At 60.5% G+C, this 81291-nt stretch carries 73 protein-coding genes, 2 tRNA genes, 1 rRNA gene, 4 pseudogenes and 1 riboswitch; of the genes and pseudogenes, 37 read left to right on the forward strand and 43 right to left on the reverse strand.

What is annotated here, in order from left to right; all coding sequences use genetic code 11:
* The 4 genes from rrf to AEQ63_RS05685 all read left to right on the forward strand — a co-directional run.
* Positions 1-75: ribosomal RNA gene (gene rrf, locus AEQ63_RS29225) — 5S ribosomal RNA — on the forward strand; the annotation flags it as partial.
* Between the two features lie 147 nt (positions 76-222).
* Positions 223-882, forward strand: a complete 660-nt coding sequence (locus AEQ63_RS05675; RefSeq protein WP_064362099.1) for a paraquat-inducible protein A — start codon at positions 223-225, stop codon at positions 880-882.
* Positions 869-1492, forward strand: a complete 624-nt coding sequence (locus tag AEQ63_RS05680) for a paraquat-inducible protein A (RefSeq protein ID WP_064362100.1) — start codon at positions 869-871, stop codon at positions 1490-1492. The genes AEQ63_RS05675 and AEQ63_RS05680 overlap by 14 nt, the downstream gene beginning before the upstream one ends.
* On the forward strand, positions 1485-3788 hold the full coding sequence (locus AEQ63_RS05685; RefSeq protein ID WP_064362101.1) for a PqiB family protein: 2304 nt from the start codon (positions 1485-1487) through the stop codon (positions 3786-3788). Before AEQ63_RS05680 ends, AEQ63_RS05685 begins: the two co-directional genes overlap by 8 nt.
* 183 nt (positions 3789-3971) lie before the next feature.
* On the opposite strand, the gene mksF is transcribed toward AEQ63_RS05685, so the two are convergent.
* The 3 genes from mksF to mksB are packed head-to-tail and all read right to left on the reverse strand — an operon-like array spanning position 3972 to position 8780.
* Positions 3972-6812, reverse strand: a complete 2841-nt coding sequence (gene mksF / locus AEQ63_RS05690) for an Mks condensin complex protein MksF (protein ID WP_064362102.1) — start codon at positions 6810-6812, stop codon at positions 3972-3974.
* Positions 6809-7510, reverse strand: coding sequence for an Mks condensin complex protein MksE (gene mksE, locus AEQ63_RS05695; protein ID WP_016773189.1), 702 nt, complete (start codon positions 7508-7510; stop codon positions 6809-6811). Before mksE ends, mksF begins: the two co-directional genes overlap by 4 nt.
* On the reverse strand, positions 7500-8780 hold the full coding sequence (mksB, locus tag AEQ63_RS05700) for an Mks condensin complex protein MksB (RefSeq protein ID WP_161806067.1): 1281 nt from the start codon (positions 8778-8780) through the stop codon (positions 7500-7502). The genes mksE and mksB overlap by 11 nt, the downstream gene beginning before the upstream one ends.
* A gap of 242 nt (positions 8781-9022) precedes the next feature.
* On the opposite strand from mksB, the gene AEQ63_RS05705 reads away from it, so the two are divergent.
* Both AEQ63_RS05705 and rimI read left to right on the forward strand, forming a co-directional pair.
* Positions 9023-9769 carry a hypothetical protein gene (locus AEQ63_RS05705; RefSeq protein ID WP_042609680.1) on the forward strand — a complete coding sequence of 249 codons (747 nt, stop codon included), beginning with the start codon at positions 9023-9025 and terminating at the stop codon, positions 9767-9769.
* On the forward strand, positions 9762-10214 hold the full coding sequence (rimI, locus tag AEQ63_RS05710; protein WP_064362104.1) for a ribosomal protein S18-alanine N-acetyltransferase: 453 nt from the start codon (positions 9762-9764) through the stop codon (positions 10212-10214). Before AEQ63_RS05705 ends, rimI begins: the two co-directional genes overlap by 8 nt.
* Before the next feature lie 99 nt (positions 10215-10313).
* Here rimI and AEQ63_RS05715 read toward each other — a convergent pair whose 3' ends face one another.
* Complete coding sequence (locus tag AEQ63_RS05715; RefSeq protein WP_064362105.1) at positions 10314-10718, reverse strand: hypothetical protein; 405 nt, start codon at positions 10716-10718, stop codon at positions 10314-10316.
* A 140-nt stretch (positions 10719-10858) separates the two neighbouring features.
* Here AEQ63_RS05715 and can point away from each other — a divergent pair, with 140 nt between their 5' ends.
* Positions 10859-11503, forward strand: a complete 645-nt coding sequence (gene can / locus AEQ63_RS05720; RefSeq protein WP_042609683.1) for a carbonate dehydratase — start codon at positions 10859-10861, stop codon at positions 11501-11503.
* 9 nt (positions 11504-11512) lie between these two features.
* Here can and AEQ63_RS05725 read toward each other — a convergent pair whose 3' ends face one another.
* The 3 genes from AEQ63_RS05725 to AEQ63_RS05735 all read right to left on the reverse strand — a co-directional run bounded on the left by AEQ63_RS05725 (position 11513) and on the right by AEQ63_RS05735 (position 15205).
* Entirely contained in the window at positions 11513-12037 is a 525-nt protein-coding gene (locus AEQ63_RS05725) for a lysine methyltransferase (protein WP_064362106.1), read from the reverse strand.
* Positions 12038-12212: 175 nt separating this feature from the next.
* Positions 12213-13385, reverse strand: coding sequence for a hypothetical protein (locus AEQ63_RS05730; protein WP_064362107.1), 1173 nt, complete (start codon positions 13383-13385; stop codon positions 12213-12215).
* A 119-nt stretch (positions 13386-13504) separates the two neighbouring features.
* Positions 13505-15205 carry an acid phosphatase gene (locus AEQ63_RS05735; protein WP_064362108.1) on the reverse strand — a complete coding sequence of 567 codons (1701 nt, stop codon included), beginning with the start codon at positions 15203-15205 and terminating at the stop codon, positions 13505-13507.
* A gap of 148 nt (positions 15206-15353) precedes the next feature.
* On the opposite strand from AEQ63_RS05735, the gene AEQ63_RS05740 reads away from it, so the two are divergent.
* Positions 15354-15644, forward strand: coding sequence for a nucleotidyltransferase family protein (locus AEQ63_RS05740; RefSeq protein WP_064362109.1), 291 nt, complete (start codon positions 15354-15356; stop codon positions 15642-15644).
* Between the two features lie 141 nt (positions 15645-15785).
* Positions 15786-16820 carry a hypothetical protein gene (locus AEQ63_RS05745; RefSeq protein WP_152972331.1) on the forward strand — a complete coding sequence of 345 codons (1035 nt, stop codon included), beginning with the start codon at positions 15786-15788 and terminating at the stop codon, positions 16818-16820.
* Between the two features lie 56 nt (positions 16821-16876).
* On the opposite strand, the gene AEQ63_RS05750 is transcribed toward AEQ63_RS05745, so the two are convergent.
* Positions 16877-18295 carry a short-chain fatty acid transporter gene (locus tag AEQ63_RS05750; RefSeq protein ID WP_042609688.1) on the reverse strand — a complete coding sequence of 473 codons (1419 nt, stop codon included), beginning with the start codon at positions 18293-18295 and terminating at the stop codon, positions 16877-16879.
* Between the two features lie 314 nt (positions 18296-18609).
* Between AEQ63_RS05750 and AEQ63_RS05755 the strand changes: the two genes are divergently transcribed.
* The 5 genes and pseudogenes from AEQ63_RS05755 (at position 18610) to AEQ63_RS05770 (ending at position 22831) form a co-directional block, all read left to right on the forward strand.
* Positions 18610-19923 (forward strand): MFS transporter, encoded by a 1314-nt coding sequence (locus tag AEQ63_RS05755; protein WP_064362111.1) that lies wholly within the window; start codon positions 18610-18612, stop codon positions 19921-19923.
* A 204-nt stretch (positions 19924-20127) separates the two neighbouring features.
* A pseudogene (locus AEQ63_RS29230) lies at positions 20128-20814 on the forward strand (PAS domain-containing protein); the annotation flags it as partial.
* Positions 20815-20916: 102 nt separating this feature from the next.
* Positions 20917-21354: pseudogene (locus AEQ63_RS29235) on the forward strand (methyl-accepting chemotaxis protein); the annotation flags it as partial.
* Positions 21355-21525: 171 nt separating this feature from the next.
* Complete coding sequence (locus AEQ63_RS05765; protein ID WP_064362113.1) at positions 21526-22125, forward strand: flavin reductase family protein; 600 nt, start codon at positions 21526-21528, stop codon at positions 22123-22125.
* A 73-nt stretch (positions 22126-22198) separates the two neighbouring features.
* Positions 22199-22831 (forward strand): LysE family translocator, encoded by a 633-nt coding sequence (locus AEQ63_RS05770; protein WP_064362114.1) that lies wholly within the window; start codon positions 22199-22201, stop codon positions 22829-22831.
* Positions 22832-22902: 71 nt separating this feature from the next.
* On the opposite strand, the gene ggt is transcribed toward AEQ63_RS05770, so the two are convergent.
* The 3 genes from ggt to AEQ63_RS05785 all read right to left on the reverse strand — a co-directional run bounded on the left by ggt (position 22903) and on the right by AEQ63_RS05785 (position 27283).
* Positions 22903-24735: a gamma-glutamyltransferase gene (gene ggt / locus AEQ63_RS05775; RefSeq protein WP_064362115.1), complete on the reverse strand. Its 1833-nt coding sequence runs from the start codon at positions 24733-24735 to the stop codon at positions 22903-22905.
* A 298-nt stretch (positions 24736-25033) separates the two neighbouring features.
* A tRNA-Met gene (locus tag AEQ63_RS05780) sits at positions 25034-25110 on the reverse strand.
* A 115-nt stretch (positions 25111-25225) separates the two neighbouring features.
* Positions 25226-27283, reverse strand: a complete 2058-nt coding sequence (locus AEQ63_RS05785; protein WP_064362116.1) for a methyl-accepting chemotaxis protein — start codon at positions 27281-27283, stop codon at positions 25226-25228.
* A gap of 436 nt (positions 27284-27719) precedes the next feature.
* On the opposite strand from AEQ63_RS05785, the gene AEQ63_RS05790 reads away from it, so the two are divergent.
* Positions 27720-28937, forward strand: a complete 1218-nt coding sequence (locus AEQ63_RS05790; protein ID WP_064362117.1) for an MFS transporter — start codon at positions 27720-27722, stop codon at positions 28935-28937.
* A 187-nt stretch (positions 28938-29124) separates the two neighbouring features.
* Here AEQ63_RS05790 and ychF read toward each other — a convergent pair whose 3' ends face one another.
* The 8 genes from ychF to AEQ63_RS05830 form a co-directional block, all read right to left on the reverse strand.
* Complete coding sequence (gene ychF, locus AEQ63_RS05795) at positions 29125-30225, reverse strand: redox-regulated ATPase YchF (RefSeq protein WP_016773202.1); 1101 nt, start codon at positions 30223-30225, stop codon at positions 29125-29127.
* A gap of 22 nt (positions 30226-30247) precedes the next feature.
* Entirely contained in the window at positions 30248-30832 is a 585-nt protein-coding gene (gene pth, locus AEQ63_RS05800) for an aminoacyl-tRNA hydrolase (protein WP_042609697.1), read from the reverse strand.
* 171 nt (positions 30833-31003) lie between these two features.
* Positions 31004-31606: a 50S ribosomal protein L25/general stress protein Ctc gene (locus AEQ63_RS05805; RefSeq protein ID WP_064362118.1), complete on the reverse strand. Its 603-nt coding sequence runs from the start codon at positions 31604-31606 to the stop codon at positions 31004-31006.
* A 141-nt stretch (positions 31607-31747) separates the two neighbouring features.
* Positions 31748-32689, reverse strand: a complete 942-nt coding sequence (locus AEQ63_RS05810; RefSeq protein WP_003171603.1) for a ribose-phosphate pyrophosphokinase — start codon at positions 32687-32689, stop codon at positions 31748-31750.
* A 45-nt stretch (positions 32690-32734) separates the two neighbouring features.
* Positions 32735-32809 (reverse strand) — tRNA-Gln (locus AEQ63_RS05815).
* Between the two features lie 37 nt (positions 32810-32846).
* The gene (ispE, locus tag AEQ63_RS05820) at positions 32847-33698 is read right to left on the reverse strand and encodes a 4-(cytidine 5'-diphospho)-2-C-methyl-D-erythritol kinase (protein ID WP_064362119.1); all 852 of its coding nucleotides are present in this window, start codon (positions 33696-33698) and stop codon (positions 32847-32849) included.
* 3 nt (positions 33699-33701) lie between these two features.
* Complete coding sequence (lolB, locus tag AEQ63_RS05825) at positions 33702-34319, reverse strand: lipoprotein insertase outer membrane protein LolB (protein ID WP_064362120.1); 618 nt, start codon at positions 34317-34319, stop codon at positions 33702-33704.
* A gap of 3 nt (positions 34320-34322) precedes the next feature.
* Complete coding sequence (locus AEQ63_RS05830) at positions 34323-36047, reverse strand: tetratricopeptide repeat protein (protein WP_042609701.1); 1725 nt, start codon at positions 36045-36047, stop codon at positions 34323-34325.
* Positions 36048-36229: 182 nt separating this feature from the next.
* On the opposite strand from AEQ63_RS05830, the gene hemA reads away from it, so the two are divergent.
* From hemA to AEQ63_RS05860, 6 genes are all read left to right on the forward strand, one after another.
* Entirely contained in the window at positions 36230-37516 is a 1287-nt protein-coding gene (gene hemA, locus AEQ63_RS05835) for a glutamyl-tRNA reductase (RefSeq protein WP_016773209.1), read from the forward strand.
* Complete coding sequence (prfA, locus tag AEQ63_RS05840; protein WP_042609702.1) at positions 37513-38595, forward strand: peptide chain release factor 1; 1083 nt, start codon at positions 37513-37515, stop codon at positions 38593-38595. The genes hemA and prfA overlap by 4 nt, the downstream gene beginning before the upstream one ends.
* A complete protein-coding gene (prmC, locus tag AEQ63_RS05845) occupies positions 38596-39426 on the forward strand; it encodes a peptide chain release factor N(5)-glutamine methyltransferase (RefSeq protein WP_064362121.1) in 831 nt (276 codons plus the stop codon). It abuts the gene before it with no gap.
* Positions 39420-40175: a molybdopterin-synthase adenylyltransferase MoeB gene (locus AEQ63_RS05850; protein ID WP_042609704.1), complete on the forward strand. Its 756-nt coding sequence runs from the start codon at positions 39420-39422 to the stop codon at positions 40173-40175. Before prmC ends, AEQ63_RS05850 begins: the two co-directional genes overlap by 7 nt.
* Positions 40168-40959, forward strand: coding sequence for a glutamate racemase (murI, locus tag AEQ63_RS05855; protein WP_064362123.1), 792 nt, complete (start codon positions 40168-40170; stop codon positions 40957-40959). The genes AEQ63_RS05850 and murI overlap by 8 nt, the downstream gene beginning before the upstream one ends.
* Before the next feature lie 111 nt (positions 40960-41070).
* Positions 41071-41589: an acyloxyacyl hydrolase gene (locus AEQ63_RS05860; protein ID WP_024014291.1), complete on the forward strand. Its 519-nt coding sequence runs from the start codon at positions 41071-41073 to the stop codon at positions 41587-41589.
* Positions 41590-41706: 117 nt separating this feature from the next.
* On the opposite strand, the gene AEQ63_RS05865 is transcribed toward AEQ63_RS05860, so the two are convergent.
* The 12 genes from AEQ63_RS05865 to AEQ63_RS05920 form a co-directional block, all read right to left on the reverse strand.
* Positions 41707-42012, reverse strand: coding sequence for a YkgJ family cysteine cluster protein (locus tag AEQ63_RS05865; RefSeq protein WP_042609706.1), 306 nt, complete (start codon positions 42010-42012; stop codon positions 41707-41709).
* A gap of 52 nt (positions 42013-42064) precedes the next feature.
* Positions 42065-42556, reverse strand: a complete 492-nt coding sequence (locus tag AEQ63_RS05870) for a DUF2878 domain-containing protein (RefSeq protein ID WP_042609707.1) — start codon at positions 42554-42556, stop codon at positions 42065-42067.
* Positions 42549-43814 carry an SAM-dependent methyltransferase gene (locus AEQ63_RS05875; RefSeq protein ID WP_064362124.1) on the reverse strand — a complete coding sequence of 422 codons (1266 nt, stop codon included), beginning with the start codon at positions 43812-43814 and terminating at the stop codon, positions 42549-42551. The genes AEQ63_RS05870 and AEQ63_RS05875 overlap by 8 nt, the downstream gene beginning before the upstream one ends.
* On the reverse strand, positions 43801-44616 hold the full coding sequence (locus AEQ63_RS05880; RefSeq protein ID WP_064362125.1) for a DUF1365 domain-containing protein: 816 nt from the start codon (positions 44614-44616) through the stop codon (positions 43801-43803). The genes AEQ63_RS05875 and AEQ63_RS05880 overlap by 14 nt, the downstream gene beginning before the upstream one ends.
* Positions 44613-45860 carry an NAD(P)/FAD-dependent oxidoreductase gene (locus tag AEQ63_RS05885; RefSeq protein WP_042609710.1) on the reverse strand — a complete coding sequence of 416 codons (1248 nt, stop codon included), beginning with the start codon at positions 45858-45860 and terminating at the stop codon, positions 44613-44615. The genes AEQ63_RS05880 and AEQ63_RS05885 overlap by 4 nt, the downstream gene beginning before the upstream one ends.
* Positions 45857-46639 carry an SDR family NAD(P)-dependent oxidoreductase gene (locus AEQ63_RS05890; RefSeq protein WP_064362127.1) on the reverse strand — a complete coding sequence of 261 codons (783 nt, stop codon included), beginning with the start codon at positions 46637-46639 and terminating at the stop codon, positions 45857-45859. Before AEQ63_RS05890 ends, AEQ63_RS05885 begins: the two co-directional genes overlap by 4 nt.
* Complete coding sequence (locus tag AEQ63_RS05895; RefSeq protein ID WP_042609712.1) at positions 46636-47058, reverse strand: nuclear transport factor 2 family protein; 423 nt, start codon at positions 47056-47058, stop codon at positions 46636-46638. Before AEQ63_RS05895 ends, AEQ63_RS05890 begins: the two co-directional genes overlap by 4 nt.
* Positions 47051-48496: a deoxyribodipyrimidine photo-lyase gene (gene phrB, locus AEQ63_RS05900; RefSeq protein WP_064362129.1), complete on the reverse strand. Its 1446-nt coding sequence runs from the start codon at positions 48494-48496 to the stop codon at positions 47051-47053. Before phrB ends, AEQ63_RS05895 begins: the two co-directional genes overlap by 8 nt.
* 16 nt (positions 48497-48512) lie before the next feature.
* Positions 48513-49454: a MerR family transcriptional regulator gene (locus AEQ63_RS05905; protein ID WP_064362130.1), complete on the reverse strand. Its 942-nt coding sequence runs from the start codon at positions 49452-49454 to the stop codon at positions 48513-48515.
* Positions 49454-50416 (reverse strand): YbgA family protein, encoded by a 963-nt coding sequence (locus AEQ63_RS05910; RefSeq protein ID WP_064362131.1) that lies wholly within the window; start codon positions 50414-50416, stop codon positions 49454-49456. Before AEQ63_RS05910 ends, AEQ63_RS05905 begins: the two co-directional genes overlap by 1 nt.
* A 215-nt stretch (positions 50417-50631) precedes the next feature.
* Entirely contained in the window at positions 50632-50847 is a 216-nt protein-coding gene (locus tag AEQ63_RS05915) for a TIGR02450 family Trp-rich protein (RefSeq protein WP_042609716.1), read from the reverse strand.
* Positions 50844-51830, reverse strand: coding sequence for an NAD(P)/FAD-dependent oxidoreductase (locus tag AEQ63_RS05920; protein WP_042609717.1), 987 nt, complete (start codon positions 51828-51830; stop codon positions 50844-50846). The genes AEQ63_RS05915 and AEQ63_RS05920 overlap by 4 nt, the downstream gene beginning before the upstream one ends.
* Positions 51831-52027: 197 nt before the next feature.
* Here AEQ63_RS05920 and AEQ63_RS05925 point away from each other — a divergent pair, with 197 nt between their 5' ends.
* Entirely contained in the window at positions 52028-52930 is a 903-nt protein-coding gene (locus AEQ63_RS05925; protein ID WP_064362133.1) for a TIGR01777 family oxidoreductase, read from the forward strand.
* Positions 52931-52943: 13 nt separating this feature from the next.
* Complete coding sequence (gene hemH, locus AEQ63_RS05930) at positions 52944-53969, forward strand: ferrochelatase (protein ID WP_064362135.1); 1026 nt, start codon at positions 52944-52946, stop codon at positions 53967-53969.
* A gap of 102 nt (positions 53970-54071) precedes the next feature.
* Here hemH and AEQ63_RS05935 read toward each other — a convergent pair whose 3' ends face one another.
* A complete protein-coding gene (locus tag AEQ63_RS05935) occupies positions 54072-55346 on the reverse strand; it encodes a uracil-xanthine permease family protein (RefSeq protein WP_027612217.1) in 1275 nt (424 codons plus the stop codon).
* A gap of 2 nt (positions 55347-55348) precedes the next feature.
* A complete protein-coding gene (gene upp / locus AEQ63_RS05940) occupies positions 55349-55987 on the reverse strand; it encodes a uracil phosphoribosyltransferase (RefSeq protein ID WP_024014279.1) in 639 nt (212 codons plus the stop codon).
* A 164-nt stretch (positions 55988-56151) separates the two neighbouring features.
* Between upp and AEQ63_RS05945 the strand changes: the two genes are divergently transcribed.
* From AEQ63_RS05945 to AEQ63_RS05955, 3 genes are all read left to right on the forward strand, one after another.
* The gene (locus AEQ63_RS05945; RefSeq protein WP_016773231.1) at positions 56152-56709 is read left to right on the forward strand and encodes a hypoxanthine-guanine phosphoribosyltransferase; all 558 of its coding nucleotides are present in this window, start codon (positions 56152-56154) and stop codon (positions 56707-56709) included.
* A 135-nt stretch (positions 56710-56844) separates the two neighbouring features.
* A complete protein-coding gene (locus AEQ63_RS05950; RefSeq protein ID WP_064362136.1) occupies positions 56845-57324 on the forward strand; it encodes a hypothetical protein in 480 nt (159 codons plus the stop codon).
* 63 nt (positions 57325-57387) lie between these two features.
* A complete protein-coding gene (locus AEQ63_RS05955; protein ID WP_042609721.1) occupies positions 57388-57675 on the forward strand; it encodes a PA4642 family protein in 288 nt (95 codons plus the stop codon).
* 150 nt (positions 57676-57825) lie between these two features.
* Here AEQ63_RS05955 and mqo read toward each other — a convergent pair whose 3' ends face one another.
* Positions 57826-59334 carry a malate dehydrogenase (quinone) gene (gene mqo, locus AEQ63_RS05960; RefSeq protein ID WP_064362137.1) on the reverse strand — a complete coding sequence of 503 codons (1509 nt, stop codon included), beginning with the start codon at positions 59332-59334 and terminating at the stop codon, positions 57826-57828.
* A gap of 703 nt (positions 59335-60037) precedes the next feature.
* The gene (locus AEQ63_RS05965) at positions 60038-60271 is read right to left on the reverse strand and encodes a hypothetical protein (protein ID WP_064362138.1); all 234 of its coding nucleotides are present in this window, start codon (positions 60269-60271) and stop codon (positions 60038-60040) included.
* A gap of 205 nt (positions 60272-60476) precedes the next feature.
* Here AEQ63_RS05965 and AEQ63_RS05970 point away from each other — a divergent pair, with 205 nt between their 5' ends.
* Positions 60477-61061 (forward strand): YajG family lipoprotein, encoded by a 585-nt coding sequence (locus AEQ63_RS05970; protein ID WP_042609724.1) that lies wholly within the window; start codon positions 60477-60479, stop codon positions 61059-61061.
* A gap of 254 nt (positions 61062-61315) precedes the next feature.
* Here the strand turns inward: AEQ63_RS05970 and AEQ63_RS05975 are convergent, their stop codons facing one another.
* Positions 61316-61522 (reverse strand): hypothetical protein, encoded by a 207-nt coding sequence (locus AEQ63_RS05975; RefSeq protein WP_016770662.1) that lies wholly within the window; start codon positions 61520-61522, stop codon positions 61316-61318.
* Between the two features lie 193 nt (positions 61523-61715).
* Between AEQ63_RS05975 and AEQ63_RS05980 the strand changes: the two genes are divergently transcribed.
* A complete protein-coding gene (locus tag AEQ63_RS05980) occupies positions 61716-61994 on the forward strand; it encodes a hypothetical protein (RefSeq protein WP_064362140.1) in 279 nt (92 codons plus the stop codon).
* Between the two features lie 89 nt (positions 61995-62083).
* Here the strand turns inward: AEQ63_RS05980 and AEQ63_RS05985 are convergent, their stop codons facing one another.
* Positions 62084-63247 carry a 1-acyl-sn-glycerol-3-phosphate acyltransferase gene (locus tag AEQ63_RS05985; protein ID WP_174823868.1) on the reverse strand — a complete coding sequence of 388 codons (1164 nt, stop codon included), beginning with the start codon at positions 63245-63247 and terminating at the stop codon, positions 62084-62086.
* Between the two features lie 141 nt (positions 63248-63388).
* Here AEQ63_RS05985 and AEQ63_RS05990 point away from each other — a divergent pair, with 141 nt between their 5' ends.
* The 3 genes from AEQ63_RS05990 to AEQ63_RS06000 are packed head-to-tail and all read left to right on the forward strand — an operon-like array spanning position 63389 to position 64500.
* A complete protein-coding gene (locus tag AEQ63_RS05990; protein WP_042609727.1) occupies positions 63389-63571 on the forward strand; it encodes a CPXCG motif-containing cysteine-rich protein in 183 nt (60 codons plus the stop codon).
* A gap of 9 nt (positions 63572-63580) precedes the next feature.
* A complete protein-coding gene (locus AEQ63_RS05995; protein ID WP_042609728.1) occupies positions 63581-63841 on the forward strand; it encodes a putative signal transducing protein in 261 nt (86 codons plus the stop codon).
* A gap of 35 nt (positions 63842-63876) precedes the next feature.
* Positions 63877-64500 (forward strand): SOS response-associated peptidase, encoded by a 624-nt coding sequence (locus tag AEQ63_RS06000; protein WP_064362142.1) that lies wholly within the window; start codon positions 63877-63879, stop codon positions 64498-64500.
* A gap of 205 nt (positions 64501-64705) precedes the next feature.
* Here AEQ63_RS06000 and AEQ63_RS29240 read toward each other — a convergent pair whose 3' ends face one another.
* Positions 64706-65548 (reverse strand): methyl-accepting chemotaxis protein, encoded by an 843-nt coding sequence (locus AEQ63_RS29240; protein ID WP_405045623.1) that lies wholly within the window; start codon positions 65546-65548, stop codon positions 64706-64708.
* A gap of 12 nt (positions 65549-65560) precedes the next feature.
* A pseudogene (locus AEQ63_RS29245) lies at positions 65561-66847 on the reverse strand (HAMP domain-containing protein); the annotation flags it as partial.
* 251 nt (positions 66848-67098) lie between these two features.
* Here AEQ63_RS29245 and AEQ63_RS06010 point away from each other — a divergent pair.
* A complete protein-coding gene (locus tag AEQ63_RS06010; protein WP_039761327.1) occupies positions 67099-67917 on the forward strand; it encodes a M48 family metallopeptidase in 819 nt (272 codons plus the stop codon).
* 172 nt (positions 67918-68089) lie between these two features.
* Here AEQ63_RS06010 and AEQ63_RS06015 read toward each other — a convergent pair whose 3' ends face one another.
* The 3 genes from AEQ63_RS06015 to AEQ63_RS06025 all read right to left on the reverse strand — a co-directional run bounded on the left by AEQ63_RS06015 (position 68090) and on the right by AEQ63_RS06025 (position 70923).
* A complete protein-coding gene (locus AEQ63_RS06015; protein WP_042609731.1) occupies positions 68090-68674 on the reverse strand; it encodes a TMEM165/GDT1 family protein in 585 nt (194 codons plus the stop codon).
* Between the two features lie 88 nt (positions 68675-68762).
* A riboswitch (yybP-ykoY riboswitch) is annotated at positions 68763-68887 on the reverse strand.
* Positions 68888-68926: 39 nt separating this feature from the next.
* Complete coding sequence (locus AEQ63_RS06020; RefSeq protein WP_064362147.1) at positions 68927-69925, reverse strand: class I SAM-dependent methyltransferase; 999 nt, start codon at positions 69923-69925, stop codon at positions 68927-68929.
* 32 nt (positions 69926-69957) lie between these two features.
* Complete coding sequence (locus AEQ63_RS06025) at positions 69958-70923, reverse strand: 2-hydroxyacid dehydrogenase (protein WP_064362149.1); 966 nt, start codon at positions 70921-70923, stop codon at positions 69958-69960.
* A gap of 278 nt (positions 70924-71201) precedes the next feature.
* On the opposite strand from AEQ63_RS06025, the gene AEQ63_RS06030 reads away from it, so the two are divergent.
* From AEQ63_RS06030 to AEQ63_RS06050, 5 genes are all read left to right on the forward strand, one after another.
* A complete protein-coding gene (locus tag AEQ63_RS06030; RefSeq protein WP_042609734.1) occupies positions 71202-71831 on the forward strand; it encodes a LysE family translocator in 630 nt (209 codons plus the stop codon).
* A 266-nt stretch (positions 71832-72097) separates the two neighbouring features.
* Positions 72098-73780 (forward strand): fatty acid--CoA ligase, encoded by a 1683-nt coding sequence (locus tag AEQ63_RS06035; protein WP_064362151.1) that lies wholly within the window; start codon positions 72098-72100, stop codon positions 73778-73780.
* A 337-nt stretch (positions 73781-74117) separates the two neighbouring features.
* Positions 74118-76007 (forward strand): DUF1302 domain-containing protein, encoded by a 1890-nt coding sequence (locus AEQ63_RS06040; protein ID WP_042609736.1) that lies wholly within the window; start codon positions 74118-74120, stop codon positions 76005-76007.
* 27 nt (positions 76008-76034) lie between these two features.
* The gene (locus AEQ63_RS06045) at positions 76035-77399 is read left to right on the forward strand and encodes a DUF1329 domain-containing protein (protein ID WP_064362153.1); all 1365 of its coding nucleotides are present in this window, start codon (positions 76035-76037) and stop codon (positions 77397-77399) included.
* Positions 77400-77688: 289 nt separating this feature from the next.
* Positions 77689-80424, forward strand: coding sequence for a LuxR C-terminal-related transcriptional regulator (locus AEQ63_RS06050; protein WP_064362155.1), 2736 nt, complete (start codon positions 77689-77691; stop codon positions 80422-80424).
* 103 nt (positions 80425-80527) lie between these two features.
* On the opposite strand, the pseudogene AEQ63_RS06055 reads toward AEQ63_RS06050, so the two are convergent.
* Positions 80528-81291: pseudogene (locus AEQ63_RS06055) on the reverse strand (calcium-binding protein); the annotation flags it as partial.

Genomic DNA, 81291 nt, shown 5'->3' on the forward strand with positions numbered 1-81291 from the left:
GAACTCAGCAGTGAAACGATGCATCGCCGATGGTAGTGTGGGGTTTCCCCATGTGAGAGTAGGTCATCGTCAAGATTAAATTCCGAAACCCCAATTGCGAAAGCAGTTGGGGTTTTGTTTTGCCTGCAAGAAAGTTTTCAGAGCTGCGGCGAACAAAATTGCACAGTTATTTTCGAATCAGAACACTAGAATAGCCCCATCTTTTTCGGAGTCAGAGCCTGTATGTCAGAATCGGTTGACGCCCCCGTGCTGTCAGATTTACCGCTGGAAGACTTGATAGCCTGTCACGAGTGCGACCTGCTGATGCGCAAGCCGACACTTGCCCACGGTGAGAAAGCTCTCTGCCCGCGTTGCGGCTACGAGTTGTATGCGCACCGCCACAATGTGGTGCAGCGCAGCCTCGCCTTGGTGATTGCCGCGTTATTACTTTACGTGCCGGCAAACTTTTTACCCATCATGCAACTCAATATCCTCGGGCAATCGTCACAGGATACGGTGTGGAGTGGCGTGGTCGGTCTGTTCAATACCGATATGCAAGGAGTGTCGATTGTCGTCTTCCTCTGCAGTATGGCGATACCGTTGCTCAAGTTGCTGTGCCAGCTGTTTGTACTACTGACGATTCGGTTCAATGTCGGCCGCGGCTATGGCTTGCTGCTCTATCGTATTTACCACCACCTCAGAGACTGGGGCATGCTCGAGGTCTACCTCATGGGCGTCCTCGTTGCGATCGTGAAGCTGGCAGACATGGCAGCGATCACCGTCGGCCTCGGGCTGGCATGTTTCATTGGCTTGTTATTGGTGCAAGTCTGGCTGGAGGTGGTGATGTCACCGCATCAGATCTGGCAGGCATTATCAGGAGAGGATGCCCATGCGGGCGATTGATGCGGGCATTCTGGTGTGCACCGAATGCCACGAGCTGAACAGGCAGGACGCTGACGTCGATGAGCAAAACTGCAGCCGTTGCGGCGCTCAGGTTCACGCTCGCCGACCGAACAGCCTGACCCGAACCTGGGCGCTGTTGATCACGGCAGCCATCATCTATATCCCGGCGAATGTCCTGCCGATCATGACGGTCAGTTCTCTGGGCCAGGGTGATCCGAGCACCATCATGTCCGGGGTGATTCAACTGGTGCAGCACGGCATGATTCCGATCGCCGCCGTAGTGTTCATTGCCAGTATTCTGGTGCCGACCTTCAAACTGGTCGGCATCGCGTTGTTGCTGTTTTCCGTGCAGCGCCGGCAGCCATTGTCGGCCCGTCAGCGCATCTGGATGTACCGTTTCATCGAGTTCATTGGTCGTTGGTCGATGCTCGATATTTTTGTGATCGCCATTCTCGTGGCGGTCGTCAACTTCGGCCGGATAGCCAGTGTCGAAGCCAATCTGGGCGCCGTCGCCTTCGCCACTGTGGTGATTCTGACGATGCTCGCCGCAGTAACTTTCGATCCCCGACTGATTTGGGATAACACGGAGTCGGACGACGACCATGACTGATTTGCCTGTAGCGAAAACCCGACCGGCTTCGAACTGGTCGGCTATTTGGGTGCTGCCTCTGATTGCGCTGATCATCGGCGGCTGGCTCGGCTGGCGTGCCTGGTCGGAAACCGGCATCGAGATTCAGGTACGTTTTGAAAGTGGCGAAGGTATCCAGGTCAACAAGACTGAAGTGGTCTACAAAGGCATGCCGGTCGGCAAGGTCAAGACGCTCAAGCTCGACGATGAAGGCAACTCCAAAGGAGTGATCGCCACCATCGAAATGAACAAGGATGTCGAGCAGTACCTGAAAACCAGCACGCGGTTCTGGCTGGTCAAACCGAGCGTGACCCTGGCCGGTATCACCGGGCTGGAAACCTTGGTCTCGGGTAATTACGTGGCGATCAGTCCTGGAGAGGGCGAACCGGTACGCAAGTTCAAGGCACTCGCCGAAGAGCCGCCACTGTCCGACGCCAAGCCCGGTCTGCACCTCACCATCAAGGCCGATCGCCTCGGCTCTTTGAATCGCGGCAGCCCGGTGTTCTACAAGCAGATCAAGGTCGGCCAGGTGAAAAGCTATGTGCTTTCCGAGGATCAGAGCACCGTTGAACTGAAGGTATTCATCGAGCCGACCTACGCCAAACTGGTGCGCAAACATACACGATTCTGGAACGCCAGCGGCATCAGCATCGACGCCAACCTCTCCGGTGTGAAAGTGCGCAGCGAATCCCTGGCCAGCATCGTCGCTGGCGGTATCGCCTTCGCGACACCGGAAAATCGCAAGGACAGCCCGCCGACCGACCCGAGCCTGCCGTTCCGTCTCTATGAGGATTTCGACGCCGCCGCTGCCGGGATTCGCGTGAAGGTCAAACTCAGCGACTTCGAAGGCCTGCAGGCCGGCCGCACGCCGGTGATGTACAAGGGCATTCAGGTCGGCAACCTGAAAGCGCTGAAAGTCGATCCGGACCTGAACAGCGCGACAGCCGAGCTGACTCTGGATCCGCTGGCTGAGGACTACCTGGTGGAGGGCACGCAGTTCTGGGTGGTCAAACCATCGATTTCCCTGGCCGGCATCACTGGCCTCGAAGCACTTGTGAAAGGTAACTACATCGCCGTGCGTCCGGGCGATAAGGGCGCAGCGCCGAAGCGCGAGTTCGAGGCGCGGCCAAAAGCGCCGCCGCTGGATCTGCGTTCGCCGGGGCTGCACTTGGTATTGTTCACCGATTCGCTGGGCTCGATCGACGTCGGCAGCCCGATTCTGTACAAGCAGGTCAAGGTCGGTTCAGTGCAGAGCTACCAGTTCTCCCGAACCAAAAAGCAACTGGTCATTGGCGTGCACATCGAGAAGGAATACGAAAACCTGGTCAACGCTTCGACCCGTTTCTGGAACGTCAGCGGCATCACCCTCACGGGTGGCTTGACCGGCGGGATTCAGGTGAAGAGTGAATCCCTGCAGACTCTGATGGCTGGCGGTATCGCATTCGAAACGCCGCAGGCCAATGCGCCGTTGAAGAAACGCATCCCGCGCTTCCGTCTGTACGCCGATCACGACGAGGCGAACAAGAAAGGCGCAGTGGTGACCATCAAAGTCGATCGCGCTGACGGTTTGAGCAGCGGTACGCCGGTGCGTTTCAAAGGGCTGGATGTCGGCAAGATTGAAAGCGTCGATCTTACCGATGACATGCAGTCAGTGATCCTCACCGCGCGCATCACCGAAGTGCCGGAGAAGATTGCCCGAATCGGCAGTCAGTTCTGGGTGGTCAAGCCGGAACTGGGTCTGATCAAGACGCAGAACCTGGAAACACTGGTCACCGGTAAGTACATCGAAGTCCAGCCAGCGGCGAAGAATCTCGGCCCGCAGAAGAACTTCGTTGCCTTGGCCGAGGCGCCGGAAGTCACTAAACAGGAAGCCGGTTTGAGTCTGGTGTTGAGCGCCGCACGTCGCGGTTCGCTGAAGCCTGGCGTGCCAGTGACTTACCGTGAAATCACCGTCGGCAAGGTCACCGGTTATGAGTTGGGCCAGACGGCTGACCGGGTGTTGGTGCACATCCTGATCGAGCCGAAGTACGCGCCACTGGTGCGCAGCGGCAGCCGCTTCTGGAACACCAGCGGCGTGGGCTTCGATTACGGGTTGTTCAAAGGCGTGACGGTGCGAACCGAGTCGCTGGAGACACTGATTCAGGGCGGCATCGCCTTCGCCACACCGGAGGGCGAGCGAATGGGCAATCCGGCGCGGGCCGAGCAGACGTTCCCGCTGTTCGACAAGTTCGAGGAAGAATGGCTGACCTGGGCGCCGAAGATTCAGCTTGGTAAGTAATTCTTCAGCGTCTGGGACGACGCTATCGCGAGCAGGCTCACTCCTACAAGGGAAACGCATTCCAACTGTGGAGCGAGTCTGCTCGCGAAGGGGCCAGGCAAATCAACACAAAATCCAAGCGATAAAAAAGGGCCGCGATCCGATCAGATCGCGGCCCTTTTTATTGCCTTCAGCTAAAGCCGATCAAACCGCATCCAGCTCCGGCTCATCCGCCTGCACATTCAGCGTGGCTTTCACCACATCATGGCGGCGGATGTACTTCCAGTCCGCTTCATCAATGTAGATCCCCGCCGGACCGCTGCCGCCTTCCAGGTCGATCGCGACACTGGCGCAGACCTGCGGCTTCACGCTCGCGAGGATCGGCACGAAGCCCAGTTGCAGGCTGGTTTCCAGCAACGCTGCCTGGTTCTTCTCGTCGATGTCCGCCGCCTCGTCGAGGTAGTACGGCAGACGCACGCGGCCGGCCAGATCGCGATCCATCAAGTGCAGCAACAGATACATGTTGGTCAGCGCCTTGATGGTCATGGTCGTGCCGTTGGAGGCCGCGCCGTCGATGTCGGTGTGGATGACCGGTTGGCCATTGACCTTGGTGATCTCGAAGGCCAGTTCGAACAAATCCTTGAGACCGAGCTGGTTGTGGTTCGCCGCCACCAGCCGCGCCAGGTATTCCTTGGCCTCTTCGTTCTTGTTGTCCTGTTCGGCACTCTGGCTCAGGTCGAACACCGACAGGGTTTCGCCTTCCTCGTATTGGCCTGCGCTATGGATGATCTGGTCGATGTGCTTGAGCGCTTCCTTGTTCGGCGCGAGGACAATACGGAAGCTTTGCAGGTTGGAGACCTGACGCTTGTTGATCTCGCGGTTGAACAGCGCCAGTTGGTGCTCGAGGCTGTCGTAGTCGCTGCGGATGTTGCGCAGGGTGCGGGCGATGTCGGTGACCGCTGCGCGGCGCGCCTTGCCCAACGTCAGGGCTTCGTCGCTGCGGTGCGCGTAAGCGTTGATCAGCAGTGACAGACGGCGCTCCATGTCGTCTTCGCTGTCGAACTTGGCCACACCTTTGAGGCGCACCTGCGCGTACAGCGCTTCGATCTGGCCATCGGCACGCAGCAGGCCCTGCCAGCTGTCCTGATAGTCGTTGAGCAGTGGCAGCAGGTTGTCCATCGAGTCATCGACCGGATCCATGAACGGTGTACCGAATGGCAGATCCGCTGGCAGCAACTGACGACGGCGCAAGGCATCGTCGAGCGTGCGTTGCTTGGCTTCCATATCGGCGATCTGCCGGCCGACCAATTGCAGCTTGGCCGACAGTTGCTGGACGCGCTCGGTGAAGGCATCGCTGGAGCGCTTGAGTTCGTCCTGCGCGGCTTCCATCTGCGCCAGTTGCTCGAGCTTGTCGCCTTCTTCGGCGCTCAGCGTCTGGGTGCGACGGAAATCTTCCAGCGCCTTCTGTGCGTCCAGCACCTGCTGGTACAGCGCTTCGGTCTGGGTCTTGCTCGCGGCACGGTCGGCGGCCACGGCTTGCTGGGTTTTCAGTTGCTTGAGCTCTTTTTCCAGACGCTCTTTCTGATCGCGCAACGCGGCGCGGTCGGCCAAAGCCTGCAAGGCCGGCGGCTCGATGTGCGAGATGTCGATGGAGAGGCCCGGCACTTCGAAGCGCTCGCCTTTGAAGCCATCGAGAATCAGCTCGACCGATTTGACCCACTCACCGTTCTCGTCGAGGGTGATGCCGTGTTCGCCCAGCGGCAGGCTGAACAGCGCGCTGTTGAACAGACGCATCAGGCGCTCGACGTCCTGTTGCGAGAACTCCTCGCGCAGGCGGGCGTAGCTGTTGTTGTCGGCGTGATCGAGTTGCTGCTTCACCGACTTCAGGCGTTTTTCCAGATCGCGCAAACGCTCTTCCAGATCTTCGGCACTGAACTGCCGCGACTGTGCCAAGGCACCCGCCAATTCGTCGTGGGCATCCTTGGCGGCGAGTAATTGTTGCTCAAGCACCTTGGCGTCATCGACGAGGGCGAAGCGGTTCTTCAGCACCGACAGCTCGCCGAGCCAGCGCTGAATGCCGGAAATTTCCCGTTCCAGACGCATCAGTTCCTGTGTGCCGCCGCGCTGATCGTTTTGCAGATCGTCCTGTTCGCGACGGTAGTGCTCGGCCTGAATCGTCAGCTCTTCCTTGCGCGCAGTGGCGTAGTCCGACCAGGTGCCGAGCAAGGAATCGAGCAGCGGCGACAGGCGATGCAGTTTGCCGCGCAGCACGTCACGCTGTTTCACGCCGTTGGCCAAGGCTTCGACCAATGGGCCGGCAGCCACCAGCGAGTTGTAATCCTGCTCCATGCGCCGCACGTCGCGGAAGGCTTCTTCGCACGCGGCGATGTAGTCGACGCTGCCCGAACGCAGGCTGTGCTCGAAGGCATCGAGGAACAGTTGCTTGAGCTTGGCCGCGGTGATTTCGCGCATGTGCAGCAGGTTGATGAACAACGCGCGGAAGGTCTTAAGGCTCTGCTCGCTGGTGGAGCGCAGCGGGATCAGCGTCAGGTCGAGCGGGATCGATGTGTGACCGCCCACCAGCAAGCGACGCAACTCGTCGGGCTTGAGTTCGTAAGCTTTCAGGCCTTCTTTTTCGAGATTGCTGAACAGTTCTTTCTGGCGCAGACAGGTGTCGTTTTTCTGGTAGTGGGCCAGGTCGAGCTTGCCGGCGTAGGCGAAGAACTGGTGACCGAAACCACCGCCAGGGCCGCGACCGACCACACCGATCACGTGCGGGCCGTGGGGCAGGTTGACTTCGACGAGGATGTAACTGGTATCGGAAGCGAAGTAGAAGCGCCGCGATTGTTCCAGGCTGTACTTGCCGAAACTCATGTCCGACATACGCGCCAGAATCGGGAACTGCAAAGCGTTGATCGACGCCGACTTACCGAGGTTGTTCGCGCCGTAGACCGACAGCGGTTCTTCCAGCGGGAACAGGCCGAGGCTGTAACCGGCGGTGTTCAAAAGGGCAAAGCGGCGGATGCCGTAGCGTTCCTGGCTCATGCGTCGGACTCCTGTTCTTCGGCAATGGCGCGGGCCAGTGCATCTTCTTCGCTTTCTTCTTCAAACTCTGAAAGATCGAGTGGATCGTCGGTTTCGAGGAATTTCGCTTCGGCTTCTTCGTCGATCAGCACCGGCGCCGGTAGCGGCAGAACGCTGTGCACGCTGGCGGCCAGATCGCGGTCCTGCTGCACCGACAGACACACATCGAGGAAACGATGCATCGGCGGCAGGAAGCGGTAGACACCGTTTTCTTCGCCGGCGAAACCGAGCTGCGTCATGCGGCGCATGATTTTTTCTTCGAGTTCTTCGACGGTCTGCACTTCGGCCTGAATGAACAGGTCGCGGTATTTATCCAGCAACGACGGCAACTCTTCGCGGCCGAGGCTGCCGCCATCGAGCACGGCGATCGGGTCGCGGCCCTGATCGGCCAGGTGCTCGACGAGGATGAAGGTGAACAGCGCCAGACGCTGGGCGGTCTTGTTCACTGCCGCGGCGGCCATGTCTGGCACGAAGTAGTAGAAACCACGGGTATCGCAGACCAGTTCAAAGCCCAGCGCCTTGAACAGCGTGCGGTACTGGTCCTGGAAATTCGACAGCTGTGCGTACAGCTCGGGATCGCGGCGGCTGACGTGGTAACCCTTGAACAACTCGCGGAAGATCGGCGCCAGTTGCGACAGTTCGGATAGATCAAGATGCATGGGGGATGCTCGCAGAATCCTCGGCGGCGGTATCGCTGGCCGAGAGCAGGGCGAAGGAGCGCAGGCTGACCTGGTGCTCGTGAGTGTGGTATTCGCGACGTTCCAGACGCTCGCGCTTGAAGCGTTTTTCCCGCGACAGGCGCGAGAACCAGTAAAGCAATTCGTCGGTGGCGCCGTCGGGTTCCTGCTCCAGCAGCCAGGTCATCAGGTCTGGCATCGGCAATGACTCTTCGCAACGATCGACCATCTCGCGCACGGTGCGTGGTGCACGCGGAGCGTCGCCAGTCTTCTGGGTTTTGTGCGCCTTGGGAAAGCGCGCCGGTTTCGGCTCGAAACGCGCCAGGGCGTAAACATAGGCTTCGACCTGACTGGCGCTGCCGAGGAAGGTGCTCTGCGGCCGGGTGAACAGTGGCATCGCCGCTTGCGGCACGGCGTCGATGCCTTTACGGCGAATTGCCGCCAGCGCCAGTGCCGCGCCGCGGGTCACGGCGTTATGCCGGCGCGCTTCTTCACGCAACGGCAGCAGCAGTTCGCGGGCATGACGCAGGGTCAGTTGCGCGCTGGTCTGCATTTCGAGGATGCGTGCGTGGGTGCGCAGGAGCATGTCGTCATCGACCAGATGGCCGAGGCGCTGCTGTTCGCTGAGCATCTTCAGCAGGACGGTTTCGACCTTGCGCACGCCTTGTTCGAAGGCGCCGTCGGCGTTGACCAGATCGATCATCGGCTCGACGTATTCGTCCCACGTCGCCAGTACTTCGGCGTAACGCTGGCGCAGCGGAATCTGCCGGTCGCTGGTCTTGGCGCGTTCGGCCACGGCCACCAATGCCTGTTCGTCGTTGTCGAGTTTCTTCAACACGTCGCGCACGCGCATGTCGAGCAAGCGCAACTGGCGGGCCAGGTCGTTGCCGTCACGAACGTCGAACGCATCCTGGATGTAACCGGCCAGGCGCTCGAGATGCCGCAGGTAGGCTTCGATTTCCAGGCACAGGCCGAGGCGATGTTCGCGACGCAGGTAGGCGAGGAAGTCGTGGATCTGCGCGTTGAGCTCGAAACGGTTCGGGCTTTTCGCCACCGGAACGAGAATATCGAGGCGAATCCACACGTCGAGCAGGCTGGTGATGTCCTGCGGCGTGCTGTCGAGTTGTTGGGCGGCCAGTTGCGTGCGCAGTTCGTTGAGGCTCAGGGTGCCTTGGTCGAAGTGCTCGCACAGTGGCTCCAGAAGTGCCCAGTGTTCAGCGAGGGCGCGCAAGACGCGCTTGGGTTCGATCATCGGAATGGCCGGCTGGTTGGCGATTAAAAGCGGCGATTGTACTGCATCGCAGGCGTGGCGATTCACTCTCGGGACGGGCTGTCGCATTCTTTGGCCAACACGTAGCGGCCCAGCGCATCGCAGGCCGTCGATCAACAGCAAGCGATCTTGTGCGAAGGGCGGTAGAATCAGCGCACTTTTCGTTATCCACAAGTGGCCGACCTTTGCTTATCGAGTCCCGCCGCCGCGCCTATCTGAACGCCATGCAGGTGGTCAACTGGTTGCCGCGCACCGAACTGCCTTTCGCCGCACCGTCGCGGCCCGAGCTGCTGGAGATGCCCGAGCCTGAGGTCGAGGTGCCGGTTGCGCCGGTGCCTCAGGCCGAAGCACCGGCGCAGCCTGCCGCGCGCCCGGCCGAGCGGCCGAAAATCGAAGTGCCGCGTCCGTCGCTGGCGAGCACCCGCAACGGCGCCAAACCGGTGGAAGAAGTCGACGAGACGCCGGTGGTGGTCAAGCCTGCGCCCGTGCCTCCGCCGCGTTTCGCCCTGCAACTGCTGCGTGCCGGACGGTGCCTGCTGCTGGTCGAGTTACCCACAGGCGACGCGTTTCAAAGTCGCGATCCAGCCTACCTGCTGCTCAAGGACATGCTGCGCGCCGCCGGTCTGCCGGATGCGCCGCAGATCGTCGGCGAGCCGGTGCGCTGGCCGTGGCTCAATCGCGGCACGCTGGATCAGGGCCCGGAAGCGGCGCGCGACTTCGTGCAGGGTTTCCTCTCGGTACAGATGGAAGCAGCACCCTGCGCCTGTTTATGGCTGATCGGTTTGCCGGCGGTGAAGTTTGCCGGGGAGGCGGACGCCGAAGCGTTCAATAGTGAACTGCAGATCGAAGGCCTGGGCCTGGCCTGGGCAATTCCCGGTCTGGAACTGTTAATGGAAGAGCCACAGCGCAAGGCTGCTGTGTGGCAAGCCATGCGTCGGCTGATGGCGCGCTGGAAACAATCCGATGAGTGAGGCTGTAACCTTTCGCCCGATGACCGAGGCGGACCTGGACGCTGTGCTGAAGATCGAATACGCCGCGTACAGCCATCCGTGGACCCGGGGAATCTTTCTCGATGGCCTGGGCAAATACCAGATCTGGCTGATGTTCGAAGGTCAGCAGCAAGTCGGCCATGGCGTGGTGCAGATCATTCTCGATGAGGCGCATCTGCTCAATATCACGGTCAAACCGGAAAATCAGGGGCGTGGGTTGGGGTTGACGCTGCTTGAGCACCTGATGTCGATTGCCTACAAGGCTCAGGCTCGGGAATGTTTTCTGGAAGTGCGCGACAGTAATACGGCCGCTTTCAAATTGTACGAGCGCTATGGGTTCAACGAGATTGGCCGGCGTCGCGATTATTATCCGGCGGTGGGTGGGCGTGAGGATGCGGTGGTAATGGCCTGCACCCTGGTTGACTGAGGCTTAAAGGCATCGCGAGCAGGCTCACTCCTACAGGTGAGCGCGTTCCAATTGTAGGAGTGAGCCTGCTCGCGATAGCAATCCATCAGGCAACAACGATCACCGCTTGCCATTCAGCGGATCCAGATCCGCCAGTTCCGCCTCATCCAGCCCGTCACCGCCGCCGATGTCGTTTTCACCGACTTCGCTTAAATCCCAATCCGCTGGATTGCCCTCGCCGAGTTCATCGGCATCACGCGCACCGTCCTGGCGAATCAGCGTTTCCGGACTCAGGTCATCGTCAGTCGGCTGGTGATCATCCACCGAAGCTCCGGTCATGCCCGCTTCGCGCACCCGCTCAGCCGGCATCAGCTGTTCACGTTCACGCTCGGGCAGCTCATCACCGATCTTCGCGCTGGGCTCTTCATCGTCGAAATCCAGCTCGTGCACCGAACCCATGCGGTCTTCGTTATCATCGATGGGTTCCGGTTGCACCGCATCATAAGGGCGTCGTGAATCAGTCATGGCAATTCCTCATACTGTGGGCCTTACTGAGTGGACTCACCGGGCGCGCGAGAATTCCAACGGAAACACTTTGCGCTGGCGGCGTGACTTCGACGGGTGGTCGTCTATCAAACCTGCGCATCTTTCTTGAGGCCTTATCCATGCACGATCTACAAGACCTGATTGATAACAACGAGCGTTGGGCTGACGCGATCACCAAGGAAGACCCGGATTTCTTCGCCAAACTGGCGCGTCAGCAAACTCCTGAATATCTATGGATCGGCTGTTCCGACGCACGGGTACCGGCCAACGAAATCGTCGGCATGCTCCCGGGTGATCTGTTCGTGCACCGCAACGTCGCCAACGTTGTCCTTCACACTGACCTCAACTGCCTGTCGGTGATCCAGTACGCCGTCGACGTGCTCAAGGTCAAACACATCCTCGTCACCGGCCACTATGGCTGCGGCGGCGTGCGCGCATCGATGCAGGACCGTCAGTTCGGCCTGATCGACGGCTGGCTGCGTTCGATCCGCGATCTGTACTACGAGAAACGTGAGGAACTGTCCAGGCTGGCGACCGAAGAAGAGCAGGTTGACCGGATGTGCGAACTCAACGTGATCCAGCAAGTGGCCAACGTCGCGCACACCAGCATCATCCAGAACGCCTGGCACCGCGGGCAGCCGCTGTCGATCCACGGCTGCATCTACGGCATCAAGGACGGCCGCTGGAAAAGTCTGAACACCACCATCAGTGGTTTCGAGCAACTGCCGCCGCAATACCGCTTGCGTCCGGTCGGCGCGCCGTAACCGCGGCGCTCAGCCCCGGCCTGCATGACGCCAGCGCTGTAAAAAGCGCTGGCCTTCAGGCGTGGGTGGTTCGTCGTAACCGGTGATCCAGCCACGGCAGCGCGGCGAGCCGCAATCGCAGGCGAACTGGCGCAGCAGCTTGTCTTCGGTCGATGCGTAATCAATGCTCAGGCGCTCGCCGCTGTGGATATCTTTCAAGGCCCACAGCCACAACTCACTCATGTCGAGAAATACATTCGGGTCGCAGGCGTGTTCCAGCACTCCGCAGAACCGTGGGTCGTAAACGTGGATGCCGGATTGCAGCTGACGGGTCTGTCGACTGCGGTAGGGCAGTAACTGCCCGGAAACCCGGCACATTCGGCTGATGCGCAGAAACTCGCGGCGCGCGACCACCGCCGTGGCCATGCCCTGTTCGTCGCGGATGATCTGAAAGTCGTCGCAGGATGGAAAGCCCAGCCGCACGGGAAGTCCGGCGAAGGGATAGATGCCTTCGGTATCGCGGGGCGGGTGCCGGCCCATGGCTTGATTGTTCATAACGATCCTTGTTGGTGGGGAGTGCCTCCGGGTTGTGCCCATGCCTCGCCTGGCGATGCATGATTGGATCCAAGCGTCGCGCAATTGCCACATTCGGTCTACTGTCAAACCTGACAGGCGTGATCGACGTTATCCCGCGTCAGCATTGACTGACGCGGGGTCGCTCCAGCCAGGATTACAGAGCCGGTGCGGGCACAGCGGCCGCGGGCAGGGGCGCTTTCAACTGCTGCAGTTGTGTCTTGACCGGTGGCGTGGCGCACTTGGCAGCCGCTTCTTCGGCGTTGAGATCGCGGATCGAGGTATAGAACAACTCGCAGGTTTTGACCTTCTGCGTCACCTGCCACGTTTGCGTGCAACTGCTCAGCGTGGCCTGCGCATCGCTGCCCGGTTTGCTGCCCATGCCGGCCTGCCAGCAGGCGGCGCTCAAATCCTGGCCCATGACTTTCAGGCCTGCCGCGTCAGCCTTGGCCTGGGCATCGTCGCCGGCATAGCTCTTCGAATCGGCGGCGTACCAGATGTAGCTCGGATGGTTGGAACCGAGCACCGGCACTTTCACCCCTTCGCTCGGACTGATGGTCGCCAGCCCGAGCACGCCCACCGTCGGGCCGTATTGCTCCTTGATCCAGTTACGCACCGGCGCACCAAACGCAACCATTGGCAGTGTCGTGCCGCTGGCGGTCTGGCTGAACTGCTTGACCAGCGTGGTCTGGTAATCCTTGAAGTAGTCGTAGACGTCCTCCAGATCACCGCCGGCATTGGACGGCGCGGCGATCGGGGCGATGTCGATGATGGTCTGGTAAGCCGGCGTCTGCTCGGCGGGGATGCCGTTATCGGTCAGCAAGGTTGCCCAGCGATCGGTGGTATTGGAGCGCAGGTAATCCTGCGCCTGCGTCAGCGAGTAATCCGGCGGGAAGTGCAGCAGCTCGACGCTTTTACGATTTTCCAGGGCCATGCCCAGCGGCAGGAACAGATACCAGCTATAGGCCCATTTGCCATCGGCATTCAGCTTGCTGGCGCCGGTAAAGGCCAGATCCCCGGCGTCGAGCAACGCTGACAGTGGCTTGTCGTAGCCATCGGGCACGCCGCTGATCTCGGCGTAAAGCTGATCGTTGTCGGTTTTCACCAGCACCTTGGCATCGGCGTAGCCATCGCGCTGCACGCTCTGGCTCAGGTAGTGAGCGACGGTCTGCTCCAGCGTCCAGTTACGGAAGCAGATCACGCTGCAATTGTTGGGGTAGGCGAAGAGCCGCGTGACGCGTTCGGTGCTGCCCAGTTTCACGTCGACATCGGCGTGGGCGGCGGCGCTTAGCGCGAGCGCGGTGAGGGTAAGTCCTGCTAGTTTGAGCATGCTCAGATCCTTTTCAGCGTGGGTTCCCCCGTTTTGGGGGGCGCCTCATATTGGATCAGCCGTGTTGCACAGAGAAGCCATCAGTTGCAGATTTTTGCAGCACGCCGCAGGACTCTCCTTCAGGCCTGAAAATGCAGGGCGTTGGTCAAATCGCCCATGGGTTTCTGACCTCGGGCAATCATCGCGTCGTCACGTTGTTTGATGCCGTCGAGGGCCTCCAACTGGAAGACACGGGTGATCAGCCGCAGGATCGACGCCGTGTCGTAGACCGTGTGATCCACCGTGCCCTTGCGCGCAAACGGCGACACCACCAAGGCCGGTACGCGTGAACCCGGGCCCCAGCGATCGCCCTTGGGCGGTGCGACGTGATCCCACCAGCCGCCGTTTTCATCGACGGTGACGATCACCACCATGTTTTGCCACTGCGGACTTTCACGCAGCACTTTCAGCGCCCGAACGATGTGCCGGTCACCGGACGCCACATCGGCATAGCCGGCGTGCATGTTCAGATTGCCCTGAGGTTTGTAGAAGCTCACGGCGGGTAACTTGCCGGCCTCGGCATCGGCGAAGAACTTATTGCTGCTCGACTCGTCGCCCAAACCGGCATCGCGCAGTCGTTTGCTGCGCTCGACGGGGTTTTCCGGGCCTTGCAGCTGGAAGTAGTTGAACGGCTGGTGGTGGTACTGGAAATTCGGAATCTTTGGAATGCCGCCGGAATCCTTGTATTGCTCCAGCGTCGCTTGCCATGCCCCGGCGTACCAGGCCCAGTCGACGTTGTTCTTCGACAGCTTATCGCCGATGTGCTCGTGGGTTTGCGGTACCAGGACGTTGGGCAGATCAGGTTTCGAGTACGCCGGGCGCTCCGGGTCACGGATCCAAGTTGGCCAGTAGGGCGGGGCGAGCGTGTTGACCGCGAAACCGTCCGGCGTCAGCGCACTTGGCCCGAATTGCGGCGGGCCGGTCATGGCACTGTCCGGCGATTGCGCCAGCGGTTTGAGGCGCGGATCCGCCGGATCATCGCTTTGCAACGCGGCGATCTGGCTCTTGGCTACCGAATGGGCAGCGTCCGGATAGAACGGCGCGGTGGCGCTGATCAGGTACTGGTGGTTGAGGAACGAGCCACCGAAGGCGCCCTGGAAAAAGTTGTCGCACAGCACGAATTCCCGCGCGACGTCCCACAGGCGCAGGGAATAACGGCTTTGCGCGTAATGGCCCATGGTCAAGCCACCGGCATCGGCCCAGGCGACAAAACCGTCGTTCTTGCCGCCATTGATCTGCATCTGGTTCTGATAGAACACGTGCCACAAGTCGCGGGTCACTAGGCCCAGCGGCAAGTCCTCACCGTTCGGGCCTTTGAGGGCGAAGGGGGCGTTCGGCAGGTTTTCCTGGAACTGCGTGGCGCCGGGATAGGTCACGCCGTCGAGGGTTTGCGGGCCGATCTGCAACACACCGCCCCAGGCGGGTGGCAGGGTTTGCAGCAGGCTGCCGTCGCGGTCGCGTTGCTGGTACTCGGCAGGTTTGAGCGTTGACAGCGGTTTTTCGACGCCGGGGAAATTGCCAAACAGGTTATTGAAACTGCGGTTCTCGGCGTAGATCACCACCACGGTTTTCACCTGATCGCGCAGAGCTTTGTCCAGCTCGGCCGGGGACAGTGGGCGCTCGGCCGGTTTGCCCGATGGATCGCTAGCGTTGCTGCACCCGGCCAGCGTGGCGCCAACACCGAGCACCGCGACGCCACCGAGAAAGCGACGGCGGCTGGTGTCTGTGGGGTTGTCGGATTCTGGCGAGGAGAGGTCTTTGCTGCCTGCATCGTCGTTCATGTCGCGCCCGTTTTTTGCTTAAATGTTTCAGTATGTTTCGGGCGGACGCTAGCAAGGGAATGTGACGGTGGGGTGACACAGGGAGCGGTGTCTCCCCTACCTCGGCACTGCTAGACTGCTGCGATATCGAATCTGGCCACGGTGAACCATGAAGCCCTCCATTGCTCTTGATCTGCAGCGTGCTGCCGTCCGTGAGGTTGTCGGCAGATTCCGGGTAGCCAACCCCCGAGTGTTTGGCTCCGCGGTGTTGGGGACTGATTTGGAAGGCAGTGATCTCGATCTGCTGGTCGATCCACTGCCCGGCGCCACCTTGTTTGATCTCGGCGGTCTGCAGGTTGAGCTCGAGGATCTGCTCGGTGTTTCGGTTGACCTGCTGACGCCGGGAGACCTGCCGCTGAAATTTCGTCAGCAGGTTCTTGATCATGCTCGTCCCGTATAAGAATGTAAATTTTAGACGTGGTGATATCGCACTAGTCGGAGTTGTTGGACTAATGTCCTAATGTTTTAGGTCCGGCGTTTGACATGAGCGAGATTGCTTGTTGGTAAAGTTTTATTGGTTATAAGGTGATGTGTGCGCTCAATGAACTCGTTTAAAGCTGTGTATTGCTCTGGGTTGGCTATCCCCAGTCAAGCGACTGTTACGGCTCTGGGTCTTTTGTTTGAGCGGGTGTATCTCCCTAATAACATTGAGTTTGTATTGGAGTTTTCAAAAAAATATAGACTTAATGTTGATCGAAAGTGGTCTGATGAATTGTCTTTTGCACCTTTGTCACCTGGTGTTGAACATCCATTTTTTGGGCTTACACCGGCCCAGCAAGATACTGCTTATAATTATTTGGGTATGTGCTTTAGTACAGCAATGAAAAATCACGAGCTGTTCGGGAATGTTATAGAGACCGATGCTTTTGATGGAGGTGTCCCACTTCTTGCGGAGTTAATTAAACAAGGTTCGCCAGGTGAGCTAAATACATACAGAGTTAGCAAGGTTCCTTTAAATCTAGTAAGTGAAGATGATCACAAGTTGTCTAACTTAATAAGCAGCGGATATATACCAGTCGTTGGCGGCTTTGGGAACGTAAATACCTCGGCTATCCCAATGCAGGGAACTACAACGGCAAAGGCCTTAGCGGCCTTGTTGGCAATTAAATCGGTTGAGATGTTTTTTCCGGCGACGGTGGGCGCTCCTGCTGAAGTGATTCTTGAAGCTCGCGAAAGGTTAAGAGATCAACTGCCTCTATTTTGGTCTGCTATGTTTAAGCTGTCAGTAGACTTGAAGCGTGCAATTGAAGAGTGTGTAAGTTCTGAGGAGGTTGTAAGGGTCGGTGTTGAAATGGTGGATACTATAGTTAGGCCAGCGCTCACAGATCTAAATCACAAAATTGAACTTGAGAGGAAAAATTGGTTTCGACGAGTTTTTGGTGAGGTTTATAAAGGCTTAAGAGTAGTAGCTGCGAATCCCCCGCTGACACCAGATCAGCTAATCAGAAGCGCGTTGGCTTTAGGTGCAGATGCGGCGATCAGCGCATCAGATCAAGTTTACTCTGTAGAGAAAATAAAGTCAGAAGCTGGATTGACTTACCTATTGGAGCTTGATGCTTTGCTAGGCAAGTCATAGTTGTGTGATTTACGGATGAATTCAAGTTATCCGCTTGCTTCTTTTCTTGGCGCCGGTTAAGGCATCACCGGAGGCGTATACGCCAATGTCGTCCCCAGCGCCCACAGCAACAGCAGCACCAGCGGCGTGTGCACCAGCAGTTGCACGAACGAGAAGCCGATCAGGTCCCGCGCTTTCAACCCGAGCACGCCCAGCAGTGGCAGCATGTAAAACGGGTTGATCAGGTTCGGCAACGCTTCCGCCGCGTTGTAGATCTGCACCGCCCAGCCGAGGTGGTATTGCAGGTCGTTGGCGACTTGCATCACGTAGGGGGCTTCGATAATCCACTTGCCGCCGCCGGACGGGATGAAGAACCCGAGAATCGCCGAATACACCCCCATCAGCAGCGCATAGGTGTCGTGGGAGGCGATGCTGACGAAGAAGGTCGAAATGTGGTGCGCGAGGGTTTGCGCATCGGCGCCTTTGACCGTGGTCATCAGCGCGGCGATCGAGCCGTACAGCGGGAACTGGATCAACACGCCAGTGGTGGTCGGCACCGCACGGGCCACCGCATCGAGGAAGCTGCGCGGGCGCCAGTGCAACAGCGCGCCGAGCATGATGAACAGAAAGTTGTAAGTGTTCAGGCCGGAAATCGCGGTAATCGCCGGTTTGGTCGAGAACTCGTGGAACAGCCAACCCGCGGCCAGCAGCACCAGCACGATGATCAGCAACGGGCTGTGTTCCAGCCATTCGCCGGGGCGAGTGCGCGGTTGCAGCGGTGGCAGGTTGAAGGCCGGATCGATGCCACAGGCCTCGGCGTCGCGTGCCGAGTTCGGCCCGGGCGCGGTGGCGTAGGCGATGATGATCGAGATCACGATCAGCGCCAGCAGCATGACGCCGGACTGCCAGAGGAAAATGGTTTCGGTAAACGGGATCACGCCGGTGATCGACAGGATCGACGGCGGCAGGCTACCGGGGTTGGCCTGCAACTGGGCGGCCGAGGATGACAAGCCCAGCGCCCACACCGCGCCCAGACCTAGATACGCAGCGGCGCCGGCGGCGCGGTAATCCATCTTCAGATCGGTGCGACGGGCGAGGGCGCGCACCAGCAATCCGCCGAACACCAGCGACAGACCCCAGTTGAGCAAGGATGCAACCATCGAGATCAATGCCACCCAAGCCACGGCGGAACGGCCGTTCTTCGGGATGCGGGCGAGTTTGTCGATCAGTCTGACCGCAGGGGGTGAACTGGCGACGACATAGCCGCCGATCACCACAAAGGCCATCTGCATGGTGAACGGGATCAGGCTCCAGAAGCCGTCACCGAAGGCCATCGCCGCAGCGGTGGGTTTGGCGCCCATGGCCAGGGTGGCCAGGGCGACGATGATGACGGCCAGCGCGGCGAATACCCAAGAATCGGGAAACCAGCGTTCGGCAAAACTGGAACAGCGCAGGGCAAAGCGCGCGGAGCGGCTATCTTCGATATCAACGGCCACGGGATGTACCTCGGATTTTTATGGTTATTTTGATCTTGCGGGCGAAACACAGATCCCTGTGTAGGAGTGAGCCTGCTCGCGATAGCGTCGTCACATTCAACACATCGGGTGACTGAACCGGCGCTATCGCGAGCAGGCTCACTCCTACAGGGGGTCGCATTCGCCCGGCAGACAGGCCCTAACAGTAAATCAAGCGCAGCGCTTTTGTTGAGCAGGTTTTCGCAAACCGAGACTATGGTCTGACGGGTTGTCGATCCATGCATTTGCGTAGACCATGGGCGCCTTGGTTTTTGCCGATGCCTGAGTTCTTTGTCATGACTGCCCACTCCCCAGCCCGACCGGCGCCATTCAGCCGTTCCGACTACAAGACCCTCGGCCTTGCGGCGCTCGGCGGGGCGCTGGAAATCTACGATTTCATCATTTTCGTGTTCTTCGCGCTGACCCTGAGTCAGCTGTTCTTCCCGCCGGAAATGCCCGAGTGGCTGAGATTGCTGCAGAGCTTCGGCATCTTCGTTACCGGTTATCTGGCGCGGCCACTGGGCGGGATTCTGATGGCGCATTTCGCCGACCGCCTGGGCCGCAAAAAAGTCTTCAGCCTGAGCATTCTGATGATGGCGCTGCCGTGCCTGTTGATCGGAATCATGCCGACCTACGCACAGATCGGCTATTTCGCACCCTTGCTGTTGCTGGCGCTGCGCATTCTGCAGGGCGCGGCCGTGGGCGGCGAAGTGCCGAGTGCCTGGGTGTTCGTCGCCGAGCACGCGCCTATCGGGCATCGCGGTTACGCCCTCGGATTTTTGCAGGCTGGCCTGACCTTCGGTTACCTGATCGGCGCACTGACCGCGACCTTCCTCGCGCAAGTCTTTACCTCCGCTGAAATTCTCGATTACGCCTGGCGCTACCCGTTTCTGCTCGGTGGCGTGTTCGGCGTGGTGGGCGTTTATCTGCGTCGCTGGCTCAGCGAAACCCCGGTGTTCATGGCCATGGAAGCGCAACGCGAGGCGCGGGTCGAGCTGCCGCTGCGCACGGTATTGCGTGAGCATCGGCTGGCCATGCTGCCGGCGATGCTGCTTACCTGCGTGCTGACCTCGGCGGTGGTGGTGTTCGTCGTCATCACCCCGACAATGATGCAGAAAACCTTTGGCATGACCGCCAGCCACACCTTCGGCCTCAGTGCCTTGGGCATCGTTTTTCTCAATATCGGCTGCGTGATCGCCGGGCTGCTGGTCGACCGCATTGGCGCCTGGCGTACGGTCATGCTCTACAGCCTGTTGCTGCCATTGGGCATTGGCGTGTTGTATGGCTGTTTGAACACGGGGGGGCACTGGACTGGCATCGCCTATGCGGTCGCAGGTCTGGCTTGTGGGGTAGTGGGTGCGGTGCCTTCGGTAATGGTCGGGTTGTTCCCGGCGCGGATTCGCGTGTCGGGCATTTCCTTCACCTACAACATTGCCTACGCCGCCTGGGCAAGTATCTCACCGCTGCTGCTGATTGGTCTGATGCCGTGGAGCCCATGGATCTGCGTGATGTTCTGTGCAGTGATGGGCGCGGTGGGGATTTTGACAGCGGCGTATTTCGCTGCACGCATGCCGCGCACGGGGCCGTGTCAGGCGGCGGGCGCGGCCTGAGCGGACCGCGCTGCAGTATTTTCGACTGACGGATCTTGAGCTGGCTTCAGAAAAACTCTCCAAGGCCGATGGCTAGGTTGTATCCGCTTACTACCCTGCCATCGGTGCTTTCCCATGTTCAATAAACGCTTGAAGCAAGAGCTGGCCGCTCTCCGTGAAGAACTCTCCAGCCTTGTACAAGTGAAGGAAAGCCTGGAAAGCGAAATGCTCGCGCTGACCCTTGAGCCCGACGGGCGGATTCGTTCGGTCAACCAGAACTTCCTCAGTGAAATGTTCTACAAGAGCCAGGATTTGATCGGCCGAGCGATCGAAGACATCGTGCCGGCCCACGTCAAAACCGACGAATTCCACCAGCGCTTCAAAAACTCGATGAGCCGTGGCGAGCATTTCGCCGGCGCCGTGCGCCTGTTGCGCGGCAATGGTGGCGAGGCGTGGCTGCGTTCGATCGTGCAACCGGTACGCGCCTCCGATGGCCGGATCAGACACATCTCCTTCTACGCCAGCGACCTCACCCGCACCATCGAAGCCTCACGCGAGCATGAAAACCTGATCGGCGCGCTGGTGCGTTCCACTGCCGTGATCGAGTTCGACCTCAGCGGCAATGTGCTCAGCGCCAATGATCGTTTTCTAAACGGCATGGGTTACAGCCTGGCCCAGATCAAAGGCAAACATCACCGCACGTTCTGCGCCCCGGAAGAATACAACAGCGCCGAGTACCAGAACTTCTGGCGGCGCCTGAACAGCGGTGAGTTCGTCGCAGGCCGCTTCAAGCGGATCGACAGCCATGGCCGTACGGTGTGGCTTGAGGCGTCCTACAACCCGGTGGTCGATGCCAACGACAAACTGTACAAAGTGGTGAAGTTCGCCACGGTGATCACCGATCAGGTCAACCGCGAGCAAGCGGTTGCCGACGCAGCGAGCATCGCTTACAGCACTTCGCAACAAACCGATAGCACCGCGCAACGCGGCACCACGGTGGTCACCGAAGCGGTGAACGTGATGCGTGACCTGTCACGGCACATGCAAGCGGCCGGTGAAGGGATCGAGGCGCTGAACGAGCAGTCGCTGGTGATCGGCACCATCGTCAAAACCATCAGCGGCATTGCCGAACAGACCAACCTGCTGGCGCTCAACGCCGCCATCGAAGCCGCCCGTGCCGGCGAACAGGGCCGTGGTTTTGCCGTGGTTGCGGACGAGGTCCGGCAACTGGCCTCGCGCACCAGCCAGGCGACGGACGAAATCGTCGGCGTGGTGCGGCAGAACCAGGAAATGGCCCGCAGCGCCGTGGCGCTGATGACCGACGGCAAGCTTCAGGCTGAACAAGGCCTGGCACTGGCAGCGGAGGCGGGCACGGTGATCGTGGAGATTCAGGACGGTGCGCAAAAAGTGGTGGATGCGGTGGGGCAGTTTGCCAATCAGCTATCCCATTGACACCGCACTGATCGTTCCCTTGTAGGAGTGAGCCTGCTCGCGATAGCGGTCTGACATTTAACTTTGATGTTGACTGGCAGACCGTTATCGCGAGCTGGCTCACTCCTACAGGTTCTGTGATTCTCCAGTGACAACGCTACAATCGGCTCCTTTTCCCCCGGAGCAGATCCCATGAGCGACTCCCACCGCCGTCCGGTACCCCTGAACAAAGCCTATCGCCTGCTCAATCACGGGCCGACCGTTCTCGTCAGTGCCGCTCACGACGGGCAACGCAATATCATGGCCGCCGCCTGGGCCATGCCGCTGGATTTCGAACCGTCGAAAGTCGCCGTCGTCCTCGACAAATCCACCTGGACCCGCCAGTTGCTCGAAGCCTCCGGCACCTTTGTGCTGAACGTGCCGTGCGTCAATCAGGCCGATATTGTGCAAACCGTCGGCAACACGTCCGGCCTGGAAATCACCCGCGATCAGGGGAAGGACAAATTTCAGGCGTATGGCCTGCACGCCTTCGCGGGCGAACACATTGAAGCGCCGTTGCTGGAAGGCTGTGTCGCCTGGCTCGAATGCCGCCTGCTGCCGGAGCCGCGCAATCACGAGCAATACGACCTGTTCCTCGCCGAAGTCATAGCCGCCCAGGCGGACGAGCGTGTGTTCAGCGATGGGCGCTGGCATTTCGAAGGGCAGGATGGATTGCGCACGCTGCATCATGTTGCGGGCGGGCATTTCCTGAAGATTGGGGATGGAGTGGACGGCAAGACGCTTGCGGTTTAACGGGTGTTGATGGAAAACCGTCAGCGGATGTAGCAAGGTAGACGTCTCATTTCACCTGACAGGCGCAACGCTCATGGACGTTTCTGTTGCCGGATATCTGGCCCCTTTGCTGTCGCTTACGCTGTTGTGGACAGTGGCGGTGGTCACGCCCGGGCCGAATTTCTTCAACATCGCGCAACTCGCGGCCAGTCACTCGCGCCGACATGGCGTGGTGGCTGCGCTGGGCGTGGCCACCGGCACGGTGTTGTGGGGCCTTGCCGGCGGCTTGGGAATCAAGACGCTGTTCAGCGCCGCGCCGACCCTCTATCTGGGCTTCAAGATTGCCGGCGGTTGCTACCTGATTTATCTGGGAGTGAAGCAATTCAAGCGCAAGGCTGCGATTGCCCCGGGTACGCCGGCTGCGCCCCGGCAGACTTATTTCGGCGTCTACGCTCGCGGTTTCCTCGGCAACATGACCAACCCGAAATCGGCACTGTTCGTCGCCACCATCTTCGCCACCGCCATGCCGGCCCACGTACCGCCGCTCCTGCTGGCGCTGGCCGTGATGACCATGGCCACGCTGTCGTTCAGCTGGTATTGCAGCGTCGCCCTGTTCTTCGCCAGCCGTCGGGTTGCCGGTGTCTACGAGCGGTCACGCCAGTGGCTGGATCGGTTGGCAGGTGGGTGCTATTTGCTGTTTGGGGTGCATTTGGTGGCGAATCGCTGATCGATAAGACAGTAGCCGTGAGGAGAAAAAACTTACCTCCCGGTAAGCCTTTTCTCCCCACTTCGTAATACTCAATCCCCCAACGCTTCTCCCTCACGCCGAGGATCGGCTCCCCCCGTCAACGTCGCTTTGCCTTGCGCATCCTTCACCCGCACGATCGCTTGGGTGCCGCTGGTCATGTCGATTTCACTGACCGTGTGGCCTTTGTCTTTCAACGCCTGAATCAGCGCCGGGCTGAACTGTCCCTGTTCCAGTTCGGTCGGGCCGTTGCGGCTGCCGAAGTTGGGCAGGTTGATCGCACTTTGTGCATCGAGGTTCCAGTCGAGCAGGCCGATGGTGGTTTTCGCAACGTATTCGATGATTTGCGAGCCGCCGGGGGAGCCGACCGTGGCGACAAATTCGCCAGTGTTGCGATCAAAGATCAGCGTCGGCGCCATCGACGAGCGTGGGCGTTTCCCCGGTTCGACGCGGTTGGCGACTTTCTGCCCGTTCTCTTCGGGGATGAACGAGAAGTCGGTCATCTGGTTGTTCAGCAGAAAACCCTGAACCATCAGGTGCGAGCCGAACGCGGCTTCGATGGTGGTGGTCATCGACACGGCGCCGCCGAGGTCATCCACCGCCACCACTTGCGAGGTCGAGATGCGCAGCGGCGAGCGATCCGGTGCGTAGGCCACCTGCACGCCCGGCGGTGTACCCGGTCTGGCGCTGCCCATGCTGCGTTCGCCGATCAGACTGGCGCGGCTGGCCAGATAGGCCGGATCGAGCAACCCTTTTACCGGCACCGGGACGAAGTCGGTGTCGGCGACGTATTGCGCGCGGTCGGCATAGGCCAGGCGTTCGGCCTCGGCGATCAGATGCACGGCTTGCGGATTCGGTTCGATGCCGGCCGGCTTATTGGTTCGGACCGGTTTGAGCGGGGTAAGTGACAGGCGTGGGTCGCGAGTTTCCAGCGCCTGCAACGTGCCGAGAATCTGCGCCACGGCGATCCCTCCCGACGACGGCGGCGGCATGCCGCAGACCTGCCAGCGTTTGTAATCAGTACACAGCGGCGCGCGTTCCTTGGCCTGATAATGCTGCAAATCGTTCAGCGACAGACTGCCGGGGTTGGCGTGCTGTTGAACCTTGGCGACGATCTCTTCTGCGATCGGACCTTTGTACAGCGCATCGGCACCTTCATTGGCGATGCGTTTGAGCACGGCGGCCAACTTCGGGTTCTGCAGGCGCGTGCCGACAGCTTTGACGCTGTCATTGTCATTGAGAAAGTACGCGGCCATGTCCGGCGACTGACGTATCAGTGGATCGGCAATCAGCAGCGAATGCAGGCGCGGGGAAATTGCGAAGCCTTGCTTGGCCAGTTCGATCGCCGGCTCAAACAACTTCGCCCAGGGCAGGCGACCATGTTGTCGATGCGCCAGCTCCAGCGCGCGCAACACCCCCGGCGTCCCGACCGATCGCCCGCCGATCTGCGCTTGCGTGAAGGCCATCGGTTTACCATCAGTCTTCAGGAACAGCTCCTCGGTGGCCCCGGACGGCGCGGTTTCGCGGCCGTCATAGGTGCGCACCTGCTTGCCATCCCACAACACAATCATCGCCCCGCCACCGATCCCGGAAGACTGCGGCTCAACCAGCGTCAACACCGCCTGCATCGCAATCGCCGCATCAATCGCCGAACCACCCTGACGCAACATTTCCCGCCCGGCTTCAGCCGCCAGCGGATTGGCAGCAGCGGCCATGTGTTTATCGGCGTGACGGGTTTGCAGATCAGTGCGGTAACCGGAAGCGGCTTCCGGTGCTAGCGGCAAGGAAGAAGAGGGCGGGGCGTTGCATGCGGTGAGGGTCAGGGCGCTGACAAGCAGTGTCAGGGCTGGCAGGCGAAAGCGGCTCAAGGGCTGGGCTGGAAACACGCGGGCTCTCCGTCCGTGGGGGTAAAAGTCTAGGGGACTTTATCTAGCGGGCCGGCGGTGTGCAAACCGGGTGGGGATTACTGCCCCCCCCGCTCAGCGGCGGCGCCAATCGATTGGCCGAAAACGATGCCCTTGTGGGAGCGAGCCTGCTCGCGAAAGCGATCCCCGCGGAGTTTTTCTGTTGGGATGCGCGCCATTGATCCGCTGAGGTAAGCGGTAGTTTACGAGTGAAGCAAAGCGCAACTTTTCTCAAGGCATAAAAAAACGGCCTACCTTTCGGTAAGCCGTTTTTAGTACTTGGTGGCTACACAGGGACTTGAACCCCGGACCCCAGCATTATGAATGCTATGCTCTAACCAACTGAGCTATGTAGCCAAGTGGCGCGCATTATTCCCCTGAATTGGCAAAGCGTCAAGCGTAAATCGAAAATATTTCTTCCTGTTTTCAACCGCTTATCCTCGGACCCCGAAAATCGGGGGCGGGGAGGGCGTCAGCGTAGCTGGAATCTGGCGGTATTGGCGTTCAGGGCATCGCTGCCCTGGCTCAAGGTATCCGCCGCGAGGTTCACCGCGCGTGCGCTTTCAAGCAAACGCACCGCCGCCTGATCGACCTGTTGGATATTGCAGCTGACTTCATCGGCGGTGGTGGCCTGTTCTTCAACCGCCGTGGCGATCTGCGCCAGGGTGTCGGTGACGCTTTGAACGGCGCTGGCGATTTCGCCCAGGCGTTCGCCGAGTCCGGTGACCGCTTCGGCATCCGACTGAGCCTGGCCGCAGGCGGCCTCCATCAGGCTCACGGCTTCGTTGACCGTGGCGCGCAGGCTGTCGACGGTGCCGGCGATTTGCGCGGTGGACGATTGCGTGCGTTGCGAGAGGCTGCGCACCTCGTCAGCGACCACGGCAAAACCGCGACCCTGTTCCCCGGCGCGGGCGGCTTCGATGGCGGCATTGAGTGCGAGCAGGTTGGTCTGCTCGGCGACGCCACGGATGGTGTCGACCACCAGTTGAATCTGTTGGCCTTGCTCGCTTACCCGGCCGAGCGCGGCGGCGGTGTCGTTCAGCCGCTGATTGAGTTGCTGAATGCTTGCCGTGGTGCGCTGGCTGTCGCGGCTGCTGTCGGCGGCGATGCGCCGGGTGTGCTGGGCGCTGCCGGAGGCCTGTTCGCAACTCTGCGCGACGCCTTGCGAGGTGGCGGCCAATTGCGTGGCGGCAGCGGCGATCTGGCTGATCTGCAACTGCTGCGCCTCGACTTCACCTAGGGCGCCGCTGGAGTGTTGGTTGAGGCTACGCACCGCGTTGCTCAGCTGCGAGGTCTCGTGGTCGACGCCGAGCATGCTGCTGCGCAGTTGCACCACGGCGACGTTGAGCGCAGTGCTGATCGCCGCCAGCTCATCGCGGCCCACCACCGGCACTTGCAGGCTCAGGTTGCCGTCGCGCAAAGCTTCGGCGAGCAGGGTGATGCCGCTGGCGCTGCGGCGGATCGAGGCTTGCAGGCAGACGAACAGGTACAGCGCCGCCAACAGCAGGCATCCGAAAATTGCCGCGACAACCATGAACTGGCGGATCGCCGAGCTGTAATAGGCATCGAGCCGTTGATCCAGCGCCACCAGCGACTGCTGGCGCAGCGAGGCGAGGTCGCTGAGCAACGCGTCGAGGCTGCGTTCGAAGTCTTCCGGCTTGAGGGTGATGCTGCCGCCGAAAACGCCGTCGTCGAGGACTTTCAGGCCGCCGTCGAGATGTTTCAGGCTGTCGTGATACTGGCCAGCCCAGGCTTGCAGCTCGACTGGCAGACGCGCCTCCAGCAGGCCGGCGGTTTTCACCAGTTGCTCGCGGGCGTCGCCGATGCGGCTGCGCAGGTCGCGCAACTGCAAGCGGCTCTGCAGGGTGAACTGGCCGGAGACGACTGAGGCCTGACCGACCGCCGCGAGACGCCCGACCCGCTCGATCAGGTCCGGCGCGTGCTGCGTGGAAATCTGCGTCAGCAGGTAGGTTTCCAGCCACGGCGCGAGGGTCAGGCGATTGTCCATGACGATCTGCTCGCGCAACGCTTGCAGCGCGCCCAAGGCATTGGTGAAACGGTCGTAACCGTCCGGCCACCAACCGACGCTGCTGAGGCTTTTCGAGTCCAGGCCATTGAGCGCGGTTTGCAATGCTTGGTAGCGAGCGAGAATTTCACCCTCGGCGCCTTGCTGATTCAGCGCATTGCCCAGCTCCGTGGTGGCTTGCAGTACCGCCGGTTGCACGCCGTCGAATGCTGCCATTGCGGCGAGGGTGGCCGGTGTCGGCTGACGGTTGGTCTCGGTGGCGCGCCAGCGGGCGGCGCGGTCACGTTGAGCGGCGAGCAGGTTGTCCAGCGCATCCAGCGCAAGCAATTGACCCACGCCGGTACGCTCGCCGGCGATCAGGTTGAGCTTCTCGCGATAATCATGGCCGATCATCAACAGGCTGCCGGCCAACGGCAGAATGAACAGCAGAAACAACAACTGGAATTTACCAGCGAAGCCAAACCGCCCCAGCAATTTGATCCCCGGTGAAAGGAAAGCCTGCATGCCTCATGACTCCTCTGGACACCACGCACCATTGGCGTGCATCGCGAGCTTTTGCGCCGCGACCCGTGCCCTCTAAAAGGCCTCGAAAGTTCACCCTCGCCCGCTCTGTAGGCCGGCTCTGTAGCGAAACTTCCCATTGTCGAGCGCCTTTGTAAGGCGATCGTGTTCAAGGGCAGAAGCAAGGCAAGATTCAGACCATGGCGTTGCGCTATCACTTTCTCTTTGAACGGCCCCCCGTAGGAGCTGCCGAAGGCTGCGATCTTTTGCCTTTGATTGTTAAAAGCAAGATCAAAAGATCGCAGCCTTCGGCAGCTCCTACACGGTGATCAATCGTCAATCATTTCGTTAGCTCGCTAAGGGGATGGCGCTGACGCACCGAAAAATGGCACATTGACGCACCTGCCTGCGGGCACCCATCTGCTGTCCGGAATTTTCCATGGCTATCAGCAACGTTCAGAACGACGCTGCCTCGGCGACCGCTGCTCCTCAAAGCAGTCCACTGGTGATGCGCATCATTGGCGCGGTGGCGCTGGCGCATTTGATCAACGACCTGATCCAGTCGGTACTGCCGTCGATCTACCCGATGCTCAAGGCCAACTATGGCCTGACGTTCACCCAGGTCGGCCTCATCACCTTGACCTTCCAGTTGACCGCGTCGCTGTTGCAGCCGTGGGTCGGTTATCACACTGATCGCCACCCGAAACCGTGGCTTTTGCCGGCGGGGACCGTGTGTACCTTGATCGGCATTCTGATGATGTCGGTGGTCGGCAGCTTCCCATTGATTCTGCTGGCAGCGGCGCTGATCGGCATTGGCTCATCGACCTTTCACCCGGAAGCCTCGCGGGTTGCGCGGCTGGCCTCGGGCGGGCGCTTCGGTCTGGCGCAATCGACGTTCCAGGTCGGCGGCAATGCCGGTTCCGCGTTCGGCCCTTTGTTGGCGGCGGCGATCATCATTCCATTCGGCCAGGGCAATGTGGCGTGGTTCGGTCTGTTCGCGGTGTTTGCGCTGTTCGTGCTGTACCGCATCAGCCGTTGGTACGCCAACCATCTGAACCTGTTCAAGCTCAAGGCCGGTCAAGCGGCAACGCACGGCTTGTCGAAGGGCAGGGTGACGAGTGCGCTGGTGGTGCTGGGGCTGCTGGTGTTCTCCAAGTATTTCTACATGGCCAGCTTCACCAGCTACTTCACCTTCTACCTGATCGAGAAGTTCGACCTGTCGGTGGCCAGCTCGCAGTTGCACCTGTTCCTCTTCCTGGGCGCAGTGGCGGCGGGGACGTTCTTCGGCGGGCCGATTGGCGACAAGATCGGGCGCAAGGCAGTCATCTGGTTTTCCATCCTCGGCGTCGCGCCTTTCACCCTGATCCTGCCGCATGTCGATCTGTTCTGGACCAGTATTCTCAGCGTGGTGATCGGCTTCATTCTGGCCTCGGCATTCTCGGCGATCGTGGTGTACGCGCAGGAACTGGTGCCGGGCAATGTAGGGATGATTGCCGGGATTTTCTTCGGCCTGATGTTCGGTTTCGGCGGGATTGGCGCGGCGCTGCTCGGGCATCTGGCGGATGTGCACGGGATTAAGTATGTGTATTTCCTGTGCTCGTTCCTGCCGTTGTTTGGCGTATTGGCAATCTTCTTGCCGCGTACCAAAAAGCACTGATTCACACATTTCCCATTGTAGGAGTGAGCCTGCTCGCGATGGTGGTGTGTCAGTTACGGTTGAATTGACTGACACTCCGCTATCGCGAGCAGGCTCACTCCTACAGGGGATTGGTGGTGTGGCGGAAAATATTTCAGGCACAAAAAAGCCGCGTATCAAACGCGGCTTTTTCGTGTGCGGCTGTTGCTCAGACGTTGAAGCGGAAGTGCATCACGTCGCCGTCCTTGACGATGTAATCCTTGCCTTCCAGGCGCCATTTGCCGGCTTCTTTGGCACCGGCTTCGCCCTTGTACTGGATGAAGTCGTTGTAGGCGATCACTTCGGCGCGGATGAAGCCTTTTTCGAAGTCGGTGTGGATCACGCCGGCAGCCTGAGGTGCGGTGGCGCCGACCTTGACGGTCCACGCGCGGACTTCTTCGACACCGGCGGTGAAGTAGGTCTGCAGGTGGAGCATTTCGTAGCCGGCGCGGATCACGCGGTTCAGGCCTGGCTCTTCCAGGCCCAGGGCCTCGAGGAACATGTCCTTCTCTTCGCCGTCATCGAGCTCGGCGATTTCCGCTTCGATCTTGTTGCACACCGGAACGACCATGGCGCCTTCTTCTTCGGCGATAGCCTTGACCACGTCCAGGTGCGGGTTGTTCTCGAAACCGTCTTCAGCGACGTTGGCGATGTACATGACCGGTTTGGTGGTCAGCAGGTGGAAGCCCTTGATCACGGCTTTTTCATCCGCGCTCATGTTCTTCATCAGGCTGCGCGCCGGCTTGGCTTCGGTGAAGTGCGCGATCAGTTGCTCGAGCAGAGCCTTCTGAACCACGGCGTCCTTGTCACCACCCTTGGCGTTGCGCGCGACTTTCTGCAGTTGCTTCTCGCAGCTGTCGAGGTCGGCGAAGATCAGTTCCAGGTCGATGATTTCGATGTCGCGTTTCGGGTCGACGCTGTTGGAAACGTGGATCACGTTGTCGTCTTCGAAGCAGCGCACGACGTGAGCGATCGCGTCGGTCTCGCGGATGTTGGCGAGGAACTTGTTGCCCAGGCCTTCACCTTTCGAGGCACCGGCAACGAGGCCGGCGATGTCGACGAATTCCATGGTGGTCGGCAGGATGCGTTTTGGATTGACGATGGCCGCCAGAGCTTCCAGACGTGGATCCGGCATCGGCACGATGCCGCTGTTCGGCTCGATGGTGCAGAAGGGGAAGTTCTCCGCCGCGATACCGGATTTGGTCAGGGCGTTGAACAGGGTGGACTTGCCGACGTTAGGCAGGCCGACGATGCCGCAATTGAATCCCATGGTGTTTCCCCTCGGGTAAAAGTCAGGCCTTCTGGCTGTGCAGGTTTTTCATCGCGCGGTTCCATTCCCCGGCGAGGATATCCGGCAGCACGCCGAGGGCAAAGTCGATGCTGGCATCGAGTTTTTCCTGTTCGGCGCGTGGCGCACGACCCAGAACGAAATTTGAAACCATACTGGCGACGCCCGGGTGGCCAATGCCAAGCCGCAGGCGGTAGAACGTATTCTGATTGCCCAGTTGCGCAATGATGTCGCGCAACCCGTTGTGACCGCCATGGCCGCCGCCCTGCTTGAGCTTGGCAACGCCCGGAGGCAGGTCGAGTTCGTCATGCGCCACGAGGATTTCTTCAGGCTGGATGCGGAAGAAACCGGCGAGTGCCGCCACGGCCTGGCCGCTGCGGTTCATGTAAGTGGTGGGAATCAGCAGACGAACATCCTGACCCTGATGCGAATAGCGCCCGGTCAGGCCGAAATATTTGCGATCGGCCACGAGATTCACATTCTGTGCGTGGGCGATGCGCTCAACAAAAAGGGCCCCTGCGTTATGCCGGGTCTGGTCGTATTCGGCGCCTGGATTTCCCAGGCCAACGATCAGTTTGATGGCAGTCACGATAGGGGCCCTTCCTTTGAGTGGTGAGTAACATCGCCGCGATCAGGGAAAGCGGCGAAAGTGGACGAAAAATGCTCATTTACCATGGATGTAAACTCCGCGTTCTCGCCCGCTTTCTCGCTACGTTCCAGTCCGCGATGTTACTTGCTCACTCAGGCATGACAGAGTGAATTACTCTGCTGCGCCTTCTTCGGTAGCTTCTGGAGCAACACGTGGAGCGTGGACGTTGGCAACAGCCTTGTCATCGCCGTGTGCCAGAGCAACGAACTCAACACCTTTAGGAGCTTTGAGGTCCGACAGGTGAATGATGGTGCCGATTTCTGCTTTCGACAGGTCGACTTCGATGAACTCAGGCAGATCTTTTGGCAGGCAGGAAACTTCGATCTCGGCAATAACGTGCGAAACTTCGCCGCCTTTCTTGACCGGAGCTTCTTCGCCAACAAAGTGCACAGGCACGATGGCGGTCAGTTTCTGGCCGGCAACAACGCGTACGAAGTCAGCGTGCATCACGTGGCCTTTGGCCGGGTGACGCTGCAGAGCCTTGATGATGACGTTCTGCTTGGTGCCACCAACGTTCAGCTCGATGATGTGGCTGTAAGCCGCTTCGTTTTCGAGCAGTTTGGCAACTTCCTTGGCCAGCATGCTGATGGATTCAGGGGCTTTGTCGCCACCGTAAACTACAGCTGGAACCAGGCTTGCGAGACGACGCAGGCGGCGGCTCGCACCTTTCCCCAGGTCGGAACGCACTTCAGCATTCAGAGTAAAATCGTTCATTTTGTATCTCCAAAATAGCCATGACCGAGTGGCGTTTGCGACCAGCGCCGAACACGGTATGGGCAAAAAAGCCCCGCCCCGACAGGAATGCCGGGGCGGGGCGCTTTTCGTCAACGAGACATTTCGTGAAGGGCAGGGCCCTTAACGGAACATCGCGCTGATCGATTCTTCATTGCTGATGCGGCGAACCGCTTCGGCAACAACCGGTGCGATATCCAGTTGACGGATACGTGCACAGGCTTGTGCTGCAGCGGACAGCGGGATGGTGTTAGTGACCACCAGCTCGTCCAGCACGGAATTTTCGATATTCTCGATGGCCCGGCCCGACAGCACAGGGTGTGTGCAGTAGGCAAAGACCTTGGCTGCGCCATGCTCTTTCAGGGCCTTGGCCGCGTGGCACAGGGTGCCGGCGGTATCGACCATGTCATCGACGAGAATACAGGTACGCCCTTCGACATCACCGATGATATGCATCACTTCAGAGTGATTGGCTTTCTCACGGCGTTTGTCGATGATCCCGAGATCGACGCCCAGGGATTTGGCAACGGCCCGTGCACGCACGACGCCACCAATGTCCGGGGACACGATCATCAGGTTTTCGAAGCGCTGATCTTCAATGTCATCCACCAGAACCGGGGAGCCGTAGATGTTATCTACCGGAATATCGAAGAAGCCCTGAATCTGGTCAGCATGCAGATCAACCGTGAGAACACGGTCGATGCCGACTACGGTAAGCATGTCAGCGACGACTTTCGCGCTGATGGCCACACGTGCGGAACGCGGACGGCGATCCTGACGGGCATAACCAAAATAAGGAATAACAGCAGTGATACGAGTAGCCGAGGAGCGGCGGAAGGCGTCAGCCATCACTACCAGTTCCATCAGGTTATCGTTGGTCGGAGCGCAGGTCGGCTGAATAATGAAGACGTCTTTACCGCGAACGTTTTCATTGATCTCGGCTGTGATTTCGCCGTCGGAAAACTTGCCGACAGAGATGTCACCGAGAGGGATATGCAGCTGACGTACGACACGCCGAGCCAGATCGGGGTTGGCATTCCCCGTAAAGACCATCATCTTGGACACGCGCAGTACCTAGAGGCTGAGGGTAACCTGGATGAGTAGAGAAAATGGCAGGGGCGGCTGGATTCGAACCAACGCATGGCAGGATCAAAACCTGCTGCCTTACCGCTTGGCGACGCCCCTGTATCTGTTGCTTTCAAGTGCCGGGCACTTGATTCCTTTAGAGCAGACTTTGTAGCTTGCGATGCAACATCGAAACGTTGCTTCCTTTCGCTACAAACCCTGTAAGGGTCTCTGTCAGAAGGGCCGAGACTTTATCAGCTTCAGCTTTGCTTGGGAAGCCCCCAAACACACAACTTCCAGTTCCGGTGAGCTTTGCTTCGGTAAATTTACCTAACAAATCCAATGCGTTACGTACCTCTGGATAACGCCTTGCAACCACCGGCAAGCAGTCATTTCGACTGTTTCCCTCGGGAACGGGGCGCACTTTAATGGGCGGTGTGTTACGTGTCAACAAAGGATCTGAAAAAATTTCTGCCGTACTAACAGAGACTTGCGGCACGAGTACCAGATACCACGGTTCTTCGGGGTCGACCGGGGTCAGTTTCTCGCCGACGCCCTCGGCAAACGCCGCATGGCCACGGACGAATACCGGCACGTCGGCACCGAGTGACAAGCCCAGCGCCGCCAGGCGATCTTCATCCCAGCCCAACTGCCAGAGATGGTTGAGGCCAAGCAAAGTCGTCGCCGCGTTCGAACTGCCGCCGCCGATGCCGCCGCCCATGGGCAGGACTTTGTCGATCCAGATGTCGATGCCAAGCGAGCAGGCGGATTGTTGCTGCAGCATTTTCGCCGCGCGCACGATCAGGTTGCTGTCGTGGGGCACGCCGGCGAACTCGGTGTGCAACTGGATCGCGCCGTCATCGCGCACGGCGAAAGTGATTTCATCGCCGTAATCAAGAAACTGAAACAGCGTCTGCAGCTCGTGATAACCGTCTTCACGGCGACCGAGAATATGCAGCATCAAATTGAGTTTGGCCGGTGAGGGCAGGGTCAGGCGTGCAGCGGTCATGCGTTATTGCCCCAACTTGCGCGGTTGCCAGGTCTTGATCACCAGCGTCACGTCGAGGTCGGTGCCGTGCAGCTTGATGCGTTCGGGCAGCCAATAACCATTCTGTTCGGTGTAGGCGGTGTATTCGACTTTCCAGCCGTCCTGCTCAAGACTGGCCAAACGGCTGTCGGCGTCCAGGTTCAGGCGACTTTTGCTCTCTGGAGCTGGCAGGCCACGAACCCACCAGGCCAGATTCGAGACTGGCAATTTCCAGCCAAGCTGTTCTTCGAGCAGGGCTTCGGGCGATTGCGATTCGTAGCGGCCCTGATTGGCGACTTCCAGTGACACTTTGCCCGGCCGCCCGGTCAGGCGTGCCGCGCCACGACCCAGCGGGCCGGACAGGCGAATGTCGTAGTAGTCCTGACGCTGCAGCCAGAACAACGTGCCGCTGCCGGAATCCTTCGGTGCGCGAATGCCGATCTTGCCGTCTATCTGCCAGCCGTCGAGGCCGGTGAGCTGCTGTTTGTTCGCCGCCCACTGGGTCGGGCTGCCGTGGCCCTCGACGGATTCGCGAGTGCCGAAACCAGAGCAACCGGCGAGCAGGGCGATGAAGCTGAAAACAATAACGTGGCGCAAAAACATGGGTTAAAGAGTCTCGGATCCGGTCAGGCGCTTGATGGTGCTGCGCAGAATGGTGCTGTCGGGCTGGTCCTTGAGGAACTTGCCCCACACTTGTTTGGCTTCGCGTTGATTGCCCTTGGCCCAGAGGACTTCGCCCAGGTGCGCGGCGACTTCGTGGTCAGGGAAACGCTCGAGCGCCTGGCGCAGGTATTTCTCTGCGTCGTCCAGATTGCCCAGGCGGTAGTTCACCCAGCCGAGGCTGTCAAGAACCGCCGGGTCTTCCGGATTGATCTGATGCGCCTGCTCGATCAGCGTTTTCGCTTCGGCGTAACGGGTAGTGCGGTCGGACAAGGTGTAGCCCAGCGCATTCAGCGCCATGGCATTGTCCGGATCGCGCTTGATGATCAGGCGCAGGTCTTTTTCCATTTGCGCCAGGTCATTGCGCTTCTCCGCGAGCATGGCGCGGGTGTAAAGCAGGTTGAGATCGTCCGGGTATTTCTGCAGGGCTTGCTGCAGGACTTTCCAGGCCTTGTCGTCCTGTTTGTTGGCCGACAGCGTTTCCGATTCGATCAGGTACAGCTGGATGGCGTAGTCGGGCTGTTCGTCACGCTCGGCCGCCAGTTTGCTTTGCGCTTCGGCGGCTTTGCCGTTGCTCATCAGAATATCGGCCTGACGCAGTTGTGCCGGCAGATAGTCGTTGCCCGGGCCGACCTGGGCGTACTCGATGAGTGCGCCTTGCGGATCGTTGCGTTCTTCGGCAATCCGGCCGAGGTTAAGGTGCGCCGAATCGACATGGCTTTCGCGAGCGATGAGGTCTTCCAGATAACCCTTGGCCTCGTCCCACGCCTTGGCTTCCAGGCACACCAGCGCCAGCGAATAGCGCAGTTCGTCGTCTTCCGGGTATTGCTGAACAAGCGTGGAGAACTCGGCCTTGGCGTCGTCCATACGGTCCTGCTCGACCAGCATCCGCGCGTAAGTCAGGCGCAGGCGTTTGTCTTCCGGGTACTTCCTGATGTTTTTCTGCAGCAGCGGCAGCGCTTCGTCGCCACGATTGAGCAGCTGAAGCAGGCGCGCGCGCAGCAGAATCGGTGCGATCTCGCCATCTTCCGGCGGATGGTCTTCAAGCAGGGTCAGTGCGCCCTGATTGTCGCCGTCCTGCTGCAACAGCAGCGCCTTGCCGAAAATCAGCTGATTGTTGTTCGGGTGACGCTGCAGCAAGCGGTCGAAGCTTTTCATCAGACCGTTGCGGGTTTCCTGATCGGTGTCGGCGGCCGACAGTGCGAGGAAATCGAAATGGGTGTCGCCCTTGCCCTGCAGGACTTTCTCCATATAGACCATGGAGTCGTCGTAACGCCCGGCGCGGGCCAGTTGCACGGCGGCGGCGCGTTGCGCTTCGAGATCGTCCGGAGCGTTGCGCGCCCAGATCAGCGCGGTGTCGAGGGCCGGTTGATCGGCGCCCAGATATTCGGCGATGCGAAAAGCACGCTCGGACACGCCCGGATCCTGGGTGTTGATGGCCTGGGTCACGTAGTTGTCCAGGGCAATGTCGAAACGATTGCGCTGGCCGGCGAGTTCGGCACTCAGCAGGCTGAACACGGTTTCCTCGCTGAACGAGCTGTAAACCTTGGGCTTTTCAGGCGCGGGCGTGGTGTCTTCGACCGGCGGGGTGCCGTCCGGCGCAACGGGCGCCATGGCCTGGCAGCCGCTGAGGAAGACAAAAGCGAGGAGCAACGCGGAAGATCTATTCATATAGGAAGAGGACGACTAACCTGCGGTCGGATCATCATGACACAAGCCTTCGGCCAAACATAACCGAGACTCAATTGTGGCCATTATAGGGGCCGACAATTGGGACAATAGTCAGCGGTAGTTGTTCTGGATCTTTCGAAGTAGGACAATTGCCGGCTTCACGTCACCACCAGCGACCTTGAATGGCCTTCCTTGCACTCGGTATTAACCACAAGACTGCTTCAGTAGACGTCCGCGAGCGCGTGGCCTTTACCCCTGAGCAGCTGGTTGAGGCCTTGCAGCAGCTCTGCCGACTGACCGACAGCCGCGAAGCCGCGATCCTCTCCACCTGCAATCGCAGTGAGCTTTATATAGAACAGGATCAGCTCTCGGCCGATGTCGTGCTGCGCTGGCTCGCCGACTATCACCATCTGAGCCTGGACGAGCTGCGCGCCAGTGCCTATGTGCATGAAGACGATGCGGCCGTTCGTCACATGATGCGCGTCGCCTCCGGGCTCGATTCGCTGGTGCTCGGCGAACCACAGATTCTCGGTCAGATGAAATCGGCCTACGCCGTGGCCCGCGAGGCCGGCACCATCGGCCCGCTGCTGGGGCGGCTGTTTCAGGCGACCTTCAATGCCGCCAAGCAGGTGCGCACCGATACTGCGATCGGCGAGAACCCGGTGTCGGTGGCATTTGCCGCCGTCAGCCTGGCCAAACAGATTTTCAGTGATCTGCAACGCAGTCAGGCGCTGCTGATCGGCGCTGGCGAGACGATCACTCTGGTCGCGCGCCATTTGCATGAGCTGGGGGTCAAGCGCATCGTCGTTGCCAACCGTACGCTGGAGCGCGCCAGTCAGTTGGCTGAGCAGTTCGGCGCTCACGCGGTGCTGCTCTCGGACATTCCGGCGGAACTGGTGCGCAGCGACATCGTCATCAGTTCGACCGCCAGCCAGTTGCCGATTCTCGGCAAGGGCGCGGTGGAAAGTGCACTGAAGCTGCGCAAGCACAAGCCGATCTTCATGGTCGACATTGCTGTACCGCGAGATATCGAGCCGGAAGTCGGCGAACTCGACGACGTTTACCTGTACAGCGTCGACGATCTCCACGAAGTGGTTGCCGAAAACCTCAAGAGCCGCCAGGGCGCAGCGCAAGCGGCGGAGGAAATGGTCTCGGTCGGCGCCGACGATTTCATGGTGCGCCTGCGCGAACTGGCGGCGGTCGATGTGCTCAAGGCCTATCGTCAACAGAGCGAACGCCTGCGTGACGAAGAATTGCAAAAGGCCCTGCGTCTGCTGGCCAACGGCGGCAACGCCGAGGACGTGCTCGGGCAACTGGCCCGTGGCCTGACCAACAAACTCTTGCATGCGCCCAGCGTGCAGTTGAAAAAGCTGTCTGCCGAAGGCCGCCTCGATGCGCTGGCCATGGCCCAGGAACTCTTCGCCCTCGAGGGCTCACCGGATAGTTTTTCGGATAAAAAACCGCAATGAAAGCGTCACTGCTCAACAAGCTGGACATTCTCCAGGACCGTTTCGAGGAACTGACCGCGCTGCTCGGCGACGGCGAAGTCATTGCCGATCAGGCCAAATTCCGCGCCTATTCCAAGGAATATGCCGAACTCGAGCCTGTCGTGGCTGCGTATAAAAAGCTGCTCAGCGTACAAGGCGATCTTGAAGGCGCACAGGCCCTGCTCAAGGACAGCGACCCGGACATGCGCGAAATGGCCGTGGAAGAAGTCCGCGAAGCCAAGGAATTGCTGATCACGCTGGAATCCGATCTGCAGCGCATGTTGCTGCCCAAGGATCCGAACGACGGGCGCAACGTCTTCCTCGAAATCCGCGCCGGCACCGGTGGCGACGAGGCGGCGATCTTCTCCGGCGACCTGTTTCGCATGTATTCGCGTTATGCCGAGCGGCGTGGCTGGCGTGTCGAGATCCTCTCGGAAAACGAAGGCGAACACGGTGGCTATAAAGAAGTCATCGCCCGTATCGAAGGCGACAACGTCTACGGCAAGCTGAAATTCGAGTCCGGCGCGCACCGTGTCCAGCGTGTTCCTGCCACCGAATCCCAGGGCCGGATTCACACCTCCGCCTGCACCGTGGCGGTATTGCCCGAGCCGGACGAACGCGAAGCCATCGAGATCAATCCGGCGGATTTGCGCGTCGACACCTTCCGCTCCTCCGGGGCCGGTGGTCAGCACGTCAACACCACGGACTCGGCGATCCGCATCACCCACATACCCACCGGCACTGTCGTCGAGTGTCAGGAAGAACGTTCCCAGCACAAGAACCGTGCCCGGGCGATGGCCTGGTTGTCGGCCAAGCTCAACGATCAGCAAAACGCTGCGGCGGCCAACGCGATTGCCAGTGAGCGTAAATTGCTGGTCGGTTCCGGCGATCGCTCCGAGCGCATCCGCACGTACAACTATGCTCAAGGCCGGGTCACCGACCATCGCGTCAACCTGACCCTGTATTCGCTGGATGAAATTCTTGCCGGTGGCGTCGAAGCCGTGATCGAGCCGTTGCTGGCCGAATACCAGGCTGACCAACTCGCAGCGATAGGTGAATAAATGACCATCATCGCCAGCCTGTTGCGCGCCGCCGAACTGCCGGACTCGCCCACTGCGCGCCTGGACGCTGAACTGCTCCTCGCCGCCGCGCTGGGCAAGTCGCGCAGCTTTCTGCATACCTGGCCCGAGCGCATCGTCCCGAGCGAGGCTGCGCTGACGTTCGCCGAGTACCTGCAACGGCGGCGTAGCGGTGAGCCGGTGGCCTACATTCTCGGCCAACAGGGCTTCTGGAAACTCGATCTGGAAGTCGCGCCGCACACGCTGATCCCGCGCCCGGATACCGAATTGCTGGTGGAGGCAGGCCTTGAACTGCTGCCGGCAACGCCGGCCAAAGTTCTCGACTTGGGCACCGGCAGTGGCGCGATTGCGTTGGCTCTGGCCAGCGAGCGCCCGGCGTGGAAAGTCACCGCCGTCGATCGCGTGCTCGAAGCCGTGGCATTGGCCGAACGCAATCGCCAGCGTCTGCACCTGAACAACGCCACCGTACTGAGCAGCCATTGGTTCAGTGCACTGGAAGGCCAGCGCTTTCAATTGATCATCAGCAACCCGCCGTACATTGCCGCCGCCGATCCGCATCTGGTCGAGGGCGATGTGCGCTTCGAACCGGCCAGTGCTTTGGTGGCCGGTGAAGATGGCCTCGATGATCTGCGCCTGATTGTTGCGCAAGCCCCCGATCATCTGGAAAGCGCTGGTTGGCTGATGCTCGAACACGGCTATGATCAGGCCGAAGCCGTGCGTGATCTGCTGCTCACCCGTGGCTTTGAAGAAGTCCACAGCCGCACCGATCTGGGCGGCCATCAACGCATCAGTCTGGGGCGCCTGCCGTGCTGAATGATCAGGAATTGCTGCGCTACAGCCGGCAGATTCTGCTGCAACACATCGACATCGACGGGCAACTGAAGCTCAAGGCCAGCCGCGTGCTGATCGTCGGCCTCGGCGGCCTCGGCGCGCCGGTGGCCTTGTACCTGGCGGCAGCGGGCGTCGGCGAGTTGCATCTGGCGGATTTCGACACGGTCGATCTGACCAACCTGCAACGGCAGATCATTCACGACACAGACAGCGTCGGCATGTCCAAGGTCGACTCGGCGCTCAAACGCCTGGGCGCGATCAATCCTGAAATCCAACTCATCGCCCATCGGCGGGCGCTGGACGAGGATTCTCTTGCCGCAGCGGTGGCGGCGGTGGATCTGGTGCTCGATTGCTCGGACAACTTCGCCACCCGTGAGGCGGTCAACGCCGCGTGTGTAGTCGCGCGCAAACCACTGGTGAGCGGCGCAGCGATTCGTCTGGAAGGGCAGTTGTCGGTGTTCGACCCACGGCGTGCTGAGAGTCCTTGCTACCACTGTCTGTACGGTCACGGCAGCGAAGCCGAACTGACCTGCAGCGAGGCCGGCGTCGTCGGGCCGCTGGTTGGCCTGGTTGGCAGCCTGCAGGCGCTGGAAGCGCTGAAGGTGCTGGTCGGCTTTGGCGAACCGTTGGTGGGGCGCCTGCTGCTGATCGACGCCTTGGGTTCGCGCTTCCGTGAACTGCGGGTCAAGCGCGATCCGGGCTGCAGCGTCTGTGGCGCGCGCCATGCGTGAAGCGCCGATCGGCGTGTTCGATTCCGGGGTCGGCGGCTTGTCGGTTCTCGCGGAAATCCAGCGTTTGCTGCCCAACGAATCGCTGCTCTACGTCGCCGATTGCGGGCATATTCCCTACGGCGAAAAGACCCCGGAATTCATCCGTCAGCGTTGCAGTGTGATGGCCGGTTTTTTCCGCGAGCAGGGCGCCAAGGCTTTGGTGCTGGCGTGCAATACCGCGACTGTCGCCGGTGTTGCCGATCTGCGTCGCGACTTCCCCGACTGGCCGATTGTCGGCATGGAACCGGCGGTCAAACCGGCTGCAGCGGCGACCCGCAGTGGCGTGGTAGGCGTGCTGGCAACGACAGGTACATTGCAGAGCGCCAAGTTCGCCGCGTTGCTCGATCGCTTTGCGGCTGACGTCAAAGTCATCACCCAGCCGTGTCCGGGGTTGGTCGAACTGATTGAAAGTGGCGACCTGCACAGCGCCCAATTGCGCACTTTGCTGCAGGGTTACGTCACCCCTTTGCTGGCTCAGGGCTGCGATACGATCATCCTGGGATGCACCCATTATCCTTTCCTCAAGCCGCTGCTAAGGTCGATGATCGCCGACGATGTCAGCCTGATCGATACCGGCGCTGCCGTGGCCCGGCAGCTGCAACGGTTGCTCGCCGAGCGTGATCTGCTGGCGCAAGGTCCGAGCTTGCCTGTAAGGTTCTGGACCAGTGCCGATGCACGATCCTTCAGAAAAATCCTACCGCTGCTGGGCCAAACTGCGTCGAATGTGCAAAACTTCGACTTGTAAAAAAAATGTGAAATAACTCGAAATACGCTGAACTTCTGACCAAGCGCAGATTTCTATAGCGACAGCAGCAACTTAAAACCAAACGATCGTTCCGGAAAAGGAAGTTTCAAAGTGAAGCGACTATTCTGCTTGGCCGCGATTGCGGCCGCATTGATGGGGCAAAGCATTTCTGCACAAGCCGCTGGCGTTGAATTCGCCGTCGGCGGTACCAGCGATTCGACAATGACGTATCGCCTGGGCATGAATTTCGACTGGGACAAGAGCTGGCTGCAGAGCGACGTGGGTCGCCTGACCGGCTACTGGAGCGGTGCCTACACGTACTGGGAAGGTGACAAGACTTCCAGCAACAACAGCCTGTCGTTCTCGCCTGTCTTCGTTTACGAGTTTGCCGGCCAGTCCGTCAAACCGTACGTTGAAGCGGGTATCGGTGCGGCGTTCTTCTCCAACACCGAATACGAAAGCAACAAGCTGGGCGGCTCCTTCCAGTTCGAAGACCGCATCGGTTTCGGCCTGCGCTTCAACGGCGGCCACGAAGTCGGCATCCGCGCCACGCACTACTCCAACGCTGGCCTGTCCAGCGACAACGATGGTGTAGAAAGCTACGCGCTGCATTACACAATGCCGCTGTAATTGTTCGACGCTTCACGCTTCTTGTAGGAGTGAGCCTGCTCGCGATCGCGGTGTGTCAGCCGGAACATTTGGCACTGACACACCGCGATCGCGAGCAGGCTCACTCCTACAGTTGTTTCAGCGGTAGGCTGTTGCAATACCCCGGCGCTCTTCGATGCACTCCGGCGCGCCCATTTCAAACTCGCGGCAGATCAACGGTCGCCGTTCGTAGATCGTGCACATCATGCTGTCGCGATCCAGCGCCGCACACCAGCCGTCGTCCAGACGCAGCATCACTTCACCGCCCCATTCATCGGTATCGATAAAGCGATCAGGCACGCCGGTGTCGGTGATCAGCATCACTTCGAGCTGGCAGCAGCACGCGGCGCAGGTCGAGCAGGTGACTGCCGGTTCGTCGATTTGTGTGTGGGGGATGGTTTTCATCGCGGCAGTGTAAGGCAGTGATCGCTGTGGGTGTGAAAGCGCTGACGGACGCTCATGGCGCCAGCCGTCGCGCCATCATGTGCAGCAGCGGAAACAGCCCGGCCCAGAGCACGCCGATCACCATCAGCGTCGGCACTTCGCCGTAGGGAAATTGCACGCCGGCCAGGCGTCCACCGCCGTAGTACGACAACGCACCGCCCACCGCGCCAAGTGCGCTGGCCAGCCACCATGGCCGTGCGCTCCAGGCCAGACAATGACGCAATGTGGTGGCAAGCAGCGCCCAGAGCAGCATCAGCCACAACGGAATCAACGGTGCAGCATCTTCGAAGCGGAACACGTCGAGGTAACGCAAAACACTGTCTACCGCCGTGCCGACAATCACCACGGACAGCATCAGCCGACCCTCCGCCGCCCAACTGCTGATCCAGCGCAGATGAATGACCAGCGCCGCCAGTGCAAGCAACAGCCACAAACTGTTGCCGCCGATGACGCAGGCCAGCCAGCCGAGCTGGAACAGCACGGCATTGGCGAGGCGCTCAAGCATCGAAGCGACCGAGCAGCGGCGCGGTCATCGCCGCCGGTTTCGCCAGCAGCAATTGCGCGGTGCCGATGGTCCGCTCGAGGAATCCGCCCTCGCAGTAGCACAGGTAGAACTCCCACAAGCGCAGGAAATAATCGTCGTAACCCAATTCGTTCAAGCGACCATGGGCGAGGCGAAAGTTCTCGTGCCACAGGCGCAATGTCCTGGCGTAATGCAGGCCGAAATCTTCCATGTGCAGCAGGTTCATGTCGGTCTCGCGACTGACCACATCGAGCATCTTGTGCACCGAGGGCAGGGCGCCGCCGGGGAAGATGTAGCGCTGGATGAAGTCGACGCTGCGTTTCGCCTGTTCGTAGCGTTGCTCGCGAATGGTGATCGCCTGGAGCAGCATCAGGCCATTGCTCTTGAGCAACTGCGCGCATTGCTTGAAATAGGTCGGCAGGAACCGATGGCCGACCGCTTCGATCATCTCGATCGACACCAGTTTGTCGTACTCGCCGCTGAGGTCGCGGTAGTCCTTGAGCAGCAGCGTGACGCGATCCTGCAAGCCGAGTTGTTCGATGCGTTTGGCGGTGAACGCGAACTGCTCTTTGGACAGAGTCGTGGTGGTCACGCGGCAGCCATAATGCTGCGCCGCGTACAGCGCCATGCTGCCCCAACCGGTGCCGATTTCCAGCAGGTGATCGCTGGGCTTGAGCGCGAGTTTCTGGCAGATGCGTTCGAGTTTGTTCAGTTGTGCCTGTTCCAGGGTGTCGCTTGGGGAGAGGAACTGGGCGGCGGAATACATCATGGTCGGGTCGAGAAACTGTTCGAACAGTTCATTGCCGAGGTCGTAATGCGCGGCGATGTTTTTTTGTGAGCCCTTGCGCGTGTTGCGATTGAGCCAGTGCAGGCCTTGCACGAAGGGCCGGCCGAGTCGCGCCAGGCCACCCTCCATGGCGTCGAGCACCTCGAGATTGCTGACGAACACGCGCACCACCGCGGTCAGGTCCGGCGAACTCCAATAGCCGTGTATGAATGCTTCGCCGGCGCCGATCGAGCCGTTGCTGGCAACCATGCCCCACAGCGCCGGATCGAGCACATGGACCTCGCCGAGCAAGGCGCTGCCCGGTGTGCCAAAGAGCATCTGTTCGCCATCCTCGACGACCATCAATTGTCCGTGTTTGAGCTGCGCGAGCTGTCGCAGCACGCCACGGCGCAGCAGCGAGCCGGTCAGGCCGTTGGTGCTGAAGCGACCGAGCGGCAGGCTAGAGGATTTCATGGTGCGGCTCCTTCGGAGGCACGGTGGCGGTTTGAAAGCTGCCGTCGGCAGGCTGATGAGCGAAAATCGGCGCGCGCTTGAGCAGCAGTCGCAGCGCTTGCCAGTAGATCGCCAGGGCGGTTTTTGCGGTCATCCACGGGAAGCGGCGCAGATAGCGGTGCAGGCTGCGACGATCGAGCGGTTCGCGGCGCAGATTCAACGTGGCGTCGAACAGTTTTTCGCTGCCCTGCCAATCGGCCATGTGCACGCCGAGGCTTTGCGCGGCCGGGCTGAAACTCATGCGGTATTCGAGGTCGCGGGGCAGGAACGGCGAGACGTGAAAGGCCTTGGCCACGGCGAAATGTTGATGAAAATCCACCAGACTGGTCGGTGTCTGCGCCGGCAGCACGTAGTGATAACGCTCGCGCCATGGCGTATTGGTCACCTCGCAGACGATCGCCGCCAGTTGCCCGTCGGCTTCGTGGCAATAGAAGAAACTCACCGGATTGAACGACAGCCCCCAACTGCGCGGCTGAGTCAAAAGGCACACCGCGCCCTTTGGCTCATGACCGATGGCCGCGCCCACCTGCTGGCGCACCGCGTCGATCAGACGGATGCCCTTGCCGGTGAAAGCTTTCAGGTAATCGGTCTCACGAAACGAGAACGGCGCAAAGCGACTACGCCCCGCTAGCGGCGACAAGGCCAGCACGGCGTCCTGTTCGCTCAGGTCGAGATAGAGCAAACCGATGCGGTAGCGGAATTCGTGACGGCGCGGCGAGAAACGTCGATGGCCGATCACGCCGCTGTAGAGGGCGCTGTTCACAGGGTTTCACCGAACGCAGCGGCCACGCGCAAGCCGCTGACCACGCCATCCTCATGGAAGCCATTGGCCCAGTAGGCGCCGCAATAATGCGTGTGCTGCTCGCCATCGAGTTCGCCCCAGCGGTTTTGCGCCGCTGCGGCAGCCAAAGTGTATTGCGGGTGGGCGTAGGTGTAGCGGGCCAGCACTTTGTCCGGGGTGATGCCGGCGGTCTGGTTGAGGCTGACGCAGAATGTAGTGTCGCTCTCGATGCCCTGCAGGATGTTCATGTTGTAGGTGACCGCCGCGCGAGTATGACCGGCGCCGCCGAGGCGGTAGTTCCAGCTGGCCCAGGCCAGTTTGCGCGCGGGCAACAGGCGCGTGTCGGTGTGCAGCACCACGTCGTTGTCGGCGTAGAGCAGGGCGCCGAGAATCGAGCGCTCGGCCTCGCTCGGATTGGCCAGCAACTTCAGGGCCTGATCGCTGTGGCAGGCAAACACCACTTTGTCGAAATGTTCGAGGCCGGCCGGGCTGTGGATAACCACGCCGTGCTGATTGCGCTCGACGCGGCTGACCGGGCAGTTCAGGCGAATCCTGTCGTGGAATGAGGCGGTCAGTGGCGCGATGTAGGCACTGGAGCCGCCCTCAATGACCTGCCACTGCGGACGATCACTGACCGACAGCAGTCCATGATTCTTGAAAAAGCGCAGGAAAAACTGCAGAGGGAAATTGAGCATTTCCGCCATCGGCATCGACCAGATCGCCGCGCCCATCGGCACGATGTAATGCAGGATGAAGCGTTCACCGTAGCCGCCGGCCTTGAGGTAATCGTCGAGGGTAGTGTCGGCGGCGATGCGCAGTTCCATCAGGTCACGCTGGGCCTCCTTGTTGAAGCGCAGAATGTCGCGCAGCATGCCCCAGAACCCCGGCGACAACAGATTGCTGCGCTGGGCGAACAGGCTGTTGAGGTTGTTGCCGTTGTACTCGACCCCAGTGTCCGGGTCGGTCACCGAAAAGCTCATTTCGGTCGGCTTGAACGCCACGCCGAGCTGGTTGAGCAAGCGAATGAAGTTCGGGTAGGTCCAGTCGTTGAACACGATGAAGCCGGTGTCGATGGCGAATGGCTGCCCGGCCACGCTGACCGGCACGGTATGGGTATGCCCGCCAACCCAGTCACTCGCTTCGAAGACGGTGATGTCGTGGCGGCGGTTCAGCAGGTAAGCGCAGGTCAGCCCGGCGATACCGCTGCCAATCACGGCGATTTTCATACCGGATCCCGCTGCGGTGGGTTTTTGCGCACCATGCGTTTGCCGATCGCCAGTTGCGCGCGGGCCGGCAGCTTCGACAGTGGCCAAAGCGCCGCCATGAACAGCCCCGGGAAAGCAATTTCCAGCGGCCGGTCCTTGAGTTTGGCGAAGATGTGCCGCGCCGCTTTATCCGCGGGCCAGCTCAGCGGCATCGGGAAATCGTTCCTCTCGGTCAGCGGCGTCTCGACAAAACCCGGGCTGATGATAGTGACGTCAATGCCTTCGTCCGCCAGATCGATGCGCAGCGATTCGAACAGGTAACGCAGCCCCGCCTTCGATGCGCCGTAGGCTTCGGCCCGTGGCAGCGGCAGGTAGGTCACCGAGCTGGCCATGCCGACCAGATGCGGCGTGGTGCCTTTGCGCAGCAGCGGCAGGGCGGCTTCGATGCAGTAGCTGCTGGCGAGCAGATTGGTGCGTACCACGTGCTCGATGATCGAGGAATCGAACTGGCGCGCGTCGACATATTCACAGGTGCCGGCGTTGAGAATCACGCTGTCCAGCGAGCCCCAGGCGTCGCCGATCCGCTCGCCGATTTCGCGCACGGTCTGACTGTTGGTCAGATCGCCGGGCACCACCAGTACCTGGCCCGGATAACGCTGCGACAAGACTTTCAGCGGCGCGACCGAGCGCGAACTGACCGCCAGGTGCGCGCCGCTTTTCAGAATGTCCTCGCACAATGCTGCACCGATGCCACTGCTGGCGCCGGTCAACCAATACCGCCGTGGAGGTGTACGACTCATCCCATTCTCCTTTTCAGCCAGGCAATCACCCGGCCCAATATTGGCAAGTGTTCATACAGCAGCGCCCCGGCATCGAAATAATCCCGATGGCGATAAACCTTGTCGCGCCAGAGCAGGTGCGAACAGCCGCCAACCCGGATTTCCCGGCCTTTGGCCAGACGCGGGTGGCGATAGCTCATGACCCAGCGCAGATAACCTTCGCCTGCGCCGATCTGGTCGAAACCGTGAAAGTCGAAGCGTAGATCGCTGACGTTGGCGTACAGCTCTTTGAAGTAATCCTGCAGTTGCGCCAGCCCCTGAACTTCGTGCAGCGGATCGGTGAAATGAATGTCGTCGCTGTACAGCTCGCCCAAGCGATGCAGATTGTCTTTGTTCAACCCGGAAAACTCGCGGGCGAAGCTGCGCAGGAATTCACTCATCGCCGCCACTCGCATGCTGGCGCGACGGCAGGTTCTTGAACGCCGTCAGCGCACGCTCGCGTGAGGCGCTGAGGTTGACGATCGGCGCCGGATAATCCGCCACGCCGAACAGCCCTCCGGCGCCCGCCGGATTGTGCACTTCCTTTTTGTTGAGCCCGGCCAGTTCCGGCAACCAGTGCTTGATGAACACGCCCTCAGCGTCGAATTTTTCCGACTGGCTCAACGGGTTGAAAATACGGAAGTACGGCGCCGAATCGGTGCCGGTCGACGAGCTCCACTGCCAACCGCCGTTGTTCGCCGCCAGGTCGCCATCGATCAGGTGGCGCATGAAAAAGCGTTCGCCCTCGCGCCAGTCGATCAGCAGGTTTTTGGTCAGGAACATCGCCACGACCATGCGCAGGCGATTGTGCATCCAGCCGGTTTCAAGCAACTGACGCATCGCCGCGTCGATGATCGGCAGGCCGGTGCGTGCCTCTTGCCAGGCCTTGAGCTCCTCCGGCGCATCGCGCCAGGCCAGCGCCTCGGTTTCCGGGCGAAAGGCGCGGTGCCGCGACACGCGCGGGTAGCCGACCAGAATATGTTTGTAGAATTCGCGCCAGAGCAGCTCGTTGATCCAAGTCACCGCGCCGACCTTGCCGCTTTCGAACTCGCCCTGATTGCTTTGCAGAGCGGCGTGCAGGCACTGACGTGGCGAAATCACCCCGGCGGCGAGGTACGCCGACAATTGGCTGGTACCGGGTTTGGCCGGAAAGTCGCGTTCGCTGCGGTAATAATCGATCTGCGCATCGGTGAAAGTGTCGAGTCGGCGCTGCGCCTCTTGCTCACCGGCCGGCCACAACGTGCGCAGGGATTGGCTCGGCGTGGCGAAGCCTTTGACTGCCTCGGGAATGGCATCGCTGGCGATATCCAGCGCGGCCTGTTTGCCGGGTGCCTTGACCAGCGCCGGCATCGAGCGGTGCAGGCGTTCGTAACAGACCTTGCGGAACTGACTGAACACCTGAAAGTAGGTACCGGTCTTGGTCAGCACTGTGCCGGGTTTGAACAGCAATTGATCCAGATAGCTGTGGAATTCAATGCCCTCGGCCTGCAACGTTTCGGCGACGGCCTCATCGCGGCGGCTTTCGTGAACGCCGTATTCTTCGTTGACGTGCACTGCTTCGATCTTCAATTGCCGGCAGAGCTTGAGCAATTCTGCCGGCGCTTGATCCCAGTGCGGCGCGCTGCGAATCAACAGCGGGATGTTCAGTGCGCCGAGGCTCTGGCTCAGTTCGCGCAGGTTGCGCAACCAGAAATCCACCTTGCACGGCGCATCGTCGTGGTCCAGCCACTGCTGCGGGCTCAACAGGTACACCGCCACGGTCGGGCCGCGCGCTGCGGCGGCTGCGAGCGCTGTGTTGTCATGTTGGCGCAAGTCGCTGCGCAGCCAGATCAGTTGCATGTGATTAAACCCACCATCAAATCAATCCACGCTCGAGCAGCGCCTGATGGGCTGCAAGCGGATCTTCAGCCAAGAACAGATTGGCAGCCTGGGCAGTGCGTGCGGACAACTCGGTGTGATGGATGTGCACCGCAGGTCCGGCGATCAAGGTCGGGCAATTGACGTTCGCCAGCAGTTTCGGCAACTGCGCCAGTTGCATGGCTTTGCTCGAATACAGCAGCACGCCACGGGCTTGCAGATGCTCGACGGTGAGTGCCAGTTCACCGGCCGGCAGCGGCCAGTCGAAGGCTTGCACCGGGCAGTCGGCACTGCTGATCAGCCATGCGCACAGCCACAGGTGCGGTTCCAGCGGCAGGTCGGAATGATTGATCAACAGCAGCGGCGCCGAATGCAGCTGGCGGTTGTTATGGTAGATGCGTGCACCGAATTTGCTGCGCAGCCAGGAATAGAAAAACGTCCGCTCCATCTGCGCGCCGAACTGGCCCTGCCAGCGCTGTTCGAGTTCGGCCAGCAGCGGCATCAGCAATTGCTCGCACAAGGTCCGGGGCGGGTACAGGGCGATGGCCTGATTGACGCTGTCATCCAGCGTGCGCTCATTCAGTGCGGTGACCGCCGAAAGCAACGTCTGTCGCAGACGCTGCCAGTCGTTCTCCACGGTCTCGGTGAAGGCCTGCGGGGCGTCGAGCAGTGGCTTGACCTGACTGACCGCCACCCCACGGTTCAGCCAGGTGAGAATAGCCATGATTCGCTGCACATGTTCAGCGCTATACAGTCGATGGCCCTTGGGCGTGCGCTGGGGCACCACCAGCCCGTAGCGACGTTCCCACGCACGCAGGGTGATGGCGTTGACGCCGGTTTGCCGCGCGACTTCGCGAATCGGCAACCAGCCCTCGTCGAGGGCTTTCTTGAAGTCGGCGCCGAGGTCTTCCCGGGCGCTGCTGTCGGTTTTATCGTTCATTAGATCGCATTTCGCAGACTGAGGTTTTCCGGATGCGGCTGCAGGTAAACCTGTTGCGCGATGTACGGGTCCGGATGGAGTCGAAAGTGGTGTTTAAGCAGCGTCAGGGGCACCACCAGCGGCACGATGCCCTGGCGGTACTGGCCGATGACCTGTTGCATTTCCTGTTTGTCTTCGGCACTCAGCGATTGTTTCAAATATCCGCTGAGGTGCAGCAGCACATTGCAATGGGTGCCGCGAGTGGCGCATTTCTTCAGCGCGGCCATCAGTTCGCTGAAGTAGCGCGGGCCGAGTTCGGCGGGATCGCTGTCGGCCATGTTGCCGAGCAGTTTGCCCAGGGTTTTGTATTGCAGCGGGTTGTGCGCCATCAGCTGGTACTTGTAGCGCGAGTGGAATTCGGTGAGCGCGCGGCGGCTGAGGCCCTGAGCGAGCACTTGTTGCCAGGCGCTGTAGGCGAGCACGCGGGTGATGAAGTTTTCCCGCAGCACCGGATCGTTGAGGCGCCCGGCTTCTTCGACCGGCAAGTCCGGGTGTCGGGCACAGAACGCCTGCGCGTAGATGCCACGTCCGCCGCCGTTCACCGGGGCACCGTTGGCGTGATAGACCTTGACCCGTTCCAGTCCGCAGGACGGCGACTGCTGCATGAAGATGTAGCCGCAAAGGTCCTGCAGCTCGCCGGCCATTTTCTCGCCGTACTCGGCCAGCGGCCTGGTGACGTTGATGGTCCGGTCGACGGTGCCGACGGCCTCGGGTTGCTCAGGGTCGCCCACCAGCCGGATCGGCTCGCGGGGAATGCCCATGCCGATGGCGACTTCCGGGCACAACGGGACGAAATCGAAATATTCCGCGAGGGTACGGCTGCACAGCCGCGATTCCTTGTGCCCACCGTTGTAGCGCACTTCTTCGCCCAACAGGCAGGCGCTGATGGCGATCTTCGGCTTGGACAGGGAAGCTGTAGACATGAGCACCTCGAATCTATACCTGTACAGAGAGTTATCTCTGTACAACTTTTCCTCAGCATAGAACGATGGATGTACAAGTCAAATGTTTTGTATAAGATTTTTCGTGCAGCGCTGAATCTGTGGGAGTGAGCCTGCTCGCGAAAGCGGTGGGTCAGTCAATGATTTCGTATCTGATACAGCTCTTTCGCGAGCAGGCTCACTCCTACAGTGGGAATTTATTTCCAGCCCAGTACCCAGTTTTCATTGTCCTGAAGCGTTCGCCAATCCATTCGCTCGCTACGCTGCGTCAGCACCGCCTGCAACTCGACCTCGAGTACCGTGCCTTCTTCATCGCGGATCAGTTCGGTGACCAGAAAATGCTTTTCGCGATTCTGCGGGTGGGCTGCTGTCCATTTCGACAGCAGCAGTTTGCGTGGATTGATCCGATTCATTGCAGGTGTTCGTGCAAGCGACGTGCAGCCTCCTGACCGCTGAGCCAGGCGCCTTCGACGCGCCCCGACAGACACCAGTCGCCACAGGCATACAAACCCAGATCGGCGTCGGCCAGGGTGGTCCATTCGTGGCCGGTCGCGGGGCGCGCGTAGAGCCAGCGGTGGGCGAGGCTGAAGGTTGGCGCAGGCATGGCACTGTGCAGCAGTTCGGCGAAAGCGCCATGCAGATGCTCGATGACCGCTTCCTTGGACAGATCAATGTGCTGCCGGCTCCAAGCGCTGGTTGCATGCAGCACCCAGGTGTCGAGGGTGGTGTCGCGCCCGGGTTTGCTGCGGTTGCGCGCCAGCCAGTCGAGCGGACTGTCCTGCACGAAGCAGCCTTCGATCGGCGTATCGAGCGGGGTTTCGAAGGCGAGGGCGACGGCCCAGGTCGGCTCCATTTTCACCCCGGCAGCAACGCCGGCGAGTTTCGGCGCGGCGGCCAGCAGCGCGGTGGCTTGCGGTGCCGGCGTGGCGATCACCACATGGCTGAAGGGGCCGTGGGTACAGCCGTCGGCGTCTTGCAGATGCCAATGTTCTTCGCCGCGATAGACCTCGGTGATGCGGCAGGCAAACTGCACATCCAGACCATCGAGCAGGCCGCGGGTGATGGCGCTCATGCGCGGCGTACCGACCCAGCGGGTCTGCTCGTCCGGCGACATGTTCAGTTGCCCGCCCTGGAAGGTGTAGAGCTGCGGCGTCCACTCGGCGGCCCAGCCCTGGCTCTGCCAGCGCTGCACTTCGGTAACGAAACGCCGGTCACGCGCGGTGAAGTATTGAGCGCCCATGTCCAGCGAGCCAGCGTCGCTGCGCTTGCTCGACATGCGCCCGCCGCTGCCACGGCTTTTATCGAACAGTTGAACGGTATGCCCGGTCTCTGTCAGAGCCTGGGCGGCGGAGAGCCCGGCGATGCCGGTGCCAATGATTGCGATAGGTACAGTCATAGGGGCCTCGTTTACCTTTCTGTACAGACTACGCCGTCGATGAAACCTGTACAATTCTGTTTTTTGGTATAACTTCTAGCGTTCTCGTTCTGACAGCTTGGCCTATTGTTAAACCATAGAGCCTGCCCGATAGAAAAGATCCCTGCCTATAAAAATAGACTAGTGATCCGGGTTAAACGCCACGCGAGGAAGATGTCATGCACATATTGCTGACCGGCGGTACTGGTTTGATCGGACGTCACCTCTGCCGACACTGGCTGGAGCAGGGCCATCGCCTGACGGTATGGAGTCGCCGTGCGGAAAAGGTCGCGCAGATCTGCGGCCCGCAAGTGCGCGGGATTGCGCGGCTGGAGGACCTCGGCGAAGAGCCGCTGGACGCGATCGTCAATCTCGCTGGGGCGCCGATTGCCGATCGCCCCTGGACCCATCGTCGCAAGGCATTGCTCTGGAGCAGTCGCATCACACTGACAGAAACGCTGCTCGCGTGGCTGGAAACTCGTGCGCAGAAACCGTCGCTGCTGATTTCCGGCTCGGCGATCGGCTGGTACGGCGACGGTGGCGAGCGCGAATTGACTGAAGAGTCGCCGCCCGGCATCGACGACTTCGCCAGTCAGTTGTGCATCGCCTGGGAAGAAACCGCGCTGCGCGCCGAGAACCTCGGCATCCGCGTGGTGCTGGTGCGGACCGGTCTGGTGCTGTCGGCCGAGGGCGGCTTTTTGTCGCGGCTCTTGCTGCCGTTCAAGCTCGGGCTCGGCGGGCCTTTGGGCAATGGCCGGCAGTGGATGCCATGGATTCACATCGACGATCAAATCGCCCTGATTGATTTTCTTCTGCACCGCAATCAGGCCAGCGGTCCTTATAATGCCTGCGCGCCGAAACCTGTGCGCAACCGCGAATTTGCCAAGACCCTGGGCAGCGTATTGCACCGCCCGGTGTTCATGCCGATGCCGACCCTGGCGCTGAAAGTCATGCTCGGCGAGCTGTCACTGTTATTGCTCGGCGGCCAGCGCGCGACGCCGGCACGCTTGCTGGAAGCGGGATTCAGCTTCCGCTTTACGGATTTACGTGCGGCTCTGGATGATCTATCCAGCCGCCTCTGAAATAGGACGTTGCATGACCGATCACGCTTTGCTTCTGGTCAACCTGGGCTCTCCGGCCTCCACCTCGGTGGCCGATGTGCGCAGCTACCTCAATCAATTTCTGATGGACCCGTATGTGATTGATCTGCCGTGGCCGCTGCGGCGGCTGCTGGTGTCGCTGATCCTGATCAAGCGTCCCGAGCAATCGGCCCATGCCTATGCGTCGATCTGGTGGGAGGAGGGCTCGCCGCTGGTGGTGCTCAGCCGCCGCTTGCAGGAGCAGATGACCCGAACGTGGAAACATGGTCCGGTGGATCTGGCGATGCGTTATGGCGAGCCGTCGATCGAAACCTGTCTGCTGCGTCTGGTGAAGGCCGGACACCGGAAAATCACGCTGGCGCCGCTGTATCCGCAGTTCGCCGACAGCACCACGACCACGGTGATCGAAGAAGCCCGACGCGTGCTGCGCGAGAAGAAACTCGACGTGCAGCTGTCGATCCTGCAACCGTTCTACGATCAGCCGGAATACATCGAGGCACTGGCCGCCAGCGCGCGCCCACACCTGCAGCAGGATTACGACCATCTGCTGCTGAGTTTTCACGGCTTGCCTGAGCGGCATCTGAGCAAACTCGACCCAACAGGCAATCACTGCCTCAAGGGCGCCGATTGCTGCCAGACCGCCTCGGCGGCGGTATTGGCGACCTGTTATCGCGCGCAGTGTTTCCGCACCGCCGCCGCCTTCGCCAAAACCATGGGTCTGGCGGACGGCAAGTGGTCGGTGTCGTTTCAGTCCCGCCTGGGCCGGGCGAAATGGATCGAGCCGTACACCGAAGCGCGGCTGGATGAACTGGCGAAAAGCGGGGTGAAAAAGATTCTGGTGATGTGCCCGGCGTTCGTCGCCGATTGCATAGAGACGCTGGAAGAGATCGGCGATCGCGGCAAGGAACAATTCCGCGAAGCGGGGGGCGAGGAACTGGTGCTGGTGCCGTGCCTGAACGACGACGCGCAATGGGCCAAGGCTTTGGCGACGCTCTGCGAACGCGCGCCGCTGGCCCTTTAAAGCAAATCGCGAGCAGGCTCACTCCTACAGGTATTGCGTTGACCTTGTAGGAGTGAGCCTGCTCGCGATAGCTATCTGTCAGGCAGTAAAAATCTTCAGGCGTTAAATCAGCGGCTCATCCGCTTTCTTGTTCTTCCAGCCGTCATTACCCGGCAGGATCAGGTTCAGCGCAATCGCTACCACCGCGCACAGCGCGATGCCTTTGAGGCCGAAGTCGTCCGGGCCAGTGCCGGTGCCGACCAGTACACCGCCAATGCCGAACACCAGCGTCACCGAGACGATCACCAGGTTGCGCGCTTCGCCCAGGTCGATCTTGTGGCGGATCAGGGTGTTCATGCCCACCGCCGCAATCGAACCGAACAACAGGCACAGAATCCCGCCCATCACCGGCACCGGAATGCTTTGCAGCAGCGCGCCGAACTTGCCGATGAACGCCAGGGTGATGGCGAAGATCGCCGCCCAGGTCATGATTTTCGGGTTGTAGTTCTTGGTCAGCATCACTGCGCCGGTGACTTCGGCGTAAGTGGTGTTGGGCGGGCCACCGAACAGGCCGGCAGCGGTGGTCGCAATGCCGTCACCAAGCAGGGTGCGATGCAGGCCCGGCTTCTTCAGGTAATCGCGACCGGTCACGCTACCTACGGCAATTACACCGCCGATGTGCTCGATCGCCGGAGCCAGTGCCACCGGAACGATGAACAGAATCGCCTGCCAGTTGAACTCTGGCGCGGTGAAGTGCGGCAAGGCGAACCAGGGCGCGGCAGCAATTTTCGCCGTGTCGACCACGCCGAAATAGAACGACATGGCAAATCCCACCAACACGCCGGAAATGATCGGCACCAGACGAAAGATGCCCTTGCCGAACACTGCCACGATCAACGTGGTCAGCAGCGCCGGCATGGAAATCATCATCGCCGTCTGATAGTGGATCAGCTCGGTGCCGTCACCGGCCTTGCCCATCGCCATGTTCGCGGCAATCGGCGCCATGGCCAGGCCGATGGAAATGATCACCGGACCGATCACCACCGGTGGCAGCAACCGGTCAATGAAGCCGGTGCCTTTGATCTTCACGGCCAGGCCCAGGAAGGTGTAGACGAAACCGGCCGCCATCACTCCGCCCATGGTCGCGGCGAGGCCGAACTGGCCCTTGGCGAGGATGATCGGTGTGATGAAAGCGAAGCTCGACGCGAGGAACACCGGGACCTGACGCCCGGTGACGATCTGGAACAGGATCGTCCCCAGACCTGCGGTAAACAGTGCCACGTTCGGGTCCAGGCCCGTGATCAGTGGCATCAGCACCAAAGCGCCGAAAGCCACGAACAGCATCTGCGCGCCGGACAGCACCGTGCGCCAGAGCGGATCGTTGAACTCTTGCTGCATGGTTACGCGTCCTTCTGCTTGGTGCCGAAGATCTTGTCACCGGCGTCGCCAAGCCCAGGAATGATGTAGCCGTGCTCGTTCAAGCGCTCATCGATGGATGCGGTGTAAATGGTCACGTCCGGGTGCGCCTGTTCTACGGCGGCAATGCCTTCCGGCGCGGCGACCAGAACCATGGCGCGGATGTCACGGCAACCGGCCTTCTTCAGCAGGTCGATGGTGGCAACCATGGAACTGCCGGTGGCGAGCATCGGGTCGATGATCATCGCCAGACGTTCGTCGATTTCCGGTACCAGTTTTTCCAGATATGTGTGCGCTTGCAGGGTTTCTTCGTTGCGGGCCACGCCCACGGCGGAGACCTTGGCTCCCGGAATCAGGCTGAGCACGCCTTCGAGCATGCCGATGCCGGCACGCAGAATCGGCACGACGGTGATCTTCTTGCCGGCGATCTTCTCCACCGACACAGTGCCGCACCAGCCGGCAATGTCGTAGGATTCGAGCGGCAAATCTTTTGTAGCTTCATAGGTCAACAGGGCGCCGACTTCCTGAGCGAGCTCGCGGAAATTCTTGGTGCTGATGTCAGCGCGGCGCATCAGGCCGAGTTTATGACGGATCAGCGGATGGCGGATCTCGAGGATGGGCATGGGAAAGGCTCCGGCGGCGGGCAAAAAAACCGGCCTAGATTAATCTATCCGAGGGTGATGTCCTATAGGACATTCTGTACGTTAGTCCATAAGAGCTTGATTCGACCTCGCGGGATGCGTACCTTTGCCCGCTTTTCCAATTCCGCCAACCCCTGGAGAGCGCCATGTCCGCTGATCTCGAGCATATCCGTCAAATCATGCGAGAGGCTGACTGCCTGTACACCGAGTCTGAAGTCGAGGCGGCCATCGCTCGCGTCGGTGCACAAATCAACGAACAACTGGCTGACAGCAATCCGGTGGTGTTCTGCGTGATGAACGGCGGCCTGATCTTCTCCGGCAAACTGCTGACGCATCTGCAATTCCCGCTGGAAGCGTCCTACCTGCACGCGACCCGTTATCGCAACGAAACCAGCGGCGGCGACCTGTTCTGGAAAGCCAAGCCGGAAGTCTCGTTCATCGACCGCGACGTGCTGATCATCGACGACATCCTCGACGAAGGTCACACCCTGGGCGCGATCATCGACTTCTGCAAACACGCCGGCGCGCGCAAAGTGCACACCGCCGTGCTGATCGACAAGGATCACGACCGCAAAGCGCGTCCTGACCTGAAAGCCGATTTCGTCGGCCTGCCGTGCATCGACCGTTATATCTTCGGTTATGGCATGGACTACAAAGGCTACTGGCGCAATGCCAACGGGATTTACGCCGTTAAAGGCATGTAAGCAAGATCAAAAGATCGCAGCCTTCGGCAGCTCCTACATGGGATTGATGTACACCCTGTAGGAGCTGCGGAACGCTGCGATCTTTTGCTTTTAATCCCATGCTAGAGTGCCCGGCCCCGCCCTCCGGAGTCCGTCATGCGCCTCTTGATCCGCAGTCTCGCCGCCTCGTTGCTGATTCTCAGCCTGCCCCTGTCCGCCGCGCCGATGCACAGCCAGTTCCTGCCGCCGGACGATCTGACCCTGCGCGACGCCGAGCCTGAGCAGCAGCAACTGCTGCAGGTCAGCGAGTATTCAGTGGTGGTCGGTGCGCAGCGTCAGTCCAATCAGCAGCCGATTCCGGTCACTTCATCTTTGTTGATCCGCCTCAAAGGCAAGTCGCTGAACAAAGGCGCGAGCATTTCTCAGGTGCTGGTGAGTTTCGACGGCGAAAGCAAGAGCCTGAAAAAACCGGCCTACGACGAAAAAAGCAAAACCCTGACGCTGTTCTATCCGCTGGCGCAATACCGTGTGGTGATGGATCTGCTGCGCAACGACACGGTGTATGTGCAGTTCCTCAGTTATGCCAACGGCCATATCTGGGCGGATTTGCACACCGGTGCGATTCGTCCGCGTTGAGCCGGGCGGTCGGGCAGGGGTAAACTGCCCGCCCCGTGTCATGTCTGCGAGCTGGAGTCGGCAATGCGTAAAGATAAGAAACAAGTGATTGGTGACGAGATCGGCGATGAGCAGATCAAGCTGTTCCTCGATTTTGAACCGGTCGACGCCACTTCGCCGTCGCTGCACAAACTGATCAAGGCGTATCGTGGCCTGCGTATCGATGATTTCGAGCGTTTTCTGGGCTTCTTCGTCGCGGCCGGTTATGACGTTGATGGCAAGGACGAGCAGGGCCAGACTTTTGTTGATCACATCAAGGATCAGCGTAATGCCGCCGAGTACATCGAGTTGATCGAGAAGGCGCGCGGTTAAGGTCAAAAGACAAGATCAAAAGATCGCAGCCTTCGGCAGCTCCTACACGGGATTGATGTATACCCTGTAGGAGCTGCCGAAGGCTGCGATCTTTTGATTCTGGCAGGCAAAAAAAACGCCCCGAATGGGGCGTTTTTTTATGCAAGGAGATCAAGCAAAGCTTGGCGTCTCGCTGCTTTCCTCAACCAGTTCCAGGGCGATGTTGTTCTGCGTGTTGATCTTGCGATACAGCGCAGCATCGGTTTCCAGAACCTTTTCACGGGCCGGGAAGATTTCTGCCAGTTTAGCGGCCCACTCGCCGGACGCCTTGCCCGGGAAGCATTTCTCGATCAGCTCGAGCATGATCGAAACGGTCACCGACGCGCCTGGCGATGCGCCAAGCAGAGCGGCGAGGGAGCCGTCTTTCGCCGCGACCAGCTCGGTACCGAACTGCAGAATGCCACCCTTTTTCGGGTCCTTCTTGATGATCTGCACCCGTTGACCGGCCACTTCCAGGCGCCAGTCTTCGGCTTTCGCCTGCGGGTAGAAGCGGCGCAGGGATTCCAGGCGCTGCTCCATCGACTGCATCACTTCGCTGACCAGGTACTTGGTCAGGTCCATGTTGTTTTTTGCCACCGCCAGCATCGGCCCGATGTTGCCGGCGCGCACCGACATCGGCAGGTCCATGAAGGAGCCGTGCTTGAGGAACTTGGTGGTGAAACCGGCGTATGGCCCGAACAGCAGGGATTTCTTGCCGTCGACGACGCGGGTGTCGAGGTGCGGCACCGACATCGGTGGCGAACCCACGGCCGCCTGGCTGTAGACCTTGGCCTGGTGGTGCTTGACCACTTCCGGGTTATCGCAACGCAGCCACTGGCCACTGATCGGGAAACCGCCGAAGCCTTTGCTTTCTTCGATGCCCGAAGCCTGCAGCAGCGGCAGGGCCGCGCCACCGGCACCGAGGAAAACAAACTTTGCGTCGACTTCGCGGGTGTTGCCGTTGTTGACGTCCTTGATGCTGACGGTCCAGCCGGCGCCGTTACGCTTGAGCCCGGTCACGCGCTTGCAGTATTTGACTTGAGTGTCCGGGGCGCTGCTCAGGTGCTTGAGCAACTGATTGGTCAGGGCGCCGAAGTTGACGTCGGTGCCGTTCATCACGCGGGTCGCGGCGAGGACTTCGTCCGGCGAGCGGCCCGGCATCATCAGCGGCATCCACTCGGCCATCTTGCCTTTGTCTTCGGTGTACTCCATGTCGGCAAACGCGTGGTGCTTGCTCAGGACATTGAAGCGTTCCTTGAGGAACGACACACCGCTCTCGCCCTGAACGAAACTCAGGTGCGGCACCGGGCTGATGAAGGATTTGCACGAGCCGAACGTGCCTTTTTTGGTCAGGTACGACCAGAACTGCTTCGACACCTCGAACTGGGTGTTGATGTGCACGGCTTTCTTGATGTCGACGCTGCCGTCGGCGGCCTGTGGCGTGTAGTTCAGCTCGCACAGGCCGGCGTGGCCGGTACCGGCGTTGTTCCACGGATTGGAACTCTCGGCAGCACCGGAATCCATCAGCTCGACGACTTCCAGCTTGATCGCGGGGTCGAGCTCTTTGAGCAGCACGGCCAGGGTGGCACTCATGATGCCGGCCCCTACCAGAACTACGTCGACTGCTTCGTTATGCGCCATTTAACGCGTCTCCCAAATCTGCAGCACCAAATTGTCGGCATGGCTGCCAGGCGTTCCAGGGCAGGTCAGTGGGCCCGGGCTATCCGTGGTCAGGTTGGCCATGTCCGAATCTTCGCAATTTTTCGCAACTTCGACGGATGCGTGCGGCCTGGTTTCAAGCGTTCCATGAACGCATTTTCGCCCGGGGCTGGCAATTCGACTTATGGTCGAGACATCCGTTTTCGTGCAACCAAATCCGTAGCGGACAGGCTTCAGGCTCCGGTATTCGAGGTATACCCGGTCCTGTGTCGTTGGGCTGTTTCAGACGCTAATGGTGCATGTTCAGACGCAAAACTATTCATTTGCTCGCCACACTCTTGTGAAGTTGTGAAAACCCGTTTTTTTCACGCTCTTTTGAAGACGTGAACCTCAAAAAGGGCTGCCTTGGCCTGGCACCTGCCCGCAAGGGCAAAACAACGCGGTGGCCGAGCGAATGACAGCTCTGCAGATTCGCGAAAAGCGGGGTTTTGCCGGAAGAACAGGCAAGCGCGCCAACTTCACTCGATCTGTGTGGGCGGCTCTCTGTGGGCGATTTTGATGTCGATGCATGCGCATTGACGCTGTTGCGGGGCCCGATCAGGAGACGTCCTTATAATCGGGGGGAGATTGTAGCGAAGAAATGCGCGCAGTTGCTCGTGTTTAATGACTTTTATTAGGCATCCGGTCAGATGCTCAACTGCACCTGACCCCGTGCGCGCATTTGTCGCGGTACGACCCGCGCGCTGGCGGGCAATGGCTGGTGCAGCCAGGTCAGGCGGATTTCTTCGATTTCCACCCAGCCGTCTCCCATCGGTTGCAGGCTGCACTGCTTGAAGGCCTGGCAGTGGCCGTTGCGGTCGAGCAGGGCAAAGCTGCGATGCAGCGGGCGCGGGGCGAACAGCGAGATCAGATAACGCATGGCAGAGTTCCTTGAAGGAGGACTGCTGTGAAGCTTGCCGGTGGGCCGTGACGTCGCGGTGTATGGACGGTGAAGAATGTGTGACAGGAACCGCTTTCGGCGGGGTTTGTCAGACATTTCAGTATTCACTGTGCGGCGCTGGTTACGCGCAGTGGCCCACCGCTATACTGCCGGCCTGTTTGTGCCTGATTCTGGAGAGAAGAGCATGTTGCAACGCCTGTTGTTCGGTTTGATCACTGTCGCCGGTTTGACCCTGGCCGGCTGCGCCCACAGCCCGCAACAACTGAATCCGGAGCCGAAGCTGACCACGCAACTGCCAGCGGTCGGTCGCGGTCAGCCGGTCGTGGTGCGTGTGGTCGACGGTCGTCCGTCGCCAACCCTCGGCACTCGTGGCGGTCTGTACCCGGAAACCAGCGCCATCACCGTGCAGCGCGAGCAGATCCTGCCCAAGTTGCAGGCCCAGGCCGAAGCCGCCGTACGCCTGCTCGGCTTCACCCCGACCACCAGCGCACCCAATGCGCCGCAGTTGACCGTGACCCTGGCCGAGCTGAAATACCAGTCGCCGAAAGAAGGCATGTACGTGACCGAAGCGACCATCGGCGCGACCTTCCGCTCCGACGTGCAGAACGCCAACCGCCGTTACAGCGGTCGCTACGGTGCGTCGCTCGACCAGCGCTTCGGCATGGCGCCGAATCAGGAAACCAATACCAAACTGGTCAGCGATGTATTGAGCGATGCGCTGACCCGTCTGTTCAAGGACCCGACGGTGGGTCAGGTGCTCGCTGAGTAATTTTCGGCGGATGTGAAAAAGCCCGGGGCCAGTGATGGTTCCGGGCTTTTTTTTGGCTGCCAGGTCTGAGATTTGTGTCGTATGGGAAACCGATTCCCCTCACCCCAGCCCTCTCCCGAGGGAGAGGGAGCCGATCGCGTGTGGTTCAAAACCTGAGTTCGGCTCTGTATCTCAAGTCGGCGTATCTACCGCAAACACCTCGGTCAGTCCCCTCTCCCTCTGGGAGAGGGCTAGGGTGAGGGTGCTTTTGACGTTCAGGCAGCCTGGGAATAGAAATCGAGCACGCTTACGCCCGTGAGCAAATCGGTCTCAGGCAAATCCGCATGCTGATGCCCGCCCAGCGCGCAATACACCAGCCAATGGCGATCCTGGACATTGAAGGCAAGGCTGCCCACCAGACTTTGCTGGTCGTCGTATGGGGTGATGAGGTACAGGCGATCCTGGTTTTCCGCGTGCAGCATGTCGCATTCCATTCGGGTTTCGAGGCGCGCAGGGTGCAGCATCCACGTGACGATGCCATGACACAGGACAGCCATCGGTCGATTGTCAGGTTATTTGTCGCAAAGGCTGGGGCAGGGTGGGCCGGTTTGGGTAGAATCCGCGCCGCGGTCGTCGGTCTGGCGTCTGCCACACCGGTTAAGTTCGAGGTCTGTGATGTCGCTGCACTTGATGACGCTGTTTACCGCCCATCCCGCCAAGTTGATCAATCTGCTGGCCTTGCTGCTGGCGTTTCCGGGCAGTTGGCTGCTGCACGCGACCCGCCGCCGTGAGCAACGTGCCCAGGCCAGTCTCGCCGCCCAGCGCCAGGCGCAGCCGAATGCCGAGCCGATGCTCGATTGGGCAACGTTGCGCATGAACCGGTTTTTCTATCGTTTTGGTTTTGCTTGCCTGGGGCTGGCACTGCTGGTGTCCTGGATCAGCACCCGCTTCTGAAAGCAAAAGATCGCAGCCTTCGGCAGCTCCTACACAGATATCTGTAGGAGCTGCCGCAGGCTGCGATCTTTTGATCTTGCTCTGAAAAATTACAGCGGCAACCCAGCCTTGACCCGATACTGATTGCGCACCGGCGTCGCGTATTGCAGCACCAGATACGGGCGATGCTCAGCGGGGCAGGCGTCCAGTCGGCTCTGCCATTCATCCTGCGCCTTGGCCAGTTCGTCGGCCGGGAACACCTCTGCCGCCTTCGGCACGTTCAATTGCGGATCGGCATCCGCCCACTGCGCGTACGCCAGGTAATGCACCGGGAACAACCGGTAGCCGCCGAGAATCTGCTTGTCCATCTCGATCGCCAATTGCTTGGTGTCCTCGAACACCTCGGTGATCGGCGCGGCAAAATTCACGTGCACCCGGCCCTTGTAGCCGGTGATGCCCTTGGCAATGCTCACGTCATCCTCGCCCGGCGCCTTGGCGTAGGTGCCGGTGGTGGCGCGGATGTACAGCTCGCGGGCCTTGGCCTGGTCGCACGGGTCGTATTCATAGCTGATCGACACCGGGGTCACGTTCAGCGATCGGATCACTTCGCCGAACGGCTCGTCCTTGCGGCTCATGTGGAACATCTTGAGGATCGCCGACTCGGTGCGGTCGTCGCCATCCTTGGCCCGACCTTCAGCCTGAGCAATCCAGATCGACGCGCAATCGTTGCGGATCGAGTGGTTGATGTAGGCCGACAGCAGTTGATACGCCGCCATTTTCTCGCGACGGCCGGTGATCGAGCGGTGGACGATGAAGCTCTTGTTCAGGCGCATCAGGTCGCTGACGAATGGCTTCTGCAGCAGATTGTCGCCAATCGCGATTCGCGGTGTCGGCAGGCCGGCGTGATACACGGCGTAGTTGACGAAGGCCGGGTCCATGACGATGTCGCGGTGGTTGGCGATGAACAGGTAGGCGCTGCCGGACTTGAACTGCTCGACACCGGTGTAGGTCACGCCGTCGGTGGCGCGCTCGATGGTGTGGTCGACGTAGAACTCGACTTTGTCCTGTAAGGTAGCCACGGAATTCACGTCGGCAAACTCACGACGCAGCCGATGGGCTATAAGAGGTTTGAGCATCCAGCCGAAGGCACCGGCAAAACGCGGGAAGCGGAAGTGGGTGAGGATATCTAGAAACGCCTTGTCGCCGAGCAGCCTTGCCAGTACCGCAGGTACTTCGCTGTCGTCGTAAGGTCGGATGGCATCGAATTCGCCCATCATGCTCTCTTGTTGGAAACGGCTAGGGTAAGTAAAGGTTTTGATCGAAAACCCGCGGGGCACGGTCTGAAAAGTAGTCAGACAAAAATAGCCCTGCAAATAGACCGGCGATTATACGCACAAGTCACTTGGGAGACCGCGATGCTGGAAGCCGCTGAGTATGAATGTCCGTATTGTGGGGAAGTGGTTGAAACATCCGTGGACCTGTCCGGTGGCGATCAGACTTACATTGAGGACTGTCAGGTGTGCTGCCGGCCGATCACCTTTGTTCTGCAGGTGCACGGTGAAGACTGGTTTCTCGAAGTCTTCAGCGAAAACGAGTGAGGGCCGCGTATGCAGCGCATCTACGAACCGGCAAACCTGATGGAAGGCGAGATGCTCAAGGGCATGCTCGCCAATGAAGGAATCGAGGCGCACCTGATCGGCCGTGATCTGGTGGGCGGTACGGGGGAACTGCCGATCTTCGGCCTGCTCGGGTTGTCGGTGGACAACGATCAGGCCGAATACGCCCGTGAACTGATCACCGCGTACAATGCCGCGCTGCCGCTGCCCGGCGACGAACCGGAGAGCTTCCCCGGGACGCTGGTCTGTTAGGCTGACGTTCGTTTGATCAAGAGTCGTGTTGCCCCATGTGTGGACGTTATGCCCTGTTTCGCTGGAACCGCGACTTCGCGGCCCTGCCAGGTTTTCCCGCCGATCAGCAGGCGCAGTGGAACATTTCCCCCAATGATTCGGTGTTGATGCTGCGTGCCGACGAAGACGGCCAGCGCACATTGGCCCGTGCGCGCTGGGGCCTGACGCCGCCGTGGCTGACCGATCTGTCGAAAACCCCGGCCCATGCCCGCGCTGAAACCGTCGCAGAACAGCCGATGTTTCGCGAGGCCTTGCGTCTGCGGCGCTGCCTGCTGCCGGCCAACGGCTTTTACGAATGGCGCGGCACCCAGCGCAAGCGCCCGTATTGGCTGACGCCGGGGGAGGGCTCATCGCTGTTTTTCGCGGCGATCTGGGAGGCGTATCCGGTGCAGGAGCAGGTCTGGCTGAGCACGGCGGTGATCACTCAGTCGGCGGCGAGTCAGCGGCGGCCGTTGATTCTTGATGAGGCCGGGCAAGCTGCCTGGCTGGATCCCGCAACGCCGCTGCATGTGTTGCAGGGTTTGCTCGCCAGCGAGCCGGCGGCGCTGCGCGAGCGGGTGCTGGCGAATCTGGTGAATGATCCAAAATTGAATGGGCCGGAGTGCCTGACCCCGGCTTAAGGCATTTAGATCAAAAGCCCCTCACCCCAGCCCTCTCCCGGAGGGAGAGGGGGCCGACCGAGGTGTCTCGCGTCAGACATCGACCTGAAAGAACCAGTCGATTATGGATTCAGCGAGGACCTGCGGGTCGACGGACTTTTGAAACATCCCCCAATCGGTCCCCTCTCCCTCCGGGAGAGGGCTAGGGTGGGGGGCTCTTGATTTTTCAGACTTTGAACTGATTGATCAACCGCCGCTGCTGTTCCGCCAGTTTGGTCAACCCGGCGCTCGCCGAACTCGACTCATCCGCACCGCCGGCCACTTCATTCGCCACCTGACCGATATTGATCACGTTGCGGTTGATGTCATCGGCAACCGCGCTCTGCTCCTCGGCGGCGCTGGCAATCTGCGTGTTCATGTCGTTGATCACCGACACCGCCTGGGTAATCGTCTCCAGCGCCTCGGCCGCTTTCGCCGCGTGCTGTACGCTCTCGTCGGTGCGGCTCTGGCTGTCTTCCATAACGCGCACCACATCGCGAGTGCCTTGCTGCAATTGCTGGATCATCGCCTGGATTTCTTCGGTGGCTTTCTGGGTTTTCTGCGCCAGATTGCGCACTTCGTCGGCGACCACGGCAAAACCGCGGCCCTGCTCGCCGGCCCGCGCGGCCTCGATCGCCGCGTTCAGAGCCAGCAGGTTGGTCTGTTCAGCGATCCCGCGAATGGCGGTGAGGATGGCGTTGATGTTTTCGCTGTCCTTGGCCAGCGTCTGCACCACGTCGACAGCCTTGCCGATTTCCACCGCCAGTACGCCGATCGAATTGGAGGTGTCGCGGACGATCTGCATGCCCTGGCTGGCGGCTTGATCGGCGTGGCTCGCTGCTTGTGCCGCCTGCGTGGCGTTGCGCGCGACATCTTGGGCGGTGGCGGTCATTTCCTGCACGGCGGTCGCCACCTGATCGATCTCGGCCATTTGTTTCTGCACGCCGATGTTGGTGCGGATGGCGATGTCGGCGGTGTGTTCCGAGGAATCGCTGACGCTCTGCACCGAGGTCACCACTTGCGTAATCATCGCCTGCAACTTGCCGAGGAAGGTGTTGAAGCCTTTGGCAATCGAACCCAGTTCATCGCTGCGGTCACTGCTCAAACGCCGGGTCAGATCGCCTTCGCCCTGAGCGATGTCATCGAGCATGGCGACCATTTGCTTGAGTGGCCGGGCAATGCCGTGGCCCACCAGCCAGATCACCAGCAGGCCGATGCCGGCGATGATCAGGCCGACCATGGCCATGCCGAAGGTGTCGGATTTGCGCTGGGCATCAAGGTCGCCCTGCAGGGCCTGCAGATCGGCCATTACCGCGTTGAGCGGCAATTGCAGCATCAGCGTCCAGCGCGCGTCGGTCTGGCCGATGCCGAATGGCAGGTACAGCTCGATGCGGCCCTTGGCCTGATTGACCGAATAGGTCACCTCGTCGCGTTTCAGGTTGGCGAGGTTGCTGGTTTGTTCGGCGTCGAGGATGTCGCTGACCTTTTCGCCGAATTTGCTCGAATCCTTGGTGTAGGCAACGATCCGACCATTGCCGCCGACCAGGGCCATTTCCCCGGCGCCGCTATAGAGTTTCTGGTTGGCGGCAAGGAGCATGTCCTGAATGAAGTTCACCGACAGGTCGGCGCCGACGATGCCCTGGAACGCGCCGTTGACCATGATCGGTTCGATGAACGAGGCGAGCATGACGATTTTGTCGCCGACCTTATACGGTGCAGGGTCGATCACGCAGGGTTTCTTCGTCTCTTTTGAGCAGAGGTAGTACTCGCTGGCGCGCACGCCCGTGGACAGGGTTTTCTGATCGTCGACATCGGCCAGTTTGTCCACGCCCAGGCTGCCATCGGTATTGCGGAACCACCACGGCAGGAAGCGCCCGTTGGCCGGATCGATGCCGACCACGGCGCTGCCGACGTAGGCCGCGTCATTGTGGTCCAGTGCGTTTTTTTCCCAGCCGATGTAGGTGCCGAGAATCTTCGGATTCTTTTCGACGTTTTCCTTGATCAGACTGATCAATTGTTCGCGGCTGAGGCTCAGGCGCGGCTGGCCATCGGTGCCGTTTGTGCCGAGCAGGGCGTTGACGCGAACCAGGCCGCCGGCGATCAGCAGCGGCGCTTCGAGTTCACGCTGGATCTGGCTGACCTGAGTCTGGGCCAACGAGGTCAGGCGCTGCTCGATCACTTGCTCGAACTGCGCCTGGGTGCGCTGTTGCACCATTTCTTGAGTGCGAGCGCCGGAGAACAGTGCATACAGCACCAGCGCCGCGACCACGCTGAGAACGATGGCGCCGGCCAGGGCGGCGACGGAAAACTGGATCGACTTGAACTTCATGGGAGCTCCGCACGCAAGAGGACAATCTGCGAGGGATTTATCGGCGGCGCGTGCAGGGCCATGAGAGACGTTGGTCGGAATCGCCGCGCGATGTCGTGGATGGATCGGTGCACGGCGGATTCAATGTGCGTTGAGGAATTTCCACCGCGTCTTGCGGCCATAGGTGAATGTACGCGCAATGCGTCCGGTGTATCTGGCGCCGATACCATTAGCCGCCTAGGATACGCCTCAGGTTTTCAGGGAGTTTTTGAATGAACAAGACATTGGTTACAAGTGCACTGAGCGCAGCGCTGTTGCTGGCCGGTTGTCAGTCGGTCAACACCACCAGCGGCGGTGCCGTCGGCGTAGAGCGCAAGCAGTACATGTTCAGCATGCTGTCCTCGCAAGAGGTCGACCAGATGTACGCGCAGTCGTATCAGAAGACCGTCGGCGAGGCGTCAAGCAAAGGTGTGCTGGACAAGACCAGCCCGGAAGCCAAGCGCGTGCAGACCATCGCCAACCGGCTGATCGCCCAGGCACCGACCTTCCGCCCGGACGCGGCGCAGTGGCAGTGGGAAGTCAATCTGATCAAGAGCGATGAGCTCAACGCCAACTGCGGTCCCGGCGGCAAGATCATTTTCTACACCGGGCTGATCGACAGCCTGAAACTCACCGACGACGAAATTGCCGCGGTCATGGGCCATGAGATCGCCCACGCCCTGCGCGAGCACGGTCGTGAAGCGATGTCCAAGGCTTATGGCATGGAGATGGCGAAGCAGGGCGCTGGTGCGTTGTTCGGGCTGGGTCAGGACAGCCTGGCGCTGGCCGACACCGTGGCCAACTACGGCATGACCTTGCCCAACAGCCGCGCCAACGAAAACGAAGCCGACCTGATCGGCCTGGAACTGGCTGCCCGCGCCGGCTACAACCCGAACGCGGCGATTACCCTGTGGGACAAGATGAGCAAGGCTTCCGAGGGCGCGCCACCGGAATTCATGAGCACTCACCCGGCATCGAGCAGTCGCATTGCGGCATTGCAGGCAGCCATTCCGAAAGTGATGCCGCTGTACGAAAAAGCCCCGAAATCCTGAGATTGACGGGGCCATTGTGGCGAGGGAGCTTGCTCCCGCTCGGCTGCGCAGCAGTCGTAAATGCAGCCAACGCGGTGACATTGTTACACCGCGATTGCAGCGTTTGGGGCCGCTTCGCAGCCCAGCGGGAGCAAGCTCCCTCGCCACAGTTCATTCCAGATCAGGAGTAGGGTTAAACCCAGCCACTACTCTGCATGGCCTTGTACACCGCAACAATCGCCAGAATCATGAACGCCGAAGCCGCGAGGCGGCGGATCAGGGTCAGTGGCAGTTTGTCCGCGGCGAAATTACCCGCCAGTACCACCGGCACGTTGGCAATCAACATGCCCACGGTGGTGCCGATGATCACTAGCCACAGTTCCGGGTATTGCGCGGCGAGCATCACGGTGGCGATCTGGGTCTTGTCGCCGATCTCGGCGAGGAAGAACGCAATCAGGGTCGTCAGGAACGGCCCGAACTTGCGCGCCGTGCTGGCTTCGTCGTCATCCATCTTGTCCGGGACCAGAGTCCACAGTGCTGTGGCCGCGAAGCTGGCGGCGAGGATCCAGTGCAGCACGGCGTCGGAGAAGAAACTGCCGAACCAGGCACCTACCGCACCGGCTGCTGCGTGGTTGGCCAGGGTCGCGGCGACAATCCCGGCAATGATCGGCCAGGGTTTGCGGAAGCGAGCGGCGAGAATCAGCGCGAGCAGTTGCGTCTTGTCGCCGATTTCGGCCAAGGCAACGATAGCGGTGGGAACGAGTAACGAGTCCAGCATCAGGAATTTCCTAAGGGGCGGGTCGACACGGCTATGACACGTACAGCCTTCCCGCCCCGGGTAAGGTGTGCGTGTCATAGGTCTTGTCAAACCCTGCGATCCGTCTGCTGCGGACGCTTGGGTCGCATACGCCATGATCTGAGGATCAAGTATGTTGACGTATGCCGGACGAGCTTGGCGCTCGTGGGAGACTACTCCCCTAGGACGGAGCGGATTCTGCCTAGGCAAATCCGATAGGGCAAGCACAAATTTTCAACCGCGCTTGGCCCGGTAAATGCGGAAACCATTGCCTTCAGCCTTGATCGCACACACGCCCAAGTGCTCCTCGATCAGCGGCTGATACTTGAGGAAACTGTTGGCCACGAGGCGCAGTTCGCCACCGTTTTTCAGATGTTTGGCCGCTTTTCGCAGCAGATTCTCTGTGGCGAAATAATCGGTGTGCACGCCGACATGGAACGGCGGGTTGCTCAGAATTGCGTTCAAACCCATCGGTGCGGCGTCGATGCCATCACCGGTCAGGACGTCCGCCTCAAGGCCGTTGGCGGCCAGGGTCAGACGGCTGCTGGCGGCGGCGAACGCGTCGACATCGAGCAAGGTCACCTGATTGTGCGGATAGCGACGTTTCACCGCAGCCCCGAGCACGCCGGCGCCGCAACCGAAATCCAGCAGATGGCCGCTCGGCAGTTTGTCCAGATGTTCCAGCAGCAGGGCGCTGCCGCGATCCAGTCGACCGTGGCTGAACACGCCCGGCAGGCTGATGACCTTCAACGGCCCTTCGGCCAACGGCAGTTCGTAAGTCTGCGCCAGGCTTTCGAGGGATTTCGCTTCGGGCGCATTGGCCACGGTGACTTGCCAGAGCTGGCAGTGACGGGCGCTGTCGAGTTTGCGCGGCTTGCCGAACGGATTGAGCTGCTTGGACGCGCCTTCGATGCCGCTGCGTTTTTCCCCGACCAGAAACACCTCGCGCCCGGCCAGACGCGACGCCACGGCGTTGAGGATGTAATCGGTCAGGTCCTTGGACTTGGGCAGGAACACCACGGCGCTGTCGAATTCGCGCTCCGGGACATTCACGCCGAACTGGCTACGGCCTTCGAAACGTGCGTCCAGCGCGGCTTGATCGCCAGCGTGCCAGCACCAGCCGAACGCGTTGGGCAGACGCCCGAGCAAGTCGTCGGCAGGCAAGCCCGCCAACAACAGCGAACCCTGGAATAACTCGGCCTGACGAAGCAGTACTTCACTGCGCGGATCCATAACTGCTCCTTGAAAAAAAGTGCCGCAGTTTATCAACTGACGACCCGCAGCGCCTCACCGCTGAAAAACGCTTCGGCGTTTTCGCTCAGTTGGCTGACGATACGCTGGCGTGCCTCGCGACTGCCCCAGGCGTTGTGCGGGGTGACGATCAGGCGCGGAATATCGCCGGCGAGCAGCGGATTGCCCTGGGTCGGGGGCTCGACACTCAACACATCGGTGGCAGCACCGCCGAGGTGACCGCTGCGCAAAGCATCGGCCAGCGCCTGCTCATCGATCAGGCCGCCACGAGCGGTATTGACCACAAATGCGCCGGGCTTCATCGAGGCCAGCTCACGGGCGCCGATGAAATGCCGGGTATCCTCGTTGAGCGGGCAGTGCAGGGTCAGGGCGTCGATCTGCGGCAGCAGTTGCTCCAGTGGCAAACGATCCGGCCGCGCCGGGCGCCCGGGAATCTGCCCGAGCAACACGCGCATGCCGAACGCTTCGGCCAACCGCGCCACGGCGCCACCGAGTTCGCCATGCCCAAGCAGGCCGAGGGTTTTGCCTTGCAGTTCGACGATCGGGTAGTCGAGCAGGCAGAACTGTTTCGCCTGTTGCCAGCGGCCTTCGCCCACAGCTTTCTGATAGTCGGCCAGGCGCGTGGCGAGGTTGAGCAACAGCATGATCGTGTGTTGCGCCACCGACGGGGTGCCGTATGCCTGGCAATTGCACACGGTGATGCCGTGAGCGCGAGCGGCGGTGAGGTCGACGTTGTTGGTGCCGGTGGCGCTGATCAGGATCAGTTTCAGTTGCGGATTGGCAGTCATCGCCGCCGCATCGATCACGACTTTGTTGGTGATCGCCACGCTGGCGCCTTGCAGGCGTTCGCTGACCTGTTCCGGCGAAGTCTGGGCGAACAGATGCAGATCACTGAAGCATTCACGCAACGGACCGAGGTCCAGATCGCCGAGGTCCAGCGAAGGGTGATCCAGGAATACCGCGCGGCGCGTGTTCGTCATCAACTGTACCTTTTGTGCTGTGAGCGGAGGGCGTACTCTGCCGAGCCTACCAGATGAAACAATTGGTTACTCGACAGCATGAGCCGCTGTAATACCTGTGGCGAGGGGGCTTGCTCCCGCTGGCCTGCGAAGCAGACCCAAGCCTAATGAGGTTGTCTCAGCACTATCCGGTGTACCAGTTTTACGACTGCTGCGCAGCCGAGCGGGAGCAAGCTCCCTCGCCACAAATGGGTGGTGACTGCCGATTGGATGTTTACCCCTGAAAAATAGGAGCCCCCATGTACTGGACCGAGTTCTTGACCGTTGCCCTGATCCATCTGCTCGCCGTGGCCAGCCCCGGACCGGACTTTGCCGTGGTGGTGCGCGAGAGCGTCACCCATGGGCGTCGCGCCGGCACCTGGACCGCGCTGGGCGTGGGCTCGGCGATTTTCCTGCATGTCGGCTATTCGTTGCTTGGCATCGGTCTGATCGTGTCGCAATCGATCGTGCTGTTCAACGCGCTGAAGTGGGCGGCAGCGGCTTACTTGCTGTACATCGGATTCAAGGCCTTGCGCGCGCAACCGGCGAAAACCGTCACCGATGACTTGCACAAGGAAGCCGGCGTGCGTACCGCGCGAGGTGCGTTCACCTCGGGCTTCGTCACTAACGGCCTGAATCCGAAAGCCACGCTGTTTTTCCTCTCGCTGTTCACCGTGGTGATCAACCCGCACACGCCGCTGGCCGTGCAGGCCGGTTACGGCGTGTACCTGGCGGTGGCGACGGCGATCTGGTTCTGTCTGGTGGCGATGCTGTTCAGCCAACACCGCGTGCGCGCCGGCTTCGCCCGCATGGGCCACTGGTTCGACCGCACCATGGGCGCGGTTCTGATCGCGCTCGGCGTGAAAATCGCGTTTACCGAGATGCACTGAGAACTGGAACACATTAATCCCTGTGGGAGCGAGCCTGCTCGCGAAAGCGCTAGTCCAGCCACCAAAGATGTCGACTGACCCGACGCCTTCGCGAGCAGGCTCGCTCCGACAAGTAGTGTTTTCTTCCGGATCAGCCCGAAATGCTGGCGCAAAGCTAGCATTTGCGCGGTTCTGCAAATCATTCCTTTGGCTGATTTGACTGTCTTGCAGGCGCACTAGAGTACGAATCTCTCCGCCAACACCGTGCAGTCAGAAAAGGGATTCTTATGTTGCAGACTCGGGTCATTCCGCCGGCCGATGGGGCCTACCAGTATCCATTGCTGATCAAACGGCTGCTGATGTCTGGCGCCCGTTACGAGAAAACCCGCGAAATCATCTACCGTGACCAGTTGCGCTACAGCTATCCGACCCTGATCGAACGTGTTGCGCGGCTGGCCAATGTGCTCACCGCTGCTGGCGTGAAGGCCGGCGACACGGTGGCGGTGATGGACTGGGACAGCCATCGTTACCTGGAATGCATGTTCGCCATTCCGATGATCGGCGCGGTGATCCACACCATCAACGTGCGACTGTCACCGGAGCAGATCCTCTACACCATGAATCACGCCGAGGACCGCTTCGTGCTGGTCAACAGCGAGTTCGTCGGGCTCTACCAGGCCATCGCGCCGCAGCTGACCACGGTCGAGAAAACCCTGCTGCTGACCGATCTCCCGGAGAAAACTGCAGAGCTGCCCAACCTCGTTGGCGAATATGAGCAACTGCTGGCCGCTGCAAGTGCGCAATACGATTTCCAGGACTTCGACGAAAACTCGGTCGCCACCACGTTCTACACCACCGGCACGACGGGCAACCCGAAAGGCGTGTACTTCACCCATCGGCAACTGGTGCTGCACACCATCGGCGTGGCGACTATCATGGGGTCGATCGACAGCGTGCGCCTGCTCGGCACCAACGATGTGTACATGCCGATCACGCCAATGTTCCACGTCCACGCCTGGGGATTGCCCTACGTGGCGACCATGCTCGGGCTCAAGCAGGTCTATCCCGGGCGTTACGATCCGGAATATCTGGTGGAGTTGTGGCGCAAGGAGAAGGTGACTTTTTCCCACTGCGTGCCGACGATCCTGCAGATGCTGCTCAACGCCAAAGCCGCGCAGGATGCCGACTTCGGCGGCTGGAAGATCGTCATCGGCGGCAGCGCGCTCAATCGCAGCCTGTATGAAAACGCCAAGGCGCGCGGCATTCAGCTGACGGCCGCGTACGGTATGTCGGAAACCGGGCCGCTGGTGTCCTGCGCGCACCTCAACGATGAATTGATGGCCGGGACTGAAGACGAGCGCACCACTTACCGGATCAAGGCCGGTGTGCCGGGGCCATTGGTCGAAGCGGCGATTGTCGACGGCGAGGGCAACTTCCTTCCGGCCGACGGCGAAACCCAGGGCGAACTGGTGCTGCGCGCGCCATGGCTGACCGAAGGCTACTTCAATGAACCGCAGAAGGGCGCCGAGCTCTGGGCCGGCGGCTGGCTGCACACCGGCGACGTCGCCACGCTGGACAGCATGGGCGTGATCGACATTCGTGACCGCATCAAGGACGTGATCAAGACCGGCGGCGAGTGGATCTCCTCCCTCGACCTCGAAGACCTGATCAGTCGGCATGCGGCGGTACGCGAAGTAGCAGTGGTGGGCATTGCCGACCCGCAGTGGGGCGAGCGTCCGTTTGCCTTGCTGGTAGTGCGCGAAGGGCAGGTGATCGGCGCGCGTGAGCTCAAGGAACACCTCAAGCCGTTCGTCGAGCTGGGGCATCTGAGCAAGTGGGCGATCCCCAGCCAGATCGCCCTTGTTACCGAAATTCCCAAGACCAGTGTCGGCAAGCTCGACAAGAAGCGTATCCGCCTCGACATCACCGAGTGGCAGGCCAATAACAGCACCTTCCTTTCGACACTTTGAGTGCCTGCTGGCGCGCCGAAACCGGCGCGCCAGACCCACCAAGCAAGCGCTTGGCTTGTGAAATCGAAAAAATCAGCCATCCTTGCCGTGCCGACTTGTGTCGGACTGGCGAAAGGACTGTTCCAGAGTGGTTGGCGGCTGCAAATCACACTTTAGAGGGATCAAGCACTACCACCCGCTGGCTATAGTCCGCTCAAGGACTTTTTGAAAACGGAGCACACGCACTGATCGGGGCGAGCAACTCTGGAACGATTTCGGGCAGCCCTGGCGCCCGGTCCTCCACAGCGTTTTTAAAAGTACTCACTGCCATAACAATAATGCACATGGAGTAGCGTCGATGACCTCAGCAAACCAGTTCTGGCGCCGGGCGAAACTGCCTCTGGCGGTCAGTCTTGCCTCCTCGCTCGCCGGGCCTGCATTCGGCGTCAGTTTCAACGTCGGTGAAATCGAAGGGCAGTTCGACTCGTCCCTGTCGATCGGTGCCAGTTGGTCCACGCAGAGCCCGAACAAGAACCTCATCGGCGTCAACAATGGCGGCCATGGCCTGTCGCAGACTTCCGATGACGGTCACGCCAACTTCAAGAGCGGCGAAACCTTCTCGAAGATCTTCAAGGGCATCCATGACCTTGAACTGAAATACGGCGACACCGGCGTGTTCGTCCGTGGCAAATACTGGTACGACTTCGAACTGAAGGACGAAAGCCGCCAGTTCAAGGACATCAGCGACAGCAACCGCAAAGAGGGCGCCAAGTCCTCGGGCGGGCAGATCCTCGACGCCTTCGTCTACCACAACTACGCGATTGCCGATCAGCCGGGTTCCGTGCGTCTGGGCAAGCAAGTGGTGAGCTGGGGTGAAAGTACCTTCATCGGCGGCGGCATCAACTCGATCAACCCGATCGACGTCTCCGCGTTCCGTCGTCCGGGCGCCGAGATCAAGGAAGGCCTGATCCCGGTCAACATGTTCTACGTGTCCCAGAGCCTCACCGATAACCTCTCGGCCGAAGCGTTCTATCAACTGGAATGGGACCAGACCGTCGTCGACAACTGCGGCACCTTCTTCTCCCAGCCGGACATCGTTGCCGACGGTTGCGACAGCAATCTGCGCGTGCTGAACAAGCGTTCGCAGATTCCGGCCATCGCCCTCGGGCCGTTGGCGGGCGCAGGCGTGGATGTCAACGAAGAAGGCGTACTGGTGCGCCGTGGGCCGGACCGTGATGCCCGCGACAGCGGCCAGTGGGGCGCGTCCCTCAAATACATGTTCGAGCCACTCGATACCGAGTTCGGCGCCTACTTCATGAACTACCACAGCCGTGCGCCGATCTTCAGCGCCACCGGTGCGCCGCAGTCGGTGTACAACACCGCCGCCGCGCTGCCGGGGCCGTTCGCCGCGCTCGCACCGCTGCTGGTTGCGGGCAACTCCAATTACTTCATCGAATACCCGGAAGACATTCGTCTCTACGGCCTGAGCTTCTCCACCACCCTGCCTACCGGTACGGCGTGGAGCGGTGAGATCAGCTATCGTCCGAACGCGCCGGTGCAACTGAACTCCACCGACATCCTGTTTGCCGGCGTGCGTCCACTGGGCGGCGCGCTGACCAACGCTTCGCTGCTCACTGGCGTACCGGGTCAGGACCTGCACGGCTATGAGCGCAAGGAAATCACCCAGATCCAGACGACCTTCACGCACTTCTTCGATCAGGTCATGGGCGCCAGCCGTCTGACCCTCGTCGGTGAAGTGGGCGCGACTTACGTCGGCGGGCTGGAAAGCCGTTCCGACATGCGTTATGGCCGCGATCCGGTCTACGGCCCGGGCGAATTGCCGGCCACTGGCACCACCAATACCTGCGCCAACATCCTCAACGCCAGCACCATCAACGGCGCCGGCCCGGGTTCACCGCAGAACAACCGCAGCCGCAATTGCGACAACGACGGTTTCACCACCTCGATGTCCTGGGGCTACCGTGGTCGTGCCATCTGGGAATACAACGACGTGTTCGCCGGCGTAAACCTCAAGCCGAACGTGGCCTGGTCCCACGACGTCAGCGGTTACTCGCCAGGCCCTGGCGGCAACTTCGAAGAAGGTCGCAAAGCGGTCAGCCTGGGCGTCGATGCCGAATACCAGAACACCTACACCGCGAGCCTGGCCTACACCAATTTCTTCGACGGCAAGTACACCACCGTGGATGACCGCGACTTCGTGGCGCTCAGCTTCGGCGTGAACTTCTAAGCACTGCATTTCAGGACGAACGAATTTATGAAAATAACAAAGAGTCTGTTCCACGCCGGTGTTCTGGGCCTGTCGCTGCTGGCGACCGGCGTCATGGCGGCGGTGCCTGCTGCCGAAGCGGATAAACTGGGCAAGAGCCTGACGCCGATGGGCGCGGAGATGGCCGGTAACGCCGACGGGTCGATCCCGGCCTGGAAACCGCTGCCGAAAAATGCCGGCAGCGTCGACAGCAAAGGCTTCCTGTCCAACCCTTACGCCAGTGAGCAGCCGCTGTTCACCATCACTGCCAAGGACGTCGACAAGTACAAGGACAAGCTTGCCCCGGGCCAGTACGCGATGTTCAAGCGCTACCCGGAAACCTTCAAGATGCCGGTCTATCCGTCCCAGCGCGGCGCCACCGTGCCGGATGACGTATTCGCTGCCATCAAGAAGAATGCGACCAGCACTAATCTGGTGTCCGGCGGCAACGGTCTGGAAAACTTCGATACCGCCGTGCCGTTCCCGATCCCGAAAACCGGTGTGGAAGTGATCTGGAACCACATCACCCGTTATCGCGGCGGCAGCGTGACCCGTCTGGTGACCCAGGCCACGCCGCAACCGAACGGCTCGTACAGCCTGGTGTACTTCCAGGATCAGTTCGTGTTCCGCGACAAGATGAAGGACTACGATCCGGCGAACCCGGGCAACATCCTGTTCTACTTCAAGCAGAAAGTGACCGCGCCGGCGCGTCTGGCCGGTGGCGTACTGCTGGTGCACGAGACTCTCGATCAGGTCAAGGAGCCGCGTTCGGCGTGGGTCTACAACGCCGGTCAGCGTCGGGTGCGTCGTGCACCGCAAGTGTCGTATGACGGCCCGGGTACCGCCGCCGACGGCCTGCGTACTTCCGACAACCTCGATATGTACAACGGTGCGCCGGATCGTTACGACTGGAAGCTCGAAGGCAAGAAAGAGATGTACATCGCCTCCGACAGCTACAAGCTCGACGATCCGAAACTGAAGTACTCGGACATCATCAAGGCCGGCCACATCAATCAGGATCTGGCGCGTTACGAGCTGCGCCGCGTCTGGCATGTCACAGCGACCCTGAAGGAAGGTCAGCGCCACATCTACGCCAAACGTGACTTCTACATCGACGAGGACACCTGGCAAGCCGCGGTGATCGACCATTACGACGGTCGTGGTCAACTGTGGCGTGTGGCCGAGGCGCATGCCGAGAACTACTACGACAAGCAAGTGCCGTGGTACGCCCTCGAAACCCTCTACGACCTGCAGTCCGGCCGTTATCTGGCGCTGGGCATGAAGAACGAAGAGAAGCAGGCGTATGACTTCGGTTTCACCGCCACCACCAGCGACTTCACCCCGGCCGCTCTGCGTCAGGACGGTGTGCGCTAAAGCTGCTTGAACCCGAGGCCGCATCCTCATGAAAACGCCCCGACTGGTTCGGGGCGTTTTTTTCGGCTTTTGAAATCGCTTTTTGTAGGAGCTGCCGAAGGCTGCGATCTGTTGATCTTGAAAATTCAACATCAAAGATCGCAGCCTTCGGCAGCTCCTACAGGGGAGGGTCGCAGTGGATGTAGGCTTTTTGTAGCCATTTGTAGCAGCAACCTTCATAACCGGTTCGATTAAGGCTAGGCTGCGGACATCTGCAACGCCGCCAATCGCCTTCGAACAAGAGCCGGCCATGACTGATCTGTCCCCACTTCCGGGTCCCGCAAGCATCACCGTCGCAGCACTGGACGGGCGTTTTTTCCGCCCGCCGCTGCCTGACGGCTATGTCCTGCGACCGCGCCTCTGCCAGCGTCTGCAGGCCGGGCTGGGTGGCCGGTTGCTGCTGGTCAGCGCCCCGGCAGGGTTCGGCAAGAGCTCGCTGGCGGTGGAGTTCTGTCAGAGTCTGCCGGCGCACTGGCAAAGTCTGTGGTTGGGCTTGAGTCCGCGTGACAGTGATCCCGGGCGTTTTCTCGAGCGCTTGCTCGAAGGTCTGCAAGACTATTTTCCGGCCTTGGGCGCCGGTGCTCTTGGCCTGCTGAAAATGCGTCAGCGTCATCAGCCGTTCGCCTTCGAAGAATGGCTCGACGGACTGCTCGACGAGCTCGCGCTGCATCTCGATCCCGCTGCACCGCTGCTGCTGGTGCTCGACGATTACCACCTCGCCCAAGGGCCGGTGCTGGATCGTTGCCTGCAATTTTTCCTCAATCATCTGCCCGATGGCTTGCTGGTGATGGTCACCAGTCGGCAGCGCCCGGACTGGCATCTGGCGCGTCTGCGCCTGTCGCGGCAGTTGCTCGAGCTGCACGAACAGGATTTGCGCCTGACCCACGATGAAGCGCTGACTCTGCTCGATCGGCACAGCAGTTCACTGCGCGGCGAAGCACTGGAAAGCCTGATCCAGCGCAGCGAAGGCTGGGTCGCCGGGCTGCGCTTCTGGTTGCTGGCGGTGGCCGAGGCGGGCAGCGATGCCGCGCTGCCGCAAGCGCTGAACGGTGGGGAAGGGCTCATTCGCGACTATCTGCTCGAAGAAGTCATCGATTGCCTGCCCGCCGACGTGCAATCCTTTCTCTACGAAACCGCACCGCAGGAACGCTTTTGCAGCGAGCTGTGCGACGCCGTCCGCGAAGCCCATGACAGCGCCGAGATCCTGCGCTTTCTGCTCGCTCATCAGGTATTTCTGGTGCCGCTGGACGAGCACGGTCACTGGTATCGCTATCACCATTTGTTTTCCGACTTGTTGCGCAGCCGGCCGATCGCCCAGGCGATGGTGCCGACTGCCACCCTGCATTTGCGCGCCTGTCGCTGGTTCAATGCGCAGGGCTTGCTCGATGAAGCGGTGGAGCAGGCGTTGCGTGCCGGGCATCTCGATGTCGCGGCGAACCTGGTACAGAACCTGTCCGAAGAACAACTGCTCGCCGAGCAGAACGTCGGCATGCTGCTGCGCTGGAAGATGGACTTGCCCGACAGCCTGCTGATCAGCACGCCACGGCTGATCGTGCTCTACAGCTGGGCACTGGGGCTGGCCTGCCAACTCGATGCCGCCGAAGAGCTGGCCAGCCATTTGAGCCGCTTTCTGCCAGCGCCCTCGGCCACCGCGCAGAAGTCGATGCTGGCGCAGTGGCTGGCGTTGAGCGGGATCATCGCTCGCGGACGCGGCCATCGCGAGCTGACCCTGCGCTATTGCGGCGAGGCGCTGGAAAGCCTGCCGGCCAAGCGCTACGGCCAGCGGCTGATGTGCCTGTCGACCCTGTCCAATCTGGCGATCGCCGACGGCGATCTGTGGCGCGCACGCGGGCTGAACCGTGAATCCCTCGAACTGGCGCAACGGGTTGGCAATCCATTATTCGAAGCCTTGGCGCATTACGATCGGGCCCGGGTTCTGCAATCGCGGGGCGAGATCCTGCGCGCGCTGGATGAAGTGCATCAGGGGCTGGAGCGCTTGCGTGGTCTGTCGCCGCAACGACTGTACGCGGTACGCGCGCGGCTGACGTTGTACGAAGGTTTCCTGCTGGCGATGCGTTTGCAATCTCAGGCCGCGCGCGTACGCCTGCTCGCCGGGATTGGCGAAGCGCGGGCCTGTCGCGACATCAGCGTGCTGATCGGTCACTGCGTGATCGCTCGCCTGGACGGGGCCAGCGGCGAGTTCGCCAAGGCCTTTGCCGAACTCGCCGAAGCCGAACGCCTGATGCACATCTGGGACGTGCCGCCGATCTACTATCTGGCAATGATTACGCTGGTCAAATGCGAACTGTGGCTGGCGCAGGGGCGTATCGATCTCGCCGAGGCGTGGCTCGCGCGCCTGGGCCAGACCTACACCGGCGAGCATGCTGCCGCACCGCCGGAGTTTCATCCACAGCTGCCACTGCATGTGGAGCTGCAACAGGCGTTGCTCGATGTGATTCAGGGGCAACCGATGCTCGCCGAAGGGCGCTTGAATGTGTTGCATGAAAACGGTCAGCGAACCGGGCGGCAGTTGCTCAGCGTGATGGCACTGACGCAGAAGGTGGCGTTATTGCTGGCGAGTGGACGAGAGTCTGAAGCGCGCAAAACCCTGACTCTGGCGCTGGAAGCTGCTGCCGGCGGTGCCTTTCAACCTTTTGAGGCGTTGCTGAAAAGTCATCCCGACTGGTTGCGAGGACAACTGCAGGCGCTCACTTGCAACGCGGTCAGCCAGCAATTGCTTACGCATTTTCCAACAGCAGTGTTGCGCCCCACCGTGGAAAGCTCTGTCACTGAACAACTCAGCAGCCGTGAATTGGCGGTACTGCGCCTGATCGCACAGGGCTGTTCCAATCAGGAAATCAGTGAGCAGTTGTTCATTTCCCTGCACACCGTGAAAACCCACGCCAGCCACATCAATAGCAAGCTGGGCGTCGAGCGGCGTACCCAGGCAGTGGCGCGCGCCAAGGAACTGGGATTGCTCTATTGAGATCACGCCATGACTCGACAGAAAAACAAACGCCCCGAACCAGTCGGGGCGTTTGTTTTCAGTTCACCGGCCGGGGTTGCTGGCCTGGCAAGTGAACAGTGCGTCAGGCCACCAGATCGTTGGCGCTGAAGCTGTTCACACCGACCAGCTGGATTTCGAAGTCCGCGCCGGCATTGCCGCTGACATTGCCCGACAGTACGTGGTCGACGAAGCGCAGTTGCCCGGCACCGGTGAAGTCATTGGCGCCGATGAAAGTGAAGCCGTTAAAGCCAGCAGTCATCAGGTTGGCATCAAACTTCGTCAGATCAATCTTGTCGCCTTGCAGGCTACTGAAGTCAGTGATGACGTCTCGATTGGCGCCGACGCCTATTTCGTTGACTGCGCGGAAGACGAAGGTGTCGGCTCCGTTACCTCCAATGAGCGTGTCTTTGCCCGCACCACCGTCCAGTACGTTGTTGCCTTCGTTGCCGTACAGGGTGTTGTTCAGGGCATTACCGGTAGCCTTGAGGTCTGCGGCACCTGCCAGAGCGAGGATTTCGACGTTGTTGCCCAAGGTGTAGTCGACGTAGGAATAGACCATGTCGATTTCCGAGAGTGAGGCACCTGTCTCGACCACCACATCCGCGATGTCGTTAACGATGTAAGTATCGTTACCACCGCCGCCGATCATGGTATCTGCGCCCCAGCCACCGTCGATGAAGTTGGCGTCGCTGTTGCCCGTCAGGGTGTTGTTCAGCACGTTGCCCGTCAGGTTGAACGCCCCTGCGCCGCTGATGATGAGATTTTCGACGTTTAGCAGATTGCTCTGGTTCAGACTGACGGTGCTGGTCTGGGCGGTAGCGCTGTACTCAATGACGATGGTGTCGT

It is taken from the genome of Pseudomonas sp. RIT-PI-o (assembly GCF_001297215.1).
Lineage (GTDB): Bacteria > Pseudomonadota > Gammaproteobacteria > Pseudomonadales > Pseudomonadaceae > Aquipseudomonas > Aquipseudomonas moraviensis_A.

Coding starts and splice junctions, on each gene's coding strand:
- AEQ63_RS05675 (WP_064362099.1), top strand. CDS start 223: ATGTCAGAATCGGTTGACGCCCCCGTGCTGTCAGATTTACCGCTGGAA.
- AEQ63_RS05680 (WP_064362100.1), top strand. CDS start 869: ATGCGGGCGATTGATGCGGGCATTCTGGTGTGCACCGAATGCCACGAG.
- AEQ63_RS05685 (WP_064362101.1), top strand. CDS start 1,485: ATGACTGATTTGCCTGTAGCGAAAACCCGACCGGCTTCGAACTGGTCG.
- mksF (WP_064362102.1), bottom strand. CDS start 6,812: ATGAGCCAGGAACGCTACGGCATCCGCCGCTTTGCCCTTTTGAACACC.
- mksE (WP_016773189.1), bottom strand. CDS start 7,510: ATGCATCTTGATCTATCCGAACTGTCGCAACTGGCGCCGATCTTCCGC.
- mksB (WP_161806067.1), bottom strand. CDS start 8,780: ATGATCGAACCCAAGCGCGTCTTGCGCGCCCTCGCTGAACACTGGGCA.
- AEQ63_RS05705 (WP_042609680.1), top strand. CDS start 9,023: ATGCAGGTGGTCAACTGGTTGCCGCGCACCGAACTGCCTTTCGCCGCA.
- rimI (WP_064362104.1), top strand. CDS start 9,762: ATGAGTGAGGCTGTAACCTTTCGCCCGATGACCGAGGCGGACCTGGAC.
- AEQ63_RS05715 (WP_064362105.1), bottom strand. CDS start 10,718: ATGACTGATTCACGACGCCCTTATGATGCGGTGCAACCGGAACCCATC.
- can (WP_042609683.1), top strand. CDS start 10,859: ATGCACGATCTACAAGACCTGATTGATAACAACGAGCGTTGGGCTGAC.
- AEQ63_RS05725 (WP_064362106.1), bottom strand. CDS start 12,037: ATGAACAATCAAGCCATGGGCCGGCACCCGCCCCGCGATACCGAAGGC.
- AEQ63_RS05730 (WP_064362107.1), bottom strand. CDS start 13,385: ATGCTCAAACTAGCAGGACTTACCCTCACCGCGCTCGCGCTAAGCGCC.
- AEQ63_RS05735 (WP_064362108.1), bottom strand. CDS start 15,205: ATGAACGACGATGCAGGCAGCAAAGACCTCTCCTCGCCAGAATCCGAC.
- AEQ63_RS05740 (WP_064362109.1), top strand. CDS start 15,354: ATGAAGCCCTCCATTGCTCTTGATCTGCAGCGTGCTGCCGTCCGTGAG.
- AEQ63_RS05745 (WP_152972331.1), top strand. CDS start 15,786: ATGAACTCGTTTAAAGCTGTGTATTGCTCTGGGTTGGCTATCCCCAGT.
- AEQ63_RS05755 (WP_064362111.1), top strand. CDS start 18,610: ATGACTGCCCACTCCCCAGCCCGACCGGCGCCATTCAGCCGTTCCGAC.
- AEQ63_RS05765 (WP_064362113.1), top strand. CDS start 21,526: ATGAGCGACTCCCACCGCCGTCCGGTACCCCTGAACAAAGCCTATCGC.
- AEQ63_RS05770 (WP_064362114.1), top strand. CDS start 22,199: ATGGACGTTTCTGTTGCCGGATATCTGGCCCCTTTGCTGTCGCTTACG.
- AEQ63_RS05785 (WP_064362116.1), bottom strand. CDS start 27,283: ATGCAGGCTTTCCTTTCACCGGGGATCAAATTGCTGGGGCGGTTTGGC.
- AEQ63_RS05790 (WP_064362117.1), top strand. CDS start 27,720: ATGGCTATCAGCAACGTTCAGAACGACGCTGCCTCGGCGACCGCTGCT.
- ychF (WP_016773202.1), bottom strand. CDS start 30,225: ATGGGATTCAATTGCGGCATCGTCGGCCTGCCTAACGTCGGCAAGTCC.
- AEQ63_RS05805 (WP_064362118.1), bottom strand. CDS start 31,606: ATGAACGATTTTACTCTGAATGCTGAAGTGCGTTCCGACCTGGGGAAA.
- ispE (WP_064362119.1), bottom strand. CDS start 33,698: ATGACCGCTGCACGCCTGACCCTGCCCTCACCGGCCAAACTCAATTTG.
- lolB (WP_064362120.1), bottom strand. CDS start 34,319: ATGTTTTTGCGCCACGTTATTGTTTTCAGCTTCATCGCCCTGCTCGCC.
- AEQ63_RS05830 (WP_042609701.1), bottom strand. CDS start 36,047: ATGAATAGATCTTCCGCGTTGCTCCTCGCTTTTGTCTTCCTCAGCGGC.
- hemA (WP_016773209.1), top strand. CDS start 36,230: ATGGCCTTCCTTGCACTCGGTATTAACCACAAGACTGCTTCAGTAGAC.
- prfA (WP_042609702.1), top strand. CDS start 37,513: ATGAAAGCGTCACTGCTCAACAAGCTGGACATTCTCCAGGACCGTTTC.
- prmC (WP_064362121.1), top strand. CDS start 38,596: ATGACCATCATCGCCAGCCTGTTGCGCGCCGCCGAACTGCCGGACTCG.
- murI (WP_064362123.1), top strand. CDS start 40,168: ATGCGTGAAGCGCCGATCGGCGTGTTCGATTCCGGGGTCGGCGGCTTG.
- AEQ63_RS05865 (WP_042609706.1), bottom strand. CDS start 42,012: ATGAAAACCATCCCCCACACACAAATCGACGAACCGGCAGTCACCTGC.
- AEQ63_RS05870 (WP_042609707.1), bottom strand. CDS start 42,556: ATGCTTGAGCGCCTCGCCAATGCCGTGCTGTTCCAGCTCGGCTGGCTG.
- AEQ63_RS05875 (WP_064362124.1), bottom strand. CDS start 43,814: ATGAAATCCTCTAGCCTGCCGCTCGGTCGCTTCAGCACCAACGGCCTG.
- AEQ63_RS05885 (WP_042609710.1), bottom strand. CDS start 45,860: ATGAAAATCGCCGTGATTGGCAGCGGTATCGCCGGGCTGACCTGCGCT.
- AEQ63_RS05890 (WP_064362127.1), bottom strand. CDS start 46,639: ATGAGTCGTACACCTCCACGGCGGTATTGGTTGACCGGCGCCAGCAGT.
- AEQ63_RS05895 (WP_042609712.1), bottom strand. CDS start 47,058: ATGAGTGAATTCCTGCGCAGCTTCGCCCGCGAGTTTTCCGGGTTGAAC.
- phrB (WP_064362129.1), bottom strand. CDS start 48,496: ATGCAACTGATCTGGCTGCGCAGCGACTTGCGCCAACATGACAACACA.
- AEQ63_RS05905 (WP_064362130.1), bottom strand. CDS start 49,454: ATGAACGATAAAACCGACAGCAGCGCCCGGGAAGACCTCGGCGCCGAC.
- AEQ63_RS05910 (WP_064362131.1), bottom strand. CDS start 50,416: ATGTCTACAGCTTCCCTGTCCAAGCCGAAGATCGCCATCAGCGCCTGC.
- AEQ63_RS05915 (WP_042609716.1), bottom strand. CDS start 50,847: ATGAATCGGATCAATCCACGCAAACTGCTGCTGTCGAAATGGACAGCA.
- AEQ63_RS05920 (WP_042609717.1), bottom strand. CDS start 51,830: ATGACTGTACCTATCGCAATCATTGGCACCGGCATCGCCGGGCTCTCC.
- AEQ63_RS05925 (WP_064362133.1), top strand. CDS start 52,028: ATGCACATATTGCTGACCGGCGGTACTGGTTTGATCGGACGTCACCTC.
- hemH (WP_064362135.1), top strand. CDS start 52,944: ATGACCGATCACGCTTTGCTTCTGGTCAACCTGGGCTCTCCGGCCTCC.
- AEQ63_RS05935 (WP_027612217.1), bottom strand. CDS start 55,346: ATGCAGCAAGAGTTCAACGATCCGCTCTGGCGCACGGTGCTGTCCGGC.
- upp (WP_024014279.1), bottom strand. CDS start 55,987: ATGCCCATCCTCGAGATCCGCCATCCGCTGATCCGTCATAAACTCGGC.
- AEQ63_RS05945 (WP_016773231.1), top strand. CDS start 56,152: ATGTCCGCTGATCTCGAGCATATCCGTCAAATCATGCGAGAGGCTGAC.
- AEQ63_RS05950 (WP_064362136.1), top strand. CDS start 56,845: ATGCGCCTCTTGATCCGCAGTCTCGCCGCCTCGTTGCTGATTCTCAGC.
- AEQ63_RS05955 (WP_042609721.1), top strand. CDS start 57,388: ATGCGTAAAGATAAGAAACAAGTGATTGGTGACGAGATCGGCGATGAG.
- mqo (WP_064362137.1), bottom strand. CDS start 59,334: ATGGCGCATAACGAAGCAGTCGACGTAGTTCTGGTAGGGGCCGGCATC.
- AEQ63_RS05965 (WP_064362138.1), bottom strand. CDS start 60,271: ATGCGTTATCTGATCTCGCTGTTCGCCCCGCGCCCGCTGCATCGCAGC.
- AEQ63_RS05970 (WP_042609724.1), top strand. CDS start 60,477: ATGTTGCAACGCCTGTTGTTCGGTTTGATCACTGTCGCCGGTTTGACC.
- AEQ63_RS05975 (WP_016770662.1), bottom strand. CDS start 61,522: ATGCTGCACGCGGAAAACCAGGATCGCCTGTACCTCATCACCCCATAC.
- AEQ63_RS05980 (WP_064362140.1), top strand. CDS start 61,716: ATGTCGCTGCACTTGATGACGCTGTTTACCGCCCATCCCGCCAAGTTG.
- AEQ63_RS05985 (WP_174823868.1), bottom strand. CDS start 63,247: ATGGGCGAATTCGATGCCATCCGACCTTACGACGACAGCGAAGTACCT.
- AEQ63_RS05990 (WP_042609727.1), top strand. CDS start 63,389: ATGCTGGAAGCCGCTGAGTATGAATGTCCGTATTGTGGGGAAGTGGTT.
- AEQ63_RS05995 (WP_042609728.1), top strand. CDS start 63,581: ATGCAGCGCATCTACGAACCGGCAAACCTGATGGAAGGCGAGATGCTC.
- AEQ63_RS06000 (WP_064362142.1), top strand. CDS start 63,877: ATGTGTGGACGTTATGCCCTGTTTCGCTGGAACCGCGACTTCGCGGCC.
- AEQ63_RS29240 (WP_405045623.1), bottom strand. CDS start 65,548: ATGATTACGCAAGTGGTGACCTCGGTGCAGAGCGTCAGCGATTCCTCG.
- AEQ63_RS06010 (WP_039761327.1), top strand. CDS start 67,099: ATGAACAAGACATTGGTTACAAGTGCACTGAGCGCAGCGCTGTTGCTG.
- AEQ63_RS06015 (WP_042609731.1), bottom strand. CDS start 68,674: ATGCTGGACTCGTTACTCGTTCCCACCGCTATCGTTGCCTTGGCCGAA.
- AEQ63_RS06020 (WP_064362147.1), bottom strand. CDS start 69,925: ATGGATCCGCGCAGTGAAGTACTGCTTCGTCAGGCCGAGTTATTCCAG.
- AEQ63_RS06025 (WP_064362149.1), bottom strand. CDS start 70,923: ATGACGAACACGCGCCGCGCGGTATTCCTGGATCACCCTTCGCTGGAC.
- AEQ63_RS06030 (WP_042609734.1), top strand. CDS start 71,202: ATGTACTGGACCGAGTTCTTGACCGTTGCCCTGATCCATCTGCTCGCC.
- AEQ63_RS06035 (WP_064362151.1), top strand. CDS start 72,098: ATGTTGCAGACTCGGGTCATTCCGCCGGCCGATGGGGCCTACCAGTAT.
- AEQ63_RS06040 (WP_042609736.1), top strand. CDS start 74,118: ATGACCTCAGCAAACCAGTTCTGGCGCCGGGCGAAACTGCCTCTGGCG.
- AEQ63_RS06045 (WP_064362153.1), top strand. CDS start 76,035: ATGAAAATAACAAAGAGTCTGTTCCACGCCGGTGTTCTGGGCCTGTCG.
- AEQ63_RS06050 (WP_064362155.1), top strand. CDS start 77,689: ATGACTGATCTGTCCCCACTTCCGGGTCCCGCAAGCATCACCGTCGCA.